General features: G+C 48.7%; 95 protein-coding genes and 1 tRNA gene (1 of these 96 running past the window's edge). 74 read left to right on the forward strand and 22 right to left on the reverse strand.

All coding sequences use genetic code 11. From position 1 onward, the window contains the following. Positions 1-180 precede the first annotated feature (180 nt). On the reverse strand, positions 181-1,176 hold the full coding sequence (locus ACAN55_RS14025; RefSeq protein ID WP_379133707.1) for a MerR family transcriptional regulator: 996 nt from the start codon (positions 1,174-1,176) through the stop codon (positions 181-183). Positions 1,177-1,269: 93 nt separating this feature from the next. On the opposite strand from ACAN55_RS14025, the gene ACAN55_RS14030 reads away from it, so the two are divergent. Then, the gene (locus ACAN55_RS14030; protein ID WP_379133709.1) at positions 1,270-2,562 is read left to right on the forward strand and encodes an amidohydrolase; all 1,293 of its coding nucleotides are present in this window, start codon (positions 1,270-1,272) and stop codon (positions 2,560-2,562) included. Here ACAN55_RS14030 and yfbR read toward each other — a convergent pair. Then, positions 2,559-3,164, reverse strand: a complete 606-nt coding sequence (gene yfbR / locus ACAN55_RS14035) for a 5'-deoxynucleotidase (protein ID WP_379133712.1) — start codon at positions 3,162-3,164, stop codon at positions 2,559-2,561. The genes ACAN55_RS14030 and yfbR overlap by 4 nt on opposite strands. Positions 3,165-3,263: 99 nt before the next feature. On the opposite strand from yfbR, the gene ACAN55_RS14040 reads away from it, so the two are divergent. From ACAN55_RS14040 to ACAN55_RS14090, 11 genes are all read left to right on the forward strand, one after another. Further along, entirely contained in the window at positions 3,264-4,811 is a 1,548-nt protein-coding gene (locus tag ACAN55_RS14040) for a fumarate hydratase (protein ID WP_379133715.1), read from the forward strand. A gap of 135 nt (positions 4,812-4,946) precedes the next feature. Continuing rightward, complete coding sequence (locus tag ACAN55_RS14045) at positions 4,947-5,288, forward strand: DUF3221 domain-containing protein (protein WP_379133718.1); 342 nt, start codon at positions 4,947-4,949, stop codon at positions 5,286-5,288. A gap of 477 nt (positions 5,289-5,765) precedes the next feature. Beyond that, positions 5,766-7,562 (forward strand): two-component system histidine kinase PnpS, encoded by a 1,797-nt coding sequence (gene pnpS, locus ACAN55_RS14050; RefSeq protein ID WP_379133720.1) that lies wholly within the window; start codon positions 5,766-5,768, stop codon positions 7,560-7,562. A 145-nt stretch (positions 7,563-7,707) separates the two neighbouring features. Then, a complete protein-coding gene (locus tag ACAN55_RS14055) occupies positions 7,708-8,436 on the forward strand; it encodes a response regulator transcription factor (protein WP_379133722.1) in 729 nt (242 codons plus the stop codon). 112 nt (positions 8,437-8,548) lie between these two features. After that, on the forward strand, positions 8,549-9,304 hold the full coding sequence (gene pstB / locus ACAN55_RS14060; protein WP_379133726.1) for a phosphate ABC transporter ATP-binding protein PstB: 756 nt from the start codon (positions 8,549-8,551) through the stop codon (positions 9,302-9,304). 38 nt (positions 9,305-9,342) lie between these two features. Beyond that, positions 9,343-10,002, forward strand: a complete 660-nt coding sequence (gene phoU, locus ACAN55_RS14065; protein ID WP_379133729.1) for a phosphate signaling complex protein PhoU — start codon at positions 9,343-9,345, stop codon at positions 10,000-10,002. Positions 10,003-10,168: 166 nt separating this feature from the next. Then, complete coding sequence (polA, locus tag ACAN55_RS14070) at positions 10,169-12,835, forward strand: DNA polymerase I (RefSeq protein WP_379133732.1); 2,667 nt, start codon at positions 10,169-10,171, stop codon at positions 12,833-12,835. A 51-nt stretch (positions 12,836-12,886) separates the two neighbouring features. Continuing rightward, positions 12,887-13,717 (forward strand): DNA-formamidopyrimidine glycosylase, encoded by an 831-nt coding sequence (gene mutM / locus ACAN55_RS14075; protein ID WP_379133735.1) that lies wholly within the window; start codon positions 12,887-12,889, stop codon positions 13,715-13,717. Positions 13,718-13,878: 161 nt separating this feature from the next. Continuing rightward, the gene (gene ytaF / locus ACAN55_RS14080; protein ID WP_379133997.1) at positions 13,879-14,568 is read left to right on the forward strand and encodes a sporulation membrane protein YtaF; all 690 of its coding nucleotides are present in this window, start codon (positions 13,879-13,881) and stop codon (positions 14,566-14,568) included. A 9-nt stretch (positions 14,569-14,577) separates the two neighbouring features. Next, positions 14,578-15,174, forward strand: coding sequence for a dephospho-CoA kinase (coaE, locus tag ACAN55_RS14085; protein ID WP_379133737.1), 597 nt, complete (start codon positions 14,578-14,580; stop codon positions 15,172-15,174). Further along, the gene (locus ACAN55_RS14090; protein ID WP_379133740.1) at positions 15,171-15,734 is read left to right on the forward strand and encodes a lytic transglycosylase domain-containing protein; all 564 of its coding nucleotides are present in this window, start codon (positions 15,171-15,173) and stop codon (positions 15,732-15,734) included. Before coaE ends, ACAN55_RS14090 begins: the two co-directional genes overlap by 4 nt. A gap of 75 nt (positions 15,735-15,809) precedes the next feature. On the opposite strand, the gene ACAN55_RS14095 is transcribed toward ACAN55_RS14090, so the two are convergent. Further along, positions 15,810-16,028 carry an alpha/beta-type small acid-soluble spore protein gene (locus ACAN55_RS14095; RefSeq protein ID WP_379133743.1) on the reverse strand — a complete coding sequence of 73 codons (219 nt, stop codon included), beginning with the start codon at positions 16,026-16,028 and terminating at the stop codon, positions 15,810-15,812. A 122-nt stretch (positions 16,029-16,150) separates the two neighbouring features. Between ACAN55_RS14095 and nrdR the strand changes: the two genes are divergently transcribed. After that, a complete protein-coding gene (gene nrdR / locus ACAN55_RS14100) occupies positions 16,151-16,627 on the forward strand; it encodes a transcriptional regulator NrdR (RefSeq protein ID WP_379133745.1) in 477 nt (158 codons plus the stop codon). 150 nt (positions 16,628-16,777) lie between these two features. Beyond that, positions 16,778-16,850, forward strand: a tRNA-Ala gene (locus tag ACAN55_RS14105). 244 nt (positions 16,851-17,094) lie between these two features. Here ACAN55_RS14105 and ACAN55_RS14110 read toward each other — a convergent pair. Both ACAN55_RS14110 and ACAN55_RS14115 read right to left on the reverse strand, forming a co-directional pair. Next, on the reverse strand, positions 17,095-17,286 hold the full coding sequence (locus ACAN55_RS14110) for a YgaP family membrane protein (RefSeq protein WP_379133747.1): 192 nt from the start codon (positions 17,284-17,286) through the stop codon (positions 17,095-17,097). 168 nt (positions 17,287-17,454) lie between these two features. Then, positions 17,455-18,129: a Crp/Fnr family transcriptional regulator gene (locus tag ACAN55_RS14115; RefSeq protein WP_379133749.1), complete on the reverse strand. Its 675-nt coding sequence runs from the start codon at positions 18,127-18,129 to the stop codon at positions 17,455-17,457. A 195-nt stretch (positions 18,130-18,324) separates the two neighbouring features. Here ACAN55_RS14115 and ACAN55_RS14120 point away from each other — a divergent pair, with 195 nt between their 5' ends. From ACAN55_RS14120 to ACAN55_RS14130, 3 genes are read left to right on the forward strand one after another with little or no spacing between them, the layout of a single operon-like run. Continuing rightward, on the forward strand, positions 18,325-19,089 hold the full coding sequence (locus ACAN55_RS14120; RefSeq protein WP_379133752.1) for a CPBP family intramembrane glutamic endopeptidase: 765 nt from the start codon (positions 18,325-18,327) through the stop codon (positions 19,087-19,089). 29 nt (positions 19,090-19,118) lie between these two features. Next, complete coding sequence (locus ACAN55_RS14125; protein ID WP_379133756.1) at positions 19,119-20,279, forward strand: sensor histidine kinase; 1,161 nt, start codon at positions 19,119-19,121, stop codon at positions 20,277-20,279. Further along, the gene (locus tag ACAN55_RS14130; RefSeq protein ID WP_379133759.1) at positions 20,279-20,935 is read left to right on the forward strand and encodes a response regulator; all 657 of its coding nucleotides are present in this window, start codon (positions 20,279-20,281) and stop codon (positions 20,933-20,935) included. The genes ACAN55_RS14125 and ACAN55_RS14130 overlap by 1 nt, the downstream gene beginning before the upstream one ends. Before the next feature lie 72 nt (positions 20,936-21,007). On the opposite strand, the gene ACAN55_RS14135 is transcribed toward ACAN55_RS14130, so the two are convergent. Both ACAN55_RS14135 and ACAN55_RS14140 read right to left on the reverse strand, forming a co-directional pair. Continuing rightward, positions 21,008-21,895, reverse strand: a complete 888-nt coding sequence (locus tag ACAN55_RS14135; protein ID WP_379133762.1) for a fructose bisphosphate aldolase — start codon at positions 21,893-21,895, stop codon at positions 21,008-21,010. A 121-nt stretch (positions 21,896-22,016) separates the two neighbouring features. Continuing rightward, positions 22,017-22,886: an effector binding domain-containing protein gene (locus ACAN55_RS14140; RefSeq protein ID WP_379133765.1), complete on the reverse strand. Its 870-nt coding sequence runs from the start codon at positions 22,884-22,886 to the stop codon at positions 22,017-22,019. Positions 22,887-23,147: 261 nt separating this feature from the next. Between ACAN55_RS14140 and ACAN55_RS14145 the strand changes: the two genes are divergently transcribed. Both ACAN55_RS14145 and ACAN55_RS14150 read left to right on the forward strand, forming a co-directional pair. Continuing rightward, positions 23,148-23,516, forward strand: coding sequence for a DUF4180 domain-containing protein (locus tag ACAN55_RS14145; protein WP_379133768.1), 369 nt, complete (start codon positions 23,148-23,150; stop codon positions 23,514-23,516). 79 nt (positions 23,517-23,595) lie between these two features. Beyond that, a complete protein-coding gene (locus tag ACAN55_RS14150) occupies positions 23,596-24,237 on the forward strand; it encodes a hypothetical protein (RefSeq protein ID WP_379133771.1) in 642 nt (213 codons plus the stop codon). A gap of 71 nt (positions 24,238-24,308) precedes the next feature. Here the strand turns inward: ACAN55_RS14150 and ACAN55_RS14155 are convergent, their stop codons facing one another. Together ACAN55_RS14155 and ACAN55_RS14160 are read right to left on the reverse strand one after the other, a co-directional pair. Continuing rightward, entirely contained in the window at positions 24,309-25,613 is a 1,305-nt protein-coding gene (locus ACAN55_RS14155; RefSeq protein WP_379133774.1) for a TerD family protein, read from the reverse strand. A 59-nt stretch (positions 25,614-25,672) separates the two neighbouring features. Continuing rightward, entirely contained in the window at positions 25,673-26,236 is a 564-nt protein-coding gene (locus ACAN55_RS14160; RefSeq protein ID WP_379133776.1) for a hypothetical protein, read from the reverse strand. A 316-nt stretch (positions 26,237-26,552) separates the two neighbouring features. Between ACAN55_RS14160 and ACAN55_RS14165 the strand changes: the two genes are divergently transcribed. The 14 genes from ACAN55_RS14165 to ACAN55_RS14230 all read left to right on the forward strand — a co-directional run bounded on the left by ACAN55_RS14165 (position 26,553) and on the right by ACAN55_RS14230 (position 53,809). Beyond that, positions 26,553-31,097 carry an amino acid adenylation domain-containing protein gene (locus ACAN55_RS14165; protein ID WP_379133779.1) on the forward strand — a complete coding sequence of 1,515 codons (4,545 nt, stop codon included), beginning with the start codon at positions 26,553-26,555 and terminating at the stop codon, positions 31,095-31,097. 21 nt (positions 31,098-31,118) lie between these two features. Further along, positions 31,119-32,366: a macrolide family glycosyltransferase gene (locus ACAN55_RS14170; protein ID WP_379133781.1), complete on the forward strand. Its 1,248-nt coding sequence runs from the start codon at positions 31,119-31,121 to the stop codon at positions 32,364-32,366. Then, positions 32,356-35,457, forward strand: coding sequence for a cyclic peptide export ABC transporter (locus ACAN55_RS14175; protein WP_379133784.1), 3,102 nt, complete (start codon positions 32,356-32,358; stop codon positions 35,455-35,457). Before ACAN55_RS14170 ends, ACAN55_RS14175 begins: the two co-directional genes overlap by 11 nt. A 4-nt stretch (positions 35,458-35,461) precedes the next feature. Continuing rightward, a complete protein-coding gene (locus tag ACAN55_RS14180; RefSeq protein ID WP_379133787.1) occupies positions 35,462-39,220 on the forward strand; it encodes a non-ribosomal peptide synthetase in 3,759 nt (1,252 codons plus the stop codon). Between the two features lie 12 nt (positions 39,221-39,232). Next, positions 39,233-40,480: an ACP S-malonyltransferase gene (fabD, locus tag ACAN55_RS14185; RefSeq protein ID WP_379133790.1), complete on the forward strand. Its 1,248-nt coding sequence runs from the start codon at positions 39,233-39,235 to the stop codon at positions 40,478-40,480. Continuing rightward, positions 40,461-44,321 (forward strand): type I polyketide synthase, encoded by a 3,861-nt coding sequence (locus tag ACAN55_RS14190; RefSeq protein WP_379133793.1) that lies wholly within the window; start codon positions 40,461-40,463, stop codon positions 44,319-44,321. Before fabD ends, ACAN55_RS14190 begins: the two co-directional genes overlap by 20 nt. Next, complete coding sequence (locus tag ACAN55_RS14195; RefSeq protein WP_379133795.1) at positions 44,321-47,677, forward strand: beta-ketoacyl synthase N-terminal-like domain-containing protein; 3,357 nt, start codon at positions 44,321-44,323, stop codon at positions 47,675-47,677. Before ACAN55_RS14190 ends, ACAN55_RS14195 begins: the two co-directional genes overlap by 1 nt. Before the next feature lie 18 nt (positions 47,678-47,695). Then, a complete protein-coding gene (locus ACAN55_RS14200; protein ID WP_379133798.1) occupies positions 47,696-47,953 on the forward strand; it encodes an acyl carrier protein in 258 nt (85 codons plus the stop codon). 68 nt (positions 47,954-48,021) lie between these two features. Continuing rightward, the gene (locus tag ACAN55_RS14205; protein WP_379133801.1) at positions 48,022-49,086 is read left to right on the forward strand and encodes a hypothetical protein; all 1,065 of its coding nucleotides are present in this window, start codon (positions 48,022-48,024) and stop codon (positions 49,084-49,086) included. 71 nt (positions 49,087-49,157) lie between these two features. Further along, positions 49,158-50,258, forward strand: coding sequence for a low temperature requirement protein A (locus ACAN55_RS14210; RefSeq protein ID WP_379133804.1), 1,101 nt, complete (start codon positions 49,158-49,160; stop codon positions 50,256-50,258). A 113-nt stretch (positions 50,259-50,371) separates the two neighbouring features. Then, a complete protein-coding gene (locus tag ACAN55_RS14215; RefSeq protein ID WP_379133807.1) occupies positions 50,372-50,587 on the forward strand; it encodes a TM2 domain-containing protein in 216 nt (71 codons plus the stop codon). 215 nt (positions 50,588-50,802) lie between these two features. Further along, on the forward strand, positions 50,803-51,807 hold the full coding sequence (locus ACAN55_RS14220; protein WP_379133810.1) for a Gfo/Idh/MocA family protein: 1,005 nt from the start codon (positions 50,803-50,805) through the stop codon (positions 51,805-51,807). Continuing rightward, the gene (locus tag ACAN55_RS14225) at positions 51,804-52,715 is read left to right on the forward strand and encodes an AraC family transcriptional regulator (protein ID WP_379133813.1); all 912 of its coding nucleotides are present in this window, start codon (positions 51,804-51,806) and stop codon (positions 52,713-52,715) included. Before ACAN55_RS14220 ends, ACAN55_RS14225 begins: the two co-directional genes overlap by 4 nt. Positions 52,716-52,726: 11 nt before the next feature. Continuing rightward, a complete protein-coding gene (locus tag ACAN55_RS14230; protein ID WP_379133815.1) occupies positions 52,727-53,809 on the forward strand; it encodes a Gfo/Idh/MocA family protein in 1,083 nt (360 codons plus the stop codon). Between the two features lie 149 nt (positions 53,810-53,958). Here ACAN55_RS14230 and ACAN55_RS14235 read toward each other — a convergent pair whose 3' ends face one another. Continuing rightward, positions 53,959-54,681: a hypothetical protein gene (locus ACAN55_RS14235; protein WP_379133818.1), complete on the reverse strand. Its 723-nt coding sequence runs from the start codon at positions 54,679-54,681 to the stop codon at positions 53,959-53,961. A 215-nt stretch (positions 54,682-54,896) separates the two neighbouring features. On the opposite strand from ACAN55_RS14235, the gene ACAN55_RS14240 reads away from it, so the two are divergent. Further along, positions 54,897-55,682 (forward strand): helix-turn-helix transcriptional regulator, encoded by a 786-nt coding sequence (locus tag ACAN55_RS14240; protein ID WP_379133821.1) that lies wholly within the window; start codon positions 54,897-54,899, stop codon positions 55,680-55,682. Between the two features lie 102 nt (positions 55,683-55,784). Here ACAN55_RS14240 and ACAN55_RS14245 read toward each other — a convergent pair whose 3' ends face one another. Then, positions 55,785-56,687, reverse strand: coding sequence for a PhzF family phenazine biosynthesis protein (locus ACAN55_RS14245; protein WP_379133824.1), 903 nt, complete (start codon positions 56,685-56,687; stop codon positions 55,785-55,787). Positions 56,688-56,803: 116 nt separating this feature from the next. Between ACAN55_RS14245 and ACAN55_RS14250 the strand changes: the two genes are divergently transcribed. After that, entirely contained in the window at positions 56,804-57,691 is an 888-nt protein-coding gene (locus ACAN55_RS14250) for a LysR family transcriptional regulator (protein ID WP_379133827.1), read from the forward strand. Between the two features lie 38 nt (positions 57,692-57,729). Then, complete coding sequence (locus ACAN55_RS14255; protein WP_379133829.1) at positions 57,730-59,019, forward strand: FRG domain-containing protein; 1,290 nt, start codon at positions 57,730-57,732, stop codon at positions 59,017-59,019. Between the two features lie 12 nt (positions 59,020-59,031). Here ACAN55_RS14255 and ACAN55_RS14260 read toward each other — a convergent pair whose 3' ends face one another. Then, entirely contained in the window at positions 59,032-59,916 is an 885-nt protein-coding gene (locus ACAN55_RS14260; RefSeq protein WP_379133832.1) for a hypothetical protein, read from the reverse strand. Between the two features lie 65 nt (positions 59,917-59,981). Between ACAN55_RS14260 and ACAN55_RS14265 the strand changes: the two genes are divergently transcribed. The 4 genes from ACAN55_RS14265 (at position 59,982) to ACAN55_RS14280 (ending at position 62,929) form a co-directional block, all read left to right on the forward strand. Further along, on the forward strand, positions 59,982-60,374 hold the full coding sequence (locus ACAN55_RS14265; RefSeq protein ID WP_379133834.1) for a DUF1801 domain-containing protein: 393 nt from the start codon (positions 59,982-59,984) through the stop codon (positions 60,372-60,374). A gap of 155 nt (positions 60,375-60,529) precedes the next feature. Continuing rightward, a complete protein-coding gene (locus tag ACAN55_RS14270; protein WP_379133836.1) occupies positions 60,530-61,198 on the forward strand; it encodes a TetR/AcrR family transcriptional regulator in 669 nt (222 codons plus the stop codon). 58 nt (positions 61,199-61,256) lie between these two features. Beyond that, positions 61,257-62,183, forward strand: coding sequence for an ABC transporter ATP-binding protein (locus ACAN55_RS14275; RefSeq protein ID WP_379133839.1), 927 nt, complete (start codon positions 61,257-61,259; stop codon positions 62,181-62,183). Then, positions 62,180-62,929 (forward strand): ABC transporter permease, encoded by a 750-nt coding sequence (locus ACAN55_RS14280; RefSeq protein WP_379133841.1) that lies wholly within the window; start codon positions 62,180-62,182, stop codon positions 62,927-62,929. Before ACAN55_RS14275 ends, ACAN55_RS14280 begins: the two co-directional genes overlap by 4 nt. Before the next feature lie 151 nt (positions 62,930-63,080). Here ACAN55_RS14280 and ACAN55_RS14285 read toward each other — a convergent pair whose 3' ends face one another. Continuing rightward, positions 63,081-63,947, reverse strand: coding sequence for an aldo/keto reductase (locus tag ACAN55_RS14285; protein WP_379133844.1), 867 nt, complete (start codon positions 63,945-63,947; stop codon positions 63,081-63,083). A gap of 288 nt (positions 63,948-64,235) precedes the next feature. Between ACAN55_RS14285 and ACAN55_RS14290 the strand changes: the two genes are divergently transcribed. The 5 genes from ACAN55_RS14290 (at position 64,236) to ACAN55_RS14310 (ending at position 67,996) form a co-directional block, all read left to right on the forward strand. Then, positions 64,236-64,628, forward strand: coding sequence for a nuclear transport factor 2 family protein (locus tag ACAN55_RS14290; RefSeq protein ID WP_379133846.1), 393 nt, complete (start codon positions 64,236-64,238; stop codon positions 64,626-64,628). A gap of 73 nt (positions 64,629-64,701) precedes the next feature. Then, positions 64,702-65,886 (forward strand): NAD(P)/FAD-dependent oxidoreductase, encoded by a 1,185-nt coding sequence (locus ACAN55_RS14295; RefSeq protein WP_379133849.1) that lies wholly within the window; start codon positions 64,702-64,704, stop codon positions 65,884-65,886. Between the two features lie 64 nt (positions 65,887-65,950). Then, positions 65,951-66,817, forward strand: coding sequence for an RNA polymerase sigma factor SigJ (gene sigJ / locus ACAN55_RS14300; RefSeq protein ID WP_379133851.1), 867 nt, complete (start codon positions 65,951-65,953; stop codon positions 66,815-66,817). Positions 66,818-67,069: 252 nt separating this feature from the next. Further along, entirely contained in the window at positions 67,070-67,507 is a 438-nt protein-coding gene (locus ACAN55_RS14305) for a LytTR family DNA-binding domain-containing protein (RefSeq protein WP_379133854.1), read from the forward strand. Positions 67,508-67,519: 12 nt separating this feature from the next. Then, positions 67,520-67,996 carry a hypothetical protein gene (locus ACAN55_RS14310; protein ID WP_379133857.1) on the forward strand — a complete coding sequence of 159 codons (477 nt, stop codon included), beginning with the start codon at positions 67,520-67,522 and terminating at the stop codon, positions 67,994-67,996. Here ACAN55_RS14310 and ACAN55_RS14315 read toward each other — a convergent pair whose 3' ends face one another. After that, a complete protein-coding gene (locus ACAN55_RS14315; protein WP_379133859.1) occupies positions 67,997-69,244 on the reverse strand; it encodes a S8 family peptidase in 1,248 nt (415 codons plus the stop codon). Between the two features lie 223 nt (positions 69,245-69,467). On the opposite strand from ACAN55_RS14315, the gene ACAN55_RS14320 reads away from it, so the two are divergent. The 7 genes from ACAN55_RS14320 (at position 69,468) to ACAN55_RS14350 (ending at position 81,124) form a co-directional block, all read left to right on the forward strand. Next, entirely contained in the window at positions 69,468-69,773 is a 306-nt protein-coding gene (locus ACAN55_RS14320) for a hypothetical protein (protein WP_379133862.1), read from the forward strand. Between the two features lie 230 nt (positions 69,774-70,003). Then, positions 70,004-73,567, forward strand: coding sequence for a PAS domain S-box protein (locus tag ACAN55_RS14325; RefSeq protein ID WP_379133865.1), 3,564 nt, complete (start codon positions 70,004-70,006; stop codon positions 73,565-73,567). Between the two features lies 1 nt (position 73,568). After that, positions 73,569-74,663: a response regulator gene (locus ACAN55_RS14330; protein ID WP_379133867.1), complete on the forward strand. Its 1,095-nt coding sequence runs from the start codon at positions 73,569-73,571 to the stop codon at positions 74,661-74,663. Positions 74,664-74,831: 168 nt separating this feature from the next. Continuing rightward, positions 74,832-76,262, forward strand: coding sequence for an NAD(P)-binding domain-containing protein (locus ACAN55_RS14335; protein WP_379133869.1), 1,431 nt, complete (start codon positions 74,832-74,834; stop codon positions 76,260-76,262). Between the two features lie 217 nt (positions 76,263-76,479). After that, positions 76,480-78,075, forward strand: coding sequence for a methyl-accepting chemotaxis protein (locus ACAN55_RS14340; protein ID WP_379133871.1), 1,596 nt, complete (start codon positions 76,480-76,482; stop codon positions 78,073-78,075). Positions 78,076-78,131: 56 nt separating this feature from the next. After that, positions 78,132-79,193 (forward strand): HD-GYP domain-containing protein, encoded by a 1,062-nt coding sequence (locus ACAN55_RS14345; RefSeq protein WP_379133873.1) that lies wholly within the window; start codon positions 78,132-78,134, stop codon positions 79,191-79,193. 98 nt (positions 79,194-79,291) lie between these two features. Then, positions 79,292-81,124, forward strand: a complete 1,833-nt coding sequence (locus ACAN55_RS14350) for a UbiD family decarboxylase (RefSeq protein ID WP_379134000.1) — start codon at positions 79,292-79,294, stop codon at positions 81,122-81,124. A 72-nt stretch (positions 81,125-81,196) separates the two neighbouring features. Here the strand turns inward: ACAN55_RS14350 and ACAN55_RS14355 are convergent, their stop codons facing one another. Continuing rightward, positions 81,197-82,282: a GerAB/ArcD/ProY family transporter gene (locus ACAN55_RS14355; protein ID WP_379133875.1), complete on the reverse strand. Its 1,086-nt coding sequence runs from the start codon at positions 82,280-82,282 to the stop codon at positions 81,197-81,199. Positions 82,283-82,399: 117 nt separating this feature from the next. On the opposite strand from ACAN55_RS14355, the gene ACAN55_RS14360 reads away from it, so the two are divergent. Together ACAN55_RS14360 and ACAN55_RS14365 are read left to right on the forward strand one after the other, a co-directional pair. After that, positions 82,400-83,800 (forward strand): spore germination protein, encoded by a 1,401-nt coding sequence (locus ACAN55_RS14360; RefSeq protein WP_379133877.1) that lies wholly within the window; start codon positions 82,400-82,402, stop codon positions 83,798-83,800. A gap of 38 nt (positions 83,801-83,838) precedes the next feature. Next, positions 83,839-84,930 (forward strand): Ger(x)C family spore germination protein, encoded by a 1,092-nt coding sequence (locus tag ACAN55_RS14365; RefSeq protein WP_379133880.1) that lies wholly within the window; start codon positions 83,839-83,841, stop codon positions 84,928-84,930. Positions 84,931-85,000: 70 nt separating this feature from the next. Here ACAN55_RS14365 and ACAN55_RS14370 read toward each other — a convergent pair whose 3' ends face one another. Next, positions 85,001-85,978: a Gfo/Idh/MocA family protein gene (locus ACAN55_RS14370; protein WP_379133883.1), complete on the reverse strand. Its 978-nt coding sequence runs from the start codon at positions 85,976-85,978 to the stop codon at positions 85,001-85,003. Positions 85,979-86,173: 195 nt separating this feature from the next. Between ACAN55_RS14370 and ACAN55_RS14375 the strand changes: the two genes are divergently transcribed. The 6 genes from ACAN55_RS14375 to ACAN55_RS14400 all read left to right on the forward strand — a co-directional run bounded on the left by ACAN55_RS14375 (position 86,174) and on the right by ACAN55_RS14400 (position 93,253). Continuing rightward, entirely contained in the window at positions 86,174-88,171 is a 1,998-nt protein-coding gene (locus ACAN55_RS14375) for an ATP-dependent DNA helicase (RefSeq protein WP_379133886.1), read from the forward strand. Positions 88,172-88,265: 94 nt separating this feature from the next. Beyond that, complete coding sequence (locus ACAN55_RS14380; protein ID WP_379133890.1) at positions 88,266-89,567, forward strand: acyltransferase family protein; 1,302 nt, start codon at positions 88,266-88,268, stop codon at positions 89,565-89,567. A gap of 395 nt (positions 89,568-89,962) precedes the next feature. After that, on the forward strand, positions 89,963-90,397 hold the full coding sequence (locus ACAN55_RS14385) for an SMI1/KNR4 family protein (RefSeq protein ID WP_379133892.1): 435 nt from the start codon (positions 89,963-89,965) through the stop codon (positions 90,395-90,397). A gap of 12 nt (positions 90,398-90,409) precedes the next feature. Continuing rightward, positions 90,410-91,336, forward strand: coding sequence for a hypothetical protein (locus ACAN55_RS14390; RefSeq protein ID WP_379133895.1), 927 nt, complete (start codon positions 90,410-90,412; stop codon positions 91,334-91,336). Positions 91,337-91,397: 61 nt separating this feature from the next. Next, a complete protein-coding gene (locus ACAN55_RS14395) occupies positions 91,398-92,321 on the forward strand; it encodes a 1-phosphofructokinase family hexose kinase (protein ID WP_379133898.1) in 924 nt (307 codons plus the stop codon). Between the two features lie 20 nt (positions 92,322-92,341). After that, positions 92,342-93,253, forward strand: coding sequence for a GNAT family N-acetyltransferase (locus ACAN55_RS14400; RefSeq protein WP_379133901.1), 912 nt, complete (start codon positions 92,342-92,344; stop codon positions 93,251-93,253). A gap of 80 nt (positions 93,254-93,333) precedes the next feature. Here ACAN55_RS14400 and ACAN55_RS14405 read toward each other — a convergent pair whose 3' ends face one another. Together ACAN55_RS14405 and ACAN55_RS14410 are read right to left on the reverse strand one after the other, a co-directional pair. After that, positions 93,334-94,236 carry a haloalkane dehalogenase gene (locus ACAN55_RS14405; protein ID WP_379133904.1) on the reverse strand — a complete coding sequence of 301 codons (903 nt, stop codon included), beginning with the start codon at positions 94,234-94,236 and terminating at the stop codon, positions 93,334-93,336. 50 nt (positions 94,237-94,286) lie between these two features. After that, positions 94,287-94,997, reverse strand: a complete 711-nt coding sequence (locus ACAN55_RS14410) for a winged helix DNA-binding protein (RefSeq protein WP_379133906.1) — start codon at positions 94,995-94,997, stop codon at positions 94,287-94,289. 149 nt (positions 94,998-95,146) lie between these two features. Between ACAN55_RS14410 and ACAN55_RS14415 the strand changes: the two genes are divergently transcribed. Then, complete coding sequence (locus ACAN55_RS14415) at positions 95,147-95,767, forward strand: NAD(P)H-dependent oxidoreductase (protein ID WP_379133908.1); 621 nt, start codon at positions 95,147-95,149, stop codon at positions 95,765-95,767. Between the two features lie 86 nt (positions 95,768-95,853). Here ACAN55_RS14415 and ACAN55_RS14420 read toward each other — a convergent pair whose 3' ends face one another. Continuing rightward, entirely contained in the window at positions 95,854-96,282 is a 429-nt protein-coding gene (locus ACAN55_RS14420; protein ID WP_379133910.1) for a VOC family protein, read from the reverse strand. A 244-nt stretch (positions 96,283-96,526) separates the two neighbouring features. Between ACAN55_RS14420 and ACAN55_RS14425 the strand changes: the two genes are divergently transcribed. The 5 genes from ACAN55_RS14425 to ACAN55_RS14445 all read left to right on the forward strand — a co-directional run bounded on the left by ACAN55_RS14425 (position 96,527) and on the right by ACAN55_RS14445 (position 101,921). Continuing rightward, positions 96,527-97,834 carry an APC family permease gene (locus ACAN55_RS14425; protein WP_379133913.1) on the forward strand — a complete coding sequence of 436 codons (1,308 nt, stop codon included), beginning with the start codon at positions 96,527-96,529 and terminating at the stop codon, positions 97,832-97,834. A gap of 24 nt (positions 97,835-97,858) precedes the next feature. Continuing rightward, positions 97,859-98,344, forward strand: a complete 486-nt coding sequence (comJ, locus tag ACAN55_RS14430; protein WP_379133915.1) for a competence protein ComJ — start codon at positions 97,859-97,861, stop codon at positions 98,342-98,344. Between the two features lie 85 nt (positions 98,345-98,429). Further along, complete coding sequence (locus ACAN55_RS14435) at positions 98,430-98,852, forward strand: VOC family protein (RefSeq protein ID WP_379133918.1); 423 nt, start codon at positions 98,430-98,432, stop codon at positions 98,850-98,852. Positions 98,853-98,950: 98 nt separating this feature from the next. After that, a complete protein-coding gene (locus ACAN55_RS14440; RefSeq protein WP_379133921.1) occupies positions 98,951-99,868 on the forward strand; it encodes a LysR family transcriptional regulator in 918 nt (305 codons plus the stop codon). A 142-nt stretch (positions 99,869-100,010) separates the two neighbouring features. Beyond that, complete coding sequence (locus tag ACAN55_RS14445; RefSeq protein ID WP_379133924.1) at positions 100,011-101,921, forward strand: methyl-accepting chemotaxis protein; 1,911 nt, start codon at positions 100,011-100,013, stop codon at positions 101,919-101,921. 2 nt (positions 101,922-101,923) lie between these two features. On the opposite strand, the gene ACAN55_RS14450 is transcribed toward ACAN55_RS14445, so the two are convergent. Beyond that, positions 101,924-102,760 (reverse strand): patatin-like phospholipase family protein, encoded by an 837-nt coding sequence (locus ACAN55_RS14450; protein ID WP_379133926.1) that lies wholly within the window; start codon positions 102,758-102,760, stop codon positions 101,924-101,926. A gap of 4 nt (positions 102,761-102,764) precedes the next feature. Then, positions 102,765-103,787, reverse strand: coding sequence for a LacI family DNA-binding transcriptional regulator (locus ACAN55_RS14455; RefSeq protein WP_379133929.1), 1,023 nt, complete (start codon positions 103,785-103,787; stop codon positions 102,765-102,767). A 264-nt stretch (positions 103,788-104,051) separates the two neighbouring features. On the opposite strand from ACAN55_RS14455, the gene ACAN55_RS14460 reads away from it, so the two are divergent. The 3 genes from ACAN55_RS14460 (at position 104,052) to ACAN55_RS14470 (ending at position 107,719) form a co-directional block, all read left to right on the forward strand. Further along, positions 104,052-105,782, forward strand: coding sequence for a glycoside hydrolase family 13 protein (locus ACAN55_RS14460; RefSeq protein ID WP_379133931.1), 1,731 nt, complete (start codon positions 104,052-104,054; stop codon positions 105,780-105,782). A gap of 232 nt (positions 105,783-106,014) precedes the next feature. After that, positions 106,015-106,599 carry an RNA polymerase sigma factor gene (locus ACAN55_RS14465; protein ID WP_379133934.1) on the forward strand — a complete coding sequence of 195 codons (585 nt, stop codon included), beginning with the start codon at positions 106,015-106,017 and terminating at the stop codon, positions 106,597-106,599. Beyond that, positions 106,574-107,719 carry a DUF4179 domain-containing protein gene (locus ACAN55_RS14470; protein ID WP_379133936.1) on the forward strand — a complete coding sequence of 382 codons (1,146 nt, stop codon included), beginning with the start codon at positions 106,574-106,576 and terminating at the stop codon, positions 107,717-107,719. The genes ACAN55_RS14465 and ACAN55_RS14470 overlap by 26 nt, the downstream gene beginning before the upstream one ends. Before the next feature lie 594 nt (positions 107,720-108,313). Here ACAN55_RS14470 and ACAN55_RS14475 read toward each other — a convergent pair. Continuing rightward, positions 108,314-110,197, reverse strand: coding sequence for an LTA synthase family protein (locus ACAN55_RS14475; RefSeq protein ID WP_379133938.1), 1,884 nt, complete (start codon positions 110,195-110,197; stop codon positions 108,314-108,316). Between the two features lie 445 nt (positions 110,198-110,642). Here ACAN55_RS14475 and ACAN55_RS14480 point away from each other — a divergent pair, with 445 nt between their 5' ends. The 5 genes from ACAN55_RS14480 to ACAN55_RS14500 all read left to right on the forward strand — a co-directional run. Next, positions 110,643-111,842: a saccharopine dehydrogenase family protein gene (locus ACAN55_RS14480; protein WP_379133941.1), complete on the forward strand. Its 1,200-nt coding sequence runs from the start codon at positions 110,643-110,645 to the stop codon at positions 111,840-111,842. A 9-nt stretch (positions 111,843-111,851) separates the two neighbouring features. Then, a complete protein-coding gene (gene nspC, locus ACAN55_RS14485; RefSeq protein ID WP_379133944.1) occupies positions 111,852-112,988 on the forward strand; it encodes a carboxynorspermidine decarboxylase in 1,137 nt (378 codons plus the stop codon). A gap of 158 nt (positions 112,989-113,146) precedes the next feature. Then, positions 113,147-113,770 (forward strand): deoxynucleoside kinase, encoded by a 624-nt coding sequence (locus ACAN55_RS14490; RefSeq protein ID WP_379133946.1) that lies wholly within the window; start codon positions 113,147-113,149, stop codon positions 113,768-113,770. Next, a complete protein-coding gene (locus ACAN55_RS14495; protein ID WP_379133948.1) occupies positions 113,767-114,423 on the forward strand; it encodes a deoxynucleoside kinase in 657 nt (218 codons plus the stop codon). Before ACAN55_RS14490 ends, ACAN55_RS14495 begins: the two co-directional genes overlap by 4 nt. A 90-nt stretch (positions 114,424-114,513) precedes the next feature. Further along, positions 114,514-115,343, forward strand: partial view of a MalY/PatB family protein gene (locus ACAN55_RS14500; protein WP_379133951.1) — the 5' portion only. 352 nt of this gene lie beyond the right edge of the window; 830 of the gene's 1,182 nt are visible here — the first part of the coding sequence; its start codon is at positions 114,514-114,516; its stop codon lies off the right edge, out of view.

Consider the following 115,343-nt stretch of genomic DNA (forward strand, 5'->3'; position numbering starts at 1 on the left):
AACTTCTTTTGTTCCATAAAAATGCTCCCCATACAGTAACAGGCTTTTATTATTTCACCTGTCTACTATATGGGGAGCATATCACCATCAGAAAATGGCTGAGAGACACCCTTTTACTTGAAGATGGGTGAAATCTTGCTGGACAGGGCCGACACACGGAGTGAACAGGCCGCAGTTTGACTACCGGATCGGTACAGCAAAAATAATATAGAGCTGCTCGTTGACCCGCTGATGCTGCGTAAGATAGCCCATCTCCTCAAACAAAGCCAGCAGTTTTGATAGTGGGGCATATGGGGTATCTGGGCCAATATTGCTTTCAGCTTCATCTGTGACCATTAAGTCAGTGATGCAGATCCTGCCGTGCGGCTTCAGGACCCGGCGTATCTCACCGAGAGCGAGTGCCTGCTGGTTCTCGGATAGATGGCGGAAGGCAAAGCTGGATACGGCAAAATCAAACCGGCCATCAAGGTAGGGGAGCGCCAGAAAATTGCCCAGCTTAGTCTCCATTGTTGGGAACTTGCGGCGGCATTCCTTCAGCATTTCCTTGGACTGGTCAACTCCGGCCATATCCGCACCCAGAGCCATCAGCCGTCCGGCTAAATTGCCGGTTCCCGTGCCAATATCGAGGCCTTTTTCCCCGGCAACCGGGTCTACCCGCCCCGCCGTGAGGGCCAGGGCAGTCTCATAATCCTTGTATTCCTCTCTTTCGTTCAATACCTCTTCGTCATGCATCCCCGCACGTCTATCATAGTTCCATTTATCTTGCCAATTGCCCAGATGCTCACGGAGTCTGCGAGAGCCTTCGGCTAGTGAATAGAAATCATCTAAAGGTAGATTCTGCCGCTCTTTGACCATATCAATCATGTAATCTGTGGTATCGATAATATGCTTGATTTCCACCCATTTGGCGAACAGGACAGACCGCTGCAGCTCCAGATAATATTGAAGTTCTTCATGATCTTGCCCTTCAATCTGCTCCAGTGCCTTACGGATATCTTCAACCGGCATGCCCGATTCGCGCAAGGAGATGATTGTCTGCAATCGCCAAATTTCTTGTTCACTGAACTCGCGATAGGCATTGTCTCCCTTCGTGGGAGAAATCAGACCTTTTTCTTCATAAAAACGGATCGCTCTCGCTGAAATCCGGAGCTTGTCCGCAACCTCTTTAATCTTCATAGGATCACCTTTCAAGGACACTATTGACCTTCTCCCAACGTGAAGGTTTACGCTGGTGCTGCTAAACACCACATGAACCTGGAGGGTCTAATTATGAAAATACTAATTAAGCAAGCTCTCATTCTAACCATGAAGGAAGGAGAGGAGCAGCCGTTCACGGGAGATATATTAATCGATGGGGATATCATCGCGGAAATCGGACAGGAAATCAATACTCCCGCAGATGAGATTATAGAGGGCGGGGGAATGGCCGCTATGCCGGGCTTGATCAATGCCCACCAGCATACGCCGATGAGCCTGCTGCGCGGTTTCTGCGATGACCTGAAGCTGATGGATTGGCTGGAGAAGAAGATGCTTCCGGCAGAGGACCGGATGACTCCTGAAGATATTTATTGGGGGGCCAAGCTGTCCATGGCCGAGATGATCCGTACGGGGACAACGGCTTTTGCCGATATGTATATTCATATGAATGAAATCGCAGCAGCGGTGCAGGAGACGGGAGTGAGAGCTTCACTGACCAGAGGACTGGTCTTCATGGAGGATGACGGGGGGCGGAGGCTGAATGAAGCGCTAGATCTGATTGATCGCTGGAGCGGCGGCGCAGACGGGCGGATTACCACGATGTTCGGGCCGCATTCGCCTTACCTCTGCCCACCGGAGCCACTGCGAGAGCTTATTACCCTTGCGGAACAACGGGATATTCCTGTTCATATCCATCTGGCGGAGACTAAAGAGGAGGCAGTTCAGATCCGTGAGCGATATAAGCTGACACCAACGGAATATTTGTACCACTATGGCATGTTCGAAAGAAATCATGTCCTGCTCGCCCATGCAGTGCATCTGAACCGCAAGGATATAGGTCTGTTAAAAGGAATGAGGGGTGGTGTGTCCCATAATCCGGTCAGCAATCTGAAGCTCGGCTGCGGCATAACGCCGGTTATGGAGCTGCTGGAGCAGGGGATCACTGTCGGCCTTGGCACGGATGGGGCCGGCAGTGCTGCTACCGTTGATATGTTCGAAGGGATTAAAGCGGCTACCTGGCTGCAAAAGGTGGATCATGGCGATCCAACCCGACTGCCGGCCCAGCATGCCCTGCGGATGGCAACAGCGGAAAGTGCACGGCTGCTGAATATCGCGGACGAAACCGGGACGCTGGAGACCGGGAAGAAAGCCGACTTAATCCTGATTGATATGAATAAGCCCCATCTGCAGCCGGTGCACCATGTTGCTTCTCTGCTTGCCTACAGCGCGAACGGTGGCGATGTGGACACAACCATTGTTAATGGGCAGATCCTGATGAGGAACCGCCGTCTCCTGACGATTGATGAGGAGGAGTTGTTCCGGGAAGTTAGCGTCCGCGCGAAGCGGATTGTAGAGGGAATCTAATTCCCTGCTGACAGCTCGTCCAGTGACATCTCAAATCCCGGTGCCATATGAGTTAGAAAATATTCAACTTCAGGCAGCGCCAGTCCACGTAGCTTAGCCAAGGTCTGCGCTTTGGCTGCGGCGAATTCACGGTTGCCGGCAGCAACCTCCCAGACGCATTTCAAGTAGGCGTCCAGATTGTCCGCCGCTTTGACATAAGTGTGCAGCAGTTTGTCTTCCGCATTCACCGGATGGCTTCCCGCGCCCAGCAGCGGGGCATATACAGGCTGTAGCTCTGACGGGATCATGGAGGCCAGACGTTCTGTGGCAATAGACTCCATCTCGCGGAAGCTCGCCAGCAGCCGCTCGTTGTTATGCTTGACCGGAGTGGCGATATCGCCGGTAAAGACCTCGGCGGCATCATGGAACAGGGACATCGCAGCCGCGCGGTCTGCATTCAGGCTGCGGCCGAAATGGGCATTGCCGATGCTGCAGAGCATGTGCGCCAGCAGCCCTACGTGAAAGGAATGCTCGGCGACATTCTCCTGGGCGGTGCTGCGCATGAGGCTCCAGCGCTGGATATTTTGCAGACGGTAGAGATATGCGGAAAAGTGGTAATTCATTTTTGAAGTAACCCCTTTCAGGACTGGCTCAGTATGATATTATAATAACTAAATGGTGATTAGGGAGACAACCTGGACAGAAGAGGAGCTGAAATAATAATGCAGCATTTTGAAGACAGCATTTATGATCTAATCGTTGAAACCTCTACCAATTTGCCGGGAGACGTACGCCGTGCGGTAGCCAAGGGCCGTGCTCTGGAAGACACCGCTACCCGTTCGGGCCTCGCGCTGACGACTATAGCCCAGAATATCGGAATGGCGGAGCTTCAGGTGTCACCGATCTGCCAGGATACCGGGATGCTGACGTTTATTATCCATACACCTGTCGGTGTGAATCAGATTGAAATGAAAAAAGATATATACAGCGCCATCATCCGGGCCACCAAAAACGGTAAGTTGCGCCCCAACTCCGTCGATTCGCTGACCGGGGAGAATAGCGGCAATAATCTGGGTGAAGGAACACCGGTGATTCATTTTGAACAATGGGAAGAAGACGGCATCGATGTGCGGCTTATTCTTAAAGGCGGCGGCTGTGAAAATAAAAATATCCAGTACAGTCTTCCGGCAGAGCTGGAGGGACTCGGCAAGGCAGGGCGCGATCTCGATGGCATCCGCAAATGCATCCTGCACTCGGTGTATCAGGCCCAGGGGCAAGGCTGCAGCGCTGGATTTATCGGTGTAGGTATTGGCGGTGACCGCACCACAGGTTATGAGCTTGCGAAGAAGCAGCTCTTCCGGAATGTCGAGGACGTGAATCCGAAGGATGAACTGCGGCAGTTGGAAGACTATGTGATGGAGAATGCCAACAAATTAGGCATCGGCACGATGGGTTTCGGCGGTGAGGTAACGTTGCTAGGATGCAAAGTAGGTGTGATGAACCGGCTTCCGGCCAGCTTTTTCGTCTCGGTTGCCTATAATTGCTGGGCTTTCCGCCGTCAGGGTGTCCTGATTGATCCTTCCACCGGTACTATTCAAAATTGGCTGTATGAAAGCGGCACAGGGGTTTCCGTTGAAGGTGGTAATAAACCGACTGACACTGCTGAAGTTGAAGCTGCTGCCAGCGGTTCACGTGAGGTTAGGCTCACAGCACCAATAAGTGAGGAGGATATCCGCAGTCTTTGCGTTGGCGATGTGGTTATCCTCTCCGGTGAGATGCATACAGGGCGCGATGCGCTGCATAAATACCTGATGGATCATGACGCTCCGGTTGACCTGAACGGTGCAGTCATCTATCACTGCGGTCCGGTGATGCTCAAAGACGAAGAGGGCTGGCATGTGAAAGCAGCAGGTCCGACAACGAGCATCCGGGAGGAGCCTTATCAGGGCGATATTCTGAAGAAGTTTGGCATCCGCGCTGTTATCGGCAAAGGCGGCATGGGACCGAAGACGTTGAAGGCGCTGCAGGAGCATGGTGGTGTGTACCTCAATGCCATCGGCGGCGCAGCACAGTATTACGCGGAATGCATCAAGAAGGTGAACGGGGTGGACTTCATGGAATTCGGTATCCCCGAGGCCATGTGGCATCTTCAGGTCGACGGATTTGCTGCGATCGTAACCATGGACGCACACGGGAACAGCCTACACGCCGATGTGGAAAAAGATTCAGTTGCCAAGCTCGCGTTGTTCCGTGAACCGGTGTTCAAATAATTCGATATGGGCTATCCCATCAGCAGATGCTTCTGCTATGGGATAGTTTTTTTTGAGTGTAGCTATTAGAAATTCCACCTTCCCGGAACCTTTAGCACCGCTTTTTCGTCGATATGGTAAGGAGGTTGGATTTGAATGAGAATATTGATTATCTTAATGGTGATTTTGTCATTTACGGGTTGCTCGAAGACTGACAGTTCACCTTCATCCGAAGATTTTGACCTGAACGGGTATGTGATTGATCTGAAATCAAACGCTTTACTAATCGTATGGGATGTAGCCGAAGAGGAATTGGACAATAAGACGGCAGGGCAGATTCTTGAGAATGTTCACCCGAATGCAGCATGGTTTACGTACAAGGGGGCAGAGAACAAGGGCATAAAGGTTGGTGACAAAGTGTTAATTAAGACAACAGGTACTTTACAAGAATCCTACCCTGCCCAAGGAGTAGCTGTAAAAGTGGTGTTGGATCACTAGATGGGTCTAGCTACGATAGTACTGCACAAGCTTTAGTGTTGTTGGAGTGTGATTTTCCGAGAAAGCAGCGGAGAGGACGGACTGATTGCGGAAAAGCGGGCTGGTCGCTTGAAAGCTTTCCTCGGAAGCATCATCAACTTGTCTGGAGAAATATTGCGCTAAAGGTGATTATAGAAAATAGTACTTGGTAGGAGTAACGAAAGGGGATTTTTGGAACTGTAGGAGCGTCAGCGTCCGCCCGAAAGCTTTCCGGAGGAAAGCTCGCTTCGGAAGCATATGCTGTCTCCGGATTTCAACCGCGAACAGCGGTTTTAATCAAGAAATCTGGAGACAACAGTGGCCGGAAGTCCAAACATTCACTGTAGTTACGGGTATTACCGGGTATGAATTATTACGGACTGGAATTTTCCCGCCTTAAGCGTTAGGATTATTTCAAGTAAGTATGAATGATGATAACAGGAAAAGGCAGGAGCCCAGATGAGACCGTTTCGCGTTAGACTGACGTTGATTGTAATGATCCTGATCGGGATTTCCATGATCGGAGCCGGCTTCACGATGGCTCATTTGTTCAAGGACTCGCATATCTCTGCGCTGGAAGAGAACATGTCCCGGGAAATAAAAGTGCTTGAGGGGACGTTTCAGTTCCAGGATATGAATACTTCAAATGCCTATGTGTATTATACGGAGCAGGCGCAAAAAATATCTAAGCTGACCAATTCCCGGGTAACCTTCATTGCGAAGGACGGCCGGGTTGTGGGAGATTCCGAGAAGGATCCGCTGCTGATGGATAATCATGCGAACCGTGCCGAGGAGATTAGTGCAGCGAAGCTTGGGACAGGCCATGCGATCCGCTATAGCAAGACGCTGGATAGAGAAATGTTGTATGTGGCTGGTGCAGTAACTTCGGAGCAAGGGTTTGACGGCTATATCCGTCTTTCTATGGGAATTGATGCTGTGGATAAAGGAATTAACCGGGCATGGCTGATCATGGCGGGAGGGCTTGTGCTGTTATTTATCGCAGCCGCCTTGGTGAGCTATAAGGTTGCCTCCAGCATGACATCTCCGCTGGAGCAGATTACCCGGGTGGCGCGCCGGATTACGGACCTCGATTATGATGCCCGGGTGAATATGAAGCGCAAGGATGAAATCGGTCAACTGGCAACAGCGATTAATGCGATGGCGGACAGTCTGCAGATGCAGCTCAAGACGATTCGAGATAACGAGGATCTGCTGCAAAGTGTTCTGGACAATATGACCGGGGGGATTCTAATGGTCAATGCAGAAGGAGAGATTGCTCTATTAAACCGGGCAGCTGAGAAGATGCTGGATGTCATGAATAAGGATATGGCTGGAAGCCCCTATCGTGAATTGAAACGTCATTATGAGCTTACACGACTTGTGGAGGAAGGATTATCCCTTAAAGAGCCCATCCATGAAGAACGGACGATCTACAATCCGGGAGAGCGGATCCTGCGATTGGACGGTGTACCGATGATCCAGGATAGTTCCTACCGGGGGATGCTGTTTCTTCTTCAGGAGGTTACGGAGATCCGGCGTCTTGAGAGAATGCGCAGCGAGTTTGTAGCCAATGTTTCGCACGAATTGAAGACGCCGGTAGCTGCGGTTAAAGGCTTTGCCGAGACGCTTCTCGGCGGTGGGGTCACGGACGAGAAGACGGCGCGCTCTTTTTTACAGATTATTTATGATGAAAATGAACGTCTGAACCGTCTGATCGGGGATATTCTAGAGCTGTCGAAGATTGAATCCAAGCGGGTACAGTTGGAGTGCTCGCCAGTGCATTTATCCTCATTCTTTGACTCCGTGATGGAGACCATGAGCAAGGTAGCCGAGCGCAAAAAGATCAGTCTAAGCGCGAAGGTGCCGGAGGAGCTGTTTATTGAGGGAGACGAGGACAAGCTGCGCCAGATCTTTATGAATCTCTTATCCAATGCCATTAACTATACGCATGACGGCGGAAGCGTGACGGTCACTGCGGTCAACAGAGTGAAGGAAGATGGAACAGAGAGCGTCATATTCACCGTAAGTGATACGGGAATGGGGATTCCCCGTAAGGATCTACCACGGATTTTCGAACGCTTCTACCGGGTAGATAAAGCCCGCTCCAGAAGCTCCGGCGGCACAGGACTTGGACTTTCAATCGTTAAGCACCTTGTGGAGCTGCACCGAGGTGTGATTTCAGTCGAAAGTGATCTGGGGATCGGAAGCTCTTTTATTCTGGAGCTGCCGCTGCTGCAGGAAGAAGATAAAGCCTAATTCCAGATGTTTGTGTTATATACTTTAAGAAAAACTTATCGTGTCTCATTTTTTTACACCGCGTTAACAATACGATGATATGATGGGCTTGTTGCAATAATAGAAATGTGGATTTTACACAATTCATAGGAAGACGGGGGAACTTATGGCACAACGATTGCTTGTCATTGAGGATGAACCGACTCTGGCCCGGCTGCTGTCCTACAATTTAACGCAGGAAGGCTACGAGGTCACTGTGGAAGATCACGGAACGGCAGGGTATGACCGGGCGGCCCGGGAACCTTTTGATCTTATCGTGCTGGATCTGATGCTTCCAGGAATGAACGGAATTGATATTCTGGATAAGCTTCGTGGACAAGGCAACCGTACACCGGTTATCGTGCTTACCGCTAAAAATGCGGAAGAGGATGTAGTCCGCGGGCTGAAATCTGGTGCAGATGACTATATTACCAAGCCCTTTGGTGTATCCGAGTTGCTGGCAAGGGTGAGTGCGGTACTGCGCCGTATTTCCGGATTGGCCGAGGAAGCGCCTGTAGAGCAGCCGGTAGCTTCATCCACCATTATTTTAGGGCAGCTTGAAATTTATCCTGAGCGTTATGAAGTTTCTCTGGGAGGACAGAGCATTAATCTGCGCCCGAAAGAGTTTGAAGTTCTGCTGTATCTGGCCCGTAAGCCGGGAGTCGTGCTAACCCGTGATGATCTCATGAATGCGGTTTGGGGCTTCGATTATATCGGTGGGCAAAGGACGGTCGACGTCCATGTAAGTTCGCTCCGCAAGAAGCTTGAGCTGGATCCTGAATCCGTACATATCGACTCTATTCGGGGTGTCGGATACAAGCTGGTTGTGAATAAGAAAAGAGCTCCAGTCGTATAATGGGACTGGAGCTTTTTGTGATTTTACAATGCGTTAACAATTCTCGCCAACTCTATTTACACTAAAGACTTATTATTAGTTCGAAGATGCTGAGAAGGAGACGCACATATACATGAAATCCATCATTGATATAGAGAAACTTGATCTCTACTATGAATCCTTTCATGCGCTGAAGGGCGTGGATCTGCGGATTCCGGAAAAGGCGGTTACTGCTTTTATTGGGCCGTCCGGCTGCGGTAAATCCACACTGCTGCGCACATTAAACCGTATGAACGATATGATCCCGGGAACGCGGATCGAAGGCACAGTCAATATTGCCGGTAAAAATATTTACGGTGACGAAGTCGAAGTAGAAAGCCTTCGCAAACAAGTGGGTATGGTGTTCCAACAGCCCAACCCGTTTCCCAAATCAATCTATGATAATGTGGCCTACGGTCCGCGCCTGCACGGTGTCCGCTCCAAGAGTGAACTGGACGATCTGGTAGAGCAAAGCCTGCGCCAATCCGCTCTTTGGGAAGAAGTTAAGGATTTCCTGAAGAAGTCTGCCCTCAGCCTGTCCGGTGGTCAGCAGCAGCGTCTGTGTATTGCCAGAGCTTTGGCCGTGCAGCCGGATATCCTGCTCATGGATGAAGCCACGTCTGCGCTTGATCCGGTTTCTACCTTGAAGATTGAGGAACTTGTCCAGGAGCTGAGAGACAAATATACGATCGTTATGGTTACCCATAACATGCATCAGGCGGCTCGCGTGTCGGGACGGACTGTATTTTTCCTGAATGGTGTAATAGTGGAAGCGGCGGATACGGAGCAGTTATTCTCCAACCCCAAGGATTCCCGCACTGAGGATTATATATCGGGTCGTTTCGGATAACGCTAAGACCATATTCGTTGAGGAGGATCGCTCTATTTATGATTCGCAGAAAAGAATTCGACAAAGACCTTGAGGAGCTGCGCTCCCTGCTGCAGCAGATGGGTGAACATGTCACGGATGCCTTGGATGGCGCTGTGAAATCCCTGCAGAACCTGGATACCGAACGGGCCCAGGAAATTGTAAAAGCGGATCTCCGCTTGAATGCCATGGAAGAGAGAATCATGGATATCGGTTCCAAGCTGATTATCACCCAGCAGCCGGTAGCCAAGGATCTGCGCCGGATTATCGTTGCTTTCAAAATCTCCAGTGACCTGGAGCGTATGGGCGATCTCGCTTTGGATGTGGCAAAAGTAACGATGCGTATCCAGGGGCAGCAGTTAATCAAGCCTTTGGTCGATATTCCGCGAATGGCCGATATCGTGAAAGTCATGACCACCGAAGCGATTCAGTCCTATTTGGATGAGAATACGGATCTCGCGTACAAGATGGCTCAAGACGACGACCAAGTGGATCATTTATATAGTGAAATGATTAACGAGCTTTATTCCTATATGGTAGATAAGCCGGACGCAGTTTCTCAAGCGATGCTGCTGACATTGGTTGGACGTTATATTGAGCGCATTGCGGATCATGCAACGAATATTGGAGAAAGCGTTGTATACCTGGTGACAGGCAAGCGCCCGGATTTGAATCAGTAGAGCATGTTGTTTTGGATAGTGGAGTATATTATATAGAGAATTTGATGCGAACGCCGGCAGCCGCCGGCGTTTTTTGCGCTACCTTATGCCGGGCGGATTCCAAAAGCATGAGACGGGATGATATGGTAAGATATATGTAGAATGCATGAAAAGGCGAGGTGCTTACGTGGACAAGTTGATACTACTAGATGGCAACAATATTATTTACCGGGCATTCTATGCTATGCCTCCGCTCACCAACTCGGCAGGGCAACAGACTAACGCTGTATACGGATTTACGACTATGCTGCTGCGTTTGATCGAGGAGCATAAACCTACACATATGATCGTGGCTTTTGACGCTGGGAAAGTGACTTTCCGGCATGAAGGATATCAGGAATACAAAGGCGGCAGACAAAAAACTCCGCCGGAGTTGTCCGAACAGTTCCCGCTCTTGAAGGAGCTGCTGCGCGATTTAGGCGTGCCGCAATTCGAGATTGGGAGCTATGAGGCCGACGATATTATCGGAACCATCTCACGGCAGGCTGATGAGGAAGGCCGGCAGGTGATGATCGTCTCCGGGGACAAGGATATGCTCCAACTGGCGTCCGAGCACACGACTGTCGCGTTGATCCGTAAAGGGGTTACCGAAGTGGAGCTCTATGGGCCGGAGCAAATCCGCGAGAAATACGATTTGACGCCAGAGCAGATCACCGACCTTAAAGGGCTGATGGGTGACGCAAGTGACAACATTCCGGGTGTTCCGGGCATCGGTGAGAAGACAGCGCTTAAGCTGCTACATCAGTTCGGCTCCGTGGAAGGCGTGCTGGCTGGAACAGAAGAACTTAAAGGCAAGATGAAGGAGAAGCTGGAAGCGCATGCGGACGATGCCGTGATGAGTAAGAAGCTGGCTACCATCTACCGTGAGGTTCCACTGGAACATTCCTGGGAGGATATGTCCTTCAGCGGACTGAAGAAGGATACTGCGGGGCCGGCCCTCGCGAAGCTTGAATTCAAATCGCTTCTGGAACGCCTGTCACTCAGCGCGAATGCTCCTGCATCTGCGGGAGAGGATGCTTCTTCCGCTGCCGAGGCAGAGCTGGATATCGTTCTAGTGGATGAGAACGGGCTGGATACATTAATCGGGCAGTTGCCGGGTATATCTGCCCTGCACGTGGAGACGAACGGGGACAACCCGCACCGCGCCGAAGTGATCGGACTGGCGTTATCTTCCGAGGATCGACACTATTATGTGCCGCTTACGCTCTTGCAGAGCCCTCAGGCCGCAGGACTGCGGGAATGGCTCAGGGATGAGAAAGCTCCGAAGAGCGGATATGATCTGCACCGGGCAGATTTGGCCCTGCATTGGCAGGGTATCGCATTTGCTGGTGCGGCACATGACGTGGAGCTGGCGGCTTATCTGCTGGACCCTTCGGGAACGACCCAGAACCTGAATGAACTTGCGGCTAAATACGGACTCCCGTATCTGACCGCTGACGAGGACGTATTTGGCAAGGGAGCTAAATATAAGGTTCCGGAGCTTGAAGTACTGGGCACGCATGTCGCCCGTAAAAGCGCAGCCGTGCTGGATATCGTGCGGAAGCAGAAGCAGGTCCTTGAGGAAACGGCAATGACAGGACTGTTCGAGGATCTTGAAATGCCGCTCTCCCGTATACTTGCCGATATGGAGAAGCAAGGGATTGCCGTTAACAAGGAAGACCTGCAGGAGCTTGGCAAGGAATTCGAAGCACAGATCTCACGCCTGGTAGCTGAGATATATGAGATATGCGGAACAGAGTTTAATCTGAATTCACCGAAGCAGCTGGGGGAAATCCTGTTTGTGAAGCTGGGTCTACCTGTTGTTAAAAAGACCAAGACCGGCTATTCCACCGACGCCGAGGTGCTGGAGAAGCTGGCACCTTATCATGATGTCGTGCGGCTGATTCTGCAGTACCGTACGATCGCCAAGCTGCAGTCCACGTATGTGGAAGGCTTGCTGAAAGAGATCTCCCCGATGACGGGCAAGGTGCATACTTTTTACCGGCAGACGATCGCTGCGACAGGACGGCTCAGCAGCCAGTATCCTAACCTGCAGAACATTCCGATTCGCCTGGAAGAAGGACGCAAGCTCCGTAAAGTCTTTGTGCCGTCTGAGCCGGGCTGGTCGATTCTGGCGGCAGACTATTCGCAGATCGAGCTTCGCGTGCTGGCCCATATTTCGAACGATGAACGGCTGAAGGATGCTTTCCTGCATGATATGGACATTCATACCAAAACAGCCATGGATGTATTCGGAGTTACTGCCGATCAGGTAGACAGCAATATGCGGCGTTCCGCCAAGGCGGTAAACTTCGGGATTGTCTACGGCATCAGCGATTACGGCTTGTCCCAGAACCTGAACATTCCGCGGAAGGAAGCGGCTCATTTCATAGAGCAGTACTTCGAAATCTTCCAGGGAGTGCGGAGATACATGGACGACATTGTGCGCGAAGCCAGAAAAAACGGCTATGTGACCACCTTGCTGGAACGCCGCCGCTATCTTCCGGATATTAATGCCAGCAACTTCAACATCCGCTCTTTTGCCGAACGGACAGCGATGAATACCCCGATCCAGGGAACCGCTGCCGACATTATCAAACTGGCTATGGTGCATATGGACAAGGCCTTGTACGAACGTAAGCTGAGAAGCCGCATGCTGCTGCAGGTACACGATGAGCTGGTGTTCGAGGTACCGGAGGATGAGCTGGAACTGATGAAGACACTGCTTCCGGAGGTTATGGGAGGAGCACTTCAGTTGTCTGTTCCACTCAAGGCAGAGGTAAGTTTTGGCAGTAACTGGTATGAGGCGAAATAGCTCCCCGTACGTTGTCCATATCCGCTATAATGAAGTAGAGGTGAAGACATCATGCCGGAATTACCGGAAGTAGAGACCGTTAAGAGAACCTTGAATGCACTAATAAAAGGTAAGAAGATAGAGAACGTAACCGTAAGGCTCGCGCGCATCATCCAGCGGCCGGACGACACTGCTGCTTTCGCTGCTTGGCTTGCAGGCCATACCGTGGAGAGCGTCGAGCGGAGAGGAAAGTTTCTTCGTATTGTGCTGGACGGACTGGTACTGGTCTCCCATCTGCGGATGGAGGGACGGTACGGTCTGTACAGCAGCGGGGACCCTTTGGACAAGCATACACATGTAATTTTTCATTTCACGGACGGTACAGAGCTGCGCTACAACGATGTACGCCAGTTCGGGACCATGCATTTATTCCTTCCTGGTGAGGATTTAATGCTCCCTCCGCTGAAGAAACTGGGTATTGAACCGCTGGACAAGACTTTCACGCCGGAGAAATTCAAGCAGATTGTTGCGGCTAAAAACACCAAAATTAAGCCCTTGCTGCTGAATCAGGAATATGTGGTGGGCATCGGCAATATCTATGTAGATGAGTCGCTGCACCGGGCAGGGATACACCCCGAGACCAGCGCCAAGTCGCTGACGGGAGAACAGCTGGATCGTCTCCACCATGCGATTGTCGGGACCCTGTCGGAAGCAGTGAACGCCGGCGGCTCCTCCATTAAGTCGTATGTGAACGGCCAGGGAGAGAGCGGTACGTATCAGCAGCAGCTGCTGATTTATGGCCGCAAAGACCAGCCGTGCTCCGTATGCGGAACAATGATCGAGAAGACAGTTGTTGGCGGACGCGGAACCCACTATTGTCCAAGCTGCCAGCCGCAGGGGTAACTCAGTTGCAGCCCTGTTGTCTAACTGGTGATTGTTTCAGGTTTTATTTGGTTGGCACCCACAATCTGTCCCGCCCATATACTGGGTGAAGAATGCTGAATACAGCGAACGCGGCTACTGCAATTCCGGCAGCCGCCGGTTCTTCACGGGAGGGATTACGGGTGCTCAGCCCCCTTTTTTCATTGCTGCTCTTGGCGTTTGCCCTGAGTCTGGATGGGTTTGGTGTTGGTGTTACATATGGTTTGCGTAAGATGAAGATACCTCTGCTATCCATTCTGATCATCTCAATCTGCTCGGGTGTGGTTATTGGAGTTTCCATGCAGGTTGGCGTATTGCTCGCTAGGGTCGTATCCCCACATGCCGCTTCTGAGGTTGGAGCGGTTATTCTCGTCTTGATGGGGTGCTGGTCGCTCGTGCAGATGCTGATGCAGAAGGAGAAGGAGACTAACGGAAATGTGGTCTCCACTGTGGTGGATTTGCCGCCCGCCGGTGCTGAAGAAGTGGAGAAGCCGGCAGTGTATTCTTTGGAGCTGCGGCAGTTGGGTATCGTAATCCAGATTCTTCGCACGCCTTCTTCGGCAGATATGGACGATTCCGGCAGTATTTCTTCGGCGGAAGCGATGATACTTGGTATTGCTCTTTCCCTGGATGCGTTTGGCGCCGGACTGGGCGCTGCACTACTAGGATTCAATCCGATATGGACCGCACTGGCTATTGCTTTGTTTAGTGGAAGTTTTCTGGTGATGGGGATGAGAACGGGGTTCCGGTTCGCCGGAAGCTACTGGATGAAGCATGCCGCTGTGCTGCCTGCGTTAATGTTAATTTTAATGGGTATAATGAAGCTGTTATGAGGTGAAAACATGATTATAGGCTTAACCGGAGGGATTGCATCCGGAAAAAGCACGGTGTCCGCGCTGTTAGTTAACAAGGGGGCAAGGCTGGTAGATGCCGATATCATCGCCAGAGACGTGATGCTCCCCGGACACCAGGTGCTGGCCGCTACCGTGCGGCATTTCGGACCTGGTATCCTGTCACCGGATGGTACACTGAACCGGGCCAGATTGGGAGAAATCGTCTTTAAGGACCCGGAGGCCAGACAACTGTTGAACGATCTGACGCATCCTGCAATCCGTCAGGAGATCCGCAGACAAATGCAGGAGCTGGACCAATTGGAGCCGGAAGGACTCGTTATTGCCGATATTCCACTGTTGTTCGAATCGAATCTGCAGGGAATGTTCGAGGATATACTCGTAGTCTATGTTCCCCGCGAGGTTCAGTTGGAGCGTCTGATGGTGCGCAACGGACTCACACGGGAGCAGGCAGAGGATCGCTTGAACTCGCAAATGGACATTGAGCAGAAGCGCAGCAAGGCCACTTATGTCATCGACAACAGTGGTAACCTTGATGATACGGAAGCTCAGGTTGCCGCTCTTTGGGACAGGCTGGGGTTATTATGAATTGGCTGCGAAAAAAAAGAGTGCTGCTGCTCTTATTCATCGGTTTCACCGCTATTTTATTCTTAAGCACGAACTGGATGTCCTGGTTCTATCCGATTTATTATAAGGACGAGATCCGCAAACACAGCCTCACCTATGAGATGGACCCTTTTCTGGTAGCCGCGATCATTAAAGTGGAGACCAATTATAAAACCGGACGCGAATCCAGCAAGGGAGCACTCGGTCTTATGCAGCTTATGCCGGATACGGCTAATTGGGCACTGCAGAAGGCCAAGCTCCCTGATGTCTCACTGGAGCGTCTCAAGCATGAACCCTCAGCTAATATTGAGCTGGGCACGTGGTATCTGCATTCGCTGTCCCGACAGTTTGACGGTAATCGCACTGCGGTAATCGCTGCCTATAATGCCGGTCCCGGCAACGTTCAGCGTTGGCTGGAGCGGGGGGACTGGGATGGCACGGAAGAAACCGTCAGCAACATACCCATTGGTGAGACCAGACATTATGTACAGCGGGTTATGTACTATTACGAGCAGTATCAGGACATCTACAGTGAGTTCTAAACTCATTGAAAAAGAAGTACTAAACGGCTCGAAAGCCGCTTAATACTTCATTCAACAAGCTTTATTCAGGACAGGTTATTTGAATTGACCTGCCAGTTGTTGTTCAGCCAGGGTTACGAGACGTTTAGTGATGTAACCCCCGATCGAACCATTTTCATAAGAAGTTTTATTGCCTTGGTAACCATCCGGGGAAAGCGTAATTCCTAGCTCTTGAGCAACTTCATATTTCAGTTGTTCCAGAGCCGCACTTGATCTAGGTGCTACAAGGTTGTTGGAGCTATTATTTTGGCTCATTGCTGTTCACCTCCTATCGGTTGGTAACTGTATTATGTGCCGGAGCTGTCATATTCATAACAATAAATTAACGGTGTTTTATGGAAAATAGAATGAATTAGCCAAAGGAAGTGAATGCGTTTATGAAATGCCCGTACTGCGATCACACGAATACCAAGGTACTGGACTCCCGCCCAGCCAACGAGAATAAATCGATCCGCCGCAGACGCGAATGCGAGCGCTGTACCAAGCGGTTTACAACGTTTGAGATGATCGAGGAGACTCCTCTTATTGTGATTAAAAAGGATGGCAGCCGCGAAGAATTCAGCCGCGACAAAATCCTGCGAGGCCTAATCCGCGCTTGTGAGAAACGCCCTGTATCGGTGGAGCGCCTGGAGGTCATTGTCTCTGAAGTAGAGAAATCCCTGCGCGGCATCGCCGTAGCGGAGGTGGAGAGCCAGCAGATCGGTGAGTTGGTCATGGAGCAGCTTTATCCGGTTGACGAAGTGGCTTATGTCCGGTTCGCATCCGTATACCGTCAATTCAAGGACATTAACATGTTCATGAAGGAGCTGAAAGGACTGCTCTCCAAAAGCACGTCGGAGATGGGCGGCCTGTAACACCGCGGGTATTTACTTATGCAATTAGGCGATTTCTGGTATAAAAATAGGTGTTGACACTGATTCCGATATTTTATATTATATAGAAGTCGCCTAAAGAACTTGAAGGTAAATGCAGAGTTCAGAAGCACATACATAAGTAATCCATTTGGGGCCTTAGCTCAGCTGGGAGAGCGCATCGCTGGCAGCGATGAGGTCAGGGGTTCGATCCCCCTAGGCTCCATAAATTAAAGCGTTGACCTTAGGGTCAACGCTTTTTATTTTGAGCCATAGGGCTGAGGAGAACCCTGGGCGAAGGGGTTAGTCCCGCACGCAGGAAGCCGGAAGCGGACGAGAACGGCGTTGAATTCTACCGCTAAGGTTGTCAACGTTGCGTGAGTCTCGTCAGCAAGTTGAATCAGAATTTCAACATCCCCTACGGCCTCCTTTGATATGGGTGTTTCAGTTGGACCAGTCGGGCAGCATTATCAGTTGATTCTGCAGGTATTCCGGCCAAGCAACTTATTGATTCCACAGCGCTGTGTTAAGCCGGTAACCAGGAAAGGAAGAGCTGTCAAGCCGAAAAGTTTCCAGTAACCTGGGAGAAAAAAGAATAGTGACAAGAGTGCCACCCCTGCAATAATTCTCAAAGCACGATCCGTTCCACCTACATTTTTCATTGTTTTATTCCTCCGTTTCATTGTGGTTGTGTCTACAGGACTGATCTTACCAATTACTTAGAAGAAGAACCGTAACTTTGTCACACAGAAATAAAAAGAAGGCAAGAGTTCAAAATAAAAACGCCTGGCGAAAGCCAGACGTTTGGTTTGTTGGGTTTACTTATAGAATCAGAGTTCCTGATACAGCTCTATGCCTTCCCGGCTAAGTAGTAGGATTTGCCCTCTGGAAAGCTTGATCAGACCTTCTTTTTCCAGCTGTTTGAGTGTCCTGCTAATCACTTCCCGCGCCGTTCCAAGCTCCACGGACAAAGTATCATGGGTGATATTCAGCTGGTCTCCACTGTATTGGCTATGCTGTATCAAATATTCGGCGATCCGTCCACGGATGGATTTGAAGTTGATACTGTCCAGCAGGTTAGACATGAGGATGATTCTGTTCGCAAAAGATTTAAATATAAACTGGCGGAAGCCCTGGTAACGGTCTGTCCATTCACGAAAAATACTCACCGGAATCAGCAGGGCCAGCCCGCCTTCCTCCACGCTGGCCGAAGCTTCATATTCACTTTCCCCTAATATACTTGTAGTCATCAGCGGACAGCACTCCCCGCCATGGATGCGGTACAGGGTGATTTCCCTGCCACTGGCACTGATTTTGAACATGCGTACTGTTCCCTCCAGCACCAATACTGCATATTCGAGAAACTGGCCTTCTTCAATGACCAGATTAGCTTCGACCTTCATGACCTCTATCCCGTCCCGGTTCCAATCCTGTGTACTGATTTCGGACAAGCACGGGAAAAGGTCAACGATTCGGGAGAGGTGTTCAAATACGGTTGAACTCAATTTATCTCAGCTCCTTGTACCAATGGATAGTCCGGCAGTTGCATTTTACCACATACAGAGAATAAGGACTGTGACAAAGTCACAAAAGACACGGCATTTATGACGATCGTCACTTATCATATGACGGTCTTTTTATATATATTTACTTCCGATAATCACTTTGCTTTAGAAGGAGTGGGGAGGTTGCATCACGAAATGGAAAATAAACAATACAGTGTTGGGAAAATATTAGGGTTATGGGCTATGGTTGCATTGCCAATGTTCCTCTTTCGATTCGTGTTGTTGCCGGTTCTAGTGCCAATTGTCAAAATCCATCCGGGTATTCTCTATTGGATTCTTATGATCGTTGGTATGGTTTGGCAGTTTGTACTATCTGTCATCCTCTTGAAGAAAGAAATGGGCAAATGGAGCTGGGCCGCACTTAAAGAAAGACTGTGGCTGAATCATCCGGTTCATCCGAAAACGTTCAAGGTCTATAAACTGGCTTATTCATTCACGATTCCCATCATTATTTACGCGTTTTTCTTTGAAAGCTCAGGTTTGTTCTCGTTTATAGAAGAAACGATCAATCGGATATTCCCGTTCATGGCTCCCAAGGAGTATACCCTGATAGAGAATCTGGCGGTTCCTGAATTTGTCGGTGATTGGTATTTGCTTGGAATCGCGTTGGTCAGTTGTTTGTTCAATTATTTACTGGGGGAAGAGCTGTTCTTTCGCGGTATTCTGTTACCGAAGATGAAAGGGGCTTTTGGAAAATGGGATTGGGCTGTAAACGGGGTTTTGTTCGCGACGTATCACCTTCATAAGATATCGGAAATTCCATTGTTTATCGTCGGTTCGATTTTTTATGGCTTTTTAAATGCCAGATACCGCAGCTTTTGGCCGGCTGTCCTCATTCATGGCGTAGAGGCCATTCCATTACTTATAGGTGTTACTGCTGTCATTTTAGGTTGTATATAATGTATCATTTTTAAGAGATGAGTGATCTCATGAATATTTCAGCGGTTCATACACTAAGCAATACGAAAGTATCGAGAGCTTTCTTCTATGGGTTAGCTGTTGCATATGTGGGCTTGCTATTGCTTGATATTGTTTTATCTCAATACAAAGGCTTTGTAGTAGTTGCGATCCTGATCGGGCTCTATTTCTTAAGACATTCAAAATATGTGTTGAATCATCCCAATCTTCACCCCATTGCAGCCGTTTCCCCGATTATCGAAATTGTTCTTCTGTTTCTTTTATTCCTGCGTAGCGGCACGGAAATTGAGAATATCGTATTTGTCCTCTTTGTTGCGGATCTTCTTTTGCACTACAAGTCGTGGTACGCATTACCTTTTGCCTATGGCGGCTTTGTAGCCTACCTTTTATTGTGGCCGGCAGATGGAAAAGACTTGTGGCGCAATGTTTTCGATATTTTAAGCTATACATGCCTGGTTATTCCGATTTGGAGTACCAAGCTGCTGCTCAATCAAAGAGACATCAATCAAAGATTAAACGAAGCTCTGATTCAGGAAGCAAGAACAAGAGAAGAGCTCGCGGTGTTTAAGGAGAGGACCCGTATTGCGGAAGAAGTTCATGATACCGTGGGACATACGTTAACAACAGCAATCGTTGCTCTTGAGGGGGCGGGGCTACTCTTTGATGCAAAGCCGGAGGAAGCTCGCCGAAAGATAATCGTTGCTCGCGATCAGATGAAGTTAGGACTCGGCGACATTCGTCAGGTCGTCAGAACCTTGAAGTCAACAGACGGAACTTTAGGCGGTTTAAGTCTTAAGGATGGAATACAGAAGATCATGGCCGATACGACCAAGCAGACGGGCGTTCATTTTATTTTTCATTATGCGCCGGCTATCCGTCTCATCTCCCTTCAGGAGTATGTCATAATCAACTCCATCACGGAATCGATAACCAATGCGATAAGACATGGCAAACCGAGTACGATTGAAATATCAGTTCTGGAGCAGCAAGATACAATTCATATTACGGTAAAAGACAACGGAAGAGGCTGTGATTCGGTCATTTATGGCTTTGGACTGACATCGATGCAGGAGAGAATAGAGGCTATTGGGGGTCAGTTGGAAGTGCAGAGCCAACCATTAAACGGGTTTGCACTTTTTGTTCGGATGCCGGTTGCAAAGGGGGATGGTTAATGAGTGGCAATCGCAAAATCAGCGTCATGCTCGTGGATGACCAGAAAATTATGTTGGAAGGTCTTGAAACTTTGATTACGGTACGCTCGGAAATGGAGATTATCGAGACCGCTCAATCCGGCGAAGAAGCGATTGAAAGGCTTCGCGCGGTTGTTCCAGATGTTATTCTAATGGACATCCGAATGCCGGGTATGGGAGGGGTAAAAGCTACCGAAATTATTAAGGAGCTCTATCCTCAAGTGATCATCATTATCTTAACAACATTCGACGATGATGCCTATATCATCGAGGCTTTAAGCAACGGAGCTTCTGGATATTTGCTTAAAGACATCGATGGGGAGAAGCTTGTTCAATCCATCGATGAAGCACTATCCGGCAATTTGCTGCTGACCGGCAAAGTGGCGCATAAGCTTGCCCTTAATATCCGCAACCAGAACAGCCGGTTTGAAAAAGCAGGCGGAGATCTTGAGCTGACATCCAGAGAACTTGACCTTGCACGGCTGCTAGTCGAGGGCTACAACTCAAAGGAAATGGCCGATAAACTATTTTTGACTCAGGGAACGGTTAAGAACTATTTAAGTGACATTTATGCAAAGATCGGAACTAATGACCGGGCGAAGGCGGTCTTGTTATTAAAGAAATATTTCTCCGCATGAAAGCGAATCTAACCCAATAACTCAACAACAAGACCCCGAGCTTATTAAGCCCGGGGTCTTTCGATTAGCCCCTTACGTAATCGAGACCTCATAAATATCCTGTGTGGATTGTGTGAGCATCGCATTGAATTCTTCGTCCGTTTGCTGATCGCTGAGCCCTTGCGACAGGGCGCGGGAGAAGCTGGCGATCAAGCCGTGGTTGCGGGCAAGCCTTTCATTGGCTTCCGATTGCGTGTAACCGCCCGATAAAGCCACAACACGTACCACATGCGGATCGTTAATTAAGTCGCTATAGAAATTATCTTCCGTTGGTATCGACAGTTTAAGCATGACCTTAATGTCTGGATCAAGGGCAGATAGTTGGGCGGTAATCAAATCCTTCAGAATCTTCTCAGATTGTGCTTTATCCGCGCTGTGAATATCAACCTCCGGTTCAATAATCGGTACCAGACCAAATTCAGCGATCCGCTTGGCGAAGGTGAACTGCTGCTCCACGACTTTTTGAATGCCGGCAGGGTTGGCTTCCTTAATCAGCGAGCGCATTTTTGTCCCGAAAATGTTCCGGAATACCGCTTGCTTCAAAAGCTTATCCAAACCGGGGATAGGCTTCATCAACTGAACACCGTCTTCGGGCTCCGCCAGTCCTTGATCCACTTTTAAGAAGGGGACGATCCCTTTCTGCTCCCAGAGATAATCGGCAGTGAATTGCCCGTCAATGGAACGGTCCATGGTGTTCTCAAATAAGATAGCACCCAAAATGTACTTGGAATCAAACGCAGGGCTTTTAATAATACGCGTTCTCATCTCGTGCACCAATTCAAACATCTCTTCATCACTGGTATAGCGGTCTTCCTGAATGCCATATTGCAGCAGTGCCTTAGGAGTGCTTCCGCCGCTTTGATCCAAAGCCGCAATGAAGCCCTTTCCCGTGTGGATCCGATCCAATTGTTCCTTATTCATGGATGATTCTCCCTTCCCATATGTGAATTGAATAGCCGCCTTAACCTGTTTAATATGGCGTTATTTCGCGCAAGCATACATAGGATGATTACCCTCGGGGATCGGATATGCAACATTCCACTTATTTCTTCACAACCGGGATCCATACCTCTTCATTTAAAAGGCCGTTGCCAAGCTTGTAGTACATCTCGAATTCCGGGCCATCCGCATGCTCATACCCGGAGGTCGGGAACCATTCGGAGAAAATGCGTCTCCAGACATCCTGAATGGCCGCAGTTTCGTCTTCTGGCGTACATTCGCCTGTGGGAAAGATGGCCCAGGTCAATGCAGGTACTTTCAATACGGTATACTCTTCTATTACAGCGCCGGCAGGAGGGAGCGCGCCGATCATATACGAGAATACACCCTCCCGGAAGTTGTACAGTGCGGCATGAACACACTCTTCTTCCGGAATTTCAAAATCTTTGCGCATGCGGTCGATCGTACCATCAGTGGTATAGGTCTCCCATAGTCTGGGGATTTCTGTATACTGCTGATTATCAACTGCGCTCATCTCCACTGAGATCCCAGCCATTTCAAAAGCTTCTTTTGTTACGATACGGTAGTTCATCTCGATATCTCCCTTAATTGAAATATGGAAGGAGATCCTTGGATAGGCTTTAAGCGACGTTCCTTCATTTCGTGCTGACGTTGGCATAATGCCATGCAGGTTCCTAAAGGCGCGTGAAAAGGCTTCGGGTGATTCATATCCGTATTTCAAGGCGACATCAATAACCCTGGCATTTCGGGTCTGCAACTCAAACGCCGCTAAAGTCAGCCGTCTGCGCCGGATATATTCTGAAAGTGGAACATCCGTGATAAATGAGAACATTCGCTGAAAATGATGCACCGAGCAGCAGGCTTTTTGTGCCACCTGTTCAAAATCTACCTCCTGATCGAGATGCGTCTCAATGTACTCTATAGCACTATTCATTCGGTCAAGCCAATCCATGGATTCTCCTCCTTCGAGATAACTATAGCCGTAATGTTTATATAAAACCTTGCAATTCATGCACGAAAAAGTCAGGTGTGAGTCTTGTTCCTATTGTTAAAAATTATACAGCAGGCCGCCTTGAGGTTGATGTGACGTTCTTCAATAGATAAAGTGGTGTATTGACAAGCTACTGGATAAAAATATACCCTGTTATTTAGCAGACATTTAGAGTTCTCTAGAGATATCAGGATTTCTGCCGCGTGAATGGAGGATAATTATATGAGAATCACGACCGTTATAAATAACAATATTGAAGTTGCGAAGGTTGAAAGCCAGGAATTACTGATTACCGATGTTCAATCGGCATTAGACTTATTGGCAACGGTGCAGTATGAAACAGGATGTAATCGGTTCATATTAAGCCGATCCGCCATATGCGAGGACTTTTTTCAATTAAAAACTCGGCTTGCCGGAGAAGTATTGCAGAAATTTATTAATTATCAGGTGAAGGTCGCCATCGTTGGTGATTTCTCAATGTTCACTAGTGAGAACTTGAAGGATTTCATGTATGAGTGTAACAAAGGCAAAGATTTCTTCTTCTTAACAACCGAGGAGCAAGCGATTGATAAATTGAGCAGTGCGGTATAGGAAATAGGATACATGTAAAGCTTGTCATATGACACCTTGAGCTAAGGAATGGTATGATAGAGAGCGGGGTGAATATATAATGACTAATGATACAACTAATGAGACATCCAATGAGACAACCAATGAGGAAGTTCAGGGTAATGAAATGACCGAAGAGAGATGGGCTGAGCTTATAAAGGCTGTACATCATAATGGCCTTCTAGCTCTGAAAAAGCGGTTTAGCGAAGTAGAAGTACAACTTATGAACCTGGAAGCATATGGTCCGGTTTTTGTATTTCATGTGAAAGATGAATCGAAGGATGTATATTCCTGCGGTTTCTTTATTCGTGAACTCGTTGCAAGGTTTCAATCGGGGAATGATCCTTCGTTATGGATGGCGTCTTTCTTCTACGAATTGATGAAGACCAAGGGAGGCAAAGCGCTTCCGCAACTGCCTTCAAGCGAAGATGAAGCCAAAGCGCTTATCGATAAAGTGCTGGTTCCACAGTGCATTGAGGCGGTTCGTGAAGAGTTCGCACCTGAACAAGTACATGCGGGTCTGGCATGGAACCAGGATGTTGGCCCGGTGTTTGAAGCCGGATTTCCAGCTATAACTGAAGGAAATAATGTCTGTGCCATTCCTTTGCAGTTATTGTTGACCCATCTAGAGTTGAACCGGGATCCTTCGGAGCTGCTGGTTCAAGGGTTGTACAATATCCGCAAAGAACATGGTATGGAATAAGTGAACATCAGAAAGCTTCCTGAGCTTAACGCCTAGGAAGCTTTTTTGTCGTAGATCACTTGGAAGGGCTGTTATTTGCTGCCGGCTTCCCATCGCAGATTCCAGTTGTAATACTGATCCAAATCCTGATGCCCGCCGAAATATTCCACAAGTCTCTCTACTCGGAAGGTCTGGTCATTCTGATTCGTAATCATGGCGATGGCACACATGCCTTTATTGTTGTTGTGCTCATCCAGCCTAACCTGAATCTCCGGCCCGCCCTGTTGCCTGATGGTTACAATACCATCAGCCTCCGACCAGTTTGTAATTCCCTCATAGATGAAAGCGAAGATCACGATTCTACTGATCTCGGACAGATGATAGCCATTAATCCGCAGATTCTCACCAGTAGCTACAGAACCTGTGCGGTCATCCCCGTCGAGCGATATGTATGGGGGTCTGTTTAAGCTGCCAAAGGATTCTCCGAGCGCTTGGACGGCACCTTTAATGCCATTTTTTAATTCAAACAGACAACCAAGGTCAAGGTCGACGCCTTTGCTTCCGAACCAGCCCGATGATTTTTTTTGATTCCAGTTAAGGTTCACCAGAATCTCCCCCAGGGGTCCGGCCCCTTTCTGGAGATTGATACTCTCCCCGCGCTTCTTAAGCAAGATGGTGTTGAGATTTATCGGCGGGTTTGGAGGAGATGCTGGCGGTGAAGGTGTTGAATCGCCCCTTTTAGGCCGTGAACGCAGCTCTGGCAGAGGTATGGGTGACTGCTGCGTTGGAATTACCGGGGAAGCAGGTGCGCCAGAAGGCTGTGTATTTTTAACCTCGACCCCGTAACTTTTACATAAAGCGGCTAAACCTCCAGCATACCCGGAACCCACAGCGCTGAACTTCCATTCCTTGTTATATCTATAAATTTCTCCGGCGACAACGGCGGTCTCTACGGAAAAATCTTTGCCGAGCCTATAGCGGAGCAGTTCTGTTCCATCGGCCGCGTTGATGATCCGTAGATAGGCATCGTCCAGGAGCGAGAAGTTCTGCCGCCGCTGTTCACCCTCATAAATCGTTAGTGCAAATGAAATCCGTTCGTAAGCGGCAGGAATCTGGCGGAGCTGGATGGCGATTTGTGTGTTATCGGTTATCCCGGCGTAGGCTTTCTTATCGGAGAGCAATACGGCTACGGATTGATTTGAAGCAGCAGGATTGCCATAGAAAATCAGATCCTCCTCTTTAGAGACCTTCTCTTCCGGTGTAAGCATAAAAGCGGAAAAATCAACCTCAACCATAGCGTTTGAATTACGCCAGCCCATGCCTACAATAATGCTTGTAAGCAGAGGGTTATTTTTCGTCAAGTCGGCTTTCTGTCCCTTAATCAGATCTATCGTCATTAGAATCAGCCTTTCGCAAGCATAGTCGAGCTGGAGTTATTGCTGGAATCAGGAGGAAATCACCATCTGCTGCGTCTTCCGGCGTCCAGATTCGGACCGTTCAGGCTGGAAAGTCTGTCCAATGCTTGCTCATAGATGCGCACAATGTCCTGTACCTTTTGGAATTCAGGATCTGAAGGACCCAGATTGTCCATGAACATACGCTGCAGAATTTCTTTATAAAAAGAGATGCGGCTATTTATAATCGAGCACTCATAATCTATGACCTCTTCAATTGTGTGCTGCTGAACGAAATCCATTAAGTCATCGGCCGGGTTATCTTGAGGTTCCCGCTCATTTCGTGAAGCTATAGGGGTGTTCACATTATCGAGGTTAACGGTGGAAAGTATATTGGAGAAGAGGATGCCCTCTTTTGCCAGCATAACCTGAAAAGGCTTGTGCTTGAACAACTCTTGCACGACAAGAGCGCACATGGTCTGATTTCTCAGCAGTATCCCGTCAAACGGGTGAAGAACCCATCCTCTGTCATCCCGATACAAGCTGAATGTGAAGTATTCTCCCCCATATTCATATTTCAGATTGATCGCCGTCTCCGAAGTAATCTCATATTGAAATGCATCCATACTCTACCTGCGCCTCCTGCTTCCTTGTTCTCTGTAATTCTATTAGCATAGCAGAATTTGGGGAATCTTGGGAGTGTATATGTGAATACCAGTGTTTATTGAGATGAACTTCATATTTAGAACATAATTGGAATGTGAAGTGATTTCATTGAAAAATATACCATTATATTGATTGAAAATATGGTAGACTTTGCTATAATATTTGATAATAAATACTTCTATTGTAAATAATGTCGCTTGTTGAAAAATTATCTTTTTTATATGGCGGAATGTTGATGATTTGGGCGGGATTGAATAGCAAATTGGAGGTAGTAGTATGTCTAAGCATACCCATCAGATTCTGTATCCGTTGACACATCCGCAAAAAAGAATTTGGTACTTGGAGCAAATCTATCCGAGCACATCCCTCTACAACATAGGGGGACCTGTACGTATCTATGGCGGAGTAGATCTAATTGTGCTTGAACAGGCGATCCAGGCTCAAATCCGCAGACATGAAGGTTTGCGGTTAAGGATTCTTGAGCACAACGGAGAAGCAGGTCAGTTTGTAGACGATTACGTTTATGAGAAACTAGATTTTATCAATTTTTCTACCTTGTCCGAACCGGAAGAGGAATTCTACCGGTGGGTGAATACGGAAGCCAGCAGACCTTTTGCCCTTTACGGTGAAAGACTTTTTTATTTTGCTTTGTTTAAGCTTACCGAAACCGATTTCGGTTACTTTGTGAAGTTTCATCATATCATTGCCGACGGCTGGTCCGTTCAAGTCATTATTGAGCAAATCTGCGATACATACATGAAGTTATTGAACGGTGGAGAAACAGAGGATTTAGCCTCCCCTTCCTATCTTGAATACATTGGGCATGAACAGCAGTATTTGTCATCGAAGAGATTCCTTAAGAATAAACAGTTCTGGAATGAGAAATTCAGCGATCTCCCTCCCATAATTCATAACCAGGACTCCCTCGAAGGTACTCGAACAACGTTCCAATTGGATCCTAAACTCTCTTCCGCTATTAAAAAATTCACCAAGGAGCAAGAATGCTCCCTGAACACATTTTTTGTCACGATGTATCTAGTCTATTTATATAAGACTACGGGTGAGCAGAAGCTCGTTATCGGCACCCCGGTATTGAACCGGTCGGGGCACGCGGAGAAATCCATGTTCGGGATGTTTACTAGTACGATGCCGCTGCGGGTTGTCATGGACCCTGAGCTTACCGTTCCGGATACGCTTGAATTAATTAACCGGGAGCTGACCGGGTGCTTTTTCAATCAGAAATATCCATATGATCTTCTGGTTCAGGATTTGGAGCTGAAGAAAAAGGGGCATGAGCAGTTATTCAATATTTGCGTGAATGTTTATAATACCCGACTAAATACGGAATTGAACGGGGCGAGAATTGAAAATACAGAATTTTACAACGGATGCCAGATCTACTCGCTGCAGATGGTTGTTAAGGACTGGTCAGAGTCGGGAAGTCTTACAGTGGACTTTGATTATAAAGTGAAGGATTACTCGGAAGCGCAGATTGACGATATGTTCATGCGGCTAGAGCTTCTCATGTGGCAAGCATTAAATGAGCCCGGCCGGAAAGTCAGAGAGCTTATGCTCTTGTCTGAAGCGGAAATGCAGTCACAGGTGATTAATTTCAATGCAACCGATGCTCCGTATCCCAAGGATAAAACCGTCTGCCAGCTTTTCGAGGAGCAAGCCGAAATTACGCCGGAGCGAATAGCAATCCGTGATGGAGAGAAGGGGATGACATACCGGGATCTCAACGGGAGAGCTAATCAGCTTGCCCGAAGGTTGGCAGCTAGAGGTGTCGGGCGGGAAGTCACAGTCGGTCTGCTCATAAATCATTCGATTGAAGCGGTTATCGCCATTCTTGGAGTGATGAAGGCAGGCGGGGCTTACGTTCCCATTGATCCGAAATATCCGGAAGACCGGATATTGTATACGCTGGAGAACTCGGGCGCGGCAATGCTGCTGGTGCATGAGGCGACAAGCAGAGAGGTTTCTTTTCACGGGGAAATAATTCGTGTGGATGATGAAGACCTGTACATTGGTGATACGTCCAACCGGGATATTATCAATAAGCCGCAGGATCTCGTCTATATCATTCATACCTCCGGTTCGACGGGCAAGCCGAAGGGAGTCATGATCGAGCATCAGGGACTGGTCAATTACATTTGGTGGGCGAAACAGATGTACATCAAGGAGGAGCGGGAAGTGTTCCCCCTGTACTCGTCGCTGGCCTTCGATCTAACGGTAACGTCTATATTTACACCTTTGATCAGCGGGGGACAAATTCTGGTCTACCGCGATGATGATCCGGATGAATATGTGCTGTACCGGATCATGAAAGAGAATCAAGCCACCGTCGTTAAGCTGACTCCGTCGCATTTGGCATTGTTGAAAGATACGGACTACAGCGGTTCGTCAGTGAACCGGTTTATCGTCGGGGGTGAGGACCTGCGGACGGGACTGGCCGAGGCGATTGAAGAAAGCTTCTCCGGTCGGATTGAAATTTACAATGAATACGGACCTACCGAAACAGTGGTGGGCTGCATGATTCACCGCTACAGCGGGGAGTCGGATCGAGATGCTTCGGTACCCATTGGTGTTCCGGCGTCTAACACCGGAATCTATATTTTGGACAGCGATTTAAGCCCTGTACCGGTGAATAAGACGGGGGATTTATATATTTCGGGCGACGGTGTGGCACGGGGCTATATCAACCGGTCAGACCTGACGGAAGACAAATTCATCCCGCATCCTTTTGTGCCCGGGTGCAGAATGTATAAGACCGGAGACCTTGCTGTAATGCTAGCGAATGGTAAGGTCCAGTACATGGGCCGGGCGGATGATCAGGTGAAAATCCGCGGCTACCGGATTGAGCTCGGCGAAATCGAGAAGCAATTGCTTCAGCATCCGTCTATTCAGGAGGCTGTTGTCGTTGACCGTGAGAACGGCGAAGAGAGCAAATATTTGTGTGCGTATTATGTTGCTGAAGGCGGCGTTTCTGCGCAGGAGCTGAGGGACTGGCTACGCCATACATTGCCGGAGTATATGGTGCCTGTACATTTTCTGGAGCTGGATAGCTTTCCGCTAAACCTGAACGGAAAAGTGAATAAGAGCCTGCTGCCTCTCCCGAACAGGCTGACCGGGGAGAGTGTGGATCAGCAGGTCTGGGATTCCTTCCGGAGTGAAGGGGAGGAGAAGCTGGCGCTTATTATGTGCGAAGTTCTGCGGCTGGAGCAGATTCATTGGAGTGATAACTTTTATTACATGGGCGGAGATTCGATTAAAGCCATTCAAGTCGCATCCAGATTGAAAAACAACGGCTATCAGATCAAGGTGCAGGATATTTTGTCCAATCCCGTGATGAAGGATATGTCCCGCTATGTCAGTCAGGTGAGTGTGAAGACCACGGCAGAGCAGGGATTCTGCCGGGGCGATATTCCGGCGACACCGATGTTCAGCTGGTTCGTGTCGCAGCAGCTCCCGAATCCCTATCATTTTAACCAGTCCGTATTACTGGAGGTGCGGAGAGATCTGGAGGCAGAGGAGATTGAAACTGCCATGAATACTTTGATCAGGCAGCACGACGCCCTGCGGATGAATATAGATGCCGGGATGACCCGCATGTACTATAGCGATCAGGCTTTGGAGAGTCGCAGTATGGTTGACGTCTTCGATCTGTCCCGGGCATCAGCCGAGGAGCAGCGCATCAGTCTGGCCCAGCTGGGTGAGAATTTCAAGGCGAGTTTTGCGTTTGCGGATGGCCTGCTGTTTAAAGCCTGCTTATTCAACCTGGGGAAGAGCGGGAAGAGACTGCTGATCACGGCTCATCATCTCGTGATCGACGGGGTCTCATGGCGGATTCTTCTGGAGGATCTGGCGAAGCTTTTGGAGCATGGCAGTCACAATAAATACATGTTACCTTCAAAAACTTCCTCCCTGCAGCAATGGGGAGCTTATCTTGCCGAATATGGACAAACGATCCAAGAGGAAGCTGAATATTGGCAAGAGGTATTGTCATCATGTGAGCCGCTGCCGCTAAGTTCATGTAGAGAGTTGCCTGGAAGCTCGGGAAATGCGTCACCGCTAGATTCGGGCAAAGGGTTAACGCGAACTTCCCGCAAATTGAGTATAGAGCTTACCGAGGAGGAAACCGGACAGCTGTTGACCCGTGCCAACGAAGCCTATGGAAGTGATCCTCAGGATCTGCTCGTGACTGCACTTGCGCTTAGTCTCTTCGATTCATTTCACATTCAGGAGATCGTGATTGATCTGGAGGGACACGGACGCGAAGAGTTGACGGATCAGCTGGATCTTACCAGAACCGTAGGCTGGTTCACGAGCCTCTATCCCTTCCGGGTGCTTAGAATGTCCAATCTATCCCACCAGATCAAATGGATTAAGGAAGCGCTGCGAAGTGTACCGAACAAGGGGGCCGGATTCGGCATTCTGAAATACCTAACCCGGTCCATTAGTGATCCGCATGAGAATAAGCGAATTCGCTTCAATTATCTAGGTGACTTCGATGCAGGGATTCAGTATGGCCCGATTCGGATCTGTCAGGAAGACAGCGGAGCCGAGAGCAGCCCGCGGAATCCGCCCACCGCACTTATCGACATTAACGCCATGGTGATTAATGATCAGTTGACGATCAGCGTGGAATATCCGGACAAGGCATTGGAGCACGCTGTCATGGAACGATTTCTCCGGCATTTCGCGCAAAGAATTAGTCAGGTGGTTGAACACGGCTCAGTCAAGCGCGAGAAAGAGTTCACTCCGTCCGATTTCAGCATGACGAAGGTGACACTTGAAGAGCTGGATGACTTATTCCTATAAGACGGGGGGCGGGCTTTAGTTATGGCAAGGATCATTTACTTCAGTGTCGATTTACACGGGCATGTGAATCCCAGTCTTGGTCTGGTTGGCAAGCTGATCGAGCAAGGGGAAGAGGTCATTTACTATTCGGGTGACGAATTCCAGGAAGTCATCGAAGGAACCGGTGCGGCCTTCAGAAGCTATCATGGACATCTAGGGGTAGAAACCCATGATGACGGCGGGATTAACAGCTTCCTGATGTTCGCCGGGTTTATTCTGCAGAAGAACCGGGAGATCGTTGACTATTTCTGGGATGAAATCCGGGCACTCCAGCCAGATTATATCATTCATGATTCACTGAATTATTTTGGAAAGGTATTTGCCGACAGGCTGAATATCCCCGGGATATCGGTATTTGCCAGCTTTGCCTACATTGATGAAATGGCCAAGATTGACCCTGAGTTTTTTATGGTGACTTATTTAAGAGCTGGTGACGATCCGTTATATGCGAAGAACAAAGGCCGTGCGAATGTGTACGGCAAGCTGCTGGATACCATGTCGAGGCGGCTTGCTGCCTCTTACGGACTGGACCGCATCAATATCATCAATGATCTTTTTTGTTCTAAAGAGGACTTGAACATCCTGTTCACTTCGCGTGAACTGCAGCTGCATGCGGAGGCGTTCGATGACACCTACTGGTTCTCGGGCTATACGATATCTCCGAGGCAACAGCAACCGGACTTTCCTTACGATCTACTGGGCGGCAGGCCTCTGGTCTATATTTCTTTCGGAACGATATTCAATGAACTGCCGGAGCTGTACCGTACTTGTATTTCGGCATTCGGAGATACAGATGTACAAGTGGTTATCGCACTCGGCCACCGGGTCGACGCTGCGGATTTGGGGTTTTTACCGGCTAATATCATTGTCCGGAATGAGGTGCCACAGCTGGAGATCTTGAAGAGGGCGGATGTATTTATTACCCACGGCGGAGCCAACAGTGTGCATGAAGCATTATGCTTCGAGGTTCCGATGGCGGTGGTGCCGCAAAGCTTTGATCAATTCGTTGGGGGTCTTACGGTAGAGCGTTCCGGGGCAGGCATCAATCTGCAGGACCGTGAAGTTACATCGGAGCTGTTACAGGAGACTGTGCGTAAGCTGCTTACAGAACCGCACTATAAAGAGAAGTGCCGGGCGATCCGGGTATCTTTTGAAGCTTCGGGTGGACTGGATGGCGCTGCGGAACGAATCCGGGCCTTCGCCGGAAGGGAGTCCGTCTATGAGAAATAGATTGCTTACCGCAGTACTGATTACTGTTCTCCTATTCACCGGGCTGTTTCCCTGTTACGGGCTAGCCGAAGGCGTTACGCCGGAGGAAGAGAGCCCAATTGACCGCCTTGTTGCAGATGTGATGGATAAGTCTGGCATTCCCGGTGTCTCCACCATTATTGTGAAGGACGGAAAGACCTGGATGAACAAAGGATTTGGTTATGCGGACAAGGAAGAAGCACGGCCTGTAACACCCGACACCGCATTCGAGCTTGGCTCCAACAGCAAAGCGTTCACCGGACTTGCCGTGCTGAAGCTTGCGGAAGAGGGAAAGTTCAAGCTGGAAGATCCGGTTGCGAAGTTCCTGCCCTGGTTCGAGATGGAATACAAAGGGCTGAAGGCAGAGATCACACTGGAACAGCTGCTTCATCACACGAGCGGAATTCCTTTTTCCACAATCGGGGACATTCCCGCAGCGGACGGCAACGATGCCCTGGAGCATACCGTTCAGAGGTTCATCGGACAGGAGCTGGATTTCGAACCGGGTGAACAATTTCTCTATGCGACACTGAATTACGACATATTGGGGCTCGTCATCCAGAAGATATCCGGTCAGGCTTATGAGGATTACATGCTGAACAGCGTGTTTCAGCCGCTAGGCTTAAATCACACCTATATTGTCGGGCCAGGCACAACGCTGTCTGATTCCGCCAAAGGCTATCAATACAAACTGCTGAGGACGTTAGAGGATGATGCACCGCTCTACAGAGGTAATGCCCCTGCGGGTTATGTCATGAGCAATGCCATTGATATGGAGCGCTGGCTGAAGATCCAGATGGGCCTGATTACAGTACCCGCATTCAGTAAGCTGATTGAAGAGTCGCATATGGCGGACAGATCCGTCTCACCGGATATGGACGGCGCCTCCTATGCGGCTGGCTGGTCGGTCTATCAGAAGGGCTCCGGGCAGTTGGCTCACCAAGGGAACAATCCAGGATTTTCATCCTATATCGGTTTCAGACCTGGGGATGGAATCGGAGTTGTGCTCATGACCAACCTGAATTCCACCTATACGCTCAGTCTGGGCGAGAACATTCTGCAGACACTTCTGGGTAAGAAGCTTACGAAGCCGCCGGGGGATCTTTATAAAAATATCGACCGGAACGCATCACTGGCCGTTTTTATTCTCTTCCCTGTCATGGGGTTAATTGGTTGGTTCTTCCTGAAGGGCTTGTCCCAAATCGCGAAGGGGCAACGCAGATTCGAAGGGAGTTTCAGGCGGACGCTGTTTATGACCACAGGATTTGTCTTCTTTCTGGCGGGATTCGCCTACTGCTTGTACCGCATACCCGATGTGATATTTTGGGGATTGAACTGGAACTTCGTCCGGGTATGGGCGCCGGAGAGCCTGATCTATGCCATTCTTAGTTTATTTATCGTCGTGGTGCTGTTCGGACTGTACTACTTGTTCACCGAGTTATTTCCCAAGAAGGACGACAAGACGCTGTTTAATCTGATCGTTCTCAGTCTGGCCAGCGGGTTCGGCAATGCGCTGCTGATATTCGTTGTAAATGAGACCTTCAACCGGGGGGATGAGTTTCAGGGCGGTCTGCTTCTGTACTTTCTGATGGGAATCGCCGTTTATGTGGTCGGTCAAAAGCTGGTGCGGACCCGGCTGATTCATGTCGCCAATCAGATGGTGTATGAGAAGCGGTCAGAACTGACAGATAAAATCCTGAGGTCCTCTTATCAAAAAATTGACAGCATTGAATACGGGAGAATCCAGGCATCATTAAATAATGATACGGAAGTTATCAGTGAATTCTCCAACATTATCAATTCAGGTGCAACCAGTCTGGTTACGCTGCTGTGCTGTTTTACCTATATGGGGATGATCAGCTTTTACGGCCTGCTGGTGTCTGTTGTGGTTGTATTTATTGCTGCAGGGCTGCACTTTCTGATCGGCAGACAGGCCTACCGCCTCTGGGAGCAGACGAGGGATATTCAGAATACGTTCTTTAAGTTCATCAATGATCTGGTCGGTGGGTTCAAAGAGCTGACTCTGCATGAGGGTAAGAAGCAGGGCTTTCGGGCAGACATGCAGCACACCATCCTCACTTATAAAGACAAACGAGTTCAAGGGGATATGAAGTACGCCAACGTTAACGTGATCGGGGAATTGCTGTTCTCCATCGTCATCGGAGTGGTCGCTTTTCTGTTCCCGCTGATCTTCAGTGAGCTGACTACCAATTCGCTGCGCAGTTATGTGTTTGTCCTGCTCTATATGACAGGGCCGATTCATTCGATTCTGGCAGTCATTCCGAATATCACGAAGGTTAGAATCAGCTGGATGCGGATCCGGGAGCTTTCTGACCATCTGGATACCGTCATAGAGAAGAATGGCAATCCGGTTGCCGAAACTGCGGGTGAATTTGAGTTGAAGCTGGATGCCGTCCGGTACGACTACAAGAATGCTGAGGGGGAGAAGGTCTTTTCGGTAGGGCCGCTGGATTACAGCTTTCGCTCGGGTGAGATTACATTTATTACGGGAGGCAACGGCAGCGGTAAATCGACGTTATCCAGATTGATTACGGGATTGTACGCACCGGATAGCGGGACTCTGTACATCAATGGAGACGCGGTGAGTCCAGCCCAGCTGGGACAGCATTTCGCAGCGGTCTTTAGCGACTTCTATTTGTTCGAGAAACTGTACGGGATTGATTATGATGCCAAAAGCGGTGAAATGGAGCATTATCTGAACGTGCTGCATCTGGATGAAAAAGTCCGCATTAAGCAGGGTGCGCTGAATACGATCAAGCTGTCCACTGGACAGCGGAAGCGGCTAGCTCTGCTGGTCAGTTATCTGGAAGACCGACCCGTTTATTTATTCGATGAATGGGCAGCCGATCAGGATCCCGAGTTCAGGCAATTCTTCTACCTAACATTGCTTCCTGAGCTCAGGAGCAGAGGTAAATGCATCATAGCCGTCACCCACGATGACCGTTATTTTGACACAGCGGACCGGGTGATCAAGATGGAGATGGGGAAGATCGTGAAGAGCGAAATCCATCCTGCAGCGGAAAATACGATCTCACGAGATAAGGTGGTTTAATCCGATGAGCACAGTACCTTCAAGAAAAATCGATAAGGACAACGTGGAGGACATGCTGCCGCTAACACCGGTACAGGAAGGAATGCTGTATCACTCTGCTAGCGGTAGAGACGGTGAGCATTATTTTCAGCAGCTGCGCCTGAGGCTTACTGGGAAGCTCGACATGGAAGCGATGAGACGAGCCTGGCAGTTTGTTGCCGAGACCAACGAAATGCTTCGCACCATATACCGGTGGGAAAGGCTGAACAGTCCTGTCCAAATCGTGCTGAAAAAGCTGGACATTCCCTGGATTCTCCATGAGTTCACTACTCTTTCTGCCAAGGAGCAGACTGTCCGTGTGGACGAAGTCATTCTGCAGGACAAGCAGTTGGGAATAAATATTCAGGAGCATCCTTTTCGGATTACTGTATGCAGGCTCGGAGAAGAAACATGCGAAATGCTCCTCAGCTGGCATCATATTCTATATGACGGCTGGAGCAACGGCATTGTTCTTGGCGAGTTCTTTGAGGCGTATACACTTTATGCTTCCGGGCATGTCCCTACGGTGCGGCGGAAGACGAAATATAAAGAGTTTATCAAGTGGCAGCGGCAGCAAGATAAGGAGAAGCAGCAGCAGTACTGGGAAGAGTACCTGAGCCAATGTGAAGCTTGTGCGCAGCTGCCGCAGGATGAGGATACTTCCGGCAGGAAAGGAGGAATCCAGAATGTCAGAACCAGCTTGTCCTCAGGGAAGACAAAGGCTGTTCTCGACTTCGCCAGAAGGAACGGGGTAACTCCCGCCTCGCTCTTCTATAGCGCCTGGGGATTGATACTGCAGCGCTACAGCTGCAGTCGTGATGTGCTGTTCGGGACAACGGTCTCAGGGAGGGTACCGGAGATCGGGGGCATGGAGGACATGGTAGGTTTGTTTATCAATACTCTCCCGCTGAGAATCCGCTCTGCGCCTAGCGAAACCCTGCTTGATTTCGTCAAGGGGGTGGATGCTTCACTGAGGTCAAGAAAAGAGGCCGAGTGTACGCCGCTAATTGATATTGGGACCTATAGCGGCCTCAAGAGCAACGCTCCGTTGTTCAACACCATTGTCGTGCTGGAAAATTATCCTCCGGGTCATCAGGTCCGGGACGGAAGCCTGCTGCGTGTCGACAATTATTCAATGGAGGAATCGAATCCCTATGCCTTGACGCTCGGTATTATCACCGGTGAGGAACTGGAGCTTGAATTCTCTTATGACGAGGGAAGCTTCACCCGGGCTACTGTTGAACGCATCGCGGGACATTATATGCAAGTCTTGAGGCAGATGGTAGAGTCTCCCCAGCAAAGGCTTCAGCAGGTGAACCTCCTTACTGCCGGAGAACAGCAGCAAATCTTAACCGGCTTTAACCGTCTGGCCGTACCTGTGCCTGATCATATTCCGCTGCACCGGCAGTTTGAGCATCAGGTGGAACGGACACCGGAGCAAATCGCCGCTACGGATGACGGGCAGTGTGTGTCTTACCGGAAATTGAATGAAGGGGCCAACCGGCTGGCAAGGCTGCTGGTACGATACGGAACCCGGCCGGATCAGCCGGTGGCGCTGCATATGGAGCGCTCCGTACGGTTAATTACGGCGATGCTGGCCGTATGGAAAGCGGGGGGCTGCTATATTCCGATCGACAAGGAATATGCGGTCGAGCGGGTCACTTATATTTTGCAGGACAGTGCCGCAGAAGTGCTAATTACTGAAGGGAATGCGGGAGATCAGATTTCTTTTGCCGGAACAGTTATAAATCTTGATGATGTTAACCTGCTTGAAGAGAATCCGTCATTTGAGAATGAAGGCAATTTACCTGACCTCTGTAGAACGGAGCATCTGGCTTATATCCTCTATACATCAGGTACAACGGGGAATCCTAAAGGCGTGCTGGTCGAACACCGGAATCTGTCGGGTTATGTACAGGCATTCCAGAATGAGTTCGCCTTGACCCCGCAAGATGCGGTATTGCAGCAGTCCTCCTGTTCTTTCGATACGTTCGCCGAGGAAGTGTGCCCCGCACTGCTGCATGGGGCGGCAACCGTCGTGGTTCAGAAGAGTGATGTACTGAATCTGGAGAATCTCTCCACGAGGGTCCGCGAACATGGAATTACGGTGATTAGCTGTTCCCCGCTGCTGCTGCATGAAATCAACAAGCGGGAGGGCTTTCCCGGGGTTCATACGTATATCAGCGGTGGTGATGTGCTGAAACCGGAGTATATTACGAGCTTAATCGGAGCCGCCAAAGTCTATAATTCGTATGGCCCGACGGAAGGGACGGTATGCGCGACATATTTCAGGTGCGAATCGCATCATCACGGAACCATTCCGATCGGACGTCCAGTTCTTAATTATAAGGTGTACATTCTGGATGAAGCGGACCATTTGCAGCCGATAGGTGTCTCTGGTGAGATTTGTATTTCCGGCGTTGGTGTTGCAAGAGGTTATCTGAACGAGACTCGGCTGAATGAGCAGCAGTTCGTGAGCGATCCTTTCGATTCGCAGCTCCGGATGTACCGCACCGGGGACGTGGGCAAATGGCTGCCAGAGGGTACAATCTCGTTCCTCGGCAGGAATGACGATCAGGTGAAGATCAGGGGCTTCCGCGTGGAGCCTGCCGAGATTGAACACCGCCTGCTGGAGAATGCCGGAATCCAAGAGGCCATCGTGCTGCCTTATGATGACGCGAGCGGCATTAAGGGATTGGCCGCGTACATGAAATGTACGGAAGATCTTTCTGTCCGGCATATCAAAGTGCATTTGCAGGAATGGCTGCCTCATTATATGATTCCATCCCGTTTTTACCGCATCGGTGAGGTGCCCGTGACGGTGAACGGCAAGCTGGACAAGAAGGCGCTTGCGGAATGCGGACAGCTGCTTCTTCAGTCGGTTGAACCGCGGGGAGCATTCTCTGGGACGGAAAGCAAAATCGCTGCCGTATGGCGGGAAGTATTAAAGCTTGAATATGTGGGCTTGCATGATCCTTTCTTTGATATCGGGGGAAATTCGATTCTGCTGATGCAGCTGCAGGCGAAATTGGAAAAAGAGTATTACTGGGGCATTCAAATCGTCGATTTGTTTGCCGCATCAACTGTTTACAAATTGGCGGTACTAGTGGACAGCAGGCAAAAAGCTGTGGATGACAGCATCTTTTACCAGTATCAGTCGCTGCCGCAGGATTTCTTCGGAAGGAACAGGGAAGCGCACGGTGCGGGCTTGATCCGTTTTCACTTGCAGGGCCGTATGGTCCAGAGCATCAGGCATATCGCCGCAGAGCACACAGCAGAATGGAACGATGTGTTGATATCCATGTATGTTTTTCTGTTCACACAGGTAACGGGAGCACAGCTGGCAACGATTCAATATTTGATGGATGATTGCAAAACGGCAGTACCTTTGTGTATCGAGCTCGACCGGATGAAAGACTTCGGGGAATTGTACGCAGACGTTCATGTCAAACGAATCACGGCAGCTGATGATTATACGCTCAATATGGCGGAAAAGGTTGACCTAAACAAACCGGACGGGGGCATTCTCCCGCTGGTGTACTGCGGCTCCTCGTTATCGGTTGATGCCAAATTGCTGGAGATCTACGATATCACACTTGGCATGGAATATGACAGCTATGAGCAGCGCATTACCTTTACCTGTAGCTATAATGACCGGCGGATGAAGAAGGATAAGGTCAGCCAATTGATGAACGGGTATGCGCAAGTACTAGAACAATTGACTCAGCGTTTCTCAGTCTCTTAAGGAGGGGTGGGCATGAAGGGATTGGCTTTTGTTTTCCCTGGACAAGGTTCGCAATATGTGGGTATGGGACAGAAGATGGCCTCTCATTATGCAGCCGCAAGGCGTGTATTTGAGGAAGCGGGCGACGTGCTCGGATATGATGTGATGAAGTTATGCTTCGGAGGCAGCATGGAGGAACTAACCCGCACGGAATTTACACAGCCTGCGATATTAACGGCAAGTGTTGCGGCGTTTGAAGTGTACATGGAAGAGATCGGCATCCGGCCAGCTTATGCTGCCGGCCACAGTTTGGGAGAATTCTCTGCATTGACCACAGCGGGAGTGATATCTTTCTCCGATGCGCTGAACCTCGTAAGGCAGCGTGGGCAATTTATGCAGGAAGCGGCGGCCGAAGGTATGGGTGCCATGTGTGCAGTAATTGGCATCAATCGTCAAGCGATCGAAGAGGTATGCAGGACTGTATCGACATCACCAAGCCGTCATGCCGCGATATCAAACTATAATTCGCCGCAGCAAACTGTGATTTCCGGGCACAAAGCGGCGGTGGTTGAGGCCGGGGAGAAGCTGAAGGAAATGCAGGCGAGAGTGACTTATTTGCAAGTCAGCGCCCCCTTTCACAGTATCATGATGGAGCCAGCGGCGAGAAAGCTGGAACAGCAATTAAGATGTATTCCCTATTCCCCGTTCAAGTGGCCTGTTATCTCCAATGTGACTGGCCTGCCCTATTCGGAGACGGATATGGTTGTCCATAACCTGACTTCGCAGATGACCGCACCCGTTCAGTGGGAAGCCTCCATGAAGTATCTGGAGAGACAGGGTGTAAATACCGCGGTTGAAATGGGACCAGGGAAGGTATTGGCTAATTTAATGAAGAGCAATGCCGGAAGAATCCAGTGCTTCCCGTTTGATGACACAGAACAGGCCGCCGCTTTAGGCGGACATTTGCAGCAGCAGCATCCGCGCCATAAGGCTATTATCCAATGCCTCGCTGCTGCGGTCTGCACGCGAAACCGTAACTGGGATCAAGAAGCGTACCGCACGGGTGTCATTCAGCCCTACCAACGGTTGCAGGAAATTCAGGAGCAGTTGGATAAGGAGGGTACGGCTCCTTCCTCTGCGCAGATCGGTGAAGCGATTGAACTTCTGAAGCTGATTTTTGAGACGAAGCAGGTGCCACCCGAGGAGCAAAAGATCCGGCTGCAGGAAATTATGGAGCCGATGAAAGCCGGAGGTGGTGTCATTGGACTTCAATTCCATTAAGCTGGACGGCTTCTCGCCGGGAACCAGCTCAGAGGTCACCTTTGAAGAGGACTTAGGTTATGATATCGCCATTATCGGGATAGGCTTGAAGCTACCATTATCGGAGAATGCCGGGGAGTTCCGGGAACAATTGCAAAAGGGCACGGATGGTGTACGGGAGCTTCCGGCTTCCCGGAAAAAAGATACTGACGCTTATTTCAAGTTCAAGGGGCTGGACCCCGCGCATATTCAATACGGGGAAGCGGCTTTTATCGAGGATATCGATACATTTGATTATTCATTCTTTAAGCTGTCCCCGAAAGAAGCCAGCCTGCTTGATCCGAACCAGCGGATATTTCTGCAGACCGCATGGAGAGCGTTGGAGGATTCCGGTTACGGCGCACATGCCTTGGGGGGCAGCAGAACCGGTGTCTACCTCGGCTACAGTTCCGAATCGGATTACAGAAGAATGATTGCGGAGATTGAGCCGGAATCAGCTTCACTGGCCGTTCCCGGGAATGTGCGCCCGATTATCGCCAGCCGCCTATCCTATATTCTTGACCTTAAGGGGCCGAGCATGATTGTCGACACGACCTGTTCCTCCTCACTGGTGGCCGTTCATCTGGCCTGCCAGGCGATCCGGGACGGAGAGTGTGAGCTGGCTGTTGCCGGAGGTATCCAGCTGCACCTTATTCCCGTGCGGGAAGTGGAGGTCGGTATTGAATCCTCCACTTCCCGGGCGAGAACCTTTGACGACGCCAGCGACGGGACAGGCAGCGGCGAAGGAGCAGTAGCGATTCTGCTGAAGCCGCTGGTTAAAGCCAGAGCAGACCGGGATTCCATCTATGCTGTCATTAAGGCGAGTGCCCTAGGACAGGATGGCAGCTCCGTAGGTATTACCGCACCGAATGCCGAAGCGCAGGAAGACGTCATTGTGGAAGCATGGAAGAAAGCAGGCATTGATCCGGAGACCATTACGTATATAGAAGCCCATGGGACTGGGACGAAGCTGGGTGATCCGATTGAAGTGGAAGGAATTCAGAGGGCATTCCGCAGATTCACGGACAAAAAGCAGTTTTGTGCCGTGGGATCCGTCAAAAGTAATCTGGGTCATCTGGACAATGCGGCAGGAATCACCGGGCTGCTCAAAGCGGTGCTTTCACTGAAATATAAAGAGCTGTATCCCTCTCTGCATTTCGAAAGGCCAAACCGTAAAATCAGCTTTGAGGATTCGCCGGTATATGTTAATGACCGCTTGACGGAATGGGAGAATGAGGTTGGACCCAGGCGCTGTGGGGTGAGCGCCTTCGGAATTAGCGGGACGAACTGCCATATGGTGCTGGAAGAGGCTCCTGAACACGGGCCTGCCGGTGAATCAGCTTCGGGACAACCGGAATTGTTCATGCTGTCCTCTAAAACACGGCAGGGCCTAGACAAGCTCCTAGAGCAATATATTTCACATGTAACCCGGCATCCTGAATTGGAACTTGGAGACATATGCTTTACTGCCTGTACCGGCAGGGGTCACTATAACCACCGGATCGCACTTGTCGCGAGGGATTGTGGGGAACTGGCGCGTAAGCTTTCGGCAAAGGCTTATTATTCTGCCAACGAGTATAACGAAGACGGATTTACGGCTGTTTCCGCACATGAAAAGCTCCAGAAGGCTGCTGGCTGGCAGCATAACGATGAGGGTCTGCTCGAAGAACTGTGCCGGCTGTATGTGAATGGCGTGGAACTGGAGTGGGAGCAACTGTACAAACGGCGGCCTAGAAGGAGAGTATCCCTACCGGCCTACATCTTTGAAGAGAAACGCTGCTGGCTTAATCTTCCTGAAGCTGCAAGCTATCCGGCTGAACCGGATAGCATTCGATTGTATTACCAGAACGTCTGGGAACAAGATGAGCTTAGGGATTGTGCTGACACTGACCCGGAAGGAGCCTGCCTCATTCTGCATGATAATCAAGGCATCGGGGAAGGGATTTCAAAGTCGCTGAGAGCTGTAGGCTGCACGGTGATTGATGTGCTGCCGGGAGAACATTATCAAAGGATAAATGAATCCACATTTACCGTGACGGATGCGCCTGAAGATATCGGGGAGTTCTGGAGGAACCTTTCCGGACGACGCATCAGCCGGATGGTTCATCTGGCCTCCATGACTTTTGCCGGGAACGTCCAAACGGCGGAGGAACTAGAAGAACGGCTGCACAAAGGCATGTATCATCTGTTCCGATGGGTACAGCAGATGGTTCGCAGCAGACCTGAGGATCAGGCGGAGATCGTCATTGTTTCAGCCTTCGCGGGTGATGTGAGCGATGTCCAGTATGAGGTTTATCCAGAGAACGGCGCTTTGTTCGGTCTCGGTAAAGTCATTGGCTGGGAATACAAATCACTCAAAGTCCGGTGTATCGATATCGATCAGTCAGCCGATGCCGGAACGATTATGCGTGAATTAAGATCACGTACCGGAGAGTACATGACTGCTTACCGCGCGGGTGTAAGGTATGTACAACGTCTGACCAAGATACCGAATTCCGCTATGAGTCCAGCGGTACTGCTGAAAGAGGGAGGCGTCTATCTGATTACAGGTGGGCTGGGAGAACTGGGACTCCAGATCGCGAGGTCTTTGGCCCAAAGAGCCAATCTAACTCTAGCTATGCTGCAGCGCTCGCCGTTTCCGGGTAGGGAACAATGGGATGGATTTCAACGGGAAGGCCAGGACAGGAAGATTATAGCCACAATTGAAGCGATCAGGGAAATCGAGCAGTCCGGTTCACGTGTAGTGTGCTGTAATGCGGATGTATCCGATCAAGCCGGACTTAAAGAGGTTATACAGAACATTAAAAATAAGTTTGGCCCTATTGCCGGGGTGATCCATGCAGCGGGAGTTATGGAAGGCGATCTGCTTGGTGAACTGGACGAAGGCCATTTTAAAGAGATTGTGGCTTCCAAAATACAGGGAACCTGGCTGTTGCACCATGTATTGAAGAATGACCCGCTGGACTTTTTTGTGCTCTTCTCCTCTGCAATCACTCTGGTGGGGGGAGTCGGATCAGGGCCCTACACCGCGGGCAATGCTTATCTGAATTCATTCTCCGCTTACCGCTCACGGATGGGCCATGCTACACTGGCGATCAATTGGCCGACATGGCAGAGTGGTGACCCCGGCGAGACGGGAGGCGTTGATGTAGATAAAGAATTGTTCAAAGTGTTGACTGCCAAAGAAGGTGTTGAAATTTTTCATTATCTGCTGAGCAATGAGGTCGGAGAAGCTTATGTAGGGCAGTTGAACGAACGGAGCTCCTTATTACAGCTGGGTAATCTTCTGCCGTTTGTGCTGGCCGATTCCCTTCGGCCTAAGCTCGCACCCGGTGTGAATAAACCGTCAGCGGGCGCAGCTGTAGCTGCTTTAAAGCTGACGTCTCCCGTTAAACTCAAAGGTAAAACAGGCAGCCATTATAGCGAAATCGAACAAACGATAGCTTCGGCCTGGGTGCAGGTGCTTGGTTATGAGGAACTGGATGTGAATGACAATTTTTTCGAAATCGGTGGCGATTCCATATCCATAACTAAGGTACACAGCATGATTGAAGCGCATTATCCGGGGAAATTAACCGTTGCCGATCTATTCTCGTATTCAAGCATTAGCAAAATTGCCGGATTCATTAATGATTCCGAAAGAAATGCAGAATCCGTCAGTTTCATCAGTACAGTGGGAGCAGCAGCAAAAAGTACAATTCAGCCGTTCAGTCAAGGAAGGCAGTTTAGGGCAGAACTGCTTAGCCTATTCGGCCAAATGAGGCAAGGTGAGTTGACTATCGATGAGGCGCTGGCTCTCTATGCCGCAATGGAGGTATCTTAATGAATGATATGGTGCGTCTGATATTCGAACAGGTACTTGCCGGAACAATGGAACAGGATGCTGCGACCCGGATGCTGGAGCTCTTGAAACAGCACGGCAGTCCTCAGACTAGGCGCAGCGATATTGCGGTCATCGGCCTTTCCTTTAAGCTGCCACAGTCCAACGATCTGGAACAGTTCTGGGATCACATCCGTAGCGGAAGGGAATTGATCCATTCGTATCCCGGTGGGCGGAGGAAGGATTCCGCAGAATTCATTAAGCATTTCACCAGTCTGGAAGAGGAACAAATCCGTTTCAGTCCTGGCGGATTTCTGGATGAAGTCGACAAGTTTGATTACGATTTCTTCAACCTTTCGCCTAAAGAGGCTGCGCTAATGGACCCGAACCAGCGTTTGTTTCTTGAAACGGCATGGGCGGCGATCGAAGACGCCGGGTACGGTGGAAGCAGGCTAGCCGGGAGTGCGACAGGCGTATATTTGGGTTATGCTGACTGGCCAGTCTATGGCCAGTATATCTCCAAGACACAAGCCAAGGATATCATGGCCGCCAGTGCCGGGAATACACCGTCCCTAATCGCCAGCCGTATCTCTTATCTGCTCGATCTGAAAGGCCCGGCTTTTCTGGTAGACACCGCTTGCTCTTCTTCGCTAGTGGCGGTTCATCTGGCATGCCAGGCCCTTGCAGACAAGGAATGTGAGATGGCGATTGCCGGAGGGGTCAAAGTGTGTCTCATGCCGGTTGACGGAGTATTCGATATGGGGATCGAGTCATCCGATCGCAGTACACGGGCCTTCGACGACAATTCAGACGGCACCGTCTGGGGTGAAGGAACGGTGGCCCTCTTATTAAAACCGCTGGCCGATGCTCAGCGTGACCGTGACCGCATATATGCGGTCATCAAAGGAAGTGCAATCAATCAGGACGGAGCTTCCGTTGGTATTACCGCTCCCAATGCCGCAGCCCAGGAGAAGGTCCTCGTAAAGGCTTGGGAGAAGGCAGGAATTGATCCGGAAACGATCCGCTATATTGAGGCACACGGCACAGGGACCAGATTGGGAGATCCGATTGAAGTGGACGGCATACGCCGGGCGTTCAGAAATTATACAGACCGGAACCAGTTCTGCGCCATCGGTTCCGTTAAGACGAATATAGGCCATTTGGACAGCGCCGCGGGCATCGCGGGACTCGTGAAGGCGATTGCCGCCCTGCGGTACAAGGAGCTTCCGCCGACGATCAATTTTGCAAGGCCTAACCGTCAAATTCCGTTCGAAAGCTCCCCCGTCTATGTGAATGACCGGACAACCCCGTGGGAATCGGAGGGCTCACCGCGCAGATGCGGGGTAAGCTCCTTCGGCTTCAGCGGCACGAACTGCCATGTGCTTCTGGAAGAAGCTCCTGAACCTGAGAAAGTCGGCGGAGTGAAGTCACAGCCGTATCAAATCATAGCATTATCCGCAAAAAGCCTTCCGGCGCTGGAGGAACTTCTGACAACGTATTTCCGGTATATGCTTACCGCCGAAAGCAGCCTGCCCGATATTTGCTATACATTGAATACGGGAAGAGGCCATTATCCATACCGGCTGGCCTTTGCGGCGGCTGGCAAGGAAGAGGTCTGCGCCAAGTTGGGAGTACTCACTGCCAACGGCCTCGGATCGTATCCGGACCATGAGATTTTCTTCGGCAGGCATCAGATCGTTACCATGCAGCGGGAAACCGCGAAGCCGGGACAATTGACCGTAACCGAAATGCGGAGGTTAAGCCATATGGCCGCTGATATGGTAGAGGCCATTCGGCAAGAAACCGGCGGCAAAGAACTTATCACTGACTTGTGCCGGTTGTATACCGAAGGCGCAACCATTGGCTGGAAGGACCTTTACCAAGGCGAACCAAGGAATAAGGTTGCAGCGCCTGTATATCCTTACCAGCGGGTGCGATGCTGGTTGGACCCGGCGACGCAAGAAAGTAATTCTTCGGCTGGTGTAGCATTAAAGGGACGCGCGCAGCAGCAGTACTCTGTGCTTGAACAGAAGATTGGCGAGGTGTGGGGACAGGTTCTGGGGCTTTCGGAAATCGATATTTACGATGATTTCTTCGAGCTCGGCGGAAATTCGATTCTTGCCATTAAGGCGGAGGTCGAACTGGAGCGTCTGCAGATTCATCTGTCCACGACCGAGCTTTATCAATACAGAAGCATCAATCAGGCGGCAGAATATCTAACCCGCGAGTTGGGGGATTCGAGGGGGATCAACGAATTGGAGGACGTCAACGATTCGTGTACCGTCCATGAATCGGTGAAAGAAACGGCAGCGGCAATATATGAGACAACGGAACGAGTGGATAGCAGCATTTTGCCAGATATAGAGCCATTTAACGAAGTGTTTTATAGAAATTGCTTCTATAACTCTATGTTCCCTGTGGCTGCGTATTTTAAAGGAAGCATCATGCCGTTCCTCCTGAATGACCTGATCCTCTATGAGGCCGGGGAGATTGCGTCAGCAAGAGGTGCTGCGGGTTATGAAGTCCGCTACTTATCTGTCGATCCGCTGGAACAAGTATTTGAGAGAGCCGGATTTGGTGTGGACACGAGACGTGGCAGCAGCGATATCACTCTGGAATTAATGCAGTGCATCGACCGGCAGCAGCCGGTTGTCTTATGGGTGGACTGCTATTATCTCTCGATTCGCAAGGATGCTTATTTGAAAGAGCATTTCGATCATACGCTGCTGATATACGGCTATGACCGGCAGCAGGAAGTGTTCCATGTAATAGAGCATGACCGCAGGGAGAATCTGTCGTACAAACCCCGTACGATGCCGTTCTCTGATATCCGCAGCGGATTTAGCGGATATATGGAACAATTCGCGGCAGAAGGTACCCCATCACATTATATCTTTCTACCTGCCGGGACTGCTGTGGCTGCCGGGAACGAGGATCAATACCGGAGTCATTTTGCGGATAGTATAGCGGCGGGCGAGGAATGCATACAGGAGAGCGGCAAGGTGCTACGTCAATTTATAGATGATTATACAGTGTGGACAGCATCCGAAGCGGCCTTGAAAGAGCAGCTTAATGAGCTGATTCGTTTCCTGAACGATGTAATCAATGCAAAATATGTCGAGAAGTACCGGCTTACCCGGCTGTTAGGTGAAGAATGGGCGGCAGGCTCCCTGCTGGCCAGGATTATACGGAATTGGGAAACCGTCCGCAAAGGGGTAGTCAGGTTCATGTATCAACCGGTTTATCATCACGAGGTGTTTGCGGCTTCTGCCGCGAGACTCACTGAAATATCAGAGGATGAAATCCGCTTTTACGAGACGTTGCGGGCTGAACTTGCAGATTATAAATCTGTTCATTAATATCCAGGAGGGTGAACGATGGTCAATGATGTGAAAGAAAGAGTCATGGCAATGCTGCGGGACAATTTAGGGGAAGAGAGCGGTGGACTCGATCAAATCGGACCGGACGATAATCTGGCGGAGCTGGGTGTCAATTCGATTACGTTTATCCGTCTAGTGCTGGCAGCAGAGCTGGAATTCGGCCTTTCGTGGGATGATGAGGAACTGGATTACGCCAATTTTTCCACGATCAACAATATCATAGAGTATATTTCCAGCTTTGAGACCGTCGTATAGGCGAACGGGGGACTTCGGGCACAACAGACCTGTTTGATTCTTCTTAGGTGAGAGGAGAAGTTAAAAGAATGATAAAGCGCTTAGAGGTAAGCTATCCACTGATTCATACGTTTCCCAGACATGGCTTTTGCTTAAGTATCCTGAACAGGCGTGATGGGTTCCTGCCATGGATGTACTCCAACCATATTCAGCTTCGCTGCAGAACCGAAGTTTTTGAACAGAAGAATTTCGTGTCCGACTGGTTTGATTTCGATTCGTATTTTCTGATGCTGGATGATAATCCCTGGCTGCAGTCGCAGTCCCTCCTCCGCGATTTCTTGAAGAAGCATGTGCCTGACCGTCTGCAATTCGTGATGGATATGATTGATGACGGGTATTATGTATTTACGTATCTGGATGAATATTATGTACCGGGGACCTACGCGTATCATAATATCCGGTTCCCTCATGCGTTTCTGATATACGGCTACAATAAAGTAGAGTCTACTCTGGATATCGCGCTATATAATGAGCACCGTAATTTTGCTTTCAGCACAATCAGCTTTGAAGATTTCATCCAGGCTTTTGACGAGATGGAAGTTACGCAGAGCTTTATGAACAGTAATTTTCTGCTGAAACCGCGTCCACCCTTTGACTATCATTATGATCTGAAGATGAACATCCAGGCTTTTGAGGATTATTTGCTGTCCCGAAAGACCTGCGATCACCAATACGATCAATATAGACTTAAGGGTGCCGGTATTCGAAAGGATGCTTATGGTTTAGCGGTATATGATTGTCTGGTCAGGTACATTTCGATATTAGAGGATCAAGAGGTTTATTATGATCTCCGGCCCCTGCATTTGCTGTGGGAGCACAAAAGATGCCTGAAGGATCATATCAAGTATCTTCAGCATCAGCGTATCTTAACGGAAGGTTCTTTTCTCATAGAGAAGGCAACAGAATTAGAGAAAAATGCGCTGACGATGAGGAATCTGATGATAAAAGCCACGCTGAATTACAAAATGGGCACGGTCGACCTGAAAAGCCTGGGCGGGATCAAAGAGAGGTTGCGTGAGCTGAAGAACAAGGAAGCCTTGTTTCTGGAGGAGCTGCTGGAGCAGATGATAGAAGAAAGAGTTTGCCCATCCTAGGGCATTTGGATATTATAAGTACAAGGTTTCAGATGATTTAGCAAGGCACCATCTAACAGAGGAGTGTGACTGTGAATATTGCGCATGTAGGGAAAAAAGTAACCTGGCTGGAGCTGTTTTATGACCTGCTGTTCGTTGCCGCCGTATCCAAGGTAAGCCATGTTCTGCTGCATGTCGAGCACGGTACCATTCCCGCTGTTTATCTGTTCAAATTCATTCTGATCATGGTTCCGGTCTGGTGGGCTTGGGTAGGGCAATCGCTTTTTGTGAACCGTTATGGTCAGGACAGCTTCTCCCACAGAATATTTTTAATTCTCCAATTATTCTTCTCGCTAATTATGACCTCCAGCCTGTCCGTAGATTTCGATGCGTACTATTTATCCTTCTTCATAGGATACGTAGGTTTAAGGGCCATGACCGCTATTCAGTATCTGTCCATAAGCCGCAGGGAGCACAATGACCGCAAGATCACAGCCTTTTACCTCGGCAGCCGTATTTGGATCGGACTTGGAATATCATCATTCTCGCTTTTTTTCGATTCCTGGATACGTTATGCAGTGTTATTTGCCGGTATCGTTGTTGATATTGCATTTCCCTTGCTTGGCAGACGTCATTTAGGCAGAACCTCAATCAATACGTATCATTTAATCGAACGGTTTGCGTTGTTCACGCTGATTCTGCTTGGTGAGATTATCATTAGTATACTCGGCGTGCTGCAATCCGGGCCTTGGACATGGGAAGCTCTTATATTCGCGGTATTTACTTTTCTGCTGGCGATCGGGATATGGTGGCAGTATTTTGATAATGTCGAGAAGAAGGTCAACAAGAGCCTGCAGACTCGGGGGCAGCTTATTATTTACGGCCACTTAATTATCTTCATGTCGCTGAGTATGATCGCGGCTTCCATCCGTTTGTTATTCCTGGAACAGCCTGACTATTCGTTCATCATCAACTTTATGTTCGGCTCGGTGTTTCTGTACTTTCTATCTACAACTTTAGTATTCCATAAATATAGACCCCATGATGAAAGGCTGGGGATTTACCATTTGGCTCTTCTGATGGGGACACTGGGCGGGTTATATGTGCTCAGCTTATTAATGGTTGTTCCAGGTTACGCCCTTATGGGGGGTCTGGCGTTATTTTTTGGTCTATATGCTAAGTTAACTACATGATTAGATTTCTACAATTATGGTAGTTTATAAAGAAAAATGTCACTTCTTGTCTTTAGGTTAATGTGGTAAAATACTCCAAGTTGGGATGAATACGAACTTGGGGGCTGGAATTCATGGCAAAAAGCGATAAATCATACGTTGCATCAATCCTGTTGTGTTTCTTTTTTGGAGCGTTGGGCGTACATAGATTTTATGTAGGTAAAGTTGGTACAGGAATACTGCAGCTGCTTACAGCAGGCGGTTTTGGAGTTTGGGTCCTTATCGATTTCATAATAATTGTTGTAGGCAGTTTCAAGGATAGCCAAGGTAATGTAATTAAAGCTTCATAGTTGTAAATGATTGTAGGAGAACAAGGCGACCACTAAAACTTAGGTTTTAGTGGTTTTTCTTTTTTAACCTGACTTTACAGCAATTGAAATAGAAGAGTAATCTAAATGTCGTAATATTATACCTATCATGTCGTGTTTTCCTATTAAAAAATACGAATCATATATGTTACTTTATAGGTGGATGTCAGAATACTATAGGTCGGAGGTTAGAGCTAATGAGCATTGGTATTGGTGTAATCAGCTTTTGGCATGTGCATGCCTGGGACTATGTCAAAGAGGCGCAGGCGCATGAGGATACGTACATTGCGGCGGTTTGGGATGAAGATCCTGTGAGGGGACAGGAAGCGGCTGATTCCTTGAAGGTACCCTACTTCTCTTCACTGGATGAAATGCTGGCCAAGGACGACGTTGAAGCGGTTATTGTAGTTGCGCCTACAACTCTCCATAAAGAGGTAATGGTAGCTGCGGCGCTAGCCGGTAAACATATTTTCACCGAAAAAGTAATTGCCCCCACAATGAGTGAAGTGGATGAAATTATGACCGAGGTTAACCGCACGCCGCTGAAGTTGACGGTATCTCTGCCCCGGCTGAATGACGGATACACGCTCAGCATTGAGGAGCTGCTTCGCCAGGAAGTGCTTGGTGAAATTACTTATGTTAGAGTCCGCCTATCCCATAATGGGGCGATTGCCGGCTGGCTGCCTGATCATTTCTATAATCTGTCCGAGTGCTCCGGGGGAGCATTAATTGACCTGGGTTGTCACCCGATGTATCTAACCCGGCTGTTTCTTGGACAGGAGATCACAGGAGTGAACGCCAACTTCGGTTATATCACCGGCAAGGAAGTGGAGGACAATGCCGTTGCCACCCTATTCACGAATTCAGGGGCAATTGGAGTAGTCGAGGCCGGTTTTGTAAATAGTCATTCACCGTTTACCATCGAGGTTCACGGAACCGAAGGCACGTTGTTGTATGGTACTCCAGATGAGAAGCTGCTGCTGAAGTCGAACAAAGTAGCGTCAACTTCAAACGGCTGGACAGAGATGGAACTTTCGGCTAACCGGGAGGGTGCTTTTCATCAGTGGGTCGGTCACATACAAAAGAACACGAATGCCGATCAGAACATTCAGACAGCCATAGAGCTGACCCGGCTAATGGAAGCTGCGAACCTCTCGGCGAGAGAAGGACGCACTGTGACAGTAGCGAATGCAAATTCATGATTGAACCCTTCATTACTCAGAAACCCGATATGCTCGAGAGGCTCGATATTACCGTCCAGTGGGGGAACTATGAGATTAGGGTACTTCGGTTCCATTTCATTTCTTTTCCCGCGGGGAAAATGATTGAATTTCACAACCACGCCGAATATGAGTTTCATTTCATACCGAAAGGCAAAGGAACTGTAATTCTTGTTGATCAGGAATATGCTTTGACGGAAGGTATGTTGTACCTGACCGGTCCGGGCGTGATGCACTATCAGGAAGCTGGTCCCGGGGAAGCTATGGATGAATTATGCCTCCATGTGGATATTCGGAAGAGGGATAAGGCAGATGTGGACCCTTGGGAAGCGGCTGAAGCCGAGGAATGCATAGAGAAACTCGGGCAGCTGCCGCTATTTCCGATTCATGACCGTCATCATGCCATGAACTGCTTTCTTGAAGCGTACGAAGCAGGCAATGTAAAGTTCACGGGATATTACACCACTATTAAACAGCTGGTCATTAGTATCCTGTTAAGGACAGTGCGCGCGTATGATCCCGGGGGGATGGCTGCGGAGGCCCCAGTAAGGGATATGCCAACTTACAGGTATCATTACGCGCTGCAATATATCAGAGCTAATTACTCCGGTACGATCACGCTGGATCATATTGCGGAGAAGCTGAATATCAGTTCCAGGCAGCTGCAGCGGATATTTAACAAGATGCAGCCCGGCAAATCCTTTAGCCAGATACTAGAGGATGTCCGTCTGGAAGGGGTATGCCGCAAGCTGGCGGAGAGTACACAGCCGATTGAACAGATTGCACAGTCTGAGGGTTTTGCCAATGCGAACTATCTGCACAATGTGTTCCGTAAACGTTTTGGAATTACTCCTGCTACCTTTCGTAACGGGAGACATCAGATAAAGTGAGGATGATAGAGATGGGTAAAACGTATCGGCTTGGGATTATCGGATGTGGAGGAATCGCTAACGGGAAACATCTTCCAAGCTTAAGCAAACTGAAGAATGTTGAAATCGCTGCCTTTTGTGATATCATCCCGGAACGGGCTGAAGAAGCGGCGCAGCAATATGGAATTGAAAGCGCTAAAGTATACACGGACTATAAAGAGCTGCTTGAAGACAGCACGCTTGACATTATTCATGTGCTGACACCGAACGAATCCCACGCGGAAATCTCTATTGCTTCACTGGAATCAGGCAAGCATGTGATGTGTGAGAAGCCGATGGCCAAAACAGCGGCAGATGCGCAGAGAATGGTGGAGGCCGCCAAACGGACAGGCAAGAAGCTTACGATAGGTTACAACAACCGTTTCCGGGAAGATAGCCTATTCCTCAAAAAGCTATGCGAGACCGGAGAATTGGGCCATATCTATTATGCCAAAGCCCATGCCATCCGGCGCAGAGCCGTGCCGACCTGGGGCGTGTTCCTTGATGAAGAGAAGCAAGGAGGCGGGCCGCTTATCGATATCGGGACTCACGCGCTGGATCTGACCTTATGGATGATGGACAATTATAAACCTAAAGTCGTCCTCGGAACCAAGTATCATGAATTATCACAGAGGGAGAATGCCGCCAATGCCTGGGGACCCTGGGATCCGGCGAAATTCAAGGTGGAGGATTCGGCCTTTGGCATGATTGTGATGGAGAATGGGGCAACCATTATGCTCGAATCCAGCTGGGCACTGAACTCCCTGGAGGTGGATGAAGCCAAGTGCAGTTTGAGCGGAACGGAAGCAGGGGCAGATATGAAGAACGGCCTGCGGATTAACGGAGAACAACTGGGCCGTTTATATACGAAGGAGATAGAATTGAGCGCTGGCGGAGTAGCATTCTATGATGGCAATGAGGAAAGTGCACCCGATCTGGAGATGAGAAAATGGCTGGAAGCCATTGAACAGGATAAGGATCCGGTGGTGCTCCCAGAACAAGCTTATGTGGTCTCGTTAATTCTGGAAGCACTATATGAATCGGCACGCACAGGTAAAGCGGTATACTTCGATTAACCCTCCATAACGGAAGACGCCTTTACTGAAGGCGTCTTTTTTAAGTCGGCAGAACAAATCGGTGACAGTGGGATCAAGCTGGTCGAAGGATCGGGTGGTAGAGATATGGATTTACTGCAATTCAGCAGATCATTCAGATTACAGTTGCCTTATAATTTCCTGGAATTTCGTTGTACTCGATACCCTAACCCGCACAGAATCAATACTACCAAGGCACCTCCAGCAGTAATTGCGATGTTCCGTACGTTGGGAACGTTGATTTCCGCCTCGAAAATATTAGGTTCAAAGAGTTCCAGATTCCATACCAAGGTTCGACCGCTATCCAGTAATTCATCCGCATTGTTCTCTCCCGGCTTGATCGGCAGGGTGAGCAGAAATTTAAAGTCCAGCTGACTGCCGATAAGACCCTTCACAAGAGAGGACATGCCGGAGAGCTTCTCAGTCCAATCACCACTGTTTTCGGGCATTAGCTGCTTGAAATCAATGGTTACGGCAAGCTTCTGTTTGGTAAAGAACCAAGTTGAGGTAGATGTGCGTTTCACAACTACGCCTTTAGGTACCTCCATGTTCTCATCCATGTTGCGCATGTTCATCGAACGGGAAGCTGAGAAACCGGATATTCCATCCTTTGAATAAGGGGTGACGTCCATGCCGCTGTTTCGAAGAGAAGCAGCCATATCACTCATCAGGTCAGGCTTGCCAATCAGGGACAGTGACTTATCGGAAATTCCCAGATCCATGTTCAAATCGGCGGTTCCGTTCCGGTGAATCGTTAAATGGGCATTTCCCTGCGCGCACGATGAGAGTAAGAGTGCGCAGATGATGATTAAGCATGTCCGGACACATATGCTGCGGTATACATACGACTTCACCCTAAGTCACCTTTTTCCAATAAATTCATGATTACTTTACTATGGATTTATTATATCGTGCTGATTTCCATTCGGGCAAATGTTGCACTTCAGAGTAGTCAGGCAGCGGAAATCCCTTTAATATAGAGGATGCAACCTGTGGTTGACACATTGTCAGCTTCGCTTGGTAGTCAGAAATGCCTCCCGTATATATGATGGAGCTTGAGGTGATAAGAATGGATTTTGCGGATAAGCTGCAAACCTACAGAAAGCAAAAGGGAATGTCTCAGGAGAATTTGGCGGATGTCATTGGTGTATCCCGCCAGGCGGTTTCGAAGTGGGAATCGGGGCAATCGTATCCGGAGATGGATAAAATGATCGCGCTCAGCGAACTGTTCGCCGTTAGCCTGGATCATCTGGTCAAGAATATCCCCCTCACGGACAAAGAAGTGGAACCTGCAACAAGAATAACTTCACTCGATTCGCGGTCATTGCTTCATTATGAGTACAAGAGCGAAAGAACGTTGTTCGGGGTACCACTAGTGCATATCAATCTCGGACGGGGAATGTACGTTGCCAAAGGGATCGTCGCGATCGGTAATGTGTCGGTTGGCGTCCTGTCCATCGGAATCCTGGCGCTTGGCGGATTGTGCTTGGGTGCCGTTTCTCTGGGGATTATCGGTCTGGCAGCGCTGGCGGTTGGTCTGCTGCTTGCAGCCGGCGGTGTTGCTGCGGGAGCGTTTGCTGCTGGAGGCGCAGCCTTCGGGATTATCGCGGTTGGCGGCTTATCCGTGGGCATATTCTCACTTGGCGGCTGTGCCATAGCTTCCCGGATTGCGATCGGAGGATATGCAAGCGGGCATATCGCGATTGGCGATACCGCAAAGGGGGCGTACACCTTGCTGCTTCAGGACAATCATTTCGGTTCTGTATCTGCCGAGCAGGTCAGAGCGCTGATCAGTCAGGAATACCCTAACCTGTGGAAACCGCTGGCTGACCGGATCATTGCGATTTTTAGCTAGACATCTATGTAACGGATAAAGACCCGCCAGGTGAACGCTTCGTGAACAGCCGAAGTATTCTTCTTGGGGGTCTTTTAATATTTTTATTGGAAAAGTATCACATTACTCTGCCGTACGCAGCCTGCCTTCCAGCGTAATATGGGCCGAGCCGCCTACTCGGATCTCGTAGCCGGCATCAGCCGGTGTAATAGTGACATCCAGAACTCCCGGTCTGCCAATGGCATCTCCTTGACCGATGGTCAGAGAATGGCTTGCATCCGGCTTCAAAATCCCTTCGAGTACCAGATACCCGGCGAGTGCGCCGTTAGCCGCTCCGGTAACCGGATCTTCAGGTATGCCGATGGCCGGTGCGAAGTCCCGCGTATACAGATCAAACCCCGGCTTGGCGTCAAAGGTGAAGAGATGTGTGGTACTGATGTTATGTTTCCGATTTATTCCGGACAGCTCCTCCCATAAAGGCTCGGCTGCGTCGATCGCGGCATGGGTTTTGACGGGAAGAATCAGATGACGGTTACCTGTACTTGCGAGTTTGATCGGGAACCGGTCATCGAGCTGCTCCGGATCAATACCCGCTGCCTTGGCGATCTCGAGCCGATCCAGTTCAATGTCGATGACGCTCGGGGAGATCTGTGTCATGGTTACTTTTGAAATCTTATCGCCATTCAACTCCCAAGTCACCGGTACCAGCCCGACATTGGTTTCAAAAACAACCTGATGGCTTCTGTCCGTCCATCCGTATTCGGAGGCAAGCAACCAGGCGGAACCCACAGTGGCATGTCCGCAGAAATTAATCTCTTCCTGAGGTGTGAAATAACGGATACGGAAGTCTGCCCGGGGATCGGTAGACGGCAATAAAAATGCAGATTCCGGCAACCGCAGCTCATTGGCAATCTGTTGCATTTGCGTTACATTTAAGCTGCTTGCGTCCGGCACGATTCCTGCGGGATTGCCTTGAAAAGGCTGGCTCGTAAATGCATCCACATGATAGACCTTAATCTCTTTCATCTTGTGTTCCACTCCTTATTGTCGTTTGTTCCATCATATACGGCGCCGTTTCTGGCGTAAAACAAAGCTTTGTCATAGTAAGCATGAGAAAAAAATCATGAAACGGGGGATCTTCAGTGACACTGTATCAAATTGAAGTCTTTCTTGTCGTCGTGAGAAACGGGAGCTTCACCAAAGCCGGAGAGGAATTGCATGCCAGCCAGTCCGGGGTCAGCCACATTATATCCGATTTGGAGCAAGAGCTCGGGGTGACGCTGTTCAGCCGCAGCCGCAGCGGGGTGAAGGTGACTAAGGCTGGGGAGCATATTGTCGCACACGCCCGCGAGATTATGAGGCAGATGGAACGAATTCGGGAAATTGCCGCAGAGGAGAACGGTGTACAGAACGGAATACTCCGAATTGCTTCTTTTCCAAGCTTCACGGCAAATGTAATTCCCCAAATGATACAGTCGTTTCGGAACCATTATCCCAATATAGAGATCCTTCTGTTCGAAGGAAGTTATGCTGAGGTGGAGGCGTGGATCAGGGCTGGCGCGGTGGATCTAGGTTTTCTGTCTGAAGCGGAAGACGGGATCGAGATGAAGCTGCGAATTCTGGACCCTCTGGTCGTGGTTCTGCCGGCTAATCATCCGCTCACCAACCATGAGGTCATTTCTATTGAACAGATCGAGAATGAACCTTTGATCTTGCTGAAGTCCGGTTGTGAGCGTATGGTTGTGAATGCTTTTAAGGAAAAAGCACTTCATCTGCATACGCAGTTTGAAGCAGCGGAGAATTCTACAGTCATCTCCATGGTTGAAGCGGGAATGGGAGTGTCCATTGTACCTGCTATGATCCTTCCCTCTTCACCCCCCAAGGTGGAGATCAGACGGCTTCATCCTCCCCTTAGCCGTGAGGTGGGATTGGCAGTTCTGGCAGAGAATCCGGTTACACCTGCTGTTCATGCCTTTATCAAGGAGGCGGAGAACGTATTCGCTTCATACCAATACTATCCAGCACTATGATATATTAGAATAGATATGGAAGAGACGATTCTAAGGGGATGATGGCCTTCTTTTTCTTTTTCTTCGACGATTTATACAAGAACCCGTTTATTCAAAAAGCGTTCCGTACCGTCTGCGGCAACAAGCTTCTGTCGGATGGATATTGCGATATTGGCGAATATATCAATGCCCGAATGAAGAAGGAAGATATCCTTGCAGGCTTGAAAGCGATAGATTCATCTTTTACTGATTTATATATGAAGTCGTATCCTACCCGGGATACCATATTAAGCGACTGGTCCAAATTCGACTTGGATTATCTCAGCAGAATGACTCCGGATGAAATGCAGACTATCGAAGCCCAGGCGGTTATGAACTGGATCTTTCGTTCGTTTGGGAGTGCCGGTGAGCGGATGAAAGCAGCGGAGGAACTCACGGAGAAATTAGAGAAAGCCTATGATGAAATTCAGGGCAGTCTGAGCTTTTCACAGGGGATCATCTACATCAGCTCAGAGATTGATCTGCATTTTATTTCATCGTTTGACCGTTTTTACCGGGCTGTAAGCGAGCTCAGATCTGCCGGGAAGGATTTGTTCTTTCGCGGACATACCCAAGTTAATCATGTACTTGTTCCATCCATCTTGAGAAGGAAGCAATGGAGAGAACATGAACGCGACATGTATAATCACTTGCTGATCCAGTGTCCCCAGAATTTCGAGAAAGTAAAGTCTCACCTCGATTGTCTTGTGCAGATGCAGCATTATGGCCTGCCGACACGACTGCTCGATATCACTCATAATTCTTTAGTTGCTCTTTATTTCGCATGCGAGCAGGATTATAACACCTTTGGAGAGATCATCGTCATTGAAGTGGACACAAACAGCATCAAATATCCGCAAAGTGATACCGTGTCAATATTGGCCAGTCTGCCACTCTTCAGCAACGAAGATCAACAGGCATTTCTCCAGTATGCTAAGGATCCTGCATTAAATAAGCAAGATTTTAATAAAAAAATAGACCGGCTGCTCCATGAGGTTAAACTGGAGAAACCGGCATTCCGAGATGAAATCGAGAAGCAGCATTTGCTGAACTGTTACGTCGTTTTACCGACCAAAAACAATAACCGGATTATTAAGCAGGACGGGGCGTTTGTATTATGCGGGTTATCCGATGAACCTTCCACTGCGATCAACAAGCTCAGATTTACAAGCGGTTCAGGTAAAACCCAGATCTATATCGTGCGGAACAAGAAAGAAATCCTTGAGCAGCTGAAGGCGTTCTCGATTAACAAAGCCTCGTTGTTTCCTGAAATTGATGACGTCGCCGATTATATTAAAAGTAAATATTAAAGAACGATCCCGCTACCCCCGGGTGCGCACAGGCTCCAGTAAGTTCAGAACATAAGGGTTGCCGCTTCCTTCTGCATGATCACTGCGGATGTGCTCCTCGAAGCAGAGTCGGGATTTATGATCTGACACGTATTCGGGGTGCTTCTTCAGATGCTTCATCAGCTTTTGCCAGGAGCCGTAGATGTCCTCGCTGCTCTCCATCATTGCGTACAAGCCGCCCGCGAACCGCATTTCCTTAAAAGGTGCCGGAATTTCAGCGTTCTCCGGTACTGAGGCACACATGCCGTAGCCATAGACTTTAGTATCCTTGCCGGGAAAAGGTGGCATATTACCGCCGAGCAGGCGGGCGGTGCCAAGCAGCCCCGCATGGGTTAACCAAGCCGTGACAGGCGCGATGGCTTCTTCCTCCGGTGATGCGCTTACCGCAATATGATAGGCGAGACGCATCGGGGGAAGAGTTATAAATCTTACATGGACAGGTGCAATGGCTTCCACGTTGTTTTTCTCCTTTTTTTGCCCCCTGCTTTGGGGGACGACCGTATTTTTGAGCTGGTACAGAAGTTCTGTAGTTAGTGCTTTCTCTGACAGGACGGATGTGTGCTGCAACAGGCGGGTCACCGCAAGCTCCCGGGAGGCCCATTCCTGTTTATAACCGGAGATCAGCTGGATGTGCCTGACAATGACCTGATTCATGGTCTCCAGAGACATATCCTCAAGCACTGCGCGGACTTCTTTAATACTGATATCAAAGCTTCGCAGATAAGCTGTGACCTCTACTGCCAGCACAGCAGCCTCATCATACACCCGCCAGCCGGAGCCGGGATCCCGCATGCTGGAGAACAATCCCTGGACTCCCAGTGGCGCAGTGTCCGGCTCGTCAGCCCAAGCTGTGCGCAAAGTTTATCAATTCCGATCGGTTGGCTCATGCAGTGTATGACAATTACGTTAAAGGGAGCTGAGCGATGAGAACTTCACAGTCGGTAACCGAATTTATGGATCAGTTTGAGCATCCGTTGAAGCCGGAGATCGAAGTGGTCCGCAGCGTTATTTTAGAGGCGCATGATGGAATAACCGAGCAGATTAAATGGAATGCCCCGAGCTTTTGTTACCACAATGAAGACAGAATTACGTTTAATTTCCGTGGAAAAGGATACTTCCAGCTCATATTTCATTGCGGAGCCAAGGTGAAATCCGGGGCCGGTGACAGCAAGCTGATCGACGACGATGAAGGGCTTCTGGAATGGATCACCCTCGATAGGGCCACGGTGAAATTTACGGATATGAACGATGTGGTCAACAAGAAAGAGAAGCTTGTAAATGCAGTCAGGAAATGGGTACAGGCAGCGGCGCTGTAGAGAGTGGTTATAGGTAAGGGCTGTTGTCCATGTTGATGATGCAAGAAGCTACCGGACCGGATTCGGCGGCTTCTTGCTGTGTAGGCTTGACTTCCACCAGCGGGATTAATATAATCTAAACAGTTGGTTAGAAATTAGCTGGAGGTGAAGAGAAAATGATATCAGAGAAAAAGAAGGGATCACGTACCTATGACGCTGCCCGTTCCAAGGAAATGATTCTCGATGCCGCTGAGGAGCAGTTTGCCGAGCTCGGGTATTCGGCAGCACGGATTGATGCGATCGCAAAGGCAGCGGGCTATAACAAAAGCCTGATTTATCAGTATTTCGGGGACAAGCTGGGATTATATACTGAGGTGGTCAAACGGGCTGACCAGGTTGGTGACCAGGTGACGGGACAGGCGATTGCCGGGATCATGAAGGAAGATTCATTGGTTACGAATCCTGACACATTCCGGCGGTTTCTGGAAACGAATATCCGTGAATTGTATCAATTTCTCCTGGATCATCCCCGTTATCGTAAAATTCTGTTCTGGGAGGCTGCCGAAGAGTGGAAGACCTGGAACCAGATCACCTACCGGCCGGATGATTTCACACAGCTCGTTGAGATTGCGAAGGCTGCCAAGGAGAACGGTATTCTCCGTAAAGATATAGATCCTGTCATGCTGCCGCTGCTGCTCATGAATATCACGACAAGCACGATCCAATCGTTCTCCAGGTATAAACCAATGCTGGACCCGGAGGGTGCTCTGGAAGACAGAGAGCATATGACCAGCCAGCTAACAAACTTTATGATTCACGGGGTGATGGAGCAGTCTTTGCTGTAGAGGGCTGCTTTTGCATAAATATAAACAACTAGTTAGTTTTATTTAGGAGGAAACAACCATGCAGCCTGTAATTCAAACCGAAGGCTTATCTAAACGATACGGGAACCATCAAGCAGTGGCCGATCTTTCCGTACACGTGAACAAGGGAGAAATTTATGGATTTCTAGGATTAAATGGAGCCGGTAAAACAACGACCATCCGCATGCTGCTGGGCATGATCCGGCCTGATAGCGGTGCTGCTTACCTGATGGGCAAGAAGGTAGATGCCGGCAGTCATAAATTGTGGACGGATGTGGGCTATATGGTCGAAACTCCCTATTCTTATCCCGAGCTGACGGTTAGGGAGAATCTGGAGATCATCCGCCGGCTGCGCAGCATCGGCGACCGCACCTCTATCGATAGGGTAATGGATAAGCTTCAACTGACCCCGTACCGGGACCGGAAGGCGAAACATTTGTCGCTTGGCAACGGGCAGCGGCTCGGACTTGCCAAAGCATTGCTGCATCAGCCGAAGGTGCTGATTCTTGATGAACCGACGAATGGACTGGACCCGGCGGGAATCGTTGAGGTCCGGGAATTGCTCCGGGAGCTTGCGGAGGAGCAGGGCGTAACCATATTTATCTCCAGTCATATCCTGGGCGAGGTTGCGAAACTGGCGACCCGGATCGGGATTGTCCACCATGGCAAGCTGCTTCAGGAGACAGATGTCAGGGATTTGCACTTTATGCTCAGGAAGCGGCTTTTGGTGAATTCCCGCAGGCCGGAGGATGTCATGCTGCTGCTGCGGCAGCAGGGGTATCAGGTGGATATAGGCGAGGACAGGGTGCTAAGCATTACCGCAGAACATGCAGTAGCCGAGCCTGACCACATCGCCAGGCTGATGGTCCATGCGAATATGGCACCAACCTTGCTGCAAGTGGAGGAAGAAGATTTGGAGGCCTATTTTTTAAGAAAGATCGGGATGGATGGAGGTAGCGGCAGATGAAGTTATTATGGATTGCTATACAGACAGAGAATTTAAAGTTCCGGCGTTCGAAGTTACTATGGATTGCTCTTCTGGTATGTATGATTATGCCGGTGATGCTGGGTCTGGTCTTCTCCGGGTTGATTAGTTCCAAGGCCGCTCTGCAGCAACCCATGGATGTGCCAGCCTATTTCGACCAGCTTGGGATCATGATATCGATCGCCGGACTGATTGGATTTGGCTTCATCTTTAGTTGGTTATTTGGAAGAGAATATTCAGATCGTACGGTTAAGGATCTGCTGGCACTACCCGTGTCCCGATATGCAGTAGCCGCTTCGAAATTGATTGTAGCCGTCCTATGGTGCCTGATCTTCGCGTTATTGCTGTTTGGATTTGGAGTCGCAGCCGTGCATGTTTTTCCTTTCAATGGTTGGAGTACGAATACAATGATTCATAGTCTCGGAAATTATACGGTTCTTTCTTTCATGGCGATATGTCTGAGTATACCCGTGGCGTGGATGGCTAGCGTGGGACGGGGATACATGTCTTCGCTGGGCTTTGTTGTTCTTACCATCGTAGTTGCTCAGATCAGCGGAGCCATGGGGATCGCCCATTACATTCCATGGGCGGTGCCTGGATTGTTAAGTGGAGCAGGCGGGGAAGAAGTGTCCCATTTGGGATTGTTTAGCCGGCTGCTGCCCTACTTGACCGGTCTGACCGGTATTCTGGGTACGCTTGGCTGGTGGAGATACGCAGATCAGACCTAGAAATACTCTTGAAAAGAGCGTCCGAACCTCAGGGTTCGGACGCTCTTTTCATTCAATCTGTACCTGCAATCTGAAGAAGTACCTGTACGTCGTTGGATGGATAACCGTTATCCTGATTTGGATCCTCTGGGTATGGGTGAATGAGAGATGCTTATACCGCACTGGATAAGGTCTCAAAGTCCCCGTCGCTGAGCGTGATCGCAGCCGCTGCGAGGTTCTCTTCCAGATGGGCTACAGAAGAGGTTCCGGGAATAGGAAGCATAACCCGTGAACGCTTCAACAGCCAGGCTAGTGCAAGCTGCGAAGGGGTTGCGCCGTGCTTCCGGGCTAGTCCGGCAAGCGGCCCGCCTTCTCTGGCAAGTTCTCCAGTTGCCAGCGGGAACCATGGAATAAAGGCGATATCATGCGCCTCCGCATATTCAAGCACAGGCTCCGACTTCCGGTTCGCGAGGTTGTACAGATTCTGCACAGATGCAATCTTGACAATTCGCCCAGCGCGCTCCAGTTCTTCTACGGAAACTTCGCTTAACCCGATATGGCGGATTTTACCCTCCTGTTGGAGTAAAGAAAGCTCGCCGATCTGTTCTTCGAGTGGAACCTTGGCATCAATCCGGTGGAGCTGGAACAGATCAATTCTCTCCAGTCCGAAATGGCGGAGGCTAAGCTCAAGCTGCTGCCGTAAATATTCAGGTCTGCCAACGGGACGCCAATCATTCGGCCCGCTGCGTGTCAATCCGGCTTTGGTGGCAATCACCAGATCTTTAGGGTAAGGGTAAAGTGCCTTGCGGATAAGAAGATCAGCTACGAACGGGCCATAGGAGTCAGCCGTATCGATAAAATTAACACCCATTTCCACTGCCCGGCGAAGCACGCGGACGGCTTCTTCCGGATCCCGCGGGTCTCCCCACACACCGGGACCTGTCAGTTGCATGGCTCCATACCCGAGTCTGTTCACACTCAAATCTCCGCCAATGGCAAAGGTGCCAGACTGTGAAGCATCGACCTGTTGACTATTCATACCTGTTCATCCTCCCACAAAAAGATTGATAAAAACTCAACAAGTATAATTTATTCCTTTTTGCTGGAGATGGCAAATACCGGGAAGGGCGGTAGAGATTCTGCACCCGTTCAGCTTATACTTGGAAATATACAGCTAAATTGCATTACAGAAATCGGAGAAGAACTCAGCTTAGGGTGTTAGAGATTGGTTGCGGAGCATGAGGGATTTGTAAGACGGACTTAATCGGCGTGGAAGACCGTGTATCGCTTGCGGCACAGAAGCACTCTAGAGAGGGGATGTAACTTAATGAAAATTGAAGTGGTACAACAATATTTTGGGCTGCTGGAGCAATTTAACGACCGGACAAGTGATTATGAAGGCATTCTGCATCCGGAAATGGAGCAGACCGAATATCCGAACTGGCTTACGGACCATGTGGCAGTGAGCAATTATGAAGTGTTGTTCAGTCGTATGGGAGGCGGTGCCAAGCTACTCTCTTCACAGAACTATGAGATTCGGCATGTGCATGAAACGGCGGACGCAATAATTACGGAGGTAACCTGGACGGCAGAAGTGGCGCTCGACGCAGGTGTCTTCACCAAAGGGCAGGAACTGAAGGCTTATTTCTGTTGTGTGTTCGAGTTCAAGGACGGTCTAATCTATCGCCAGCGCAATTATGATTGCTTTGAAAGATTCTAAACAGCTGTTTAAAGTTGTCACAAAATATTCCCCTGCCTCGTTATATTTGCATCACAAATAAGGGGTGGCTGTAATGACGGAATTGACATGCGTTGTGATCGGCGCAGGGTATGCAGGTATTCACGCGGTTCATGAAATTCGAAAGGCATTCAAGGGGGACGGCGGTCAAAGGAAGCTGCGGCTTGTACTGATTGACCGGAATCCCTATCATCTCCGCAAGGTGCTGCTCTTCCGGCCCGCTGCCGGAGGGGAAGAAATCAAGGTGCCGCTCTCCAAGCTGTTTCCGGACGGTGTAGAGCTGTTGCAGGCAGCGGTTACAAAGATCGAACCCGGACTCCAAAGGCTGCAGCTTGAAGATGAGCATGGACTGAAACGCGAGTTATCCTATGACTTGCTTGTTGTTGCGGCGGGCAGCACGGTACGCAGACCCGTCCCTGAACAAGGCGGTATTGCGTTAACGGACGTTCCGGCTGCAGTGGCGATTCGTGAGGCTTGGCGGGCCAACCTGAAGCAGGCATTGCTGGTGCCGGATACTGAAGAACGCCGGAGACTGCTAACTATCGCCGTTGCGGGAGCAGGCATCAGCGGGATCGAGACATCTGCTGAAATTGCCTATTATGCACGCCGTGATGCACTTGAACTGGGTATCCGCTTGGAAGAGGTGCAAATCCGGTTGATCAATGCGAACCAGCGGCTGTTCCCTGAGGGTCCGGCAAAGGTTGGGCATAAACTTGAGGAGAAACTTCGGGAGTCCGGGATTGTCGTCATGCATGACTGCAAAGTGGTCAAGGAGAAAGATGGGGTTGTCACTTTATCCGATGGAACGACGGTGCCCGCCGGGATGTGTGTGTGGACACTGGGGCTGATGCCAAACCCGGCTCTCCAGGAGCTGGGTCTTCCGCTTTCTTCAAAAGGTTATGTGCTTACAGATGCCAGCTACCGGGTTCAGGGGATGAAGGGTGTATACAGCATCGGAGACTGCGCACGAATTGTGGACCCTGCAAGCGGACGGGCTGACGGCAAGACCTGCAAGGAAGCGCTCGCGCAAGCAGGAAGACTTGCGAAGATTGTACTTGCGGACCTCAGCGGGGTGCCGGCACCTGCGCACAAAGGCTACATGGAATTTTTCTGCTTTGGGCTCGGGCCTCAGCGCGGTATGGCGTGGACACGCAAATGGGGAGTAGATTTTATGATTACGGGCAAGCTCGGCTGGAAGCTGCGGGAATACACCTGGGATATGGCAAGCGAGTTGAAATAATTTGGGCTAGATAGGCAAAATCTTTAGTTCAGTGTATATAGATTAGAAAATAAGGATGGTTACGGTGAACGTAGAAGAATTATATGCGAACTACAAGGGGCTGTTGTTCCGTCTTGCTTATCAGTTGACCGGTTCAGCCGCTGATGCAGAGGATGTGGTTCAGGATGTCTTTCTCAAAGCTCATGACATACCGCCGGAGCGGATGTCCGAACCGAAAGCCTATTTGTGCAAAATGGTAACCAACCGTTGCCGGGATCTTCATAAATCGGCCCGCAAAAAACGTGAGCAATATTTCGGCGAGTGGCTTCCCGCCCCAATCCTGACGACCCATGATGAATCCTTTGAGAAGGTTGCCCGTGATGAACTGATGTCGTATGCGATGCTGGTGCTTCTGGAACGGCTTAGCCCATCGGAGAGGGCCGTGTTCGTTCTTCGGGAAGCCCTTGGCTTCGAATATGCAGAACTGGCGCTGCTCCTGGATAAGAGTGAAGTGAACTGCAGGAAGCTGGTCAGCCGGGCCAAAGGGAAGATGGGGCTGCGCGATAGTGAAGCTGTTCGGCCGGAGGCAGCAGATGAAGTATGGATCATGCGTCTGCTAGGAGCTCTGGAGCAGGGCCAAGTGGATATTGTTGTGTCCATCCTCTCTGAGGATGCTGTACTTATCTCCGATGGCGGAGGTAAAGCTTTTGCAGCCGTCCGTCCGATTGTATCCGGCAATTTTGTTGCCCGTTTCCTGCTGGGGATAACCGGAAAGCGGCCGCTTGCCCAGTCCGTCGTACGCGTGGAGATGAAGGAACTGAATGGCCAATCCGGGCTTATACTGCACGAGGTGGACGGCACTGTAACGGCAGTGCTGCTGCATGTCGAAGAAGGCCTTATCCAGAATGTGTATTTGCTCCGTAATCCCGATAAGCTGTCGCATCTATTATGAAATCATAAGTAACCAGCAGATTCCGAATTCACGGAGACCTGCTGGTTTTTTTACATACCGGAGAGATTCACACGCTTCGCAATTCGCGGAGCATTCAGGCCTGCTGGCAACAGAATATTCCCTTATTTGTGCAGCTTATCGGCGAGGAACAGCAGCTTGCCTTGAGACTATTGAATAAAAGGATTTCCAAAAATATACTGGGAATGTAAGCGGAACTCGAGAGCCGATTGCAGTATAAAAAGGAGGTGCACAATGAAGATCACGATTGAGAATGTTCCTCCAGGTGGTGAGCCGGAAATCATTATCAGATGTAACGAACCGGATGATAGCATAATGCAGCTCATTTACTCCCTGAAATCAGCATCCAAAAAGCTGATTGGTCTTACGGATCTGCAGATCCATATCATCAATCCGAGGGACGTGTTTTATTTCGAAGCTGTAGATAATAAAGTGTTCATCTACTGCCAGGAGAAGGTATACGAATCCCGGCTCAAGTTGTACGAAATTGAGGAGGAATACGGGAGCTGGGACTTCTTCAGAGCATCGAAATCAACTGTACTCAATATCGGAAAGATTAAATCCGTCAGCCCTGTGCTATATGGAAGGCTTGAAGCGCTGCTGCTGAATGGTGAAAAGGTATTTATTTCAAGACAATATGTCCCTGTGCTCAAAACCAAACTAGGGCTATAAGGAGGCACCATCATGTCCATTTCCAGATTTTTAACGTTGATGCTGAAGGAATTTCTCATCGCATGCGGCGGTTTAATGATTCTGGTGGCATTGTACCAGGCGATGAATTCACCGGATCACATTCGAACTTCAGTTCTATGGCAGATTGCGATGTTCGGGGCTGCCGCTACCTTTTATAAGAACGGGCTAATGAACCATCATGAGCTTGGAAAAAAAGCGGAACGAATCACCTTCTTCGTCTGCGTCGTACTCGCCAATTCTACACTGATCCTATGGCTGCTGATGTTCAGCACCCATCCGTTTTTTGATAAATCCATGTTCATTCTGCTGATTCTCATTGTGTTTGTTATTGAAATCATGGTGCACTCCATGATGTATATTGACAGCAAGAAGGAAGCCAAACAGCTTAACGATAAACTACATCAGTTTAATAATCCCGGAAACGGTGAATCCGTTGACAGCGATCCCGATAACAGCAATTCTGATTAATCATTTCAGAAACCGCATGTTCACTTCTCCACTGCCGCCTATGTTCGCGCCAAGCCTGAGACGGAAGGCGTTCCTCTTCAATCGTGATTTCACCTGTGACGGTGTCAGCGAAGGATTGCATTGTAATAACTGTGCTGCTGCACCGGAGACGAGGGGCGTTGAGATGCTGGTTCCCGTCAGGAGAAAATAGCTCTTCCCGACCCGCAGATAAGGAAGGGTCCGGTCCAGCCTGGAGCCGGGAGCCCGAAGCGAAGTAATTAATTCTCCAGGTGCGGTGAGATCCGGCTTCGTCAGACCGCCCGGAGCCGGACCGCGGCTGGAGAACCAGGTAATCCGGTCGTCCTTTTGCACAATGGTGCGGCGGTCATCCACGGCGCCGACGGTAATCGCGGAAGGACTAATTCCGGGTGACTCAATGGTACCGCGTTCAGGGCCGCTGTTGCCTGCCGCGATGACTACAGTAAGTCCGGCTCTGACCGCCTTTTCCACAGCCTGACATAGCAGATCATCCTTACAGGATGACAGTGCCGGTCCACCGAACGACATGGATAGAATCCGCAGATTCAGCCTTTTCCGGTTCGCTATGCACCACTCAATTCCTTTAATAATGGTGGAGTCATATCCGCTGCCTTCACTGTCAAGTACTTTGACTGCCACAATTCCCGCCTCCGGTGCAGGACCTTTGTATTTCCCTTTACTGCTCCTGCCATTGCCGGCTGCATCACCGGCTATATGTGTCCCGTGGCCGTTATCATCGTAGGGCCGTTTGCGGTGATTAATGAAATCTTTAAAAGCAATGATCCGGTTGACGGGTTTCGTCAGATCTGGATGCGGGTAGACGCCGGTATCGAGCACGGCAATATTAATTCCTTTACCCGTAAGACCTCTCTTCCGCTGAATAAGTGTTGAACCGATCGAAGGCGTCGCTATGTTTAGCGACGTTTTTTTTTTGCCGTCCAGATAGATTCTACTAACCTCGCCGCAGCCGCATAACTTCTCCAGACATTTCACGGATACCTTGGAGGATACCGAATTGAGCAGGGGCAACCGGTGAATAACAGAAAAAGCGTGGAGACCCAGCTTCCTGTTCAGGGTTCGTAATGTGGCAGAGTTCATGGCCGGCTTGAATTGAATGATTACGGGAATGAAGGAAGGTCTCTTGCCGGTGGACGTTGAACGCCGCAATATGGTTCGCAAAGGCTTGTTAATCAGGCTTTTCTGCTGTTCATGCCAGCTACGTGTATTCATTATAAATGGCTCACCTCTTGGAGCATTGTATGCAGTGGCCGGGCCGTAGGTACGTATCTATGAAACTAGGAGGAAACCTCATTTTTATGGAGATAGGTTATCATTCGTTTCAGAGAAGCGCTGGCTTGCATTAACTATATTATCCTAATAGAAAGTGGTGAAAGAATTGAAACCAACTACTAAGAAGACAGTTATGCCAAGCAAAGCCCAAGTCCTTATGGCCATGAAAAAACGTGCAGCAGCAGCCCCTAAGAAACGGAGAATCAGACAGACCTTTGACAGACTTGTCGTTCTCGCTGTAAGTACCAATAACGTTCCTAAGGATTCGACTGGCTGGACCGCGACATTAACCAGAAACAACAATCTGGTCGCCACCGCTTCGTTTGACGAATTCGGAGCTGTTCGTTTCCCGACAATTAGCACCTTGACTACAGTGTCCTATGTCCTCAGAATCCGCGATGCCGACAATAACCTGCTGACAACAAAAAACATCCCGTCAGACCGTGAGTTTTACGTTGCTATATTCTAATCCGGTCTGAATTTCATCAGGTTGCGTACGTGAAGAATAGCGGTACGGAAACTCGCGTCAAATTTAACAGTATACGCCGCCAAAGACTACGGTTATTATGTAGAATTGGCGGCTTTTTTAATGGAAGCTTCTTCAGTGATAAGTTGATCTTAATTTATTGCCGAATAATGTCGAATATAGAATAGGAAGAGTATGTTCTTTTACAGAAAATCAAGGGTGGTTTGGCGAGAATGGACAAGCGTGGATCAAAGATTGCATGGAGTGCCCTGGTGATGTACCTTGCTGCCTGTACAGCAGCTCTACTTTTTAAGAGTATTATGATACTGGGGAGTATCGCACTGATTGCGCCGCTCTTCGCTTTTTGGATCTGCCGGGAATGGATGAGAAATTACAACGAGAAACTGCAACTCTATCAGAATGTCATCGATCAATCTCCCTTATCAATTATTATCACCGACATGAACAGCCGCATTGAATACATCAATCCCTATTTCACCCAAATAACCGGATACAGTTTGGAAGAGGTAAGAGGTAGAACCCCGAGTATTCTTAGAACGGATAAAACAGAAGGTCAAACCTACCGGGAGTTGTGGGATACCTTAAATCGGGGAGAGAACTGGGAAGGTGAGTTCGTCAATAAAACAAAGGATGGCGAAGAATATACCGAAGCAGTTATCATCTCCTCCATTAAGAACCAGGCAGGAACAATCACGCATTACGTGGGTATCAAAGAAAATGTTTCTGAATACAAAAGAATAAAAAAAGAGCTGTCAGATCAGCTCTATTTCACTTCGCAATTAGTCGACACACTGCCTCATCCGTTATTCTATATGGACAGTGAAGGCAGCTTCCTTGGCTGTAATTACGCTTATGAGAAGGCATTTCAGGTGCAACGCCGGAATTTGATCGGCATGCACATCAGTGATCTGCCACATTTGACGCAGGATGGTTATCAGATCATCCGAGAAATGAAAGAAGAGGTTATGAGCAGGGGAGCTACCGATGTAAGGCAGATTCAAAGATTATTCGCAACAGGCGAGAACCATGATATTTTATATTCACTTTCTGCTTATAGGCTTTCTGACCGCACAATTGGCGGGTATTTGGGCATTATGACAGATATCAGCGATCTGAAGAGCAAAGAGAAAGAACTTGTGGATAGTATGCAATTTCTCGACATTGTGATCAGCCACATTCCGGTTATGCTTTATGTTAAAGATGCGAAGACGCTTAAGTATTATAAAGTAAATAAAGCTTGTGCAGACTTTTTGGGTAAAACTCCGGATGAGATGCTTGACCTTACCGTTTACGACCTGTTCCCTCCGGACACTGCCAAAAGATTGAACGCAATGGACCGGAAGGTGCTGGAGACCCGGCAGATCATAAGCGAAATCGATGTATTTCCAGGCTATAGCGAGGAATGCGCCTTAAGATATGTGCAAGCTTCTGTTCTTCCGATCCTGGATTCAAATGGAGAGCCTTTATATCTACTTGGCGTTTCTGAAGATATTACAGGAGCGAAGCTCAAGGAGGAAGAGCTTAAGTATGCCCTGAGCCTTGCTGAAGAAGCAACAATAGCCAAATCACAATTTTTGGCCAATATGAGCCATGAGATCCGTACACCGATGAATGCCATTATCGGGCTGGCCTATCTGGCGCTTCGAACGGGTCTAAATCTGAAGCAACGAGATTATGTGTCCAAGATCCATAATGCCGGAACATCGCTGCTGGTACTTGTTAATGAGATTCTGGATTTCTCCAAAATTGAATCGGGCAGCATGGAGCTGGAAGACACTGGCTTCGAACTCCAGGATATCATCCAGAATGCTGTGGATTTGTCGAGCCAGGCCGCACATGACAAAGGCCTTGAACTTCTCTGCTATATCCCCCAGGATATCCCTCGGCAACTTGAAGGAGATCCGCTTAGACTGGTACAGATCATTACTAATCTCCTGAGTAACGCTGTGAAGTTCACCGAGAATGGCGAAGTGGCGGTAACAGTGGAAATGATCAGCTGCATTGATACCAGAGTCAAGCTCAAGTTCAGCGTTCGCGATACGGGAATAGGCCTTAGCAAGGAAGCGGAGAACAAAATATTTCTGGCGTTCACACAAGCGGACAGCTCAACTACAAGAAAATTTGGCGGAACGGGACTTGGACTGGCCATCAGCCGGCGTCTAGTGGAGATGATGGGTGGCGACATATGGGTGCAAAGTGAAGAAGGGAAAGGCAGCAAATTTTCCTTTACCGCCTGGTTTGGAATCGGGCAAGCCGACGCATCCAAGCCGCTGGAGATGCCGGAGGGCGAACGACGTCTGAAAATTCTGGTAGTGGATGACAACCGGGCAGCGAGAGAAATTCTGACAGAATACTTGCAGAACTTTAAATGCCTGACTACAGCTGCAGCTTCCAGCGATGAGGCGCTGAATGCACTCCGGGAGAATGACGCAGGTACACCCTACGATGCGGTATTCCTGGACTGGCAACTGGCGGGAATTGATGGAATGGAAACGGTTAAGCTCATCAAAAATGGAGCAGGTCTTCTCCACATTCCTGCTATCGTTCTTGTTAAACCTTTTGGTATAGAGGACATCCGGCAACATCCAGATGTTAACCTTGTGGACGATTTTGTAGTTAAACCGATCAATCAGTCGCTCCTTTACGATACGTTGATTACATTGTTTCATGGACCCAAACCAAGCACTGAGAAGGCTGTCATTCATGAGAAAAACTACGGACTCTCCGGAATCCGGGTGCTAGTGGCGGAGGATAATGAAATTAACAGGCAGATTGCCGTTGAACTGCTGAAAAGCCAGGGTATTATTGCCGATGTTGCTCCAAATGGAGCTGAGGCGGTTCGAATGGTTGAACAAATGTCTGCTGGGAAGCCCTATCAAATTGTAATTGTGGATCTGCAAATGCCGGTAATGGACGGATTTGAGGCTGCCAAGAGAATCCGTGAACTGGACAAGGAATTGCCTATCATTGCCATGACTGCACGTACCATGCAGGAGGAGAGAGAGTTGACCATTCTCGCCGGTATGAATGATCATGTCGCTAAACCTGTCGATCCGGATATTCTGTTTACCAAAATCGGCAAATGGGCTTCAGGTACTTCCGGTGAGATCATTTCGCTTCAGAAGGTTCCCGCTTATCATCAGATTTCTACTCCGCTAAAAGAAATAACGATTCGGGGAATTGACCTCACTGGCGGGCTTAAACGTGTTGGAGGCAATGAAACCCTTTATATGGATTTGCTGCTCAAATATGCTGAGAATCAAAGAGAGACCGTAAGCAAATTGCTGGACTCCGTAAGCCGGAATGATTTCGCTGCAGCACACCGTCTGGCTCACAACTTAAAAGGCGTCTCCGGAAATATCGGCGCATTGGAAGTGCAGAATTTATCGGGCGATATCGTGAAGTTGTTGATCAAGCAGCAGAATACAGAATGGCTAAGCCAGCTTCTACGGCGCCTCCAGGTAGTGGTATCTCAAATCTCGAACGATATCAGCAGCAAGCTGGATGAATTGGATTTATACAGTGATAAGGACAATATCCTGGAGCAACATGAAGCGCTGAATGAGATTGTAGATAACCTGCTGATTGTACTAAAGGATAATGACTATGAGGCAGTTGACTATTTCAACTCCGTTAAAGGCACTTTGGCTTTAGAAATACTGCCGGAGCAAATGGCCACATTGGAGAGCCATATAAGAATGTTTGAGTATGATGAAGCTATTACTGTTCTGGAAACGGCTTTAAGTGAAAGTAATAATGTGCAGAGGTTGATGTAGTATGCCTGACGTAAGACCCGTCATTCTAGTCGTTGACGATACCCCGGATAATATTGTTTTGCTTAGCGGCCTTCTGAAAGAGCAGTACAAAGTAAAAGTCGCCACCAATGGAGAAAAAGCACTTCAGGTAGCCAAATCCTCTCCCCCCGATCTAATTCTGCTGGATATCATGATGCCGGTTATGGACGGGTATGAGACCTGCCGGAGGTTAAAAGAGGATGAGGAACTTAAGGATATTCCGGTTATCTTCCTGACGGCGAAAGAAGAGGTGGAGGACGAGAACAAGGGATTCGGGCTTGGCGCGGTTGATTATATAACCAAGCCGCTCAGCTCACCCATTCTGCTCTCCCGTGTGAAGACCCATCTGACTCTGAAAATGTCAAAGGATTTCCTTGAAGATCAGAATCAGTATCTGGAAGCGGAGATATCCAGACGTACAAAGGAAATTTCGCTGATTCAGGAGGTCTCTGTCATGGCAATGGCCGCCCTCGCTGAAATGAGGGATTCGGAGACTGGTAATCATATTCAGAGAACCAAATTATATATTGAGGTTCTGGCAACTCAGCTCAGCCGTACGGATAAATACTTGGATGTGCTTAGTAAGCAACAGGTTGAACTTATCGTGTTGTCGGCTCCTCTGCATGATATCGGTAAAGTGGGAATTCCGGATCATATTCTTCTGAAGCCGGGTGTGCTCACCCGGGAGGAATTTGAGTATATGAAGACCCATACCACACTCGGCAGGGATGCTATACTTCGTGCGGAAGTATTAATGGACAGACCCGAAACCTTCCTTCGTTTTGCCAAGGAAATTGTTTATTCCCATCACGAGAAATGGAATGGAACCGGATATCCTGAAGGCTTGGCAGGTGAGCAAATCCCACTTTCGGCAAGACTCATGGCGGTAGCCGACGTCTATGACGCGCTCACCAGCAAAAGAGTGTATAAAGAAGCTATGTCTCACGAACAGGCAGTACGGATCATAGAAAATGATGCAGGTATCCATTTTGATCCTGATATCGTTCAGATATTCTTGAAGCATCAGCACAAATTTAAAGATATATCCGAGAAATACAGAAGCGACAATGCTGACTAAAGACATGTTGGTTAGGTACCGTACACAATTTCATCAAGGTGATTTTAGCTCCAGTGACAATTAACCTGCCATGGACGTTCCAATGGGGTGAATGTCACGATATAATATGGCCAGAGCGGCAAGGTAAGCAAGCTTATCCTAAGATGCCAACCGAAAGGGCTGAGATAGATGAGTCTGGAAGCCTTGAATGAAGTAGTGAGAAATGATCTATCCTGCCTTGCCTATGGAGGTACCGACTGGGTCCGCAGAGTAGAACATCCCGAAGGTCATGTCTATGATGTTGTGATCGTCGGCGGGGGACAAAGTGGGCTGGGTGCTGCTTTCGGACTGCTGCGCGAGCGGATTTCTAACATACTGGTAATCGATGAGAATAGTGAAGGCCAGGAAGGACCATGGGAGACATATGCCCGTATGGTTACGCTTCGCACCCCAAAACATTTGTCCTCCATAGACATGGGAATTCCGTCACTGACTTTCCGTTCCTGGTGGGAAGCCCAGACAGGGCCCCTCGGGTGGGAGAAGGTAGATAAGATCCCGCGCGGGGATTGGATGAACTATTTGCGCTGGTACCGTAAGGTACTGAATCTTCCTGTTCTTAACGAGGTGAAGCTGGATCTTGTTGAACCATTTGGCGAAGGACTATATCGGCTTCATATTGGTGGACCGGGAGCCCCCGGACAAGTGCTGCTGGCCCGAAAGGTTGTTCTGGCGACAGGCATACAAGGCGGTGGTGAATGGCATGTACCAAAGATGATCGCCGAAGGACTGCCGCGGAAACTGTATGCCCATACCTCGGAAACTATCGATTTCGCGTCACTTCAAGGTAAAAGAGTAGGCATATTGGGCGGTGGAGCATCGGCTTTTGATAATGCCAGCTTTGCGCTTTCTGCTGGGGTGGCTGAAGCTCACGTCTTCGTACGCCGCGACAAGCTGCCGAGCGTCAATCCGATCCGTCAAATGGAAGGTTCCGGTATGATCGAGCGGTTCCATGCGCTGACCGATGAGGATAAATATGCTGTGATCTCCCATTTCTTCACATTCAATCAGCCGCCCACCAATGATACATTTGAACGGGCAGCTTCATGGCCCGGCTTTCAACTGCATCTGGGTTCCCCTTGGCTTCATGTGAAAGAAACAGGTGAAGGAGCAACGGTGACCACACCGCAGGGTGACTATACGTTTGATTTCCTGATTATTAGTACCGGCCTGATCAGTGATCCTGGCCTGCGTCCGGAGCTTAAGCTGATCGAAGGCCATATTGCCCGTTGGATCGACAGGTACCATGCCCCTGCTGATAAGGCCAACTCACTGCTTGATGCTCACCCCTATCTTAGCCCCGGATTTGCCCTTCTAAGTCGTGACTTGGAAGGTGTCAATCTGCTGCACGGGCTGTTTATGTTCAATTATTCCGCTTTGGCTAGCTGTGGTCTCTCTGCGTCAGCGATTTCAGGCCTAAGAAATGCGATTCCCAAGCTTGTTGCCGGTGTGGCGGATCAGCTCTTTCTGGACGACCGTGAAGAGATACTCCACAACTTCCTTAGTTACAACGAAGCCGAGTTTGTTGGTCAGTGGCCTAAGCAGGATTCAGAAACCCTTTAAGAATAAACTTAATTGTCCGAAAAATAAAAAGCAGCTAAATGGATCTGTCATGACCCGGTAACATTGGGTGTGGCGGATTTTTTTGTTTTTTTGTATATCAGAGAGTTTCTATAGGAATCACTTCTTATTTAGCCGGATTAAAAACAGGAAGAAGGTATAGTTAACTATTTAAGAGTTTATGAGAAAATAAGGAAAAAAGTGACACGGGGGCAAAAGGATGAAGCGGCGAAGAGTAGGGATTACAGGAAAAATATCGATCTTGTCAATTGTTCTAGTCCTATTCAGTGTTGTGTCAATTATGACTGCTGGCTATTTTGTTAATTACCAGCAGATCGAGAAAGCGGCAGGGGAAGAACTGGTAGGCTGTGCCAGCATAACCACCGGTTTAATTGAAAGCAGTCAGCTACAGCAACTGATACAAGGGAATACTGAAGTTTTTCCAGGGCTTCAGGCCAAGATAGACAGCATTGTTGATCACAAGTCTATTTTTCTGGATGCCGCTATTATTGCCGCTGATGGTACAATTCTAGTTCCCGATAAACGAATGCAGAACAGCGGTATCAATAAAGGGGATATCCTGCCCGTTTCCGATAAGCTTCTTCAGGAGATGATAAAGAGCGGACATCCGATGTATTCTTCTATTTATAGCTTCAACGGACTGGAGAGGAAGGCTGGCTACGCTCCCCTGTATACAACAGACTCCCAAATTGGCGCTTTTATGGTGGTAGAGTTTGATGCTGAGATTATTACCAAACGGACGAAGGATATGCTTGCCGTTACCTTCAAGATTGGTGGCATTTTTCCTATTTTGGCGGGACTGGCCGGATGGCTGCTGGCCAGACGGCTGACGAAGCCGATACATGATTTAACACAACTAATGAAAAAGGTAGCCTCTGGTGATTTGTCGGTAGTTATTGAGACGACCACCAGAAAGGACGAGCTTGGAGGGCTATGGGAGTCTTACCGTCACCTGGTTTCAGGGCTGTCTGAAGATATCCGTGAAATATCCAGCCATTCCGATGTGCTAGATTCACATACCAGACAAATTAACAAGTCATTTGAGTTATTGACACTCGGGGCACGTGAACAGTTTCAGGGTGTGCAGATGGTTGCTGGTCAGATGCTTCTGTTGGAGCAGGGAATCCAAGAGGTTGTCGGCTTAGCTTCTATGGCGGGCGCTTCTTCAGAGGAAGCAGTACTTGCTGGAAAACAGGGGGGGATCGTTGTGTCTGAAGCGAGAAGAAGCATGCTCAATATTCGTTCAACAACGGATGAGCTATCTCGCAAAACCACGGCCATTTCTGAAATGGTCTCAGTCATCGATGATATCTCGCGTCAGACCAATCTGCTGGCATTAAATGCGGCAATCGAAGCCGCCAGAGCGGGAGAGGCGGGTGAAGGATTCGCCGTAGTCTCGAAGGAAATCCAGAAGCTGGCCGATCAAACTTCAACGTCAACTAAGGTGATCCGCCAATTGATAGATGAAGTGAATAAATATATGAGGGATGCGGAGAAAGCAGTCTACACAGGTGTTGATCAAAACACAGAGACCGAGCTTGCCTTACAGCGTATCCTCCAGGCGATTGGCGAAATGGAGACGCGCATTGCCGGCATTCTGCAGTCTACCGATGAACAGGAAGTCCAGACGAATGAGGCTTTAATATCTGTGAAGGAAATTGCTGTGTATGCCGAAGAAAGTCAAAGTCATGTATCAGAGATGTCCGGATTGGTAGATCACCTTACGCACATGTCTAAGAGCTTGAAGCAAATGTCAGACAAGTTCACCATTACCCGGGAAGTGAGTAAGGAGTAATCTCTCAATCCATTAGCTGTAATTTGAAGAGTATACTTAGGAGGTGGTCTAATCTTATGAATAAAGATAACCTCAAGCCAACCATTATGCTTGTTGATGACCAGTGGCTCCAGATACAGATGATGTCGGACATCCTGAAGGCGTACCAATTAGATAATATATGCTATACCTTGGATCCGAGGGAAGCAGTGAAGGTATTTTTGGACAACCGTCCTGATGTTGTGCTCCTAGATCTTCACATGCCCTATCTGAACGGGTTTGAGGTGGCCCAGCAGCTGCAGGCGGTTACCAATAAGGATGAATTGTTTATCGTGATGTTCACGAGTGATTCTGATCAGGCCAACCGGATCCAGGCGCTGCAGCACGGAGTTAAGGATTTCATTACTAAACCCTTTGACCCGCTGGAAGTGACGCTGCGGATAAGGAATCTGCTGGAGACCAAGGCGTTATACCGGCAGGTTAAAGAGCAAGTGGATGTTCTTGATAAAAGAGTCCGGGAGAAGACCCAAGTTCTTGAAGAAAGCTATCTGGATCTCTTGAACAGGCTTGGAGTTGCGGCTAAGTATAAGGATTATGAAACGGGGATGCATATTAACCGGATCAGTCATTATGCACGCGCCTTAGGTGAGGCTGCAGGACTTAGCAGAGTGGAATGCGAAATGCTGTATCATGCCAGTGCGCTGCATGATATCGGGAAGATCGGAATACCTGATCATATTCTGCTCAAAAAAGGCCCTTTAACAACGGAAGAGCGTACTACTATGAAGAATCATTCTCTTATCGGAGCTTCCATATTAAGCAGCAGCTCATCCAAGGTCATACAAATGGCCGAAATCATCGCTCTTTCGCATCACGAAAGATGGGACGGCCAGGGATATCCTGAAGGGATTTCAGGAGAGGAAATCTCCATTTATGCCAGAATCACTGCTTTGTGTGATGTCTTTGATGCGCTAGTCTCTGAGAGACCCTATAAGCGCGCCTGGTCCTTTGAGGAGGCGGCCCGGACGATTCAGGCTGAACGGGGAACCCATTTTGATCCCCGATTAACCGACTTGTTCCTGCAGATCGCACCTGATTTATATGCCGGTTTCAGAGAAGAAATGGAAGGAATGCTTTGAGTCATAAACACATCATGCTTGCCGTGATGTGTTTTTTGGTATTATGTCGTAAACTGATGATATACGAAATTGATTATTCAGCAGATTGGAGCCATACCATGACCTATCGTAATTTGGAAGAATGCATTATCGATTTGGAGAAGCACGGGCATCTGATCCGTATTCATGAAGAGGTTGATCCTGAACTGGAGATGGCAGCGATCCATTTGAAAGTATTCGAGGCCGGAGGGCCGGCCTTATGTTTCGAGAATGTGAAGGGTTCTAAGTTCCGGGCGGTATCCAATTTGTTCGGAACCGTGGAGCGCAGCAAATTTATCTTCCGGCATACCTGGGCTTCGGCACAAAATGTGATTGCTCTCCGTAATGATCCCGTGAAGGCGCTCAAGAATCCTTTTAAATATATCGGAACCGGACTTGCAGCAAGAAGAGCGTTGCCGCTGAAGCAGTTGGGCGGTCTGCCTGCAGGATTTCGGGAGATACAAATCTCCGAGCTTCCGTTGATCAAGCACTGGAAGGAAGATGGGGGTGCTTTTGTCACCTTGCCCCAAGTCTACAGCGAGGATCCGGACAAGCCGGGTATTATGAATTCCAATCTGGGTATGTACCGGATACAGCTCAGCGGCAATGAATATGAATTGAACCGGGAGGTCGGGGTTCATTATCAGATTCACCGCGGCATCGGAATTCATCAGGACAAGGCCAATAAGCTGGGGAAACCGCTTAAGGTGAGTATATTCATCGGCGGTCCTCCGGCTCATACCTTATCGGCTATTATGCCACTGCCGGAAGGCCTCAGCGAGCTTACCTTCGCGGGCCTTTTGTCCGGGCGTCATTTCCGCTACAGCTACGTGGACGGGTACTGTATCAGTAATGATGCAGATTTCGTCATCACCGGTGACATTCACCCTGGGGACACCAAACCGGAAGGTCCCTTCGGTGATCATTTGGGGTACTACAGTCTCACACATCCATTTCCGGTTATGAAGGTGCACAAAGTCTATGCCAAGAAAGACGGCATCTTTCCATTCACAGTGGTTGGACGGCCGCCGCAAGAGGATACTGCCTTCGGAGCCCTTATTCATGAGCTGACCGGAGGAGCAATCCGGCAAGAAATTCCCGGAGTACAAGAGGTGCATGCCGTCGATGCTGCAGGTGTGCATCCTTTACTCTTTGCGGTAGGCAGCGAACGCTACACCCCATATCAACAGGTGAAGCAGCCTGCGGAGATTCTGACGATCGCGAATCGGATACTTGGGACGGGACAACTCAGTCTGGCCAAGTATCTGTTCATTACGGCGGCAGAAGACCGTCCTGTGAATACACATGATATTCAGGACTTCTTGGGTTATATTCTGGAGCGGATTGATCTGCAGCGGGATATTCATTTCCAGACGAATACAACCATTGATACGCTGGATTACTCCGGAACTGGCATAAATACCGGAAGCAAGGTTATATTCGCTGCGGTCGGAGAAGTGAAGAGAGAGTTATGTACGGAAGTGCCGGTTGTGTTCAGTGGTGTCCCTGGATTTAATCAGGCTAAGCTGATCATGCCGGGAATCGTGGCTCTTCAAGGTCCTGCTTTCACAAGTTATCCCGATGCTCAGGAGGAGATCGCGGAGCTCTGCGCTTCACTAGGACAAAAGGGTCGGCTTACTGCTTGTCCGGTCATCATTCTTTGCGATGACAGTACCTTTATGAGCGAGGCTCTGGATAACTTCCTCTGGGCTGCCTTCACCCGAAGTAATCCTTCACATGATATTTACGGAGTGAACAGCCGCACCGAGTACAAGCATTGGGGCTGCGACAATGTAATAATTGACGCCCGGGTGAAGCCGCATCAGGCACCTCCGCTGATCCCAGATTCAACCGTTGAGAAGAATATTGAACGGATATTTGCCGAAGGGGGAAGTCTTGGCGGGATAAAGTAAGATTGATTTCACATAAAACAAGGGCATTCTGAGGCCGCATTGACGGTCTTCGGAATGCCCTTGTTTGCAGTTTCAGCCCCGTGCAGCGGCCATCTTTGTTTTTCTAAAATAAAAGACTGTATAGAGAATAAGCGGTATCACGAGGAAATTAACCAGCTGGATGTACAGCAGATAATTGAGAATTGCGAACATATCAAATAAGTTTTTAGAGAAAATATAGGAGAAGATGATGGTTAGCGCACTAACATAGTATTCTTTATACCTTATTTTAAGCCCGGAGAGCCGTACCAGCTCCATCAGCGCGAAGAAACACACGATATACCGGATGAACCAGCCCGCCACAACCTGAAGCATAACGAACAATTCACCTGCCTCAAGAAAACCGAATGCGCTGATAATCTGGGTCTGAGTAAGCTTAGGGAAGAGCAGATTCTCAGCCCGATCAGGGCCAAAGGTTGTAATTACTCCAAAGATAGAGAAAATGTGCATCTGTACGACAAATATCAGAGCAATCATACTGTACAAACGCACTCTGGATTTATTGCGGACACTGTCCAGATAAGGAATAAAGATTGTGATGCAGCTAAGTGCCCCTAGTATCTTTAGGGTGGCAAATAGTAAACCGGGTGTTATGCCGTGCTCAAGAATGGGATAGATGTACTTTATTTCTTTATACTTCTGTGTCAGTGCAGCGAGCAGCATGCCCGAGAGACTAATGAACACTATGACAATAACAGTGGTGATGGTTACAGAGGCAATACCCTTTTTGACCACATAAATCGTGGAAATTGCAGTGACGGCAATAAAAGTCCATACGGGAGTGAACTGCTGGAACCCTGCGTGCATGACACTGGCCTCGGCCCCGGCGCTCTCAAATATAGTTAATAGAATGGTAAGCACAAAAAGTAATGAAAATACAGCACCCATGGGTTTCCCGACAGATTTGGAGTAAATCTCTAGAAGATTATAACTCTTGGTTTTTTTATTGATGGTCAAAATAATCCATAAGTATACAAGGATGCATAAGGAAGCAACAATCATTGCAATCCAGGTGTCCCTGCCGCCCATCTTGATGAATGTAGAGGGAAACGTCTTCAGTGTTACAACTCCCAGACTGGTGATAATAAAAAATATATATTTTGAATTGATGCTCGCCATACTAGTGCCTCCATTTTCCGAAGAAACAGTTTATGTCGCCAGTATTGGCAATATATTGGAATGTTATTCCGGAATTTTGGCATACTACTTAAAAATTGAGGAAGGTGGCGAGGACTCATGACCGTAAAAGCAGCTGATATCTCTAATAAGTTAAAGGGCTGTTACGATCTGGTTATGAGAGAAATTCGTATGGACCGGCATACGATCACCCTTTTCTATATTGAGACCATCTGTGATGCAAGTTACATCAGTCAATATATCATTGAGCCCTTATCTCAATTGAAGCAGGATGTTACCGATAAAGAGGAGATTAGACGTACAATATATGCCGCAAACATTGGTGAAGTCCAAGATGTTGCTTCGGCGATGTCGCATATTCTATCCGGTGATCCCCTGCTGATCATTGAGGCTATCGGGTATACGGCTTATTTTGACGCCAGGAAAATAGAAACGCGGCCAGTGGAGAAATCGTTGTTCGACTCTTCGCTGGTAGGCTCCAATGAAAGCTTCAATGAGCTTCTGGCGAACAACGTCAGTTTGATCCGGAAACGAATGGCTACAGAGACGCTTAAGGTGGAGAGCCATGTGCTGGGCAAAGAATCGAAGACGCAGGCGGTACTGCTCTATATCGAAGGTACAGCCCCCGATGATCTCGTGTCACAGGTGCGTAACAGGCTTATGGAGATGCAGAACGAATTTGTTCTGAACACTCAATATGTGGCGGAATCCTTGAGCCCCAACAATTCATTATTTGATACAACAGGATATACAGAGAAGCCGGATACGGTGGTCTCCAGGCTGTTTGAGGGCAGAATCTCTATTCTTGTGAACGGCACCCCGTTTGCACTTACTGCACCGTTCTTCTTTTTTGAGAATCTGCAGGCTCCGGATGATTATGCTACCAACATGATATTTGCTTCTCTGCTGCGCATAATTAGATTCTTATCAGCAATGATGGCACTGTTGCTGCCGGGATTTTATGTGGCCCTGACCACACATCATTTCTCCCTGATCCCGTCGGCTTTTGTGTTCAAGCTGGCGGTATCCCGTTCAGGTGTACCTTTTCCAACCGTGGTTGAGGTGGTTCTGATGTTTATGTTCTTTGAACTTTCGAGGGAAGCCGGTCGGCGGCTGCCGCATCAGGTCGGACAGGCACTCAGTATTGTTGGCGCGCTGATACTGGGCGACGCGGCTGTTGGGGCAGGGCTGGCGTCGCAGGCAACTGTTGTCGTTACAGGAATTTATGCCATCACATCATTTATTAACCCTAGATTAACTGCGGCGGTGTCTGTATGGGCGCTGTTCTCTATTATCATATCCTCCTTTTTTGGCTTGCATGGATTCTATCTGGGATTTATTATCCTGATCTCCCATTTGGCTGCGCTGAGATCATGTGACTTCCCATACTTGTTCCCGCTGGGTACCGAGAAGTCGTTCCGGGCAGCTAATTATGATGTGCTGTCAAGGGGGCCTCTGAACAAAGTATCTAAACCTTTTATATCCCGAGGTAAAAGATGATGAAGCCTATTAAAAAGATAAGATTTACTTCGCTGTTATTGTTGATTCAGGTATTTCTGTTAACCTCGTGCATGGGCTACAGGGACCTCGATAAAATGGTTTTTGTTACCTCGATCCTGATTGATAAGGATGAGGACGACCAACTGGTATTCTATTTTGAGACTTTGAATTCTACCCGCAGCTCCACCAAGGAAGCCAATAAGGAGCAAAGAATTGTATATAAGATTATCACTGAGAATGCCGGAGATGCCTTAAACAGACTGGAGACCCATACCAGTTCACCTGTCACCTTGTCTCATAATAAAGTTATTTTATTCACCGAAAAATTTGCCCGTAGCGGTATTGACCAGGCGTTTGAGCTGTTTGACCGATGGCAGGAGTCCAACAAACGCACCCTTGTGGGGGTTTTTCTGGGAAAGACAGAATGTTTCGTTACTCCGAGTCATCAGGAAGAGTCGATCACAGGTCTGTATCTCTATGAAATGCTGGGCAGCAAGGAATCCGTGACCTCTTACGGCGTCAAGATCAATATTAAGGAATTCATGAACCAGAAATACATTGGCGACAAGGTAAACTCCGTGCCTCTACTGAATGTTTCTAAAGATAAGGAGGCGCAGAAACAGTATTATGTGGACGGCCTCGGGCTAATTAAGGAATATACACTAATCGGAACGGTCGATAGCGACCATACTATATTTTTTAACTTTCTGCTGGATAATGCGGTATCAGGGAATATCAATACCGTTAATCCGAATGATGAGACGAAGACAGTCTCTGTGATGCTGAAGAGTAATTCGTTTGATTCCAAATTAGACTATAGGAATGAACGATTAAAGGTGACGATTACGTTGAAATTAAATACGGATTTATCTGCCGTGCAAGGTAGGCTTAAACTTAACGAAGAGAACATTAAGAAGCTGGAGCGTTCACTGGCAGAGAAAGTTGAGGATAACTGTCTGGAGTTGTTTCAGGAATGGAAGGATAAAAAAACGGATATTTTTGATATTCAGGAGAAATTCGAAAGAAAATATCCACGTGTGCACAATGATAATATCATAGAGGATACTGACTTAGAGATGAACGTTGAGATGGAAATCAGCGGTACCACTACGGTAAGAGATGCAGAGTAGGGGGCTGATGTAATTGGTTCAAAATAAAGCCGGAGCCTTCACATGTAGATGAGCTCCGGCTGGTGCAGGGTCAACCTTGGTAATAGTTGCGAATCAGGGTTTCCATCACCCGGGTTGTCCGCATGGCGGTTTCACCGGTACTAAAGGCATTGCCTTTGCCGAGCAACTCATTCGTTACGGACTGAATCAGCGGCTGCTGGATATGTTCCGGATGTTCAATGAACTCTGCATGCTCTCCATCCGCTGTCCGCAGCATAATTGGTTTTTCGGAAAAAGTAGAAAAGGTTATGCTGCCCTTTGTGCCGACAATTTCCGTGGATTCTTCATTGGTGAATGCATTGAAGCACCACATTCCAGTTCCATGAACACCCGATTCAAAGAGGAAACGGCCTGACACCGTATCTTCTGCCAGATAAGGACTACCGAGGTTGGAAGCATGTCCTTCGGCGTCCTTGATTGGACCCAGCAGATCGTCCAGAAGATCCAGGGTGTGGCTTCCGAGGTCAAGGAACAAGCCGCCTCCGGAAATTGCCGGATTTACTCGCCAATAGTCTTGCTTAACCTCTGTTATAGGTTTTGACATGTGGAGAGTACGGACGAAACGAATATCTCCGATGGCTCCGCTATTCAGCCATTCCTTCACTTTGCGGAAGCGGGGGAGGCCCCTGCGGTAATAAGCTACATATAGCGGAACCCCAGCTTCTCTGCAGGCGGTTAACATGAGTTCACATTCGCGGCTGTTCATAGCCATCGGCTTCTCTACATAAACGGGCTTGCCTGCTTTGGCTGCAGCCAGAGTGTATTCCATATGCGTAGAGGGAGGGGTGGCCACATATATTGCATCCACCTCAGGATCGGCAATCAGTGACTCCACCCGGTCATACCAGCGGGGGACGCCATGTCTTAAGGCGTAATCCGCCGCAAGTGCCCCATTCCTGCGCATGACAGCGGTTACCTGAGAGCCTTCGGCTTTCTGCAAAGCAGGTCCGCTTTTCTTCTCCGTCACGCTGCCGCATCCGATCATTCCCCAGCGTATCGTTTCACGCATTATCCATCCTCCTTCAATCGATTTTCTTCGTTTATAGTAGCATTTAGCCGGAGGAAATAGCCAGAATAAATACGGTCTAGCCCCTCCCTTAGCTCTAGCATTTCAGGTGTTGGATATTTTTATTATTGTGGAATTATTCTCTGTATGAGATAATTAATCTTTTCGATGTCTGATTACATTATGGAGGTAGGTTCGTTGAAGAAGCGGTATCCTTTTGAATATGATCCTGCCAGGCCTTTTATAGAGCAAGTAGGCGAATGGGTTGGGGATGTGTTCTATGAAATTCTCCCCGAAGCGGGTTTTGAAGTGCGTGATGAGCAGATTTATATGGCTTACCAGCTGGAACGGGCCTTTGCGGAGAAGAAGACGATTTTTGCCGAGGCTGGCGTGGGCACGGGTAAAACTCTGGTGTACCTGCTGTATAGCATTTGTTATGCGCGGTACACCGGCAAACCTGTGGTCATTGCATGTGCTGATGAATCGCTAATTGAACAGCTTGTCAAAGCCGAGGGCGATATTGCTAAGCTCTCCCGGCATCTGGACATGAACATCGACGCCAGGCTTGCCAAGTCCCCGGATAACTACTTATGCCTGAAGAAGCTGGATCAGTCCCGCAGCCGGGACGACGGCAGTCTGCCGCTGGACGAATTATACGGGAGTCTTCCGGATTTCGTGAGTTCCTATAAGGCGATGCAGCAGTTTCATGAATACGGTGACCGCAAGGATTATCCAGACTTGAACGATGAGCAGTGGGGCCGGATCAACTGGGATACGTTCCAGGATTGTTTTACATGCGATATGCGCCACCGCTGCGGTCAAACCCTGTCGCGTGACTATTACCGGAAAGCCGGTGATCTCGTCATCTGCTCTCATGACTATTACATGGAGCATGTATGGACGTTTGAAGCACGTAAGCGTGAAGGGCAAATCCCTTTGCTTCCGGAGCACAGCGCAGTAGTATTTGACGAAGGGCATCTGCTAGAGAGTGCAGCGATGAAAGCACTGGGCTATAAGATGAAGCATACGGTCTTTGAAGAAGTCATCAGCCGCCTGCTGCAGAACGAAATCCGTGAGGAACTTGCGGTGCTGATCGACGAAGCAATCATGCAGAGTGAGGTTATGTTTGAGCATATCCGGCGCCAGTGCCGCCGGATTCCCGGTTCAGACCGGATGAGCATTGAGCTTGATGCACCGCTGCTTCGTGAAGTACACCGGCTGCGCAGTATCACAGCCGCCATTGAAGAAGAACTGGTATTCGAAGGTGCACTGTATACGCTGGATGACTACCAGCTGCGTATTGTGGAAGAGCGTCTGGAGATGATGGAGATTGCACTTAAACTGTTCGAGGATTCTGGAGCGCTAATCTGTTGGGCTTCGGAGGACAGTGACGGTCTGACCTTATCCGTCATGCCGCGGAACGTTAAACAGGTGCTTCAGGAAGGGCTATTCATCCGCAAAATGCCGGTTGTCTTCTCTTCAGCTACGTTGTCGGTAGATAAATCTTTCCGCTATCTGAAAGACAGTCTGGGAGTTCAGGATGAAATATCGTTCTCAGTGGACTCCCCTTATGATTATGAGAACCAGATGCAGGTCTATGTGCCGGAGCCGCTTACCGGTGATTTCTCCGAGAAGATGGATATCACCATGCGGCTTATTGCAGAGACCGGCGGAAGGGCGCTGGTGCTGTTCCGAACCCGTGAGGAGCTGCTGCAGTTTAAACAGCAATGCGGACTGAGAGCGGAATGCAGCGGGTATTCGTTCCTGTATGAGGGAGATGGCGAGATCAGTCATTTAATCTCAACATTCCAGCAGGATGAGCAGAGCGTGCTCTGTGCCGTCACTCTATGGGAGGGACTGGATATTCCAGGTCCATCGCTGTCGAATGTGATTATCTGGTCCTTGCCGTATCCTCCGCTTGATCCAGTCTTCATGGCCAAACGCAGCGAAACGGCCTCTCCGTTTGAAGAAGTGGATCTGCCTTACATGCTGCTGCGCCTTAAGCAGGGGATGGGACGACTTGTCCGGTCTTCAGGAGACCGGGGGATTGTCACGGTGCTCGCAGAAGAAGATGGCCAGCATCCGGTTGAAGACTATATTTCCTCTGTATTGCCGGGAAGTATCCGCCTGCAGAGGCTTACTGGACAGGCGGTGTGCGCCAGTCGAACTGGAGCAGCAGAACTACACAATAATTAACATTTTGAGCAGCAGGTTGCCGATTAATCGGCAACCTGCTGCTCTTTTTTGCTGAATAATGAAATCAAAGAAGGATTTTCCTGTAATTTATTGAATGATAGGAGTAAGAAGTCCATTCGGAAAAGAGGAAAATGAGCTGATGTCAAAGACTCGGTTAGGCAATACCCCATTGACAGGAGCGGATGGCGTTCGTGCGATCGCTTGCTTGTCCGTCATCCTGCATCATGTGTCACAGCGTCTGGCGATGCCCGCGCAAAAGCCTTGGCTTCAAGAAGTGCAGTCGGTTGCCTTGCTTGGGAACAGCGGGGTCAGTTTGTTTTTCGTGTTAAGCGGATTTTTGTTATCTATCCCCTTTTGGAGATCTTATCTGGAGAATGAGGCATATCCGAGTATCCGAACATATGCAGTGCGCCGCGCTGCAAGAATTATGCCCGGCTTCTATGTTTCGTTCTTGGTTTGTCTGTTGCTCGTATGGAGGCTGGATATTCCTACGGAGTTCTTATGGCGGCGAATCCTAACGGGGTTCACGTTTACGACGGGCTTCCACTATACCACGTTTTTTCCGTCCGAATTGAATGGGCCGTTCTGGTCGATCAGCTTCGAGGTATTTTGCTACATCCTTATGCCTTTGTTTATGGCTATATTGTTTATGCTCAGCAAGCGGCGTTCGTTCGGAAGAGCGATCTCATTCTGGGTCATCGCGTTCGGATTGATGCTTGTCGCCAACTCGCTTGTACACCATTGGTTCACGCCAAGTGAGAATGGCCGGGGCTGGGATTACGGTCTGATTGGCGGTGCAAAATACTGGATGCCGAATTACAATCCGATCGGATTCTTCGGCCACTTCACCATCGGTATCGTGGCGGCGGGCATAACAATCGCGATTATGCAGCGCGGCGCCGCAATGGAGCGACTGCGCAAGCTCGGGTTGTTCGACGCAGCCGGGGCAGCCGCCTTGGTGCTTGCAGGGTTGCTGATCTGGCGCATGCGCCATCAAGGGGAATTTGACTTCAGCCTCCAGTATCAACCGTACTACTTCCCCGCTTACGCCATTTTGTTCGGAGTCGTGTTGTTGTCGGCACCGTTTAGCTTGGTGGTAGGACGCTTACTGGATAACCGCTTTTTCCGATTTACGGCGAAAGTTTCGTTCGGCCTGTATATTTGGCATTATTTGTTTATTACGTTAATCGAAAAGTACGGCATTAAGGATTACCACTATTTCGGGATAACTGACGTGTGGCGGTGGCTGGGCATCACGGTATCCGTCGTCGCAATTTCGTATGTGGCAGCGACAATCTCCTATTATGTCGTAGAGCAACCGTTCATCAATTGGTCGAAGGGCAAGCCGTTCTTTCGGCACAAACGGGCGGATACACACTCGGGTAAAGCCGCATAGGTTATTATTCAATAGCGGATTTGGCAGCCCGCACCCACGAAAGGGGTGTTCGGCAATCTTTATCAAAAAGGAGGCAAACACTTAGACATGACTCTAAGCGTTTGCCTCCTTTTTTCAGGGTTTTAAATCATGAACCATCATCTGGAGCAGCGAAATACGAATCATAAATTGGCTTACGGTGTTCAATCATCAACTTTCTCCGTGCAGCAGATGAGCTTTATCACTTCCAGATCGCTCCATGGATGAGAGCTATTTGCGTATTGGTTAAGGAGCTAGAGTCACCGGAATTATAAGCAGAATGGTACTGGAAAGTTCCTTATATTCAACTATAGCTACTTATGATAGTCTTGGAATGGGTATATTATCCAATACGGGCGTCAGGAAGGATAACGGACATGTGGAAAAATGACATCAGAAATATCGCAGAGCGATTTTTGTTTAATGAACCGGCTTCTGCAAAAGAGATCGAGGAGATTAAGAGTAGATTCAATATACAGGATATGGATGAATTGCGAAGTTTTTTGGAAGAAACAGATGGTGTGAACGATGAAATGAATTGCCACTTTGTCTGGCCGGCAAGCCGGATTATAGAGGAAAATTCAGAACAAAGAAGCAACGAGATTTGCAAAGAGATCTATATGCCTTTTGATAGTCTATTGTTTGTTGCTGATGCAGGTAATGGTGATCTATTCGGGTATTCTATTATCAATGGCTCCATACAAAAAGATGATATTTATACCTGGAGTCACGAAGATGATAGCCGCACCTGGGTTGCTCCTTCTTTATTGAAATTTATTGAATGGTGGAACGATGGAACAATCACACTCTAGGAGGAATTCAGAATGTCAGTTGCCGTAAATGCAGATTTCGAAGGGATCAGACGCTGGATCTACCGGAATGCCCGGCCCTTGGATTTAGCGAGATGGAAGTACCATTGTGAGTCTGGGAGTCCTGAAGCAGTGGTCGAGGCATTATCTGCGTATCAGAATCAAGACGGGGGATTCGGCCATGCCTTGGAGGCGGACTCCTGGAATCCGGCATCAACTCCCATCCAAACTACTACGGCGATCGAGAAGCTGTTAGAGATCCATTTCGAGGATAAGCTTCATCCCTTGGTCCAAGGGATTTTGAAGTATTTAGACAGCGGTGCCGATGTTGTGGAGGGAAGATGGCTCAACACTGTGCTTTCCAACAACGATTACCCCCATGCACCATGGTGGCATACGGATTCCGACAGCACAGCCCGCTCGGAGTACAATCCCAGTGCGATCATTGCCGGCTTCATCCTGAAATTTGCCGACAGAAGCACTCCGCTGTATGCAAGGGGATTGGAAGTGGCTCAAGAGCTGGCAGAACGTTTCATGTCTAATTCTGTGCTTGAAATGCATCCGCTTAAATGCTTCGTTACGCTGCTTGAACTGATTCCGCAAGCGGGGCTGCAGAATGAATTTCCCTACAGTGAACTTCAGGAGGCTGCCGTACGGCAGGCCGGCATGCTGATTGTGCGTGATGCTCAGAACTGGGAAGGATACGGCTGCAGGCCATCGGCCTTTGTTCATTCGCCAGCCAGTCCCTTTTATACCGGAAATGAGATTTTGTTGGAACAAGAACTTGAATATTTATCCAGTAGCAAAAACGAAGCCGGGGTATGGAATATTACCTGGAGCTGGGCTGCTTATGAGAAGCAGTTCGCGATCAGTGAGAATTGGTGGAAAGCCGAAGTGGCTATTAACAATGTACGCTTACTGCGTGCTTTTGGGCGAATATAAGTGACAGTAATCATGCATTGTAATACTGTGAGAATTTGTTCAGGACAAAGGAGAGGTATTCATGATTGTGACGTTAACTGTTAACCCCAGCGTCGATGCCAGTACCAGCATTGGGCAGGTTGTTCCCGATCATAAGCTGCGGTGCCGTGAAGCTTCCTATAAACCAGGGGGCGGAGGAGTCAATGTATCGCGTGCTATACATAGGCTGGGGGGAGACTCACTGGCCCTATATACATCCGGCGGCCTGCATGGGCAATTGCTCCATCAAATGCTGGAGAAGGAAGGGGTTCGTCATGAGCCTATTCCGATTCAGGGGCAGACCCGCGAGAATCTGATTGTTCTCGACGAATCTACGAAGCAGCAGTTCAGATTCGATATGCCGGGGCCTTCTTTTATTGAGAGTGACTGGGAGCAATGTCTGGAACAATTGAGTGCTCTGACGGTCCAGCCTACATACATTGTAGCCAGCGGCAGCCTCCCTCCAGGATGTCCGGTGGATTTCTATGCCAGGGTCGTAAAGGTGGCTGCAAAGTGGGGAGCACGGGTTATCGTGGACACCTCGGGTGAAGCGCTGCAGCAGGCTGCGGATGCCGGGGTATATTTACTGAAGCCCAACTCACGTGAGCTGGAAGAATTGACTGGCACTACAATTAATGATCATGAAGGTGTGAAGCAGGCAGCCTTGAAGCTGATTGAGGACGGCCGGACGGAAGTAGTGGTCGCTTCATTGGGATCTGAAGGAGCACTGCTGATTACCAAAGAAGGAACAGAGTTTATTGAAGCCCCAAAGGTTAACGCGGTCAGTGTAGTGGGTGCGGGAGACAGTCTTGTTGCCGGAGTGGTGTTCAGCTTGGAGTCGGGCAGACCGCTGCGAAGTGCTGTGTCCTTCGGAGTTGCTGCCGGGGCGGCTGCAGTGATGAATCCGGAACGTGAGTTATGTAAACGAGAGGATACAGAGAGGCTATTTGCAAGCATGGAAATATAGTCAAAGGATGTGGCACAGCTATGAAAGCGGAGGCTTTAGATAAGGCAAGAATCGCCGCATTTGTGGCCTATTGCCAAAAACATAAATCCGAAATCGATGATTCTTTTCTATATGATGAGGACTTAAAAGCTTTTGAGCCGGATGCGGAGAATCCTACTTATATCGTCTGCAACGGAAATGGAGAGATCATCGCTGCGGCTTCACTGATTATAAATGATTATTACAGAAGGGGGCGGCAAGCCCGCCTGAGAATATTTCATTCGGAAATCGACGATATCACGATCTTTGCTGTCCTGCTGGAGAAGCTTGTGCAACATACAGAAGGCCTAGATAAAATGTTGATGTTTATTCCGGCAATCAACAAGAAACTCGCGGAGTTCATTACTGCGGTGAAGTTTGAGGTGGAGCGTTACTCCTACCTTCTGGTGTGTGAAACCGGTGAAGCCGCTGCTCCTGTTCTCCCGGAAGATTATGAGCTTAAAGCATTTGTTCCCGGACGGGACGAGGCAATCTGGTGTGCGGTGCGCAATAAGGGGTTTGCGAAGCTGCGAGGAAGTGAAACGCCGGTAACTCCTGAGATGGTTAGTGAAATGGTTGCTGAGGAAGATTACATCGAAGGCGGCATGCAGATTCTTTATCACCAGGATAAGCCCGTTGGTATTGTCCGTGGAGCGGATGATGATTATGAAGATTCTCCGATTATGAATATCGGTCCGCTTGCACTCATTCCAGAATACCAGGGGCAGGGGCTTGGCAAAGCTCTTTTAAGAGCCGCTCTGCATTTTGCCCGTGAACACGGATACAACAAGACGATTCTTTGCGTCAATGCGGAGAACGAGCAAGCGAAAGCCTTGTATCTAAATGAAGGTTTTGTGCAGACTGAGGCCGCGGCATGCTACCGGTATGATCTGAAGTATGAATTAACGGAATAAATGCAAAAGGGATAGAATCGTGAAGGATTTCTTCGCGGATCTGTCCCTTTTTTGCAAAAATTCTCCTCCGTTTCTTTGACCTACTGAATCTGCCGGAACCAGCGCAGCATTTCTTGACCAACAGCATGCGGGTTCTCTTCCGTCAAATGGTGAAACCCCGTGCCAATCGGAACAAGCGTTAGATTCTGCAAGTGAGTACGGCACCATTCCAACTGCGGTTCGCGGACATTACAGCCGGGTGTGGCATAGATCAGCAGTTTGGGAATGAGCGATGCTGTTAACCATTCATTGCGTTTCAGCACAGCCTGCTTCACTTCATCTGGCTTCCCTTCAATCGGAATCTGGTTCGGGAACTTCCACATGGGACGTCTGGTGTCCGGATTCATGAAGGGTTCACGGTACATGTCGAGTTCTTCGGCGGTGATCTGCCGGTTTATGATCGTGTGAGTCATTCCTTCGATAAAGATGCTGTGGTCACGCATGAAAGGCCAGCCCAGTTCCGGATCACGAAGCTTCTGAAAAAGCTCAACGGCTTCCTGCGGAGAGAATCCTGACCAATCTGCACTTGGCACAAGAGCTTGTGGCTCCAGCAGCACAATTCCCTTAATCTTCTCCGGATATTTCGCGGCATAATGCAGTCCAAGCGCCGCCCCCCAGTCATGCCCTACGAGAGTCACCTTCTCAAGCTCAAGATGCTCAATAAATTGGCTAATGTAATCGGCATGCTCCAGGAAGGTATAGTCAATAGCTGGCTTGTCCGACCGGCCCATTCCAATATTATCTACTGCGATGGTGCGGACATCATCTCCGAAATACGGAAGGATGTTCCGCCACGTGTAGGACCAGGTCGGGTTCCCATGCAGGAATAGAACCGGATCCCCTGAGCCTTGATCGATATAATGAAGCTTATGACTGTTTACGGTAAGATAGCGGGACTCGAAGGGGAAGTCATTGCGTATGAGCCGTGGATCAAGATTAGACATGCTGCACACTCCTTTGGATGAATACTTATGTGCCTTTTTATTGCAGGAATCTATCTGTCATAATCCGTAAAAAACACATCGGCAAGAATGGATTTGGCCTTCTTCAAATCGCGTGAATTAAGCTGCATTAACATCGACGTAATCTCGTTTAAGTCTGATGCTGCAGAGGTGGAACTAGTATTTCCTTTCGAGACAGAACCTTCATCCGGCAGAGCTTCTTCCCCAGCCTTTTCCGGGTAGACCCACGAAGTATTAAGCGTGTCCTTCATTGAACGTACGAGAAACTGAAGTTCCTCTGAAGTATATCGGATCAGGAACTGCCGGATCCCCTTGTCCATTTGGCGGTGAAGCGCCTGATGCAGAATGAAAATTTCTTTGCCAAGCGGAGTAGTGCTGAAGAGCACTTCTTTTTTGTTGTCCTGCAAATTTTCGGTGCGGAGGATATCCTTCTCGACCAGCTTTCGGGTGATTTTAGATACACTGCCTTTGGGGATTCCGAACTGCTTCGAAATTGTGATCCCGTTAACTGGCTCAAGGTGTCCGACGGCATCAATGACATGCAGCATCATTACGGTCAAATCCTCCAGAAGCTTTATAATGACGGGATTCCCACAGTGTTCCATCAGCCACTGCCGCTCTTCATCATCTTCGTTCTGAAATTTCTTGATCATTTGCTGGACGGTGTCCATCAGCTCCCGGGTGAGCATCTCATGGACAGGGTCGATTATTGTATCCACTGGCTGTTCTGAAGGCTGATTCATCTTGGTCAATCTCCTTTGTGATTTCTGCCTTTAGTATATCAATTTTATGGTTTCGCGGAAACTATATTGACGGGAAAAGAAGATAATGTTATATTGTTTCCGAGAAACATTAATTATATACGGGAAACTAAAGAAAGGGGCAATATTTAATGAATGTTGTCATCATTTTTGATCATCCCTATGGAGCGGCGGCATCCGAGAATGTGCCGCACCGTAGAAGTTATTCTGCCGCCTTACTAGCAGCAGTAACGAAAGGTCTGACTGCGGCGGGTCACCTTATCGATCTTATAGACCTGCATGCCGACGGTTTTAATCCAGTTCTTTCGGGTGAAGAGCTTGCCGCATGGCGGCAGAAGAAGAGTCTTGATCCGCTGGTGGCGGATTATCAGCGCCGTCTCCTCGCAGCGGATCATATTATTTTTGTATTCCCCATCTGGTGGGAGTCCATGCCGGCGCTTACCAAAGGCTTTATCGATAAAGTGTTTGTGAAGGGGATTATTATGGATGAACCTAAACCGGGGCGGCCTTTCGTCAGTTTGATTCCGAATCTGAAAGGGGTATCTCTGCTAACCGTGATGAGTACACCGAGTATGATCTACCGCTGGTTTTTTGGCGGACCTGTTACGAAGATGCTGTTCCGCGGAACCTTCCGCAAGATGGGTGTACACAAGCTGCGCTGGTACAATTACGCGGGCATGGAAAGACGCAGCCCGCAGCAGCGTACGCAGCTTCTGGAGAAGACAGAGCAGCGGTTTGCACGGCTGGTATAATCAGACATTTGGTCAAAGAAAAAGGATAAGGAGTGCGCCGTTGCCGGGGTTCCTTATCCTTTTGTATTTTATTTGATGTGGGAAAGCTACATTGACGACTGTTCACCCTCGTGGCTGAATTGCCATTCAATCCCGAATTTGTCCGTTAACGAGCCGTAACATTTGCTCCAGAAGGTCTCCTGAAGTTCCTGGCCAACCTTGCCGTCTTTACTCAGTTTTTTAAAGAAGGCTTTTAGCTCATCCTCATTTGAACTCATGTACGTCAGATTAACGTTATTGCCAATCGTGAACTTCATGCCGGGAAAAACATCTGAGAACATGATCGGGCTGCCGGCAACGATGAGCTGTGAGTGCATGACCAAATGCTTGGCTTCATCCGGAAGCGGGTAGTCAGGACTTGATGGTCCTTCACCAAAGGTCATAATAATAGGCTTCTCTGTTTCAAACACTTCGGCATAATACTCCACAGCTTCGCGGCAATTCCCGTTAAAATTCAAATATGCATTTACAGGCATTGGTTACACCCCTAAGGTAGAATTATAAGGCACGTTTAACGTGACTCACAGGTGAATTGTAGCATTTAGTATCACAAAAGCAAACTTTTTGCAGAGTTGCGTCGAAAATCAAATAACTTGCCGAAAAAGTTATTTTTTTCACAAATACCATTGAAACCTGACATCATTATAACTTATAATTATGCAATGCTTTAACGCATCAGAGGCAGATAATATTAACCACAGGAAGGGTCATGAGTCATTTATGCAAAAGAATTCACTCAACAAATCGGTAACTTTTACTCAAGCACTGGCACTCGTTGTTGGTGTGATCATTGGATCAGGGATTTTTCTGAAACCGGCTATCGTTCTAAGTAATGCGGGTACACCTTGGATGAGTATTCTCGCCTGGGTGGTCGGCGGTATCATTACACTGGCTTCCGCACTCACTGTAGCAGAAATTGCCGCAGCTATTCCAAAATCAGGCGGATTGTATACTTATCTTAGCGAGCTTTATGGAGGAGTATACGGGTATTTGCTGGGCTGGGTACAAGCTGTCATTTCTTATCCGGCGTCGGTAGCAGCGCTGGCCATTGCCTTTGCGACCTATTCCGGCTACTTTCTACCCATGAACGGAATTCAGGAGAAGCTGCTGGCTGTAGCGATTCTGATCTTTATCTTTCTTATGAATGCCCTATCGACACGCTACGGCGGGGTGATCCAGACTCTGGCGACGGTTGGCAAGCTTATTCCGGTGGTGGGAATTGTGGCTTTCGGACTGTTCTCAGATTTGGCGCCCGGTTTCAGCGGTGTACATGTTGCGGTGTCCGGAGCAGGCTTTGGTGTCGCGATTCTCGGCACATTATGGGCATACGACGGCTGGATCGGGGTTACCAATATGGCAGGAGAAATGAAGGATCCGGCCAAAACGCTTCCTAAAGTCATTTCAATCGGTGTTCTGTTTGTCATTGTAGTATATGTGTTGTTTAATGTAGCCATCTTTCAGGCACTGCCTTATAAAGCTATTGTATCCTCCAAGACACCCGGAGCGGATGCAGCAGAAGCGCTCTTCGGCAGTGGCGGCGGTGCGTTTATTACTGCAGGGATTATCGTATCGGTGCTTGGTGCACTGAACGGTTATCTGATGACGGCAGCCCGGGTTCCTCAGGCGATGGGAGAGAAGGGTGAAATTCCTTTTTCCCAAGCCATGAAGAAGATACATCCGAAATTCCAGACACCGGCTAACGCACTGCTGTTCCAGAGCCTGCTGGCTATCGTGTATATTTTCTCCGGAACCTTTGATACACTTACTGATTTGCTCGTGTTCGTATTATGGATTTTCTTCACTATGGGAGTATTTGGAATTTTTATCTTACGTAAAAGAATGCCGATGGAGAAAGGCCGTTACCGTGTTCCGCTTTATCCGGTTACTCCGATTATAGGTGTTGTCGGGGGCCTTTATATCCTGGGCAGCACTATAATTAATGATCCGACGCGTTCACTAATCGGTATTGCTATTACACTCGCCGGTCTTCCGATTTATTGGTATATGAACAAGAACAAAACGAAGTAATCTCTGGAGAAGGGAGCACACGGGATGGATATGCAGCAGCGGAGCCAGGAGATTGAACTCGCTATTTCGCACAGCCAGATTCAAGTGCGGTCCCGCGATTACAACGAGGATTATTGTCAGTGGGGCGATACGAATATCGCACAGGGAGTCATTATCCAGCCTGGTTATATTACTTTTGATCCGCTCGTGGAGGAAGCTTTCGGGGCCTCGGTGAAGCTTAGTGTCTGTGAGGCCTTTCAAGCTGATTCACGCGCGGAGCGGCGGATGGTTGTTCCGTTTGAGGTGATTGACTCCGGGAAGCTGGAATTATTGTCAGTCCCTATGCATGCGGCAATTGAACTCCCTTTAGTGGAAGGTACTTACGAACTGTATTTTGAAATTTGCCAGGAGAATGAAGTTTATTACAGAATTACCTTTGTTCCTGCCAAGGGGGAATTCGAGGCCAGAACCCTATTGAATGACGAATGGGGCGGGGTAGAAGGTGAACCACTTCAGGAAGGCTATATATGATGATGTTGATTTCCCGGGGAATGAATTGGATTAGATTGACAAGCTGAACGGCAGCATGATAATTTAAATTTGAGGTGATCCGTCAATGGGATTTCAAGCCAATCAGATTTTTGTTAATTTGCCGGTCAAGCATTTACAGCGGTCGATTGATTTCTTTACTGTGTTAGGTTTTGAATTTAATTCGCAATTCACCGATGAGAACGCAACATGTATGATTATTGGCGAGAACATATTCGCTATGCTGCTGGTCGAACCGTTCTTTAAGACATTCACTGCCAAGGATATCGCCGATGCAACCCGGACAACGGAGGTTCTTGTAGCCTTGTCGGTGGACAGCAGGGAGAAGGTGGATGATCTTGTCCAAAAGGCTCTGTCAGCAGGAGGTAAACCATCCAATCCTCCCGTGGACCATGGTTTTATGTACCAATGGAGCTTTCAGGATGTGGACGGCCACATGTGGGAACTGCTCTACATGGACGAAAGTGCAGTTCAGCAGGAGCAGGGATAACTTCAATTTTTCAGAATACCGGCATGACTCATATAACATGAACCAAAAGACGCTTGGACTTCCAAGCGTCTTTTTCTGAATAAGGAGGGCTTCAGGGGATGACATTGCAGCAATTGAAATATGTACTCGAAGTAGCGGCCCGCGGGTCGATGAATGAAGCAGCCAAACGGTTATTCGTCTCTCAGCCCAGCCTCTCGAATGCGATACGGGATCTGGAAGAGGAGACGCATATTACTATTTTTGAGCGTACGAATAAGGGGATAACATTGACGCTCGCGGGTGCCGAATTTCTGGGTTATGCCAAACAGGTGGTAGAGCAGGCGGAACTGCTGGAGAACCGGTATCTGAATTCCGGACCGTCCCCGCAGCATTTTTCTGTGTCTACCCAGCATTATGCCTTCGCGGTCAATGCCTTTGTGGAGCTGGTGCGTGAGCACGGGCAAGAACAATACGAGCTGGCGCTGCGGGAGACTAAAACCTATGAAATTATCGAGGATGTCAAAAGCCTGCGCAGCGAGATTGGTATCCTGTATCTGAACGAGTTCAATAGTAAGGTCATCAACAAGCTGCTGAATGCTGCAGGGTTGCAGTTCACCGGATTATTCCATGCGAAACCTCATATTTTTATCAGCAGCAAAAACCCTCTGGCCCGACAATCCATCGTCACGATCGAGGAGCTCCGGCATTATCCGTATCTGTCCTTTGAGCAGGGGGAATATAACTCCTTTCATTTCTCCGAAGAAATTCTGAGTACGTTATCCCATGATAAAAGTATCCGTGTGAACGACAGAGCGACCCTGTTCAATCTGCTCATCGGGTTAAATGGCTACACCATCTCCACAGGAGTGCTCAGCAAGGATTTGAACGGCAACGAGATCATTCCCGTACCGCTGGATTGCGATGAGACGATTCATGTAGGCTGGATTTGTCATAAGAATATCGCACTCTCCAAGCTGGCAGCAGCTTATATTGAAGCTCTTGAACGGGCGATTCCCGAAGCTTCCGTATGGATGTAAGTTTACGTTCCTCATACAAAACTGTGCGTAACAGTTAATATCCTTTCTCTATAATTTAGGTAGTTGGCAGAATGTGCCTATTAATTAAATGCCTGATAACGGGGGATGATTTATTTTGAAGGGACGCCACTTACACCTGTCCATGAAGCTGAAGCTCATTTTCAGCTTTGCTGCGGTCACACTAATTTTTCTGGGGGTCGCTCTATATCAGAGCAGGCAAATCAGTCAGGTAGAATCAACTATGGAAGTCCAAAAGGCCGAAATGGAAAAAAGAATAACCGTATCGGCTATTACTCAGCTGCTTCAGGAAATGAATGGTGTGGAGATTTCGTTTGCGGAGTCAAGCGATCTGGAGCTCGCTGAGCTATTCAATACCAAGCAAACCATGCTTACCGAGAAACTGGCTAAGGTAGATTTCGCTCAGGATACACAAGCTTACAAGCAGCTGCAGACACTGAAGAGCCAGTCCGCTGAATACAAAGGGTACGTGGATGAGCTTGCAAAGACTATGGGTGACGAGAGTCTGGATCCTATGACCGTTCTAGAACAAATTGATAACTTACATACAAAAGCGCTCGCTGTTAATAAAGAAATGCTTGTGTCCAACGCGGGGTTAAATGCCGCTGCTGCGGATAATGCCCAAACGGCACAGGAGCTATCTTTTGCCAAGCTGCATAATACTTCTTCCATCGCTGCATATGCGGCGGCTCTTGTGTTCTTGTTCACACTGATCATTGCGTTTGTGCTGATCCGTTCTTTCATCTTGCCCGTGAACAAGCTGCAGGCTGCGGTACGTGAAATATCAGCGGGAGATTTACGTCAACAGATTAATTCTCCTTATAATGATGAGCTGGGTACACTCAGCCACCATTTTGACCATATGGTTGAGCGGGTTAGGGATATGCTGCACCAGACCCGGACCGTAGCTTCATCGATGGCGGTATACTCAGATTCTTTTCAGCAATCCTCTTCAATAACGGCTCATACTCATCAAGATATTGTCCGGGCGATTCAGGAAATCTCGGTAGGGGCGGAGCGTCAGGCTAGCCAGTCAGAGCAATGTGCGGAGCTGATCCAGGAATTGGAACGAGAGGTTAGTGACATTACGGAGTATACGGGAGTCATGCTGCGTACGGGCCAAGAAGCCACAGCGAATACCCGGGGAGGTGCTGAAGCGGTACAAGCTTTGCAGAAGGTATCGGAGCAGTCCCAGCAATCAGTCAGCAGGGTATATGAAGCAATGAATAAATTGGCTGGGCAGTCACAGGATATCTCCCGGATTACAAATTCGATAACGGAGATTTCTGCACAGACGAATATCCTCTCCCTGAACGCTTCTATAGAAGCGGCGCGGGCGGGTGCATACGGTAAAGGGTTTGCCGTCATTGCTGACGAGGTAAGACAGCTATCCGACCAGACGAAGCAATCTTCCGGCCATATCAAGGAAATTATTAATGATCTGCTGAGCAGTATGGAGGACTTTCAAACCCATATCCTGGACACGCAGAAAAACCTCGAGGAACAGGATCATAAGGTTAGAGAGACGATGAATTCTTTTCAGGCAATCGATCGTTCCAATGCTGAAATTAGTATGCAGATCGGACAAATCCATGACAAGTTGGATAATGCCAAGCGGATGAATTCCAAGCTGGCCGACTCCATTCATAATGTGGCTGCTATTGCAGAAGAGACGGCTGCAGGAGTTCAGGAAGTCAATGCCTCCAGTGTGAAACAGGTTAGCGCAATTCATGATATCGCCCGGCAGGCAGTTGATATTAACGGCCTTTCGCAGCAGTTGTTCAAAGAAGTTAATGTATTCCAGATCTCTGATGTGACGCTAGAAGCGGAGGGTGATGGGGATCTCACGGTAGCCGATGGTTTGGAGGATACCCAAGTCCAAGTTGGTGTGGAAGATGAACAAACTGGTACAACGGATGCCCAAGCTGGTTTGGAAGTGACTCTAACCTCCGTAAAAGATGTTTCATCCGCTAATCCTGATACTGCGGCTACGGTTAGAGCAAATCTTCGGGAGCCATCCTACAAATCGGCTTAAAATTAATGAAATAACCCCTGGATATCGTCCATCCGGTTCTGCGCCAGTTCATACCCATGATTGCAATTGTCCTGTAACCGGGTGACATCCTTCTCAAAGCTATTAAGAGGACGGCTTGGGCGGAGAATGACAGCGTGTCCTTCCTGCTCCAGTTGTTCACAGAACGCAACGGTTTCATTATAAACCTTATGCCTGTTCAGGAGCGTCTGCTCCAGAGCAGGATATTTGCGTTTTAGCAGCCTGGAGGCTACTGCATTCTGCTTCTTGAATTCCTTGACATACCCTTTGGGCTGAGTCAGAACAATCAGATGTTTCTGATTGCCGTCGTTAATGGCTTTGCGAATAGGTATAGGATCGCATAATCCTCCGTCGTAGTAAGCAGTTCCATTCATATGTATCGCGGGAACAAAGAGCGGAATGGCGCAACTCGCGCGCAGCATGGTCCATTGCTCGTCAACTTCTTTACCGTTCATATACTCCGGCTGGCCGGTAAGAGCATTGGTTACCCCGACGAGCAGCTGCCCGTCATAGTTCTGAAATACCTCCAGATCAAACGGGATAAGCTTAGCAGGGATCTCACCAAAGATAAAATCCAGGCCGAACAGGCTGCGGCAACGCAGGAAATTCCGGTACCCGATATAGCGGCTGTCATTGCGGTATTGCTCCAGGATATCCAGGTTTCTGCGTTTCTGTCTTGAGATATAGGAGAAACCGTTACATATCCCGGCAGAGACGCCAATGCAATAAGGAAACATTAAATCCTGCTCCAGCAGCGCATCCATGACTCCCGCGCTGAATATTGGACGCAGGGTACCTCCTTCGAGAATAAGGCTTGGCATCCAATCACCCCGTTATTGTGGACTTGGTAACCTCTCCAGTGCTTTCACGAATCTGCAAGTAATGGGCAACGTTGGCATGATGAGGTGTCACTGTTTCGCCTCTCATCAGCTTGATTAAATGGCGGGCCGCTGTCATGCCAATCTCCGTGCCCGAGTAATCCACAGAGGACAATCTCGGACGCATGAGGGTAGACATCAGGCTGTTGTCGAAACCGAAGACGGATATATCTTCAGGTATCCGCAGGCCTTGATCGAGCAGATAATTCATGGCTCCCACCGCCATCCAATCTGTGGAACAGAATATCGCTGTCGGCTGCGCACCGCTCTCCATAATTCTGCGCATCGCGTCCATGCCATCCTGTGCCGAAAGTCCGCACTCTGCCACCCAGCTCTCTTGAAGAGCAATACCGGAATTCGCCAGCGCTTGGCTATAACCTTTATAACGGTCACCACCCACCGCATTGTCACCAGCTACGCGAATCATTGCGATGCGGCGATGACCTTTTTGAATCAGGTAGGTGACCGCTTCATAGGATGCTGTGATATTGTCCAAATGTACGGACGGAATGAAGGGGACATTTGATTGCTGACCCGCAAGCACACATGGGGCGGGTGAATCTCCCAGAATCTCCAGGTGCGGTTTGTCCAGCTCGGAACCAACCAGGATAAGTCCCTGGGCTCCGGCCCGCTGGAACATCTTCATGTAATGAAGTTCATTGTCTACACTTCCGTCCGTAAGGCCGAACATGATGTCATAGCCGTACAGCTCGGCAATGGTACGGATTCCCATACTGAAATCATCAAGTACAGTATTACTGTTATGCGGGATAATGATACCGATCAACATGGAATTAATGGGCGCGCTACCTGTACCGGTAACATCGGGCCGATAATTGGTCTGACGGATGGCGTCCATGACCCGCTTCTTGATCTCTTCATTAACAGGCTTGCTGTTATTGACCACGCGGGAAACGGTGGAGATCGACACACCCGCCATTGTTGCAATATCTTTGATCGTCGTTTTCAAGTTATATCACCAGAACTTTCCAGACATGGTTTCTTATTGACCAGCATATCACGGATATCTGCTATAATTCAAAAGATTGTTGTTGACCGGGAAAATAAAAGTTCTTATAATGACGCTGAGGGAAAATAATTTCCTATGTTTTGATCTTATTTATCTATTTTTAAGTCGAAAATGTTTCGATTTCAGTAAAAAAAGTTCTTTATCTCAAATAATCGGGAAAATATTTTCCTAAATACTAGTATGGAACCCAAAGGAGCGCATCTCGTGAACAAAATATGGTGGAAAGAAGCCACAGCCTATCAAATTTATCCGCGTAGCTTTATGGACAGTAACGGAGACGGAATCGGAGATCTGCAGGGAATTATCTCCCGCCTGGATTATCTGCAGGAACTGGGGATTAAGGTGATCTGGATTTGTCCAATTTATAAATCCCCCAATGACGATAACGGCTATGATATTTCGGATTACCAGGACATTATGCAGGAATTCGGAAGCATGGCTGATTTCGATCAGTTGCTTCATGAAGCGCATGCCCGGGGCATGAAGCTGATTCTCGACCTCGTTATTAATCATACATCCGATGAGCATCCGTGGTTTGTAGAGGCGCGTTCCTCCAAAGAGAATCCGAAGCGTGATTATTACATTTGGCGTGACCCAGTCAATGGCGGCGAGCCGAACAACTGGGAAAGTATATTCAGCGGCTCTGTGTGGGAGCTTGATCCCTTGTCCGGACAGTACTTCATGCATGTGTTCTCCACAAGACAGCCTGATCTGAACTGGGAGAACCCTGAAGTGCGCAGGGAGCTGTACGACATGGTTAACTGGTGGCTGGATAAAGGAATTGACGGCTTCCGCGTAGATGCCATTTCTCATATTAAAAAAATCGCCGGATTCCCGGATCTGCCGAATCCACTAAATCTGCCGTTCGTTCCTTCCGGGGATGGACATATGAATCGTGAGGGTATCCACGATTTGCTTCAGGAGTTGAAGCAGGAGACCTTTGACCGCTACGATATTATGACTGTTGGTGAAGCTAGCGGAGTAACCGTGGAGCAGGCCGAACAGTGGGTTGGTGAGGAGCAGGGCAAATTCGATATGATTTTTCAATTTGAGCATTTGGCCTTGTGGAACAAGAGCATTACGGGCGGGCTGGATGTGGTACAACTGAAATCCGCTCTTTCCCGCTGGCAGAAGGGTTTGGAAGGCAAAGGTTGGAACGCGTTGTTTATAGAGAACCACGACCAGCCTCGCAGCGTCTCCACCTGGGGGAATGACAGTGAGTACTGGCGGGAATCGGCCAAAGCGCTGGCTACGATGTACTTCCTGATGCAGGGAACTCCATTTATCTATCAAGGTCAGGAGATCGGCATGACCAATGTCAGATTCGATTCAATGGACGACTACGATGACGTGGCTATGAAGAATATGTACCGGCTGGAGCTTGCAGCAGGGCGCAGCCATGAAGAGATTATGGAAGTCATTTGGAAGAATGGCCGGGATAACTCCAGAACACCGATGCAGTGGGACGGTTCATTGAACGCGGGCTTTAGCAGCGGTAAGCCTTGGATGAAGGTTAACCCGAACTACACCGACATTAACGTTGAGAAAGCGAAGCAGGATCCGGATTCGATCTATCATCATTATAAGAAGCTGATTGCGCTGCGGGACAGTTCCCCGGTTACTGTGTACGGTACCTACGACCTGATGCTGCCGGAGGATGAGCAGATCTATGCCTACACCCGTACTCTCGGAACCGAGAAGCTGCTCGTATTGTCGAACCTCTCGGCGCGTGAGGCAATATTCGATCTCCCCATCGGGCTGGAAGTAGTGTCTAGCGAGCTTCTGCTTAATAATTATGAGGTTCCCGCAGGTTCATCCATTGAGACCATCGCCCTCAGACCGTACGAGAGCAGAGTATATCTGCTGGAATGCACTCCTGTAAAAGTTGAGGCAGATATTAAGCAGACTACTGAATCTCTTGCCATAGCCGAATAAGCTCGTATATCACGCTAAATGAAGTTTAAATAAAGGATCACCGTTATATCGCAATAAACAACCATATGCTTCTGAAAATGCAGGTTTCTCCGTCATTTCAGAAGCGCATGGTTTATTTGCGTTGTATGGTAAGAGGACGAGAACATCTTTTTTATATAAATTGTATTTAAATGTCACAAATCGATAAATGTCTTTCGTTATATAGTTGGAAGAAGAAACGGAGGTGATTCTTTTGGAGCAACGTAACCCCGGGGGCCAAGCGAATCCAAATCTAATCGAAGCAGCAATTCATAAAGTGCGTCAAGGTGAGCGACAAGCTTATGCAACTGTGATCAGAGCCTATGAAAAACAGATCTATACCTATTGCTATTACCTATTGAGAAGCCGTGAAGAAGCAGAGGATGCGGTGCAGGACATTTTTGTGAAGGTATATCAGCAGCTTGGACGGTATGAGAAGCACATATCCTTTTCGGCTTGGCTATATAAGGTAGCTTATCATCATTGTCTGGATCAGCTTCGCAGGAAAAAGCGCCACAAACGAATGCTGTCCCTTTATGAAATGCATCTGAATCGTAATGGTGATGTACCGCAGGATGATTCGCTGGTAGAAAGTCTCTTGGTAAATCTCACATCGGAGGAAAGCGGCCTCTTGATTCTTCATGCGGTAGAACAATACAGCTTTGAAGAAATTGCCCAAATTACCGGCCGCAGACCGGCGGCTCTCCGGAAGAAATATGAGCGGCTGCGCAAGAAGCTGATTCAGCAAAAAGAGTATGAAGGAGGTTACCATCATGGAGAAGTGGCAGACTCCAAGTGAAGTTCTAAACGATGAGGATATTCGCCGGGTTATTGGAAAAATGCAGTTGCCGGTAGAGAGCTACAGCGAGCAAATTATGAATCGTATAGAGCATGCGGAGGTAAATTTAACACCGAAGGGCGGACTGATAAGAAAGACAATAGCTGCTGCAAGTGCCGCCGTAATACTCGGAATATGCACAATAGCTGCAGGATTCATCTCCCCGGCGTGGGCAGACACGTTGCGGCAGATTCCGGTGCTGAGCAGTATTTTTGAACATACAGAGGATCCGGGGCTCAAGCTGGCTGCCGAACAAGGAATGACGACGACCCCCGGTTTGAGTGTGACGCATGACGGGGTGACATTAAGCGTTACAGAAGTATTTTATGATGGTACCCGGCTGGCCATCGGTTTCGAGCGAAGTGGAATTGCGGATGAACGGGTGCTAGCCCAAATCACAAATTTCGCGACTCAGGATTTCGACCAATCAACCAAAGGTTTATTGGGGATTCCTAGCGTCACCTTGCCGTCGGGGGAGGTTATTGAATTCGGATCATCTGCAACAGGCGACGTAGAGGGGCGGCCGAACACGCTTTTATTGGAACTGAATGAGCTCAAAAATACAGCATCCTACGGGGATGAGTTCACGGTTCATATCCGTGTACCCGTTGCACAAGTCGCAGAGCCGTTTGAGTTCCAGACCACTGTGAAGAAGGTGACGGCGGGAGTAATCAATCTGACTCCAAACCAGGGCGCAAGCAGAGGCTCCTTCAGCTATACCGTTACCCATCTGGATATCACGCCAGCCACCATCCGATTGATGATCGACAGCAAGGGAGCAGTGCCTATAGCGCCGGAGCAGACTGGTGAATATGCCCCGACTATTGTTTTCTATGAGATTGTGGATGAAGAAGGTCACGTCATCAGCCCAAGACAGATGGGATATCCTAATGGCAGGGTCTCACCAATCGCCGCTTCAGTGGATAATCTATACGACACGTTCCCGCATATTCCCAAGACGGTTACAATCCGGCCCTATACGTGTACGTTTGATCAAGAGCTGAATCTCTTAAAGGATGCCAATGGCGAACGACTGAAAACCTATTATAAAGACCTGGAGACCACTATAGTTATTCCTTGATTCAGTTAGACTAAGGAGAAAGAAATCCAGATAAGCCCGTACCTGCTGCGCAGATGCGGGCTTATCTGTGTTTCTAGACAAATGTTCTTGCCCTCCGGCATGTATGGTGTTTTGTGAGCTTTCTTGTAGAGAGTGTTTGGAAGGATTAAGGGGGGGAGGTTTACGGGTTGAATGGTGAAGGTGAAGGTGAAGATTGAAGATGGAAGGTGGAAGGTGGAAGGTGGAAGGTTTAAGGCATGGAGGTTTAAAGGCTTGAAAACCTAAAGGTTTGTTTTAAGATTTATAGATGGTTACCGCTAAAGCCAGCGGAGAGGACGGACTGATTGCGGAGAAGCGGCAGCGTTCGTCTTTGTCTCCGGATTTCTACCGCTGAAGAAATTAAATAAATCCAGAGACAACAGCGATCGAAGCAACGGTCCGTTCACGTAGCGTCCACCAGAGCGCCTAGTGAAGATCCAAGTTTTTTTACGGTCCGTTCACGGAGCGTCTCCCAAAGTACTTTTTTAACCCAAAAGAAAAAGATGTCCACGCAGCATAAGAAATTGCCGCGTGAACACCCCGTTAACAATGTAGGATTATAATAAGTTCATAAATCTACTCGTTCTGGCTGCCGCCATCATCTTTAGGCAGATCCGGTAATTGGTGAATGTAGCTGCTCGACATGTTCAGCAGACGCTGAACCGCATTGAACTGTTCCACAGTCGAGGTATCCTTGGTGATGGAATTGTCCAGCAGATTATAGTTGGTTCCATCTTCAAAGCCGACACCCGGCAGGAACATGCTTGTGTCATTGATGAACGAGCCGGTCGGCAGGAAATGCCGCACAGGCAACAGATTCGTGGTCTGGTTGAACAGGTCTTGACCGAAGTGGAGCTGGTTCTCTACAGACACGCCCAGCAGGTTCGCTACCGTCGGCAGAATGTCGATCTGACCGCCGGTTTGACTCAATACAGCGGGCTGACCTGCACCTGGAGCATGGACGATGAACGGAACATTGAACATATCTGTGTAGCCATACTCACGGCCGACCATTTCCTTCATTAGATCCTTTTCATCACCGCCAAGTGAATAGAGCGGAAGTCCCTGGTGATCTCCATAAAATACAATGACACTGTTATCCCAGACACCGCTGGCTTTCAAACCGTCAAGGAATTGCCCCATCGCGTAATCCGCGTAATTCTGAGCCTGGATATAATGGCTGACCAAAGTGCCGTCATAGCGCTCCGGAAGCTTAATTCTTATTTTGGATTCCGGCATATCATATGGATGATGGGCGCTCATGGAGATGACCATAGCATAGAAAGGTTGATCCTGCGCATCCAGCTTGGCAAGCTCAGGAAGCGTCTTGGCGAACAACACCTCGTCGGATGAACCGAATGCGATATGATCATCATCCCCATAGAAGGCTTGATCGTAATACTTGTCAAAGCCAATGGCCTTATAAAGGGCTTTACGGTTCCAGAATTCTACGCTGTTTGTATGGAATGTAGATGTACTGTAACCGTTAGCGCTCATCAGACGCGGCAGGCTGGGTAGTGTTTTGTCCATATAATCGGAAGAAGTAGCAGCTTCGTGGTGCGGCACATACAGCGATGTGTTGACTACGAACTCCGCATCCGACGTTGTGCCTTGGCCTGCATTTGTATAGAAGTTATTGAAAAAGAATTCGTTCTTCACCAGCTTATTCAGATTCGGGGTGATCTCTTGCCCGTCGATCTTAAGCCCGATCAAGAAATTCTGGAATGATTCCATCTGGATGACAATAAGGTTCTTGTTCTTATCTACACCCTGATACAGTGGAGTTACCGGATCAGAGATACCCTTCAGATCATTAACCGCCTGCTGGGAAATGTCTTTGGCATCAATAATTTCTTCTTCTTCGGTACTGTCGGCAAAAATCGTGTACATTTCGTAACTCAGAAGTCCCATGCTTTCGGCCTTCTTATTCTCGTTCATGCTGGCATGGTTCGGCCAAATGTTGAAGAGGCAAAGTGCAACCGATACGCTCATGATTCCGATCAGGGCGGTACGGTTCATCTTTTTCATACCTCTGTTCTTCCAAATGGCAATGTACTTTGGCCGGAACATATAGAACATGAAAACAACGATGTCCACAAAAATAAATAAATAGTAGGGATCGAGCAGCGAATAGGTACTTTCACCTACCTTGGTTACTTTATCCGCCTGTTCCAGCGCATGGTAGGTGACAATCACTCCATAATATTTGTAATACATCAGAACGGAGAAATAGATTACCGAAATGAACAGGTTGGCTGCCATATAATATAGAAACTTCCGCTTGGTGGCCATCCATTCAATCAGTCCAAAGACAATTAGGAAGAAAGGGATTTCTGTAAGCAGCATACTCCACGAGGGGCCGTCGCTGAATACAACGAACCAGGCTACAGCACTTTTGAGCAGCAGAATAAATGTGAATACTAATATGGGTTTGTTTCTTAAGTCGAAATCTTTTTTCATTATATGATCATCCTCCTGTCGCAAACACGCCGAGGATAATTATGCTCCTGAATCTTCCAGCTGTCAAAACGCGAATGTGCAGTAATTCACGCATTATGGAGCGATAAATGGCAATTTAATGGATGAAATCATCCTTTATCGTTTAATATAGGATGCTTGTGAGTGCTTGATTCTATAGGGACAGGGTAATGAAATAACGATGGTCTTATGAATTCTGGAGAATAGAGCATAATAGAAAGAGCTTACCCGTGGTAACAACGCCTCAAATCAGAGGAAAACGGAGGATTTAAGTGTATTTTCATGCATTTTAGTGTTTTGAGAGGGTTAATCAAAGTTTTTACAGAAAGGATATCAATTTTTGTCGATTTTTATTGATTAATTGAATTGTTTTCTGTATAATCAGCCTTGTTGATTTTTTGCAAACGGAAATTAGGGGGTTTTGAATTTGGGAAAAGCTTTAATTATTGGTGCCGGCGGAGTTGCTAGTGTTGTCGTTCATAAATGCTGCCAGAACCCGGATGTATTCGAAGAGATTTGTATTGCAAGCAGAACGGTCGCCAAGTGCGACGCGCTGAAAGATAAATTAGACGGAGGCCGTACAAAGATTCAAACGGCACAACTCGACGCGGACAATACGGATGAAGTTATTGCACTGATCAAGAGCTTCCAGCCGGATGTCGTGATTAACGTTGCTCTCCCATATCAGGACCTGACCATCATGGATGCTTGCCTGGCTACCGGAGTTCACTATGTGGATACGGCTAACTACGAACCACAGGATACTGCGAAATTCGAGTACTCCTGGCAGTGGGCTTATAAAGAAAGATTCGAACAAGCGGGTATTACAGCGCTTCTAGGAAGCGGCTTTGACCCTGGTGTAACCGGTGTGTTCACGGCGTATGCCCAAAAGCATTATTTTGATGAAATTCATACGATTGATATTGTGGATGCGAATGCAGGTGACCATGGTTATCCGTTCGCTACCAACTTCAATCCTGAGATCAATATCCGTGAAATCACAGCTAACGGCCGTTATTTCGAGAACGGAGAATGGATTGAAACGGCACCATTGTCCGAGAAGAAGGTATACGACCTTCCGGAAATCGGTCCGAAGGATATCTACCTTTTGTATCATGAAGAGCTGGAGTCCCTGGCTAAAAATATCAAGGGTGTGAAGAAGATCCGTTTCTGGATGACTTTCTCCCAGAATTACCTGACTCACCTGAAAGTGCTTGAGAACGTAGGTATGACTTCTATCGAGCCTATTATGTATGAAGGTAAAGAAATTATCCCGTTGCAGTTCCTGAAAGCTATGCTTCCTGACCCTGCTTCCCTGGGACCTAGAACCAAAGGTAAAACCAACATTGGCTGCATTATTCAAGGCACCAAAGACGGTAAACCTAAAACTTATTATGTCTACAACGTGTGCGTGCACGAAGAGTGTTATGCAGAAGTGGGTTCACAAGCCATTTCCTACACCACTGGTGTTCCAGCCATGATCGGCGCAATGCTGATTATCAAAGGCATCTGGAAAAAACCGGGCGTATATAATGTGGAAGAGTTTGATCCGGATCCATTCATGGACGCTTTGAATAAACACGGGCTGCCTTGGCAGGAAGATTTCTCGCCAACGCTGCTGGATTAGGGTTTAATCATGGATATCGATATCAGCGCTGTCCCGTCACCCTGCTATCTTGTGGATGAGCGCCTGCTCACGAAGAACCTGGAAACACTGAATTATGTTCAGGAACGTACAGGTGCTAAGATTCTGCTCGCTCAAAAAGGCTTCTCGATGCACTCAATGTATCCGTTAGTCGGTAAATATCTGCATGGCGTAACCTCCAGCTCCTTGTTCGAAGCCCGTCTGGGCTACGAAGAAATGGGCAAAGAGGTACATGTATATGCACCTGCTTATGTGGACAGAGAGTTCGATGAGCTGCTCAAATATAGTGATCATATTGTGTTTAATTCGTTTGACCAGTGGAACCGGTTCAAGGACCGTGTGAAAGCTGCACCAAAGGCCATCAGCTGCGGTATTCGCGTCAATCCTGAATATTCAGAGATTGAAGTACCGCTGTATGATCCTTGCTATAACTATTCAAGAATGGGAGTTACCTTGCCTAATTTCCGTCCTGAAGAGCTGGAAGGCATTGATGGACTGCATTTCCATACGATGTGCGAACAGAACTCGGATACGCTGGAGCGTACGCTTAAGGTCGTAGAAGAGAAGTTCGGCCAGTACCTCCATGGCATGAAATGGCTTAATTTTGGCGGCGGCCATCATATCACCCGTGAGGATTACGATCTGGAGACCCTGATCCGCTGCATTCTTCATATGAAAGAAACATATAACGTTGAGATCTACCTGGAGCCGGGCGAAGCGATCGCGCTGAATGCCGGATACCTGGTAGCTACCGTTCTGGACGTGATGCACAATGGCATGGATATTGCCATTCTCGATACTTCGGCGGAATGTCATATGCCGGATGTTCTGGCTATGCCTTACCGCCCGAACATTATCGGTGCCGGGCAGCCCGGCGAGCATCCGTACACTTACAGACTGGGTGGCATGACCTGCCTGGCTGGAGATGTTATCGGTGATTATTCCTTCCCGGAACCGCTGAAATATGGAGATCGGCTAGTATTCTGTGATATGGCCATCTACTCTATGGTGAAGAACCATATGTTCAACGGCGTGAATCTGCCGGCCATTGTATCCTACAATGACGAAGAGGGCATCAAAGTGATCCGCGAGTTCGGATATGAGGACTTCAGTACCCGCTTATCTTAATAGTACTCTGAAGGCGTTCGGCAGCCATTTGTGGCAGGCCGGGCGCCTTTTTTGCTGGCGGATGCAGAAAAAAGTTGTCCACACGAATCTCCCCCTGTGATACAATAATTCAGTCTGTTTTTTATAGAGTGCCTTACCTGAGGAGGATATCAGCATCAATGAAACACGCACCATTTATTGCCGTGGAGGGTCCGATAGGAGCCGGGAAAACGACGCTGGCTACTATGCTGTCCACCGAATTTGAAATGCCGATTATCAAGGAGATTGTAGAAGAGAATCCGTTTCTCGATAAGTTTTACCGGAATATGGACGACTGGAGCTTCCAGCTTGAGATGTTTTTTCTCTGTAACCGGTACAAGCAGCTTGAGGATACCGTGATGCATTACATAGATAAAGGTAACCCTGTGATCTCTGACTATCATATTTATAAGAATTTGATTTTCAGTGAACGTACATTAAAAGGAACCAAGCGGGACAAATACCGTGAAATTTATCATGTACTGACCGATGATCTGCCGAAGCCAAACGTCATTATTTATATCCGTGCCGATCTTGAAACGCTGCTGAAGCGGATTGAGAAACGCGGGCGCACCTTCGAGGATGCGATGGACACCGCCTATTTACAGCAATTGATTACAGATTATGATGAAGCGATGGCCTCCCTGGCTAGCCGCGAGCCGTCAACCCGAATTATAACGATAAATGGAAATGAAATTGACTTTGTGGAGAACAAAGAACATTTCGCCGAAATTGCTTCCAGCGTAAAGGAGTTTATCCAATGAACCGTTTTAACATTCCGGACAATGCCTTGATCACTGTCGCCGGAACAGTGGGTGTCGGCAAATCGACACTGACAGGTGCGCTGGCACAGCGTTTGAATTTCCAAACGTCGCTGGAGCAGGTTGACCACAATCCATATCTTGAAAAGTTCTATCATGATTTCGAAAGATGGAGCTTCCATCTGCAAATCTATTTCCTTGCTGAGCGTTTCAAGGAGCAGAAGAAAATGTTCGAAATGGGCGGTGGGTTCGTTCAGGACCGTTCCATTTATGAAGATACCGGGATTTTTGCCAAGATGCATGCGGACCAAGGCACCATGTCCAAAACGGATTACGAGACTTACACGAGTCTGTATGAAGCAATGGTGATGACACCGTACTTCCCGCATCCTGACGTGCTGATCTACATCGAAGGCAGCCTGCCGTCTATCCTGAACCGGATTAACGAGCGCGGCCGTGAAATGGAGATTCAGACGGATGTCTCCTATTGGGAACAGATGCACGGCAGATATTCCATCTGGATCAATGAGTTCAAAGCTTGTCCGGTGCTTCGTCTGAATATCGATGAGTATGACGTCAATGATCCGGATTCCATGTCCGAAATTCTGGTGAAGGTTGGCAACGCCATCCGTAAACCTCAAACCTGCAGCAACTAAAAAAACGGCAGACCAAGCCTCTCCTTGGTCTGCCGTTTGTGTGTTACAATACATGAATACGTTAAAGCAGAGAGGACGAGGTGACTTTAGTTGAAGTATAATTTTGATGCCGTCATTGACCGCCGCAATACCCGATCCTATAAATGGGACCAAACCGAGAAGTTGTTCGGTGATAAGGATATTATGCCTTTATGGGTTGCCGATATGGATTTTGAAAGTCCTCCCGCTGTAAAAGAAGCCATTCTGCGCCGGGCGGAGCACGGAATTTACGGGTACAGTGTTGGAAGCGAAGCTTACCAGCGGGCCATTATTTCGTGGTATGAGCAAAGACACGGCTGGAAGCTGAAACCGGAATGGATCACGGACTCCCCCGGGATCGTAACCTCCCTAAGCCTCTCGGTAGAGCTGTTCAGCGAACCGGGAAGTGAGGTTATTTTGCAATCGCCGGTGTATTATCCTTTCTATGATGTCATCCAGATGAACGGACGGAAGGTTGCCAAGAACCCGCTAATCCTGCGGGACGGACGTTATGAGATGGATTATGATCATCTGGAGGGCCTGATGAAGGGCGGCGCGAAGCTGCTGCTGCTCTGCAGTCCGCACAATCCGGGCGGCCGCGTCTGGGAGCGGGATGAGCTACTGCGGCTTGGACAATTATGCCTCGATTACGGTGTTACTGTAATTTCAGATGAAATCCATTGCGATCTGGCGCTCTCCGGCTATACGCACATTCCTTTTGCATCGCTTTCAGAGGAACTGGCGGATATCATACTGACGACACTTGCCGCGACGAAGACGTTTAATCTGCCGGGGCTGCAAACATCCTTCATCGTTGCTTCCAACCCTTCGATCAAGCGGAAATTTGAACAGCGGGTAAAAGCACTGAGTATTCATATGGCCAGTTTCTTCGCACATGATGC

The organism is Paenibacillus oryziterrae (assembly GCF_042610485.1).
In the GTDB taxonomy this organism is placed as follows: domain Bacteria; phylum Bacillota; class Bacilli; order Paenibacillales; family Paenibacillaceae; genus Paenibacillus_AQ.

What these genes read in the sequence shown, in the direction of transcription:
- ACAN55_RS14470 (WP_379133936.1), top strand. Translation starts at nt 106,574, where the DNA reads ATGGAGAAGTGGCAGACTCCAAGTGAAGTTCTAAACGATGAGGATATT.
- ACAN55_RS14205 (WP_379133801.1), top strand. Translation starts at nt 48,022, where the DNA reads ATGATAAAGCGCTTAGAGGTAAGCTATCCACTGATTCATACGTTTCCC.
- ACAN55_RS14040 (WP_379133715.1), top strand. Translation starts at nt 3,264, where the DNA reads ATGCAGCATTTTGAAGACAGCATTTATGATCTAATCGTTGAAACCTCT.
- ACAN55_RS14215 (WP_379133807.1), top strand. Translation starts at nt 50,372, where the DNA reads ATGGCAAAAAGCGATAAATCATACGTTGCATCAATCCTGTTGTGTTTC.
- ACAN55_RS14145 (WP_379133768.1), top strand. Translation starts at nt 23,148, where the DNA reads ATGAGAATCACGACCGTTATAAATAACAATATTGAAGTTGCGAAGGTT.
- ACAN55_RS14090 (WP_379133740.1), top strand. Translation starts at nt 15,171, where the DNA reads ATGAATTGGCTGCGAAAAAAAAGAGTGCTGCTGCTCTTATTCATCGGT.
- ACAN55_RS14280 (WP_379133841.1), top strand. Translation starts at nt 62,180, where the DNA reads ATGAAGTTATTATGGATTGCTATACAGACAGAGAATTTAAAGTTCCGG.
- ACAN55_RS14495 (WP_379133948.1), top strand. Translation starts at nt 113,767, where the DNA reads ATGAACCGTTTTAACATTCCGGACAATGCCTTGATCACTGTCGCCGGA.
- ACAN55_RS14405 (WP_379133904.1), bottom strand. Translation starts at nt 94,236, where the DNA reads ATGTCTAATCTTGATCCACGGCTCATACGCAATGACTTCCCCTTCGAG.
- ACAN55_RS14490 (WP_379133946.1), top strand. Translation starts at nt 113,147, where the DNA reads ATGAAACACGCACCATTTATTGCCGTGGAGGGTCCGATAGGAGCCGGG.
- ACAN55_RS14335 (WP_379133869.1), top strand. Translation starts at nt 74,832, where the DNA reads ATGAGTCTGGAAGCCTTGAATGAAGTAGTGAGAAATGATCTATCCTGC.
- ACAN55_RS14165 (WP_379133779.1), top strand. Translation starts at nt 26,553, where the DNA reads ATGTCTAAGCATACCCATCAGATTCTGTATCCGTTGACACATCCGCAA.
- ACAN55_RS14125 (WP_379133756.1), top strand. Translation starts at nt 19,119, where the DNA reads ATGAATATTTCAGCGGTTCATACACTAAGCAATACGAAAGTATCGAGA.
- ACAN55_RS14305 (WP_379133854.1), top strand. Translation starts at nt 67,070, where the DNA reads ATGAAGATCACGATTGAGAATGTTCCTCCAGGTGGTGAGCCGGAAATC.
- ACAN55_RS14160 (WP_379133776.1), bottom strand. Translation starts at nt 26,236, where the DNA reads ATGGATGCATTTCAATATGAGATTACTTCGGAGACGGCGATCAATCTG.
- ACAN55_RS14445 (WP_379133924.1), top strand. Translation starts at nt 100,011, where the DNA reads ATGAAGCTGAAGCTCATTTTCAGCTTTGCTGCGGTCACACTAATTTTT.
- ACAN55_RS14155 (WP_379133774.1), bottom strand. Translation starts at nt 25,613, where the DNA reads ATGACGATAGATCTGATTAAGGGACAGAAAGCCGACTTGACGAAAAAT.
- ACAN55_RS14420 (WP_379133910.1), bottom strand. Translation starts at nt 96,282, where the DNA reads ATGCCTGTAAATGCATATTTGAATTTTAACGGGAATTGCCGCGAAGCT.
- ACAN55_RS14225 (WP_379133813.1), top strand. Translation starts at nt 51,804, where the DNA reads ATGATTGAACCCTTCATTACTCAGAAACCCGATATGCTCGAGAGGCTC.
- comJ (WP_379133915.1), top strand. Translation starts at nt 97,859, where the DNA reads ATGGATATGCAGCAGCGGAGCCAGGAGATTGAACTCGCTATTTCGCAC.
- ACAN55_RS14415 (WP_379133908.1), top strand. Translation starts at nt 95,147, where the DNA reads ATGAATGTTGTCATCATTTTTGATCATCCCTATGGAGCGGCGGCATCC.
- ACAN55_RS14170 (WP_379133781.1), top strand. Translation starts at nt 31,119, where the DNA reads ATGGCAAGGATCATTTACTTCAGTGTCGATTTACACGGGCATGTGAAT.
- ACAN55_RS14230 (WP_379133815.1), top strand. Translation starts at nt 52,727, where the DNA reads ATGGGTAAAACGTATCGGCTTGGGATTATCGGATGTGGAGGAATCGCT.
- coaE (WP_379133737.1), top strand. Translation starts at nt 14,578, where the DNA reads ATGATTATAGGCTTAACCGGAGGGATTGCATCCGGAAAAAGCACGGTG.
- ACAN55_RS14120 (WP_379133752.1), top strand. Translation starts at nt 18,325, where the DNA reads ATGGAAAATAAACAATACAGTGTTGGGAAAATATTAGGGTTATGGGCT.
- ACAN55_RS14390 (WP_379133895.1), top strand. Translation starts at nt 90,410, where the DNA reads ATGTCAGTTGCCGTAAATGCAGATTTCGAAGGGATCAGACGCTGGATC.
- ACAN55_RS14025 (WP_379133707.1), bottom strand. Translation starts at nt 1,176, where the DNA reads ATGAAGATTAAAGAGGTTGCGGACAAGCTCCGGATTTCAGCGAGAGCG.
- ACAN55_RS14325 (WP_379133865.1), top strand. Translation starts at nt 70,004, where the DNA reads ATGGACAAGCGTGGATCAAAGATTGCATGGAGTGCCCTGGTGATGTAC.
- ACAN55_RS14240 (WP_379133821.1), top strand. Translation starts at nt 54,897, where the DNA reads ATGGATTTTGCGGATAAGCTGCAAACCTACAGAAAGCAAAAGGGAATG.
- ACAN55_RS14140 (WP_379133765.1), bottom strand. Translation starts at nt 22,886, where the DNA reads ATGGATTGGCTTGACCGAATGAATAGTGCTATAGAGTACATTGAGACG.
- nspC (WP_379133944.1), top strand. Translation starts at nt 111,852, where the DNA reads ATGGATATCGATATCAGCGCTGTCCCGTCACCCTGCTATCTTGTGGAT.
- pstB (WP_379133726.1), top strand. Translation starts at nt 8,549, where the DNA reads ATGAAATCCATCATTGATATAGAGAAACTTGATCTCTACTATGAATCC.
- fabD (WP_379133790.1), top strand. Translation starts at nt 39,233, where the DNA reads ATGAAGGGATTGGCTTTTGTTTTCCCTGGACAAGGTTCGCAATATGTG.
- ACAN55_RS14180 (WP_379133787.1), top strand. Translation starts at nt 35,462, where the DNA reads ATGAGCACAGTACCTTCAAGAAAAATCGATAAGGACAACGTGGAGGAC.
- pnpS (WP_379133720.1), top strand. Translation starts at nt 5,766, where the DNA reads ATGAGACCGTTTCGCGTTAGACTGACGTTGATTGTAATGATCCTGATC.
- nrdR (WP_379133745.1), top strand. Translation starts at nt 16,151, where the DNA reads ATGAAATGCCCGTACTGCGATCACACGAATACCAAGGTACTGGACTCC.
- ACAN55_RS14435 (WP_379133918.1), top strand. Translation starts at nt 98,430, where the DNA reads ATGGGATTTCAAGCCAATCAGATTTTTGTTAATTTGCCGGTCAAGCAT.
- ACAN55_RS14425 (WP_379133913.1), top strand. Translation starts at nt 96,527, where the DNA reads ATGCAAAAGAATTCACTCAACAAATCGGTAACTTTTACTCAAGCACTG.
- ACAN55_RS14055 (WP_379133722.1), top strand. Translation starts at nt 7,708, where the DNA reads ATGGCACAACGATTGCTTGTCATTGAGGATGAACCGACTCTGGCCCGG.
- ACAN55_RS14255 (WP_379133829.1), top strand. Translation starts at nt 57,730, where the DNA reads ATGATGGCCTTCTTTTTCTTTTTCTTCGACGATTTATACAAGAACCCG.
- ACAN55_RS14450 (WP_379133926.1), bottom strand. Translation starts at nt 102,760, where the DNA reads ATGCCAAGCCTTATTCTCGAAGGAGGTACCCTGCGTCCAATATTCAGC.
- ACAN55_RS14350 (WP_379134000.1), top strand. Translation starts at nt 79,292, where the DNA reads ATGACCTATCGTAATTTGGAAGAATGCATTATCGATTTGGAGAAGCAC.
- mutM (WP_379133735.1), top strand. Translation starts at nt 12,887, where the DNA reads ATGCCGGAATTACCGGAAGTAGAGACCGTTAAGAGAACCTTGAATGCA.
- ACAN55_RS14315 (WP_379133859.1), bottom strand. Translation starts at nt 69,244, where the DNA reads ATGAATACACGTAGCTGGCATGAACAGCAGAAAAGCCTGATTAACAAG.
- ACAN55_RS14030 (WP_379133709.1), top strand. Translation starts at nt 1,270, where the DNA reads ATGAAAATACTAATTAAGCAAGCTCTCATTCTAACCATGAAGGAAGGA.
- ACAN55_RS14385 (WP_379133892.1), top strand. Translation starts at nt 89,963, where the DNA reads ATGTGGAAAAATGACATCAGAAATATCGCAGAGCGATTTTTGTTTAAT.
- ACAN55_RS14340 (WP_379133871.1), top strand. Translation starts at nt 76,480, where the DNA reads ATGAAGCGGCGAAGAGTAGGGATTACAGGAAAAATATCGATCTTGTCA.
- ACAN55_RS14135 (WP_379133762.1), bottom strand. Translation starts at nt 21,895, where the DNA reads ATGAATAAGGAACAATTGGATCGGATCCACACGGGAAAGGGCTTCATT.
- ACAN55_RS14320 (WP_379133862.1), top strand. Translation starts at nt 69,468, where the DNA reads ATGAAAAAACGTGCAGCAGCAGCCCCTAAGAAACGGAGAATCAGACAG.
- ACAN55_RS14270 (WP_379133836.1), top strand. Translation starts at nt 60,530, where the DNA reads ATGATATCAGAGAAAAAGAAGGGATCACGTACCTATGACGCTGCCCGT.
- ACAN55_RS14310 (WP_379133857.1), top strand. Translation starts at nt 67,520, where the DNA reads ATGTCCATTTCCAGATTTTTAACGTTGATGCTGAAGGAATTTCTCATC.
- ACAN55_RS14045 (WP_379133718.1), top strand. Translation starts at nt 4,947, where the DNA reads ATGAGAATATTGATTATCTTAATGGTGATTTTGTCATTTACGGGTTGC.
- ACAN55_RS14095 (WP_379133743.1), bottom strand. Translation starts at nt 16,028, where the DNA reads ATGAGCCAAAATAATAGCTCCAACAACCTTGTAGCACCTAGATCAAGT.
- ACAN55_RS14130 (WP_379133759.1), top strand. Translation starts at nt 20,279, where the DNA reads ATGAGTGGCAATCGCAAAATCAGCGTCATGCTCGTGGATGACCAGAAA.
- yfbR (WP_379133712.1), bottom strand. Translation starts at nt 3,164, where the DNA reads ATGAATTACCACTTTTCCGCATATCTCTACCGTCTGCAAAATATCCAG.
- ACAN55_RS14400 (WP_379133901.1), top strand. Translation starts at nt 92,342, where the DNA reads ATGAAAGCGGAGGCTTTAGATAAGGCAAGAATCGCCGCATTTGTGGCC.
- ACAN55_RS14295 (WP_379133849.1), top strand. Translation starts at nt 64,702, where the DNA reads ATGACGGAATTGACATGCGTTGTGATCGGCGCAGGGTATGCAGGTATT.
- ACAN55_RS14285 (WP_379133844.1), bottom strand. Translation starts at nt 63,947, where the DNA reads ATGAATAGTCAACAGGTCGATGCTTCACAGTCTGGCACCTTTGCCATT.
- ACAN55_RS14475 (WP_379133938.1), bottom strand. Translation starts at nt 110,197, where the DNA reads ATGAAAAAAGATTTCGACTTAAGAAACAAACCCATATTAGTATTCACA.
- ACAN55_RS14345 (WP_379133873.1), top strand. Translation starts at nt 78,132, where the DNA reads ATGAATAAAGATAACCTCAAGCCAACCATTATGCTTGTTGATGACCAG.
- ACAN55_RS14370 (WP_379133883.1), bottom strand. Translation starts at nt 85,978, where the DNA reads ATGCGTGAAACGATACGCTGGGGAATGATCGGATGCGGCAGCGTGACG.
- ACAN55_RS14330 (WP_379133867.1), top strand. Translation starts at nt 73,569, where the DNA reads ATGCCTGACGTAAGACCCGTCATTCTAGTCGTTGACGATACCCCGGAT.
- ACAN55_RS14395 (WP_379133898.1), top strand. Translation starts at nt 91,398, where the DNA reads ATGATTGTGACGTTAACTGTTAACCCCAGCGTCGATGCCAGTACCAGC.
- ACAN55_RS14290 (WP_379133846.1), top strand. Translation starts at nt 64,236, where the DNA reads ATGAAAATTGAAGTGGTACAACAATATTTTGGGCTGCTGGAGCAATTT.
- ACAN55_RS14360 (WP_379133877.1), top strand. Translation starts at nt 82,400, where the DNA reads ATGACCGTAAAAGCAGCTGATATCTCTAATAAGTTAAAGGGCTGTTAC.
- ACAN55_RS14150 (WP_379133771.1), top strand. Translation starts at nt 23,596, where the DNA reads ATGACTAATGATACAACTAATGAGACATCCAATGAGACAACCAATGAG.
- ACAN55_RS14275 (WP_379133839.1), top strand. Translation starts at nt 61,257, where the DNA reads ATGCAGCCTGTAATTCAAACCGAAGGCTTATCTAAACGATACGGGAAC.
- phoU (WP_379133729.1), top strand. Translation starts at nt 9,343, where the DNA reads ATGATTCGCAGAAAAGAATTCGACAAAGACCTTGAGGAGCTGCGCTCC.
- ACAN55_RS14195 (WP_379133795.1), top strand. Translation starts at nt 44,321, where the DNA reads ATGAATGATATGGTGCGTCTGATATTCGAACAGGTACTTGCCGGAACA.
- ACAN55_RS14355 (WP_379133875.1), bottom strand. Translation starts at nt 82,282, where the DNA reads ATGGCGAGCATCAATTCAAAATATATATTTTTTATTATCACCAGTCTG.
- ACAN55_RS14380 (WP_379133890.1), top strand. Translation starts at nt 88,266, where the DNA reads ATGATAGGAGTAAGAAGTCCATTCGGAAAAGAGGAAAATGAGCTGATG.
- ACAN55_RS14410 (WP_379133906.1), bottom strand. Translation starts at nt 94,997, where the DNA reads ATGAATCAGCCTTCAGAACAGCCAGTGGATACAATAATCGACCCTGTC.
- ACAN55_RS14200 (WP_379133798.1), top strand. Translation starts at nt 47,696, where the DNA reads ATGGTCAATGATGTGAAAGAAAGAGTCATGGCAATGCTGCGGGACAAT.
- ACAN55_RS14110 (WP_379133747.1), bottom strand. Translation starts at nt 17,286, where the DNA reads ATGAAAAATGTAGGTGGAACGGATCGTGCTTTGAGAATTATTGCAGGG.
- ACAN55_RS14175 (WP_379133784.1), top strand. Translation starts at nt 32,356, where the DNA reads ATGAGAAATAGATTGCTTACCGCAGTACTGATTACTGTTCTCCTATTC.
- ACAN55_RS14265 (WP_379133834.1), top strand. Translation starts at nt 59,982, where the DNA reads ATGAGAACTTCACAGTCGGTAACCGAATTTATGGATCAGTTTGAGCAT.
- ACAN55_RS14245 (WP_379133824.1), bottom strand. Translation starts at nt 56,687, where the DNA reads ATGAAAGAGATTAAGGTCTATCATGTGGATGCATTTACGAGCCAGCCT.
- ACAN55_RS14440 (WP_379133921.1), top strand. Translation starts at nt 98,951, where the DNA reads ATGACATTGCAGCAATTGAAATATGTACTCGAAGTAGCGGCCCGCGGG.
- ACAN55_RS14220 (WP_379133810.1), top strand. Translation starts at nt 50,803, where the DNA reads ATGAGCATTGGTATTGGTGTAATCAGCTTTTGGCATGTGCATGCCTGG.